This is a genomic window from Virgibacillus ndiopensis (genome assembly GCF_900187325.1).
GTDB lineage: Bacteria > Bacillota > Bacilli > Bacillales > Amphibacillaceae > Virgibacillus_E > Virgibacillus_E ndiopensis.
The window spans coordinates 346,029-461,371 of the sequence record NZ_FZMZ01000006.1 but is presented as its reverse complement, the minus strand read 5'-3'; the positions used below and the strand labels follow the sequence as shown (position 1 = coordinate 461,371).

General features: G+C 37.7%; 110 protein-coding genes, 1 pseudogene and 1 riboswitch (2 of these 112 cut by a window edge). Of the genes and pseudogenes, 48 read left to right on the top strand and 63 right to left on the bottom strand.

The genetic code is table 11. The features are described from left to right. On the bottom strand, positions 1-466 hold the 5' portion of the coding sequence (locus CS937_RS14930) for a MurR/RpiR family transcriptional regulator (protein ID WP_099159270.1). Its footprint begins 389 nt before the window's first position; 466 of the gene's 855 nt are visible here — the first part of the coding sequence; its start codon is at positions 464-466; the stop codon falls past the left edge of the window. 139 nt (positions 467-605) lie between these two features. On the opposite strand from CS937_RS14930, the gene gnd reads away from it, so the two are divergent. The 6 genes from gnd to gntK all read left to right on the top strand — a co-directional run bounded on the left by gnd (position 606) and on the right by gntK (position 7,555). Next, positions 606-1,502: a phosphogluconate dehydrogenase (NAD(+)-dependent, decarboxylating) gene (gene gnd, locus CS937_RS14925; protein WP_099159269.1), complete on the top strand. Its 897-nt coding sequence runs from the start codon at positions 606-608 to the stop codon at positions 1,500-1,502. A gap of 89 nt (positions 1,503-1,591) precedes the next feature. Next, positions 1,592-2,545 carry a sugar kinase gene (locus tag CS937_RS14920; RefSeq protein ID WP_099159268.1) on the top strand — a complete coding sequence of 318 codons (954 nt, stop codon included), beginning with the start codon at positions 1,592-1,594 and terminating at the stop codon, positions 2,543-2,545. A 12-nt stretch (positions 2,546-2,557) separates the two neighbouring features. Then, a complete protein-coding gene (locus CS937_RS14915; RefSeq protein ID WP_099159267.1) occupies positions 2,558-3,193 on the top strand; it encodes a bifunctional 4-hydroxy-2-oxoglutarate aldolase/2-dehydro-3-deoxy-phosphogluconate aldolase in 636 nt (211 codons plus the stop codon). A gap of 2 nt (positions 3,194-3,195) precedes the next feature. Beyond that, entirely contained in the window at positions 3,196-4,344 is a 1,149-nt protein-coding gene (gene dgoD / locus CS937_RS14910; RefSeq protein ID WP_099159266.1) for a galactonate dehydratase, read from the top strand. Between the two features lie 67 nt (positions 4,345-4,411). Further along, positions 4,412-5,770, top strand: coding sequence for a GntP family permease (locus CS937_RS14905; protein WP_099159265.1), 1,359 nt, complete (start codon positions 4,412-4,414; stop codon positions 5,768-5,770). A gap of 231 nt (positions 5,771-6,001) precedes the next feature. Continuing rightward, positions 6,002-7,555: a gluconokinase gene (gene gntK / locus CS937_RS14900; RefSeq protein ID WP_099159264.1), complete on the top strand. Its 1,554-nt coding sequence runs from the start codon at positions 6,002-6,004 to the stop codon at positions 7,553-7,555. A gap of 172 nt (positions 7,556-7,727) precedes the next feature. Here the strand turns inward: gntK and CS937_RS14895 are convergent, their stop codons facing one another. Both CS937_RS14895 and CS937_RS14890 read right to left on the bottom strand, forming a co-directional pair. Beyond that, the gene (locus CS937_RS14895) at positions 7,728-7,817 is read right to left on the bottom strand and encodes a putative holin-like toxin (protein WP_281251915.1); all 90 of its coding nucleotides are present in this window, start codon (positions 7,815-7,817) and stop codon (positions 7,728-7,730) included. A 129-nt stretch (positions 7,818-7,946) separates the two neighbouring features. Then, on the bottom strand, positions 7,947-8,663 hold the full coding sequence (locus CS937_RS14890) for a sulfite exporter TauE/SafE family protein (protein WP_099159263.1): 717 nt from the start codon (positions 8,661-8,663) through the stop codon (positions 7,947-7,949). 122 nt (positions 8,664-8,785) lie between these two features. On the opposite strand from CS937_RS14890, the gene CS937_RS14885 reads away from it, so the two are divergent. Continuing rightward, a complete protein-coding gene (locus CS937_RS14885) occupies positions 8,786-9,163 on the top strand; it encodes a PH domain-containing protein (RefSeq protein ID WP_099159262.1) in 378 nt (125 codons plus the stop codon). Positions 9,164-9,200: 37 nt separating this feature from the next. Then, positions 9,201-9,386: a hypothetical protein gene (locus CS937_RS14880; RefSeq protein WP_099159261.1), complete on the top strand. Its 186-nt coding sequence runs from the start codon at positions 9,201-9,203 to the stop codon at positions 9,384-9,386. A gap of 69 nt (positions 9,387-9,455) precedes the next feature. Here CS937_RS14880 and CS937_RS14875 read toward each other — a convergent pair whose 3' ends face one another. The 4 genes from CS937_RS14875 to CS937_RS14860 all read right to left on the bottom strand — a co-directional run bounded on the left by CS937_RS14875 (position 9,456) and on the right by CS937_RS14860 (position 13,630). Beyond that, positions 9,456-10,901, bottom strand: a complete 1,446-nt coding sequence (locus tag CS937_RS14875; RefSeq protein ID WP_099159260.1) for an amidase — start codon at positions 10,899-10,901, stop codon at positions 9,456-9,458. 120 nt (positions 10,902-11,021) lie between these two features. Then, positions 11,022-11,708 carry a thiaminase II gene (gene tenA / locus CS937_RS14870; RefSeq protein ID WP_099159259.1) on the bottom strand — a complete coding sequence of 229 codons (687 nt, stop codon included), beginning with the start codon at positions 11,706-11,708 and terminating at the stop codon, positions 11,022-11,024. An 11-nt stretch (positions 11,709-11,719) separates the two neighbouring features. Beyond that, positions 11,720-12,214 (bottom strand): energy coupling factor transporter S component ThiW, encoded by a 495-nt coding sequence (gene thiW / locus CS937_RS14865; RefSeq protein WP_099159258.1) that lies wholly within the window; start codon positions 12,212-12,214, stop codon positions 11,720-11,722. Positions 12,215-12,453: 239 nt separating this feature from the next. Next, positions 12,454-12,567: riboswitch (TPP riboswitch) on the bottom strand. Between the two features lie 79 nt (positions 12,568-12,646). After that, complete coding sequence (locus tag CS937_RS14860) at positions 12,647-13,630, bottom strand: Gfo/Idh/MocA family protein (protein ID WP_099159257.1); 984 nt, start codon at positions 13,628-13,630, stop codon at positions 12,647-12,649. Between the two features lie 144 nt (positions 13,631-13,774). Between CS937_RS14860 and CS937_RS14855 the strand changes: the two genes are divergently transcribed. Genes CS937_RS14855 through CS937_RS14835 form a run of 5 tightly spaced genes read left to right on the top strand, consistent with a single transcriptional unit; the run spans position 13,775 to position 17,958 of the window. Further along, positions 13,775-14,497, top strand: coding sequence for a hypothetical protein (locus tag CS937_RS14855; RefSeq protein WP_099159256.1), 723 nt, complete (start codon positions 13,775-13,777; stop codon positions 14,495-14,497). A 21-nt stretch (positions 14,498-14,518) separates the two neighbouring features. Further along, a complete protein-coding gene (locus tag CS937_RS14850) occupies positions 14,519-14,920 on the top strand; it encodes a GntR family transcriptional regulator (RefSeq protein WP_099159255.1) in 402 nt (133 codons plus the stop codon). Positions 14,921-14,923: 3 nt separating this feature from the next. Then, a complete protein-coding gene (locus tag CS937_RS14845) occupies positions 14,924-15,790 on the top strand; it encodes an ATP-binding cassette domain-containing protein (RefSeq protein ID WP_099159254.1) in 867 nt (288 codons plus the stop codon). A 4-nt stretch (positions 15,791-15,794) separates the two neighbouring features. After that, positions 15,795-16,721, top strand: a complete 927-nt coding sequence (locus tag CS937_RS14840; RefSeq protein ID WP_099159253.1) for an ABC transporter ATP-binding protein — start codon at positions 15,795-15,797, stop codon at positions 16,719-16,721. Beyond that, positions 16,714-17,958: an ABC transporter permease gene (locus CS937_RS14835; protein ID WP_099159252.1), complete on the top strand. Its 1,245-nt coding sequence runs from the start codon at positions 16,714-16,716 to the stop codon at positions 17,956-17,958. The genes CS937_RS14840 and CS937_RS14835 overlap by 8 nt, the downstream gene beginning before the upstream one ends. A 41-nt stretch (positions 17,959-17,999) precedes the next feature. Here CS937_RS14835 and CS937_RS14830 read toward each other — a convergent pair whose 3' ends face one another. Together CS937_RS14830 and CS937_RS14825 are read right to left on the bottom strand one after the other, a co-directional pair. Next, positions 18,000-18,521 carry a hypothetical protein gene (locus tag CS937_RS14830; RefSeq protein WP_099159251.1) on the bottom strand — a complete coding sequence of 174 codons (522 nt, stop codon included), beginning with the start codon at positions 18,519-18,521 and terminating at the stop codon, positions 18,000-18,002. Positions 18,522-18,611: 90 nt separating this feature from the next. Next, positions 18,612-19,229, bottom strand: coding sequence for a hypothetical protein (locus CS937_RS14825; protein ID WP_099159250.1), 618 nt, complete (start codon positions 19,227-19,229; stop codon positions 18,612-18,614). 153 nt (positions 19,230-19,382) lie between these two features. Here CS937_RS14825 and CS937_RS14820 point away from each other — a divergent pair, with 153 nt between their 5' ends. The 5 genes from CS937_RS14820 to CS937_RS19840 all read left to right on the top strand — a co-directional run bounded on the left by CS937_RS14820 (position 19,383) and on the right by CS937_RS19840 (position 23,574). Continuing rightward, positions 19,383-20,864: a glycine betaine uptake BCCT transporter gene (locus CS937_RS14820; RefSeq protein ID WP_099159249.1), complete on the top strand. Its 1,482-nt coding sequence runs from the start codon at positions 19,383-19,385 to the stop codon at positions 20,862-20,864. A gap of 80 nt (positions 20,865-20,944) precedes the next feature. Next, on the top strand, positions 20,945-21,442 hold the full coding sequence (locus tag CS937_RS14815; protein WP_099159248.1) for a GNAT family N-acetyltransferase: 498 nt from the start codon (positions 20,945-20,947) through the stop codon (positions 21,440-21,442). Positions 21,443-21,595: 153 nt separating this feature from the next. Continuing rightward, on the top strand, positions 21,596-22,930 hold the full coding sequence (rpoN, locus tag CS937_RS14810; protein WP_099159247.1) for an RNA polymerase factor sigma-54: 1,335 nt from the start codon (positions 21,596-21,598) through the stop codon (positions 22,928-22,930). 78 nt (positions 22,931-23,008) lie between these two features. Next, positions 23,009-23,203, top strand: a complete 195-nt coding sequence (locus CS937_RS14805) for a hypothetical protein (protein WP_099159246.1) — start codon at positions 23,009-23,011, stop codon at positions 23,201-23,203. Between the two features lie 200 nt (positions 23,204-23,403). Next, positions 23,404-23,574, top strand: coding sequence for a hypothetical protein (locus CS937_RS19840; protein ID WP_176555851.1), 171 nt, complete (start codon positions 23,404-23,406; stop codon positions 23,572-23,574). A 94-nt stretch (positions 23,575-23,668) separates the two neighbouring features. Here CS937_RS19840 and CS937_RS14800 read toward each other — a convergent pair whose 3' ends face one another. The 6 genes from CS937_RS14800 to CS937_RS14775 all read right to left on the bottom strand — a co-directional run bounded on the left by CS937_RS14800 (position 23,669) and on the right by CS937_RS14775 (position 30,740). After that, on the bottom strand, positions 23,669-25,153 hold the full coding sequence (locus CS937_RS14800) for an aldehyde dehydrogenase family protein (RefSeq protein ID WP_099159245.1): 1,485 nt from the start codon (positions 25,151-25,153) through the stop codon (positions 23,669-23,671). A gap of 40 nt (positions 25,154-25,193) precedes the next feature. Beyond that, positions 25,194-26,087, bottom strand: a complete 894-nt coding sequence (gene dapA, locus CS937_RS14795; RefSeq protein WP_099159244.1) for a 4-hydroxy-tetrahydrodipicolinate synthase — start codon at positions 26,085-26,087, stop codon at positions 25,194-25,196. Positions 26,088-26,099: 12 nt separating this feature from the next. Further along, positions 26,100-27,524 carry a Na+/H+ antiporter NhaC gene (gene nhaC, locus CS937_RS14790; RefSeq protein WP_099159243.1) on the bottom strand — a complete coding sequence of 475 codons (1,425 nt, stop codon included), beginning with the start codon at positions 27,522-27,524 and terminating at the stop codon, positions 26,100-26,102. An 87-nt stretch (positions 27,525-27,611) separates the two neighbouring features. Next, complete coding sequence (locus CS937_RS14785; protein WP_099159242.1) at positions 27,612-28,520, bottom strand: proline racemase family protein; 909 nt, start codon at positions 28,518-28,520, stop codon at positions 27,612-27,614. A gap of 15 nt (positions 28,521-28,535) precedes the next feature. Continuing rightward, a complete protein-coding gene (locus tag CS937_RS14780; RefSeq protein ID WP_099159241.1) occupies positions 28,536-29,558 on the bottom strand; it encodes a proline racemase family protein in 1,023 nt (340 codons plus the stop codon). Continuing rightward, a complete protein-coding gene (locus CS937_RS14775; RefSeq protein ID WP_099159240.1) occupies positions 29,559-30,740 on the bottom strand; it encodes an NAD(P)/FAD-dependent oxidoreductase in 1,182 nt (393 codons plus the stop codon). Between the two features lie 272 nt (positions 30,741-31,012). On the opposite strand from CS937_RS14775, the gene CS937_RS14770 reads away from it, so the two are divergent. The 4 genes from CS937_RS14770 (at position 31,013) to CS937_RS14755 (ending at position 34,623) form a co-directional block, all read left to right on the top strand. Beyond that, positions 31,013-32,737 carry a sigma-54 interaction domain-containing protein gene (locus CS937_RS14770; protein WP_245835762.1) on the top strand — a complete coding sequence of 575 codons (1,725 nt, stop codon included), beginning with the start codon at positions 31,013-31,015 and terminating at the stop codon, positions 32,735-32,737. A 65-nt stretch (positions 32,738-32,802) separates the two neighbouring features. Then, a complete protein-coding gene (locus CS937_RS14765; protein WP_099159239.1) occupies positions 32,803-33,072 on the top strand; it encodes a (2Fe-2S)-binding protein in 270 nt (89 codons plus the stop codon). Further along, positions 33,069-33,407 carry a (2Fe-2S)-binding protein gene (locus CS937_RS14760; RefSeq protein WP_099159238.1) on the top strand — a complete coding sequence of 113 codons (339 nt, stop codon included), beginning with the start codon at positions 33,069-33,071 and terminating at the stop codon, positions 33,405-33,407. The genes CS937_RS14765 and CS937_RS14760 overlap by 4 nt, the downstream gene beginning before the upstream one ends. Further along, complete coding sequence (locus CS937_RS14755; protein WP_099159237.1) at positions 33,400-34,623, top strand: NAD(P)/FAD-dependent oxidoreductase; 1,224 nt, start codon at positions 33,400-33,402, stop codon at positions 34,621-34,623. Before CS937_RS14760 ends, CS937_RS14755 begins: the two co-directional genes overlap by 8 nt. 396 nt (positions 34,624-35,019) lie before the next feature. On the opposite strand, the gene CS937_RS19535 is transcribed toward CS937_RS14755, so the two are convergent. The 4 genes from CS937_RS19535 to CS937_RS14740 all read right to left on the bottom strand — a co-directional run bounded on the left by CS937_RS19535 (position 35,020) and on the right by CS937_RS14740 (position 40,234). Beyond that, positions 35,020-35,190 (bottom strand): hypothetical protein, encoded by a 171-nt coding sequence (locus tag CS937_RS19535; protein ID WP_176555850.1) that lies wholly within the window; start codon positions 35,188-35,190, stop codon positions 35,020-35,022. Positions 35,191-35,384: 194 nt separating this feature from the next. Then, the gene (locus tag CS937_RS14750; RefSeq protein WP_245835761.1) at positions 35,385-37,061 is read right to left on the bottom strand and encodes a peptide ABC transporter substrate-binding protein; all 1,677 of its coding nucleotides are present in this window, start codon (positions 37,059-37,061) and stop codon (positions 35,385-35,387) included. A 72-nt stretch (positions 37,062-37,133) separates the two neighbouring features. Continuing rightward, a complete protein-coding gene (locus CS937_RS14745; RefSeq protein WP_099159236.1) occupies positions 37,134-38,312 on the bottom strand; it encodes a M24 family metallopeptidase in 1,179 nt (392 codons plus the stop codon). 77 nt (positions 38,313-38,389) lie between these two features. Beyond that, positions 38,390-40,234, bottom strand: coding sequence for a M3 family metallopeptidase (locus CS937_RS14740; RefSeq protein WP_099159235.1), 1,845 nt, complete (start codon positions 40,232-40,234; stop codon positions 38,390-38,392). A 493-nt stretch (positions 40,235-40,727) separates the two neighbouring features. On the opposite strand from CS937_RS14740, the gene CS937_RS14735 reads away from it, so the two are divergent. Both CS937_RS14735 and CS937_RS14730 read left to right on the top strand, forming a co-directional pair. Beyond that, positions 40,728-41,798 carry a M24 family metallopeptidase gene (locus CS937_RS14735; RefSeq protein WP_099159234.1) on the top strand — a complete coding sequence of 357 codons (1,071 nt, stop codon included), beginning with the start codon at positions 40,728-40,730 and terminating at the stop codon, positions 41,796-41,798. Positions 41,799-42,004: 206 nt separating this feature from the next. Further along, the gene (locus tag CS937_RS14730) at positions 42,005-43,111 is read left to right on the top strand and encodes a M24 family metallopeptidase (RefSeq protein WP_099159233.1); all 1,107 of its coding nucleotides are present in this window, start codon (positions 42,005-42,007) and stop codon (positions 43,109-43,111) included. Positions 43,112-43,251: 140 nt separating this feature from the next. On the opposite strand, the gene CS937_RS14725 is transcribed toward CS937_RS14730, so the two are convergent. The 5 genes from CS937_RS14725 to CS937_RS14705 all read right to left on the bottom strand — a co-directional run bounded on the left by CS937_RS14725 (position 43,252) and on the right by CS937_RS14705 (position 49,437). Beyond that, entirely contained in the window at positions 43,252-44,598 is a 1,347-nt protein-coding gene (locus CS937_RS14725; protein WP_099159232.1) for a purine-cytosine permease family protein, read from the bottom strand. Between the two features lie 137 nt (positions 44,599-44,735). Continuing rightward, positions 44,736-45,053, bottom strand: a complete 318-nt coding sequence (locus CS937_RS14720) for a cupin domain-containing protein (RefSeq protein ID WP_099159231.1) — start codon at positions 45,051-45,053, stop codon at positions 44,736-44,738. 19 nt (positions 45,054-45,072) lie between these two features. Then, positions 45,073-46,806, bottom strand: a complete 1,734-nt coding sequence (locus tag CS937_RS14715) for a hydantoinase B/oxoprolinase family protein (RefSeq protein ID WP_099159230.1) — start codon at positions 46,804-46,806, stop codon at positions 45,073-45,075. Next, the gene (locus CS937_RS14710) at positions 46,807-48,852 is read right to left on the bottom strand and encodes a hydantoinase/oxoprolinase family protein (protein ID WP_099159229.1); all 2,046 of its coding nucleotides are present in this window, start codon (positions 48,850-48,852) and stop codon (positions 46,807-46,809) included. It lies immediately after the preceding gene. A 42-nt stretch (positions 48,853-48,894) separates the two neighbouring features. Beyond that, positions 48,895-49,437 (bottom strand): helix-turn-helix domain-containing protein, encoded by a 543-nt coding sequence (locus CS937_RS14705; protein ID WP_099159228.1) that lies wholly within the window; start codon positions 49,435-49,437, stop codon positions 48,895-48,897. A gap of 699 nt (positions 49,438-50,136) precedes the next feature. Between CS937_RS14705 and CS937_RS14700 the strand changes: the two genes are divergently transcribed. Beyond that, entirely contained in the window at positions 50,137-51,228 is a 1,092-nt protein-coding gene (locus CS937_RS14700) for an N-acetylmuramoyl-L-alanine amidase family protein (protein WP_099159227.1), read from the top strand. 200 nt (positions 51,229-51,428) lie between these two features. On the opposite strand, the gene CS937_RS14695 is transcribed toward CS937_RS14700, so the two are convergent. Then, the gene (locus CS937_RS14695; protein ID WP_099159226.1) at positions 51,429-51,995 is read right to left on the bottom strand and encodes a GNAT family N-acetyltransferase; all 567 of its coding nucleotides are present in this window, start codon (positions 51,993-51,995) and stop codon (positions 51,429-51,431) included. A gap of 15 nt (positions 51,996-52,010) precedes the next feature. Further along, entirely contained in the window at positions 52,011-53,048 is a 1,038-nt protein-coding gene (locus CS937_RS14690) for a MerR family transcriptional regulator (RefSeq protein WP_176555849.1), read from the bottom strand. Between the two features lie 121 nt (positions 53,049-53,169). Between CS937_RS14690 and CS937_RS14685 the strand changes: the two genes are divergently transcribed. After that, a complete protein-coding gene (locus tag CS937_RS14685; RefSeq protein ID WP_099159224.1) occupies positions 53,170-54,780 on the top strand; it encodes a BCCT family transporter in 1,611 nt (536 codons plus the stop codon). 63 nt (positions 54,781-54,843) lie between these two features. Here the strand turns inward: CS937_RS14685 and CS937_RS14680 are convergent, their stop codons facing one another. The 4 genes from CS937_RS14680 to CS937_RS14665 are packed head-to-tail and all read right to left on the bottom strand — an operon-like array spanning position 54,844 to position 57,752. Continuing rightward, a complete protein-coding gene (locus CS937_RS14680; protein ID WP_099159223.1) occupies positions 54,844-55,317 on the bottom strand; it encodes a thioesterase family protein in 474 nt (157 codons plus the stop codon). A 16-nt stretch (positions 55,318-55,333) separates the two neighbouring features. Further along, positions 55,334-56,296, bottom strand: coding sequence for a 3-hydroxyacyl-CoA dehydrogenase NAD-binding domain-containing protein (locus CS937_RS14675; protein WP_245835760.1), 963 nt, complete (start codon positions 56,294-56,296; stop codon positions 55,334-55,336). A gap of 1 nt (position 56,297) precedes the next feature. Next, positions 56,298-57,194 carry a beta-keto acid cleavage family enzyme gene (locus tag CS937_RS14670; RefSeq protein ID WP_099159221.1) on the bottom strand — a complete coding sequence of 299 codons (897 nt, stop codon included), beginning with the start codon at positions 57,192-57,194 and terminating at the stop codon, positions 56,298-56,300. A gap of 15 nt (positions 57,195-57,209) precedes the next feature. Continuing rightward, positions 57,210-57,752 carry a GbsR/MarR family transcriptional regulator gene (locus CS937_RS14665; protein ID WP_176555848.1) on the bottom strand — a complete coding sequence of 181 codons (543 nt, stop codon included), beginning with the start codon at positions 57,750-57,752 and terminating at the stop codon, positions 57,210-57,212. A 295-nt stretch (positions 57,753-58,047) separates the two neighbouring features. Here CS937_RS14665 and CS937_RS14660 point away from each other — a divergent pair, with 295 nt between their 5' ends. The 5 genes from CS937_RS14660 (at position 58,048) to fdhD (ending at position 66,268) form a co-directional block, all read left to right on the top strand. Next, positions 58,048-59,691, top strand: a complete 1,644-nt coding sequence (locus CS937_RS14660) for a BCCT family transporter (RefSeq protein ID WP_099159219.1) — start codon at positions 58,048-58,050, stop codon at positions 59,689-59,691. A 110-nt stretch (positions 59,692-59,801) separates the two neighbouring features. After that, positions 59,802-61,223 (top strand): Na+/H+ antiporter NhaC family protein, encoded by a 1,422-nt coding sequence (locus CS937_RS14655; RefSeq protein ID WP_099159218.1) that lies wholly within the window; start codon positions 59,802-59,804, stop codon positions 61,221-61,223. A 528-nt stretch (positions 61,224-61,751) separates the two neighbouring features. Continuing rightward, positions 61,752-63,035 carry an L-lactate MFS transporter gene (locus CS937_RS14650; protein ID WP_099159217.1) on the top strand — a complete coding sequence of 428 codons (1,284 nt, stop codon included), beginning with the start codon at positions 61,752-61,754 and terminating at the stop codon, positions 63,033-63,035. Positions 63,036-63,109: 74 nt separating this feature from the next. Continuing rightward, positions 63,110-65,461 (top strand): FdhF/YdeP family oxidoreductase, encoded by a 2,352-nt coding sequence (locus tag CS937_RS14645; protein WP_099159216.1) that lies wholly within the window; start codon positions 63,110-63,112, stop codon positions 65,459-65,461. 12 nt (positions 65,462-65,473) lie between these two features. Further along, positions 65,474-66,268: a formate dehydrogenase accessory sulfurtransferase FdhD gene (gene fdhD, locus CS937_RS14640; RefSeq protein ID WP_099159215.1), complete on the top strand. Its 795-nt coding sequence runs from the start codon at positions 65,474-65,476 to the stop codon at positions 66,266-66,268. A gap of 114 nt (positions 66,269-66,382) precedes the next feature. Here the strand turns inward: fdhD and CS937_RS14635 are convergent, their stop codons facing one another. The 5 genes from CS937_RS14635 to rlmN form a co-directional block, all read right to left on the bottom strand. After that, the gene (locus CS937_RS14635) at positions 66,383-66,964 is read right to left on the bottom strand and encodes a hypothetical protein (protein ID WP_099159214.1); all 582 of its coding nucleotides are present in this window, start codon (positions 66,962-66,964) and stop codon (positions 66,383-66,385) included. A 9-nt stretch (positions 66,965-66,973) separates the two neighbouring features. Then, a complete protein-coding gene (locus CS937_RS14630) occupies positions 66,974-68,146 on the bottom strand; it encodes a ParM/StbA family protein (protein ID WP_099159213.1) in 1,173 nt (390 codons plus the stop codon). Between the two features lie 615 nt (positions 68,147-68,761). After that, positions 68,762-70,804, bottom strand: coding sequence for a catalase (locus CS937_RS14625; protein ID WP_099159212.1), 2,043 nt, complete (start codon positions 70,802-70,804; stop codon positions 68,762-68,764). A 282-nt stretch (positions 70,805-71,086) separates the two neighbouring features. After that, complete coding sequence (locus CS937_RS14620) at positions 71,087-72,097, bottom strand: DUF3231 family protein (RefSeq protein WP_176555847.1); 1,011 nt, start codon at positions 72,095-72,097, stop codon at positions 71,087-71,089. 466 nt (positions 72,098-72,563) lie between these two features. Further along, the gene (gene rlmN, locus CS937_RS14615) at positions 72,564-73,637 is read right to left on the bottom strand and encodes a dual-specificity RNA methyltransferase RlmN (protein ID WP_099159210.1); all 1,074 of its coding nucleotides are present in this window, start codon (positions 73,635-73,637) and stop codon (positions 72,564-72,566) included. A gap of 160 nt (positions 73,638-73,797) precedes the next feature. On the opposite strand from rlmN, the gene CS937_RS14610 reads away from it, so the two are divergent. From CS937_RS14610 to CS937_RS14585, 6 genes are all read left to right on the top strand, one after another. Continuing rightward, positions 73,798-75,237, top strand: a complete 1,440-nt coding sequence (locus tag CS937_RS14610) for a sensor histidine kinase (RefSeq protein ID WP_099159209.1) — start codon at positions 73,798-73,800, stop codon at positions 75,235-75,237. Continuing rightward, complete coding sequence (locus tag CS937_RS14605; RefSeq protein ID WP_099159208.1) at positions 75,230-75,919, top strand: response regulator transcription factor; 690 nt, start codon at positions 75,230-75,232, stop codon at positions 75,917-75,919. The genes CS937_RS14610 and CS937_RS14605 overlap by 8 nt, the downstream gene beginning before the upstream one ends. Positions 75,920-76,060: 141 nt before the next feature. Further along, positions 76,061-76,543: a hypothetical protein gene (locus CS937_RS14600; RefSeq protein WP_099159207.1), complete on the top strand. Its 483-nt coding sequence runs from the start codon at positions 76,061-76,063 to the stop codon at positions 76,541-76,543. A gap of 41 nt (positions 76,544-76,584) precedes the next feature. Then, complete coding sequence (locus CS937_RS14595; protein ID WP_099159206.1) at positions 76,585-76,968, top strand: DUF6220 domain-containing protein; 384 nt, start codon at positions 76,585-76,587, stop codon at positions 76,966-76,968. 28 nt (positions 76,969-76,996) lie between these two features. Beyond that, the gene (locus CS937_RS14590; RefSeq protein WP_099159205.1) at positions 76,997-77,206 is read left to right on the top strand and encodes an SHOCT domain-containing protein; all 210 of its coding nucleotides are present in this window, start codon (positions 76,997-76,999) and stop codon (positions 77,204-77,206) included. A 134-nt stretch (positions 77,207-77,340) separates the two neighbouring features. Beyond that, complete coding sequence (locus CS937_RS14585) at positions 77,341-78,336, top strand: LLM class flavin-dependent oxidoreductase (protein WP_099160077.1); 996 nt, start codon at positions 77,341-77,343, stop codon at positions 78,334-78,336. A 95-nt stretch (positions 78,337-78,431) separates the two neighbouring features. On the opposite strand, the gene CS937_RS20020 is transcribed toward CS937_RS14585, so the two are convergent. Further along, entirely contained in the window at positions 78,432-78,539 is a 108-nt protein-coding gene (locus CS937_RS20020; protein ID WP_425445482.1) for a hypothetical protein, read from the bottom strand. A gap of 229 nt (positions 78,540-78,768) precedes the next feature. Here CS937_RS20020 and CS937_RS14575 point away from each other — a divergent pair, with 229 nt between their 5' ends. Together CS937_RS14575 and CS937_RS19530 are read left to right on the top strand one after the other, a co-directional pair. Then, positions 78,769-79,212: a YndM family protein gene (locus CS937_RS14575; RefSeq protein ID WP_099159204.1), complete on the top strand. Its 444-nt coding sequence runs from the start codon at positions 78,769-78,771 to the stop codon at positions 79,210-79,212. 108 nt (positions 79,213-79,320) lie between these two features. Continuing rightward, complete coding sequence (locus CS937_RS19530) at positions 79,321-79,488, top strand: hypothetical protein (RefSeq protein ID WP_176555846.1); 168 nt, start codon at positions 79,321-79,323, stop codon at positions 79,486-79,488. An 88-nt stretch (positions 79,489-79,576) separates the two neighbouring features. On the opposite strand, the gene CS937_RS14570 is transcribed toward CS937_RS19530, so the two are convergent. The 11 genes from CS937_RS14570 to cypC form a co-directional block, all read right to left on the bottom strand. Next, positions 79,577-80,047 carry a hypothetical protein gene (locus tag CS937_RS14570; protein WP_099159203.1) on the bottom strand — a complete coding sequence of 157 codons (471 nt, stop codon included), beginning with the start codon at positions 80,045-80,047 and terminating at the stop codon, positions 79,577-79,579. 136 nt (positions 80,048-80,183) lie between these two features. Continuing rightward, positions 80,184-81,698: a succinyl-CoA:acetate CoA-transferase ScpC gene (gene scpC / locus CS937_RS14565; RefSeq protein ID WP_099159202.1), complete on the bottom strand. Its 1,515-nt coding sequence runs from the start codon at positions 81,696-81,698 to the stop codon at positions 80,184-80,186. Positions 81,699-81,828: 130 nt separating this feature from the next. Next, positions 81,829-82,473, bottom strand: coding sequence for a LytTR family DNA-binding domain-containing protein (locus CS937_RS14560; RefSeq protein WP_099159201.1), 645 nt, complete (start codon positions 82,471-82,473; stop codon positions 81,829-81,831). A gap of 240 nt (positions 82,474-82,713) precedes the next feature. Beyond that, positions 82,714-82,962, bottom strand: a complete 249-nt coding sequence (locus CS937_RS14555; protein WP_099159200.1) for a hypothetical protein — start codon at positions 82,960-82,962, stop codon at positions 82,714-82,716. Positions 82,963-83,143: 181 nt separating this feature from the next. After that, positions 83,144-83,749, bottom strand: a complete 606-nt coding sequence (gene wrbA, locus CS937_RS14550; protein ID WP_099159199.1) for an NAD(P)H:quinone oxidoreductase — start codon at positions 83,747-83,749, stop codon at positions 83,144-83,146. A gap of 360 nt (positions 83,750-84,109) precedes the next feature. Further along, entirely contained in the window at positions 84,110-84,709 is a 600-nt protein-coding gene (locus tag CS937_RS14545) for a response regulator transcription factor (RefSeq protein WP_099159198.1), read from the bottom strand. 15 nt (positions 84,710-84,724) lie between these two features. Then, positions 84,725-85,843 carry a sensor histidine kinase gene (locus tag CS937_RS14540; RefSeq protein ID WP_099160076.1) on the bottom strand — a complete coding sequence of 373 codons (1,119 nt, stop codon included), beginning with the start codon at positions 85,841-85,843 and terminating at the stop codon, positions 84,725-84,727. A 259-nt stretch (positions 85,844-86,102) separates the two neighbouring features. Next, positions 86,103-87,155, bottom strand: coding sequence for a Delta(5) desaturase DesA (gene desA, locus CS937_RS14535; RefSeq protein WP_099159197.1), 1,053 nt, complete (start codon positions 87,153-87,155; stop codon positions 86,103-86,105). A gap of 134 nt (positions 87,156-87,289) precedes the next feature. Beyond that, positions 87,290-87,481, bottom strand: a complete 192-nt coding sequence (locus CS937_RS14530; protein WP_099159196.1) for a hypothetical protein — start codon at positions 87,479-87,481, stop codon at positions 87,290-87,292. A gap of 121 nt (positions 87,482-87,602) precedes the next feature. Further along, positions 87,603-89,792, bottom strand: a complete 2,190-nt coding sequence (locus CS937_RS14525; RefSeq protein ID WP_483887743.1) for a bifunctional 2',3'-cyclic-nucleotide 2'-phosphodiesterase/3'-nucleotidase — start codon at positions 89,790-89,792, stop codon at positions 87,603-87,605. 419 nt (positions 89,793-90,211) lie between these two features. Continuing rightward, positions 90,212-91,468: a CYP152 family fatty-acid peroxygenase CypC gene (gene cypC / locus CS937_RS14520; protein ID WP_099159194.1), complete on the bottom strand. Its 1,257-nt coding sequence runs from the start codon at positions 91,466-91,468 to the stop codon at positions 90,212-90,214. Between the two features lie 188 nt (positions 91,469-91,656). Here cypC and CS937_RS14515 point away from each other — a divergent pair, with 188 nt between their 5' ends. Then, entirely contained in the window at positions 91,657-92,217 is a 561-nt protein-coding gene (locus CS937_RS14515) for an RNA polymerase sigma factor (RefSeq protein WP_099159193.1), read from the top strand. A 162-nt stretch (positions 92,218-92,379) separates the two neighbouring features. After that, positions 92,380-93,447, top strand: a complete 1,068-nt coding sequence (locus CS937_RS14510) for an NAD(P)/FAD-dependent oxidoreductase (protein ID WP_099159192.1) — start codon at positions 92,380-92,382, stop codon at positions 93,445-93,447. A gap of 188 nt (positions 93,448-93,635) precedes the next feature. On the opposite strand, the gene CS937_RS14505 is transcribed toward CS937_RS14510, so the two are convergent. Further along, positions 93,636-93,956, bottom strand: coding sequence for an MGMT family protein (locus CS937_RS14505; RefSeq protein ID WP_099159191.1), 321 nt, complete (start codon positions 93,954-93,956; stop codon positions 93,636-93,638). Positions 93,957-94,023: 67 nt separating this feature from the next. On the opposite strand from CS937_RS14505, the pseudogene CS937_RS19750 reads away from it, so the two are divergent. Then, a pseudogene (locus CS937_RS19750) lies at positions 94,024-94,170 on the top strand (transcriptional regulator); the annotation flags it as partial. A 186-nt stretch (positions 94,171-94,356) separates the two neighbouring features. Here the strand turns inward: CS937_RS19750 and CS937_RS14495 are convergent. From CS937_RS14495 to CS937_RS14485, 3 genes are all read right to left on the bottom strand, one after another. After that, positions 94,357-96,012, bottom strand: coding sequence for an FAD-binding dehydrogenase (locus CS937_RS14495; RefSeq protein WP_099159190.1), 1,656 nt, complete (start codon positions 96,010-96,012; stop codon positions 94,357-94,359). A gap of 24 nt (positions 96,013-96,036) precedes the next feature. Further along, positions 96,037-97,227 carry a lactate 2-monooxygenase gene (locus CS937_RS14490; protein WP_099159189.1) on the bottom strand — a complete coding sequence of 397 codons (1,191 nt, stop codon included), beginning with the start codon at positions 97,225-97,227 and terminating at the stop codon, positions 96,037-96,039. 88 nt (positions 97,228-97,315) lie between these two features. Further along, the gene (locus tag CS937_RS14485) at positions 97,316-98,074 is read right to left on the bottom strand and encodes a sporulation protein (protein ID WP_099159188.1); all 759 of its coding nucleotides are present in this window, start codon (positions 98,072-98,074) and stop codon (positions 97,316-97,318) included. Positions 98,075-98,319: 245 nt separating this feature from the next. Here CS937_RS14485 and CS937_RS14480 point away from each other — a divergent pair, with 245 nt between their 5' ends. Both CS937_RS14480 and CS937_RS14475 read left to right on the top strand, forming a co-directional pair. Then, positions 98,320-100,485, top strand: coding sequence for an FUSC family protein (locus CS937_RS14480; protein ID WP_099159187.1), 2,166 nt, complete (start codon positions 98,320-98,322; stop codon positions 100,483-100,485). 185 nt (positions 100,486-100,670) lie between these two features. Further along, complete coding sequence (locus CS937_RS14475) at positions 100,671-101,051, top strand: DoxX family membrane protein (protein WP_099159186.1); 381 nt, start codon at positions 100,671-100,673, stop codon at positions 101,049-101,051. Between the two features lie 28 nt (positions 101,052-101,079). Here CS937_RS14475 and CS937_RS14470 read toward each other — a convergent pair whose 3' ends face one another. The 5 genes from CS937_RS14470 to CS937_RS14450 all read right to left on the bottom strand — a co-directional run bounded on the left by CS937_RS14470 (position 101,080) and on the right by CS937_RS14450 (position 105,620). Further along, entirely contained in the window at positions 101,080-101,598 is a 519-nt protein-coding gene (locus CS937_RS14470; RefSeq protein WP_099159185.1) for a GNAT family N-acetyltransferase, read from the bottom strand. A gap of 25 nt (positions 101,599-101,623) precedes the next feature. Continuing rightward, positions 101,624-102,136 carry a GrpB family protein gene (locus CS937_RS14465; protein WP_099159184.1) on the bottom strand — a complete coding sequence of 171 codons (513 nt, stop codon included), beginning with the start codon at positions 102,134-102,136 and terminating at the stop codon, positions 101,624-101,626. A gap of 240 nt (positions 102,137-102,376) precedes the next feature. After that, positions 102,377-103,795, bottom strand: a complete 1,419-nt coding sequence (argH, locus tag CS937_RS14460) for an argininosuccinate lyase (protein ID WP_099159183.1) — start codon at positions 103,793-103,795, stop codon at positions 102,377-102,379. After that, complete coding sequence (locus tag CS937_RS14455; protein WP_099159182.1) at positions 103,792-105,051, bottom strand: argininosuccinate synthase; 1,260 nt, start codon at positions 105,049-105,051, stop codon at positions 103,792-103,794. The genes argH and CS937_RS14455 overlap by 4 nt, the downstream gene beginning before the upstream one ends. A gap of 365 nt (positions 105,052-105,416) precedes the next feature. Next, the gene (locus tag CS937_RS14450; RefSeq protein ID WP_099159181.1) at positions 105,417-105,620 is read right to left on the bottom strand and encodes a CDGSH iron-sulfur domain-containing protein; all 204 of its coding nucleotides are present in this window, start codon (positions 105,618-105,620) and stop codon (positions 105,417-105,419) included. 165 nt (positions 105,621-105,785) lie between these two features. Here CS937_RS14450 and CS937_RS14445 point away from each other — a divergent pair, with 165 nt between their 5' ends. Next, positions 105,786-106,547, top strand: a complete 762-nt coding sequence (locus CS937_RS14445) for an SDR family oxidoreductase (RefSeq protein WP_099159180.1) — start codon at positions 105,786-105,788, stop codon at positions 106,545-106,547. Positions 106,548-106,805: 258 nt separating this feature from the next. On the opposite strand, the gene CS937_RS14440 is transcribed toward CS937_RS14445, so the two are convergent. The 7 genes from CS937_RS14440 to CS937_RS19525 form a co-directional block, all read right to left on the bottom strand. Next, complete coding sequence (locus CS937_RS14440; RefSeq protein ID WP_099159179.1) at positions 106,806-107,219, bottom strand: hypothetical protein; 414 nt, start codon at positions 107,217-107,219, stop codon at positions 106,806-106,808. A gap of 340 nt (positions 107,220-107,559) precedes the next feature. Next, the gene (locus CS937_RS14435; protein WP_099159178.1) at positions 107,560-108,318 is read right to left on the bottom strand and encodes a hypothetical protein; all 759 of its coding nucleotides are present in this window, start codon (positions 108,316-108,318) and stop codon (positions 107,560-107,562) included. Positions 108,319-108,471: 153 nt separating this feature from the next. Continuing rightward, positions 108,472-109,440 carry an ornithine carbamoyltransferase gene (argF, locus tag CS937_RS14430; protein WP_099159177.1) on the bottom strand — a complete coding sequence of 323 codons (969 nt, stop codon included), beginning with the start codon at positions 109,438-109,440 and terminating at the stop codon, positions 108,472-108,474. Next, positions 109,441-112,677, bottom strand: a complete 3,237-nt coding sequence (gene carB / locus CS937_RS14425; RefSeq protein WP_099159176.1) for a carbamoyl-phosphate synthase (glutamine-hydrolyzing) large subunit — start codon at positions 112,675-112,677, stop codon at positions 109,441-109,443. Next, positions 112,670-113,752 (bottom strand): carbamoyl phosphate synthase small subunit, encoded by a 1,083-nt coding sequence (locus CS937_RS14420; protein ID WP_099159175.1) that lies wholly within the window; start codon positions 113,750-113,752, stop codon positions 112,670-112,672. The genes carB and CS937_RS14420 overlap by 8 nt, the downstream gene beginning before the upstream one ends. 195 nt (positions 113,753-113,947) lie before the next feature. After that, positions 113,948-114,493: a D-glycero-alpha-D-manno-heptose-1,7-bisphosphate 7-phosphatase gene (locus tag CS937_RS14415; RefSeq protein WP_099159174.1), complete on the bottom strand. Its 546-nt coding sequence runs from the start codon at positions 114,491-114,493 to the stop codon at positions 113,948-113,950. An 87-nt stretch (positions 114,494-114,580) separates the two neighbouring features. After that, a complete protein-coding gene (locus tag CS937_RS19525; protein ID WP_176555845.1) occupies positions 114,581-114,736 on the bottom strand; it encodes a hypothetical protein in 156 nt (51 codons plus the stop codon). A 121-nt stretch (positions 114,737-114,857) separates the two neighbouring features. Here CS937_RS19525 and CS937_RS14410 point away from each other — a divergent pair, with 121 nt between their 5' ends. The 3 genes in view from CS937_RS14410 to CS937_RS14405 are tightly spaced (at most 24 nt apart) and all read left to right on the top strand, a layout consistent with a single transcriptional unit that may run on beyond the window. Then, a complete protein-coding gene (locus CS937_RS14410; protein WP_099159173.1) occupies positions 114,858-115,037 on the top strand; it encodes a hypothetical protein in 180 nt (59 codons plus the stop codon). Further along, positions 115,012-115,146 (top strand): hypothetical protein, encoded by a 135-nt coding sequence (locus CS937_RS19835; RefSeq protein ID WP_281251913.1) that lies wholly within the window; start codon positions 115,012-115,014, stop codon positions 115,144-115,146. Before CS937_RS14410 ends, CS937_RS19835 begins: the two co-directional genes overlap by 26 nt. A gap of 24 nt (positions 115,147-115,170) precedes the next feature. Continuing rightward, positions 115,171-115,343, top strand: partial view of a glycoside hydrolase family 3 protein gene (locus CS937_RS14405; RefSeq protein ID WP_099159172.1) — the start only. 259 nt of this gene lie beyond the right edge of the window; the window shows 173 of its 432 coding nt (coding positions 1-173); it begins with the start codon at positions 115,171-115,173; its stop codon lies off the right edge, out of view.

Below are 115,343 nucleotides of genomic sequence, written 5' to 3'. Positions count from 1 at the left end.
TAAATTTATGGAAGGCATCTAATGCGACAAGGGCCGACCCACCATTTCCATAAAATTCAACTTTTTCAGCCCCTAATATCATCTCAACCGCTTGTTCAATTGCATTTGCATCTATAATGTGCAAGGTATCCTCGATTGTTTTCATGTTCGACCGAAATACTTTTTCAGAAACGGTCCCAATACTATCCCCTTCGTTAATTTTTTCATGAATATCTTTCATTGGTGTAACAATCTCAGCGGCAAGTGAAATTTTCAATGCTTGATAGCCTTTAAAGCCAATTCGCTGACAAAATCGAAACACTGTTGATTCCGCAACTCCCAAGTCATCTGACACCTGATTGATTGTATGGTGAATGATATTTTGGGGATTATGTAAAATGTAATCAGCAATTTTCTTTTCTTTCGTACTAAATTTACCGTAATTACTTCGGATGCTTGCTAAACCGTGTTGCTTCTCGTTAACCATTGGCAGTTTCCCCTTATACTTATTGTCTATAGCTTTATTATATATGAAAAAAATTCTTTTAAAAACATTGTAAACGGAAAAATATTTGATATAATGATAATCAAATGAAAAAATATTCTTCTATAAAGAGGAGGACATCATGAGAATAGGTATGGTTGGCCTAGGAAAAATGGGTCTAAACTTAGCATTAAACTTAATGGACCACGACCACGAAGTCGTTGGTTACGATAATAATTTAGCTACTGCTGAAAGCGTTAGCAATAATAACTTTACATTTTCAAACTCCATAGAAGACCTTGTAAAAAGTCTTCCGAAGCCTAGAACAGTATGGTTGATGGTTCCAGCTGGTGATATCACGGAATCAGTTATCAATGAATTAGTTCCATTACTTGAAGCTGAAGATATGCTAATCGATGGCGGTAATTCAAATTACAAGGATACACTTCGTCGAGGTGATGCTTTAAAGGAAAAGGGAATTTATTTCTTTGATTGCGGCACAAGTGGTGGAACAGACGGGGCAAGAAATGGTGCTTGTACAATGATCGGTGGAGACAAAGAAAAGTTCTCTGAAATTGAGCAACTTTTTAAAGACGTTACCGTAGAAAATGGTTATCTTTACACAGGAAAAACCGGAAGTGGACACTTTTTAAAAATGGTTCACAATGGTATTGAATATGGTATGATGCAATCCATTGCGGAAGGCTTTGAAATCTTAAACAAAAGTGAATTCGATTACGACTATGAAAGCGTCGCTAAAGTTTGGAATAACGGATCCGTTATTCGTTCGTGGCTTATGGAACTGATTGAAAGTGCCTTTTCAAAGGATGCAAAACTTCATGATATACGTGGTGTGATGAATTCATCTGGTGAAGGAAAATGGACTGTTGAAACTGCTCTTGATTTACAAGCTGCTGCACCAGTTATCGCACTTTCATTGATGATGCGTTATCGTTCGCTTGAAGATGATACTTTTTCAGGTAAAGTTGTCGCTGCATTACGGAATGAGTTTGGCGGACACGATGTATTGAAAAAGTAAAATAATGACTTGATGAAGAAGGCAGGATAGACTTTTCAAGTACCGTCTATCCTGCAAACAGATCGTAAATTTAGAAGGTGATGTCAGGAATGGATGTTATTACTTTAGGGGAAACAATGGTATTGCTAACACCTCAAAGTACTGGACTTATGCGTTATGCTAATAGCTTTTCTACAAGAGTGGCGGGTGCAGAATCCAATGTTGCGATTGGATTAGCAAGACTGGGGCATCGTGCAGGATGGATTAGTCGCCTTGGCAATGATGAGTTGGGCAGAAAAGTCCATTCATTTATCCGAGGTGAGGGTGTCGATGTCAGCAGGGTAACTTTTGACGATTCGGCAAACACTGGTCTATTTTTCAAGGAAAAGCTAACTGCTAACGAGTGGAGAGTGAAGTATTATCGCGCCAACTCAGCTGCAAGTCAAATGAAGCTGACGGATTTGGATGAATCGTATATTGAGAAGGCTAAGTATCTGCATGTGACAGGAATTACACCCGCACTTAGTTCGGATTGCTATGAAACCGCTTTAACCGCGATTGATTATGCTAGAAAAAACGGTGTAAAAGTAGTATTCGATCCCAATTTGAGAAGGAAGTTATGGGATGAAGAGAAAGCAAGAAAGGTTCTACTTGAGTTTGTATCGAAAGCCGACATCGTGCTTCCAGGAATTGACGAGGCAACGTTTTTATTCGGTAAATTGGAAGTAGAGGAATTGGCCCACCGCTTTTATGAGCGTGGCGCAGCAACGGTCATCATGAAATTAGGTAAAAATGGTGCATACGTTTTATCGGAAAAAACGGAAGATTATGTAGATGGGTTCCAAGTTTCCCAGGTAGTAGATCCAGTTGGAGCAGGGGATGGGTTTTCAGCAGGAGTGCTTTCCGGGCTAATTGATGGAATAGGATTGAAAGAATCGGTTAGCAGGGGAAATGCTGTCGGAGCAATGGTGACAATGGCTGAAGGTGATGTCGAGGGATTACCTGAGCGAGATAGACTTCAAGACTTTATGAATAGCAAGGTTAGAGATGACGTCGAACGATAAGGAGGTTTTCATATGAACGAAACATTGCAAAAAATCATGGACAATAAACTGGTTGCTGTCGTACGTGGTGCAGACCCGGACAATATCTTATCAATTGGTGATGCACTCGTTAATGGTGGTATCCGCATCATGGAAATAACGATGGACACACCAAATGTGGACACCGTTATCCGACGACTACATGAAAAATTTAATGGGCAAATGATTGTCGGCGCAGGTACTGTTTTAGATCCAGAATCAGCCAAAACGGCGATAATGGCAGGTGCTCAGTTCATCTTTTCACCTACCGTTAATACCGAAACGATCAAAATGACGAAGCGGTATGGTGTAGTGAGTATACCTGGGGCAATGACACCGACTGAAATTTTAACAGCGTATGAGCATGGCGCAGATCTTATTAAAGTATTCCCAGCAGGTGTTATGGGGCCAAGCTATATAAAAGATATTCACGGACCATTGCCTTATATCCCGCTTATGCCAACAGGTGGTGTGGACCTATCGAATATTAAACAGTATTTCGACAATGGTGCCGTAGCTGCCGGGTTAGGTGGTTCACTCATTAATACGAAACAGCCTTTAGATAAAGCTGCACTAGAGAATATAACCGAAACGGCGAAACAATTTGTAGATACGATAAAGGATGTGTGACGATGAAAATTACTGATTTTAAGCTCTATCAGATACAACCGCGCTGGCTTTTTTTAAAAATTGAAACGGATGAAGGACTCAATGGATTGGGTGAACCAATTATTGAAGGCCGCACCCATTCTGTTGCGGCATGTGTTACAGAATTGATGGATTATTTAATTGGAAAAGATCCACGTAAAATTGAAGATCATTTCCAGGTATTATATCGTGGTGGATTTTATCGCGGTGGTCCAATATTGATGAGTGCGATTTCCGGAATTGAGCAGGCACTCTGGGATATTAAAGGAAAATTTTACAACATGCCGGTATACGAGATGCTGGGCGGGGCTGTCCGGGATGACATTCAGGTATATTCATGGATTGGCGGGGATCGACCGCAAGATGTTGGAGCTGCTGCCAAGGAAAAAGCCGATGCCGGATTTACAGCCATTAAGATGAATGGAACCGAGGAAATGAATTATATTGACAGTTACACAAAAGTGGACGCTGCTGTCAGCAGGGTTGCAGCTATACGTGATGCTGTAGGTAATGACTTTGGGATTGGAATCGATTTTCATGGCCGTGTACATAAGGCCATGGCCAAAATTCTAGTAAAGGAACTCGAACCATATCGACCAATGTTTATTGAGGAACCGGTTCTTGCCGAAAACCTTGAGGCTTTCCGTGAGATCGCAAACCACACAACTACACCAATTGCAACAGGTGAGCGCAACTACACACGATGGGGTTTTAAACAAATGCTCACCGATGGGGTTGTAGATATCATTCAGCCTGATCTGTCGCACACAGGTGGAATCCTTGAGGCGAAAAAAATTGCAGCAATGGCAGAAAGCTTTGATGTTGCGGTCGCACCGCATGCACCGCTGGGTCCAATTAATCTTGCTGCCTCACTACAGCTGGATGCATGTACACCAAATTGTATTATTCAAGAGCAAAGTCTTGGGATCCATTACAACCAGGGCAGTGATCTTTTAGACTATTTGATAAATCCTAAGGTATTTGAATACGAGGATGGATCCGTAAAAATACCTCAAGGGATCGGTCTGGGAATCGAAATCGATGAAGAGCGAGTCAAAGCAGCCGCCAAAGATGGTCACCAGTGGAAAAACCCTGTTTGGCGACATAAAGATGGAACAGTTGCCGAATGGTAAGCTTGCGCCTTCATCATAATAAAGGATTTATAATACCTATTTAAACAAACAGAGGGGGAGAAATTTTATGTCTACATTAGGATTGATTTTACTAGCGGTATTTGGAGTAGCATTATTGTTATTCCTTGTTATACGGACAAAATTGCAAGCATTTATCGCATTGCTTGTTGTCAGTTACATTATCGGGCTATTGTCTGGAATGAGCCCGGAGAAGATTTTACAGGCAGTCAATGATGGTATGGGCGGAACAGTAGCCGAGATCGCCGTCATTATCGGTGTCGGGTCTATGTTTGGGGAAATTCTGAAGGTTTCTGGCGGTGCAGAGCGACTTGCGATGACACTTATGGATAAGTTTGGAGAAAAGCGTGTCAACTGGGCACTGATGCTGACCGGTTTTATCATTTCGATCCCAGTATTTCTTGATGTTGCATTTGTAATTTTAGTACCTATCTTATATAGTCTGGCACAGAAAACGAAGAAGTCATTACTGTACTTTGCTATTCCTTTACTTGCCGGTTTAGCCGTAACACACAGTTTTGTTCCGCCTACTCCGGGACCAATTGCTGTTGCCTCGTTACTAGATGCCAATATTGGATGGGTCATTCTGTTCGGTTTGATTGCAGGTATTCCCGCTGCGATCTTAGCCGGTCCGGTTTTTGGAACGTACATTTCCAAGAAAATTCATGTTGAAGTGCCAAAAGAAATGTTGAAGAATATGGCAGAGGAAGCAAGGGGTAAACAATATGATAAGGAGCTGCCAAGCTTCAAAATGATTGCATCCTTAATATTGTTGCCATTATTCCTAATATTACTTAATACATTTGCCAGCGCATCATTGGCTGAAGACAGTTCATTAAGAACTGCTTTAACCTTTATTGGTAATCCAGGAGTTGCATTGACAATCACAGCTTTACTGACATTCTATCTTTTGGGAACACGACGAGGTTATTCAAAATCGGAAATACAGGATATTGCAACCAAATCATTGGAGCCTGCAGGTATTATCATTTTGATTACAGGTGCAGGTGGCGTTTTCGGTCAAGTATTGGTCGAAACTGGTATCGGTGATGTTATCGCTGATACCATGACAAATCTAAACATCCCGGTTCTTGTATTTGCATTTCTTGTTGCTTCTGCGGTAAGAATTGCACAAGGATCTGCAACCGTCGCAATGGTTACTGCTGCAAGTCTGATTACACCGGTAATCAATACACTTGGCCTTGAAGGACCAATATTAGCATTACTTGTTATTACGATTGCTTCAGGTGCCACAATCGCTTCCCATGTTAACGATTCAGGCTTCTGGTTGGTTAACCGTTTCCTAGGCTTGTCAGAGAAAGACACACTGAAGTCCTGGACAGTAATGGAGACAATTATTGCATTAGTTGGATTTGGAATGTCATTAATTGTAAGTATGTTTATATAATAGTAGATGATGGGACAGGGTAAAGTAGCCTTGTCCCTATTTGGATAACCTCATACTAGTATGGATACATTAATTGAAAAAGGTATACTACCGCCTTTTTCCTTTTTCGCATTAAAAATAAGGCAATTAATTGTTTTGTACTGTATAACTTTAATAGATGCTCAGGAGGGGCTAAATATTAACACTTACCTTAACAAAAACAGCAAAAAACAATCAACAGGAGGAGAACCAATGACACAGAAATCATATTACTTAGGTGTTGATATTGGAACAACAAGCACAAAATCCGTTTTATATACGAAAAATGGCGAAGTAGTAGCAAATCACACCATTAACTACCCATTACATACTCCTAATCCACTTGTGGCTGAACAAGATCCAATTGAAATATTCGATGCCGTACTCGGATCAATTAGAGAAACAATACGTAAAGGCGGTATAGAATCAAATCACTTAAACTTTATTTCATTCAGCTCAGCTATGCATAGTTTAATTGCTGTTGATAAAAACGGGGATTTGTTAACAAATAGCATTACCTGGGCAGATACGAGAAGTGCTGAATATGCAAAAAAAATTAAAGAAGAACACAATGGTCATGAAATCTATTTACGAACAGGGACACCTATTCATGCCATGTCTCCCCTTTCCAAATTAATATGGATGCAGTCAGAAAAGCCTGTGATTTTTAGCAAAGCTGCAAAATTCATTTCAATCAAAGAATATGTATTTCAGAAATTGTTCGGAAGGTATGTTGTGGATTACTCCATTGCTTCTGCAACTGGATTGTTTAATTTACAATCACTGGATTGGGATAAAGAGGCATTACAGCTAGCTGGTGTAACACCTGACAAGCTTTCTGATATTGTACCAACAACCTACCAACTAATCGGTGTTAAACAAGCGTATAAAAATTTCATGGGCATTGATAGTGATACACCTTTTATTATCGGTGCCAGCGATGGTGTTCTTTCCAATCTTGGTGTTAACGCTATCGATCCAGGCGTCATTGCCGTTACAATTGGAACTAGCGGAGCAATTCGTACGGTCTATGATCAACCTAAAACAGATCCAAAGGGGAGAATTTTCTGTTATGCGCTTACGGAAAATCACTGGGTAATTGGCGGACCGGTTAACAATGGCGGAATTATTTTACGCTGGCTCCGCGATGAGTTTGCTGCAGCTGAGGTGGAAACTGCCAAACGATTGGATATTGATCCTTATGACGTTTTAACTAAAATTGCTTCAGGAGTAAATCCTGGATCAGACGGATTAATTTTTCATCCCTATATGACTGGGGAACGTGCACCATTATGGGATGCAAATGCACGCGGTTCATTTTTTGGTTTAAGTATTCATCATAAAAAACAACACATGATAAGAGCTGTGCTAGAAGGAACCATTTACAATTTATATACAGTTCTACTTGCACTTGAGGAGCTAACTGGAGAACCAAAGCGAATTCAGGCAACAGGCGGCTTTGCACGTTCAGAAATGTGGCGTCAATTAATGACCGACATCTTCGACAAACCGGTAATTGTTCCGGAAAGCTATGAAAGTTCTTGCTTAGGTGCAGTTGTTTTAGGTATGTATGCAATGGGAGAAATTGATGACTTTCGTATTATTTCTGAAATGGTTGGAAACACGAATACACATTATCCAAACGAAGAAACTACAAATGTATACCGTGAGCTCTTGCCGATTTATATTCGGTTGTCACGTATGCTCCAGGATGAGTATGAAAGTATCGCAAGCTTTCAGCGGAAACATTTGGGCGAAGTAAAATAGAATGTAATGTTTTCAGTCTGTTAGGAATATGGTATACTCTAAATGAATAAAAAATATAATAAAAGACCGCAGCAATAACTGCGGTCCTTCGATAAGCGGTTCCCCCAGGGGGATCGGCCATTCATAGCGAATAGACCTCACCCTAATAACTTATCAGGGCTAATAGGGGGGTCTATTTTTTATTGATCATAGTTATGATCAATGCGAGCAATGCAATCAAGAAGGTACCGAAACCATACAGAATCGTCATCACTTCATACATGCTCAGAGGCATCACCCCCTTTAAACAAAAGGGTTAGCCGACCCGTCCCTAAAAGAACATTATCTGCTTACAGTATAACATTTATTCTATACATTAAGAATGAACATTCGCACAAATCCTACAATATTCCTAAAGCTGTTGAAGCAATAAATAAAACCCCGTAAAAACCAATAATAGGTATGTGATGAAGCGGAAAATTTGTTGATTAATATGCTTGAATATCAATTGTCCTAAAATTAATCCACTAACAACTAACGGTAATGCCATCGCACTTGTTTGCCAAATTTCTACCGTGGTTCCTGCAAACATAATTTGAACAAGTAGGCTTATTAAATAAATGAACAAGTAAAATGCTAAAGTAGTTCCTCTTAATTTTTCCTTGGATGCATTCGTTCCTGAAAAGTACAACAAAATGGGTGGACCAGGCATGCCAATACTAGTTGTGAGTGCACCAGAAAACGCACCTATAGAAAAATCCCGTTTCGATGTTTGATTAATGCGGAAATTTAGGATTAACAACATGGTTAACAGTAAAATTAATATACTAATGCTAAGCTTTAGCAATGTCATATCCATGATTAAAAAAATTGTAATTCCCACCGGCAAGCCCGCGAGACTACCTGAAATAAACCTTTTTAGGATGCCAATCTCAATGTCATTTCTTACTTTTGCAATAAGTGCACATGAAATAACGAGTGATGCGATTAAATTGATCTGAATGGCTTCCCGTGGTTCAAAAATCAACAGCAAAAACGGTGTTGCCATGATAGAGAAACCAAAGCCAGTACTTGTTTGAAGGGTGGCAGCAACCAATATAATAATTGAAAACAAAACGATTGAATCCATTGATAACACCTACTACCTGAATTGTAACGCCTCTTTAGTTTAACAGATTATTATCTGAAATCCTCTTATCACTCTTACTTCTTTTGATATACTATAGGTATACTTTAAAGGAGGTAATTTTCATGGGTATTTTCGATAGTATGATGGGAAATGCATCCGAGGTTGACACAAGTAAAGTTGAAAAGGAACTAACTGAACTTTTTGCTCCATCTGAACAAGTTGAGCATGCTTATAAATTAATCCGTGACTTAATGGTATTCACGAACAAGCGATTAATGCTTGTAGACAAGCAAGGTATGACAGGCAAAAAGGTCGAGTATCATTCCATTCCATACAAAAATATTACGCACTTTTCAATAGAAACAGCCGGAACATTTGATTTGGAAGCGGAACTAAAAATATGGATTTCGGGGACAGCTACTCCAATTGAAAAAACATTTAACAAACAGTTGAATATTTATAAGGTGCAGAGTGTTTTAGCAGCGTACGTTTGTGAATAGTAATCGTTTCCTAGTTTAAGGATTAGGAGTGAATCTATTGAGAAGATGGCGTGAAAAAAGAAAACAACGAAAGCAAAATAAGTTAGATCAATCGTCGTTTTGGAACATTCTGGTTGATATATTGCTTTGGATACCAGAATTGTTACTCTTACCTTTCCGATTAATTTTATGGTTGGCAAGAGGCTTTTTAAGATTAATTGGAAATATTTTTGATTATTATTAAGGAGTCGAAAGATAATCTCGACTCCTTTATTTTTATAAAAAGAAACCGAATTCAATTAGCTTCTTACTCCTAAAACGATCTTATATCCTTCTTACTAGTATCTAAATCCACCAAATCAAAACCACCAACTAATTTCTCAAACTCACGGCTTGCGATCAGTACAAGACCATCCATAAAACGGTTCCCAGCAAGTTGCATACCAATTGGCAGTCCACTTTTTGTAAAACCTGCTGGTATCGATGCAGCTGGAAGTCCAGTCATATTATATATGTGTGTCATCATCCAGTCAGAATCCGCTTCTATTTCTTTTCCTTTGATCGTCTTTGGCCCTAATAATTGATAATCAAATGATGGCACAGCCAGCGTTGGTGACATAATAAGATCGTATTTTTTATAATACTCTTGTAAAACGTTCCACACCTTTGATCGTTTCTGCTGGTAATTAATATATTCACTAGTTGTTATATCAAATCCTCGTTCAATCATTAATTGGTAAGACGGGGTTAACCATTCTGGATGTTCCTTAAACATTGATGCCCCTCCAGCTGCCGCTGCTGCATACCACATATTTTTGAAAAAACCGAGGAATTCGTGTAATGTCATGCCGAAATCCATTGATACTTCTTCTACTTCACATCCTAAAGCACGCCATTTAGCTATTTGCTCATCGATGACCTGTTCAACTTCAGGGTCCACGGTATACATGCCAAAATCTTTTGTATAAGCAATCTTTATTCCTTGCAAACTACCATCAATTTGATCGATTAATTTCTCGTTCGATGTTGGCAATGAAAATGGGTCTGTTGGGCTGTATCCTTGCGTTACATCAACAAATAATGCAGCATCCCTAACTGAATGTGTTAGTGGTCCATGATTAACAAACGGATTATTGGAACCGAATACGTTAGCTAAGTTATTATCCATGGGGATTCGACCATACGTTGGTTTAAAGCCATAAACACCACAAAAGCTTGCTGGAATACGAATAGAACCTCCTCCATCACTACCCTCTGCAAATGGTACTAACTCAGCTGCAACTGCCGCGGCAGATCCACCACTTGAACCTCCCGACGTTTTTTCTTTGTTCCAAGGGTTTTTCGTCGCACCAAATACCAAGTTATCCGTTGTTCCTTTATGTCCAAAATCAGGTGTATTTGTTTTACCTATTACTATCGCACCTGCATCTTTTAAACGTTGGACAATTGTTGCATCACGTTCAGGCACATTATTTTCAAAAGCCTTTGAGCCGAACGTTGTTTTGATTCCTTTTGTTGGGGTTAAATCCTTAATCGCAACAGGAACACCATGAAGCGCACCTATTTCCTCCCCACTAAGTAATGCTGCTTCAGCTTCTTTTGCTTCCTCTCTTGCATGTTCATTTAATGTGACAAAAGCGTTAATACTTGGATTATATTTATCCACACGTTCTAGATAGTAATCTAAAATTTCCACAGGTGAGATTTCTTTTGCCTTTACGTTCTGAGCGAGATCAAATGCAGTCGTATTTTTTAACATAGTTACACCTCTAGTTTATAGATAAGTTTACTTATAGCTTAGCATGTTTCGACAAGATTAGCATTTCTCTATAATTCGAAAAAAAGGATGCTTCCCTCAAGAGAAAACATCCCCGAACATTCACATCTTCACATAGTCACCAACTGGCCATTTTTCACAGGTATATGCCATTTCCCAAAATGCCAGCTCTAATTGACAGCTTTTTCTAAAAGCAATTTTAATCTGTTCTTGTTCCTCTTTACTAGCATTTGCAGCAAAATTATCCAAGCGTTTTCGCATTTGCAATGTTGTATTTTCTACTCGTTCATCAGCATAAAATGTAATCCAATTATAAAAAGGATGATCGATAGTTGGCTTGTATGAATTCATCAGTTCCTTACCAATCTCTAAATATGTCCATGGGCATGGCAACAACGCACCTACAATTTCACCCAGTCTTCCCATGTGTGCATGATACATCATATGCTTCACATAGTGATCTGCCGTTGGCGGTAGCGGGTAACCTTGTAATTCTTCATAGCTAACACCAATGTGCTCGCAAAAATTATTATGTGGATGGATTTCACTATTTAAAACGAAATCAATTTGACTATTGAAATACTGAATATCATCTCGATTATCTGACTTAGAGATTGCAATACCGTAAATGTACATAAATGCGTTTAGGTATTCATAATCAGCCTTAATATAATGTGCCAATGCCTCTTTTGGTACATTCCCTTTACCAATTCCTTGTACGAAAGAATGATTAAAGATCTCCTGAAATACATCATCATTTTCTTTACGTAGATTGTCTGTAAATGTCATTATTTAACCTCCTATGATATATTTTGTAAAACATTTGTACGCTTCACGCGTATAACAACGAACCAACCAATAAATGCTCCTGAAATACTGCTGACCAAGAATGATGGTAAAAATACAAAAGCACCGAGTGAGCTTCCCATCAATAAGTTGGCATAAGGTACAGCAAAAAGAGCTCCAATTATTCCAGTTCCAATTACTTCGCCCATGACAGCAAGCATTTTATAACCAAACCATTTATACAACACCCCAGCTAAACATGCACCAATCATCCCACCTGGAAATGCCAATAATGTTCCAAGCCCAAGTAGATTGCGAATTAGTCCTGTCATAAATGCAATAACCACAGCTGGAACAGGTCCAAGTGTAATAGCAGCCATCACATTCACCGCATGTTGAACTGGATATGCTTTTGCAATGCCAGCAGGAAACCATAGTAATTGCGCACCCACTGTTCCAATTGCAATAAACACAGCTAAAGTTGTAAGTAACCGTGTACGACGATCCATCACAGCCCTCCTCTCAATAAAATGAAACTTCTTTCAGTGGGGGTTCTTTTCTCCCCCACTAAATGTTAGTTGAACAGAATCGGACCTTTACGGGCAGTTGACCCCACTTAACTTCCTTTAATTTCTTTGGAACCTTTTCGCTAAGGGATTTACTGCCCGTTAAGGCGGGATAAAATCGCAAACAAAAAAGCCAGCACCAAAAGATGGGACTGACTTGATATGGATATAGGAAATAGACGTATGTATCATGACTACTTCCCTCCGCTGGTATTAACCAGATCAGGTCGATAAGAGTCAGAAAGCTCACGCGCTCTCCTCTCAGCCCACATTACTGGGCACCCCTAGTAGTTGTAATTCGTTTATGAAATTTGCTTGCTTAGTTAAGCCTACCAAACTAACTTCATCTTGTCATCGTTTATTTTTCCGATTTCCTTATCTCTCACAATCATACACAATGTCATTTTGTCTTCTTGCTTCTTCAGTAATGGATAGCACAATTAGGCTAAGCTCCTTCAATTCCTCGTATTCTTGTACACTATTTGTCTTTATAATTCTTCTAAAATTGCCAATCTCATACACCATATCTTCCTTAATATCAGGTGTCTCTATTGTTGTAACCTGGTTTGTTTGATTGTCAATCAATCTAAGTTCATTTATTTTCGATACATCTTCAAATACAAATGTTCCACTTTCACCATGAATTTCACATGGAATATACGAAGTAACTATTTTTGAACACATTATCGTACAAGTAAAATCTGCATAACTCAAGACAAGAGTTCCACTACCGTCTACTCCGGAGTCCAATTTAGTAGCTATATACGATACACTATCAGGTTCCCCAAAAAGAGCTACTGCCAAATAAAGCGGATAAATTCCCATATCAACTAGTGCTCCACCAGAAAACTCGGCAGAGAAAATATTTGGGTTATTACCAGCTAAATAACTGTTATATTTAGATGAATAGCGAACTTGATGCAAAATTGCACTTCGCATCTTACCAATTTCAGCCATATTTTCTTTTAATCGTTTAAAATTAGGTGCATGTATACTGCGAATGGCTTCAAATAAATAAACATTATTCTCTTCCGCTACTTTATATGCCTCTTTTAACTCTTTCGTATTCGAAAAAATTGGTTTCTCACAAATGATATGTTTTTTGTACTTCAAAAATAGAATCGCTTGTTCATAATGCAACGAATTTGGTGATGCAATATAAATACAATCGATCACATCACTTTTTGCCATATGTTCTAAATCGGTAAAAGCATGTTTTACACCATGTGTATCAGCAAAGTTTCTCGCCTTCTCTTCTGATCGTGAATATACTGCTGTAAGCGTTAAATCACTAATTTTTTTAGAAGCCTTTATAAAAGAATCTGTAATCCAGCTTGTTCCAATTGTGCCATACTTCATTTTCCGATCACTCCCTTATATACAATTACTTTACCAGTTATCTATCTTTATATCTATTTAAAAAAAGCTTGCATTCCATTTCAAAATAAAATAAACTGTATATATACACATACACACTATAACAGTTTGAAAGGAGTTACCATTATGCAGGACTGGAAGCTGGCCTTTTGGTTAGCAAGGTTTGAATTAAATGCATCGAAAAAAAGTTTTTTAGGTTTAATTTTATTTTTCATCCTAATGGTATTGTTCATTGTGTCATCAGCAGGTTCTTATTTAGAAAAAAACTTTGCAGGATTTGACGTGTTTTTTATCGTCATTTTCACTATTTCAATGATTTGGACGAAACCAAAGGATTTTCAAAATAAGAAAATTAATGAAGGGATTTTTGCATCGCCCTCATTAGTAATGCTAAAGCAACTTCCAGTAAGACAACAAGTAATTGTTAAAAGTAGATTTATTGTACATTTCGTCTATGCTTTTCCATTCCAACTTGCTTTATTAGTTTCCTTATACCTTCTAACACCGGAATTACAAGAATTGATGTCTTTAGTTTCTTACGGTGTATTTTCAATCATTTGGTTATCTTTCGGGGTATATGCTGGATACATCTTTCCCGCTAGTGACGCAGGTGAAAAAGTAAATAACACTTCGATGATCATTTATGGAGTTCTATTTCTAATCGGTGCCATGTTTATTTTCTCTATCTTTCAGTTAGTGTCCGATCATGGAATTGTTCAATGGACAATTATATTCGCCAAAAAATGGCCACTTTTATCCACTACACTATCCATTCTAATGGCACTCATTGGATTCAATTACTGGCAGCAATATATGAAAAAAACGATGGAAAAATTAGATTATCTATAAACTCAAAAAGGGGTGTGTGCCGTGGAACTACCGATACGGCTTTCGAAAGATTCCAGAGAGCCAATTTATCATCAAATAGTAAACCAATTAAAAGCACTTATAGCTGGTGGACAATTAGTCGCGGGAACACCTTTACCATCTATTCGTGTACTTTCAAAAGACCTGGAAATCAGCATTATTACAACCAGAAGAGCATACCAGGATTTAGAGCACCAAGGATTTATACGTACATCACAAGGAAAAGGAACCTTTGTTGCTGAAATAGAGGATGCTACGAAGCAACAAGTGAAGATCTCATCCGTTTATCAAACCATAGAAAAAGCCGTCGATACAGCAGTTCAATATGATTATTCACTTGATCAGATTGAAGAGATTTTTCAAGAAGTTATACGTTCACAACGATCAAGTCGGAAAGGAGATTAATTCATGAAAACATGGCTAGAAATAAATGATTTACAAAAGAAAATAGACGATGACTTTCAGTTAGGGCCTATTGACTTGCACATTGATCCTGGTACAATAACGGCTTTAGTCGGAAATAATGGTTCTGGAAAAAGTACATTACTCAAACTCATTATGAATTTAGCAAATCCTGATATGGGAAATATTAAGGTATTTGATAAATTTGTCTATGGTCAGGATGAAAGCTGGAAAAATCAAATTGCATACCTTCCTCAAACAAGAATTGGTTGGAATGCTTATACAGGGAATACGCTGAAAGGTTTGACTTCCCCTTTATATCCTAACTGGGATGATGCATTGTTTACTAAAATTGTTGAGCTATTTGACATTCCGTTGAATAAACGGTACAGAAAACTTTCTCAAGGGATACAACAGAAACTAAGCCTTGCATTAACTATCCCTAGAAACACGCCCTTATTAATTCTGGATGAACCCACATCGTTCATGGATATACCGTCAAAAAAACAATTTATAGATTTGTTGGTCGACTGGATCGATCAAGATGAACGTGCAATCGTAATCGCAAGTCACCAAACTGGTGATATCAAGAAACTTTCTGACTACTTATGCGTATTACAAAACGGGAGGCATGTTGGTACGTTTGAAAAAGAAACGCTAACAGAGCGTTACGCACGTTATTGGATAAGTGACACACTTCCAGAAAGCACAATACCCGGAGAGGTCTCAAGAGAAAACCATCAACTTATTTCAAACAACCCAGCCACTACGGAGAAATTTTTTACCGAGAACGATATTGCATGGAATAATCGCAGTGCAGTAGATTTAGAAGACATTGTCACCTACCTAGTAAACAAAGGAAAGGAAGGGTAAGCCTATGAAAACAGTATTATCTGTTGAGCAATTAGGAAAGTCGTTTAAAGACAAGCAAATTATTAAAAACATCTCCTTCGATGTAAGAAAAGGAGAAATCATGGTAATTTTAGGTCCAAATGGAGCTGGTAAATCAACGACAATCCGTAATATTATGGGGATTATGTACCCCGATGAGGGAACAATTACGTTCCAAAATCATGAGAACATTCCCCGACATAAAATCGGCTACTTACCTGAAGAGCGGGGCTTGTATAAAAACGTAAAAGTAATGGATATTCTACTTTATTTAGCAGAGCTTAAAGATTATCCGTTAAAAAAGGCCAAAGAACGTGCACTAGCCTATCTTAAAAAATTTGACTTGGAAGGAAAAGAAAACGTATCCATTGAAGAGCTATCAAAAGGGATGGGACAAAAAGTACAATTCATCGCCTCGATAATTCATGAACCAGAACTGCTCATTTTAGATGAGCCTTTCTCAGGTCTAGATCCCGTTAGTCAAGAGTTATTTAAAAATGAAATACGTAACTTGGCAGAAAATGGGACGGCAATTCTCTTATCCTCACATCAAATGAATCTTGTAGAGGAAATGTGTGATCGTTTATTTATGATTCATCGGGGGCAAAAAATTATCTACGGAAATATGGACGATGTCAAAACACAATATGCAAATTTCAAATGCACGATTCGCGGTAAAAACGATCATGTTGAGCTAGAGCGTATACCTAATGTACAACGAGTTGAACAGGATAATGATACATCGATTCTCTATCTTTCTAAAGATGTTCAAGCTACGAATTGGTTAAAAAATCTACCTGATAGTTTAGTAGTTCAGGAACTATCGATTGACCGTATCTCGCTACATGAAATATTTATTGATATTGCTACAGATAAAAACTTACTGCAGGAAGAAGGTGTGGCACATGCGTAATACTTTAAAGGTTGCCAAATGGGAAATTAAGCGAAACATGAAAAATAAATCGTTTATCATTTCACTATTTTTAACGCCGGCACTTATGTTATTCTTCTTCTTTATGCCAAGTATTTTTGGAGATTCAGATAAAGAGGATACTGAAGCTACAAACGTTTTTGTTAACGATGAGTTAAATGTTTTCTCTAGTTTGCAGGAAACAGTTGAACAAAGTGGACTAAATTGGGAAATGCAGCCAACCGACTTAACAGAGTCCGAAATAAAAGATAAGATAGATTCGAGTGAAAATACAGCATACATTTTTCTAAATGATAAAGCATTAGCCAATGGAGTCATACCAGTCTACACAAGTGAAGATATTGATTCCTTGTTTACGAGTGAGGTAAACGTATTGACAGCACCAATTCGCTCCCTGCAGATGGAACAGCTGAATTTATCGGATGAACAACTAACAGCTATTTCAAAGGGATTGAAATTTAAGGCAACAACCGCAGATGATAGCGCTGTGAGCGATGGGAAATCAGGAGCTGACCAAGAAACAGAAGAAGATTCAATGAGGCGCATTGTACCCGGAATTTTTGCTGGAATCATCCTAATTATGATTGTTCTAACCGGAATGAATATCTTTCAAAGTGCTTCACAAGAGAAAAAAGACAAAATTGCTGAAATCATTTTATCGTCTCTCACACCAGCTGAATTGATGCAAGGAAAAATTCTAGGTTACTTTGTATTAGGACTTACTCAAGGTATCGTACTTCTTGTGGTTGCATTACCAGTTGCCATATGGAAAACAGATATTCCAATATTTGAGTATTTACTCGTTCCCCAAACAATACTATTAGTTGCTGTAGCAATTTTAGGATATCTGTTGTTTGCATCCATTTTTGTTGGAATTGGTGCAACGCTATCCGATATCACTACAGCAGGGAACTTCCAGGGTATGCTGCTGATGCTCCCATTTTTACCATTTATCTTTATCGGACCCGTTCTTAATGACCCAAGCGGCTTTCTTGCACAGCTCGGAAGCTATATACCATTTACATCCCCAGGCGTCCTGCTCCTTCGTTTGTCAATGCTAGACGAGTGGCCATGGATCGAAATTGTAATTGCCTTGGTTATTTTAATTGTTAGTGTATGGTTATGTATGAAACTAGCAGGTAAAATATTTAAAACGGGAATTTTAATGTATGGTAAAAATGCTTCGCCAAAAGAGATTTGGAAATGGATTCGAGCGTAAGGATAAGAAGTGGAGTACAAAATGGTACTCCACTCTTTATTTTAGAATTCATCATTCACATTTGCTTCATAGAATGTAGTAAACCGATCAAAGGCAGTAATAAAGCTCATATAAAGATTACGGATTTGAATATTAATCGTTTTCCTATCATTAAAAAGAGGGTCTTTTATTGATTCAATCGCATCCTCTATACCAAAACAAATTTGAATTGTCATTTTTAGAAACTCCTTGCTTCGTTCACCATAATCCTCACTAAATGCCAAATCAAACAATGTTTTTCGCTCTTCCTTCACTACAAACATAATTTTATCGAGATCTTGTATAGTTATTTTAACTGGTCCTTTTGCCGTTAACCAGGGTTGCTCAAACATCTCAAGAATGTATCGAACACGATCTGTAGTTATATTCTCTGCTTTCGGCTGTTTAGACTGTTTATTATAAAACTCCTTAAAGTTATTTACGTTCTTTTTGTATTGATCTACCACCACATTATCTGGATCATATGTATATGCTTTATTAATACTTAGAACAGAAAAAGGGTATAGCCAATTAACGCCAAACATTAGGAGGACGAACACCCCTATTAGCCACAAAGACTAGTTTTAGTTTTTTACTACGCTTTTTCATAACCATTACTCCTTGTAAAGTTTAAGCTATTCCTTCTCTTCTACCTTAATCTTTAGTAAAAGAACGGTTTTATCTTCCTTTATCATTTGCTTAACAGCATCTGGATCGTCAAAATCATATGATGACTTATACGATTTTTCTACTTGTCTGTATGCACCTAATATTCTTGTTTTTCCTAATTCAAGTTTAGTCTCTTCGTCTCCGATTGCATAATTCCATGTTCCAGCCATTTTTGAATCCAGAATATCATTTTCTATTTGATGTGGTTGCAAATTCACACCTGGTGCATATAGAAAAAATAAAGGATTCTTATTTTGCGGATTTATTATTCCAAATCCCAAATGACCATCATCAACCTTATTTGGACTTAATCCATATGAAAGATTAGTCAAGTGAATTGGTTTTATCTTTTCTCCGTTTCTGTAACCCTCCACCCAAATAGTAACCCAGCTTTTATCTGCTTGCATTAATTTAAACTCAAAGTCATACACCTTGCCTAAGTTTAATTCTTTAAAAGTACTCCTATACCCCGAATCCTCATCAATTGAAATGTAAGCTACTCCTACTTCTTCTTCACTACTACAACCATTGATAAAGCTTAATAAAAAAGAAATTATTATAACCAAAAATGTAGTCTTTCTCAACAGAAATCCTCCAAACACTTTAATAGAATCTATAATTATACATTCTAGATAGTATAAAAAAATTCCTTTTTCTATTAACCCATAAATTGCATTGCATCAGGGAATTTGATAATGTTAATAATCGTAATAATGTCGAATTTTTTAGGAGGATTCATGAAGAAAGTTTCAAAAGTTTTTTACATAACTACCGTTTTAGTTATATTAACTGTCGCCTTTGGTGCTATTTTCCCTACTCAATTTGAGGCAATAACCGGCAGTATTAAAGCATTCGTAGCAACGACCTTTGGCTGGTATTACATGTTGCTCATGTCCGCGATGGTTATTTTCTCAATAATCATTGCACTTAGTCCATACGGAAGGATTCGTCTTGGGAAGGATCATGAACGGCCGGATTTTTCCACTGCTACATGGATTGCCATGCTATTCTCAGCCGGTATGGGAATCGGTCTTGTATTCTATGGTGCTGCTGAACCACTATTCCATTATGCTGTTGATTCTCCAACATCGGAAGTTGGATCTGGTGCAGCATTTAAGGAAGGGCTCTCCTACGCATACTTCCACTGGGGTCTTCATGTTTGGGCAATGTATGCCATTACTGCACTGTCTCTAGCATTCTTCCAATTCCGTAAAGAAGAACCTGGTTTAATTTCTGCAACATTGAAGCCGCTTTTTGGTGACAAAATGAATGGGCCCTTTGGTGTCTTAATTGATGTACTTGCTGTTTTTGCTACAGTTTTTGGTGTAGCAACATCACTTGGCTTTGGTGCTGTGCAAATTAATGGTGGACTTAACCATCTATTCGGTATTGAGGTTGGTTTTACATCCCAATTTATGATTATTCTTATCGTTACAATTTTGTTCCTAATCTCGGCCTGGTCAGGTCTGAGCAAAGGAATTAAATATTTGTCTAACACGAATATGATACTAGCCGTACTGTTGTTGATTATCGTATTAATCGTTGGTCCGACATTGCTTATTTTAAATATGTTTACGGAGACATTTGGTTTGTATTTACAACATATTCTAGAAATGAGTTTTCGTACTGCACCTCTTGAAGGTGACAATCGATCATGGCTAGATGGGTGGACAATTTTCTACTGGGCATGGTGGATTTCTTGGGCACCGTTCGTTGGAATGTTCATCGCTCGGATATCTCGTGGACGTACAGTTCGTGAATTTTTGATCGGAGTTTTGGTTATACCAACACTTTTTGTTTCCATCTGGTTTGCTGTATTCGGTACAACAGCAGGTAATGTGCAGAATAGTGGTGTTGATTTAACGCAATATGCAACGGAACTTGTGTTATTCAACACGTTTGACAATTTACCGCTAGCTCTTATTTTATCTATAATTGCGATATTACTTATTGCTTCTTTCTTTATCACGTCAGCTGACTCAGCAACTTTCGTTTTAGGTATGCAATCAACTAATGGTTCACTAACACCACCGAATAATATAAAAGTAGCTTGGGGTATTGCACAATCTGCCGTAGCTCTTATTTTACTTTATGTTGGAGGGTTAACAGCAATACAAAATACAATTATTGTCGCCGCACTGCCTTTTTCCTTTGTCATGATATTGATGATTATTGCATTGTTCAGAGCATTAAGTAACGAAGTGCAGTCTAAAAAATAACACACACAACCTCGTCCATACCTAATACATGTTTTTGGACGAGGTTATTTGATCTTATAATTAAATGGGAGAGAAATGAGATGAAGATTAGACAATTGAATTCAAGAGATGCTAAAGCATACCTAAAAATACGACTTGAAGCATTACAAGCTGATCCAGAAGCTTTTGCATCTAGTTATGAAGAAGAAAAAAGATATTCTTTAGAAAAGGTTCAAAACAGATTGGAGGAGGATTTTTCTTATACTCTTGGGGCATTTGAAAGTGAAACACTAGTAGCGGTAGTTAGTGTAGTGAGGGAACAAAGGACTAAAATTAAGCATAGAGCAAACATTTATGCTATGTATGTTACTCCCGAAAAGCGTGGTTGTGGAACGGCAAGGAATCTAATGGTAAAGGCGATTGAAGTGATAAAACAAATGGATGGGATTGAACAGGTTTATTTGTCTGTTGTTGCAAACAATGAACCGGCAAAAAGACTCTATAAATCATTTGGATTTAAGACATATGGAATTGATAGGAAAGCGTTGAAAGTTGAGAATGTATATCTGGATGAGGAGCTTATGGTGCTTAATCTTTAACATTATTTCTGATTTTACATATAAGTATATTACTTTATATAACTTCCATTTAAACTATATACAAAATACTCTAAATCTAATAATATATTAGTATATAAATGTCTAAAAGATAATCAACCATTTTGAAAGCGCATACACGCGGGAGTGATATTGATGGAACTTGGATTATTCCAAAAGCAAACTGCTAATCTGGTGATGACAACGGAGCTTCGACAAGCAATTGCCTTACTACAATATTCCACGCTTGAATTATCACAATTTATACACGAACAAATAGTCGATAACCCCCTAATAGAATTGGAAGAGAATCCATGGGAAAGTCATTTAGCAGATAGAGAGCAGCCAGATTACAATCGAACACAATACACCCATAATGGAGAGGATACTTACAATCCTTTAGATTTTATCGCAACAGATGATCGTGGGCTACATGAAGATTTATTGGAACAAGTACGGTGGCTTAACATTAGTAAACAAGAACAATCCATTTTGGAATATTTAATTCTCAATTTAGATGATAATGGATATTTATCAATAACAAATGAAGAAATAGGCACACAGCTAGCAATACCCGAACAAGTCGTTGAAAACAGCATCAAATTTTTACAAAATTTAGAACCTATAGGTGTCGGGGCCAGGAATTTGAAGGAGTGTTTACTTTTACAGGTAAAAGCGTATTATCCTAAAGAACAATTAGTTGCTTGCGTAATCAAAGACTATTTTGAATTACTAGCAAACAAAAAGTGGAAGAAAATATCAGAAAACCTTAACATATCATTAATGGAAATCAAAAGAATTACAGATTGTATTCAAACACTTGATCCAAAGCCATGTTCCAAGCTCTCTATCATTGAAACAAGCTATTTGTACCCAGATATAACAATTGAAAAAACTAATGGGGATTACGTTATTTCTATGAATGATAGATATTTGCCAAAAGTTCAACTAAATCAACAATATAAGGACTTAATAAACAACAAAAGCCATGTATCAGTATCAAACTATATCAACAAAAGTTATCAAAAATACATGTGGCTAGTGAAAAGTATTGAACAGCGCAAATCTACTATATTAAGAATAACAAATGTAATCGTTGAAAAACAACGGAATTTTTTAGATAATGGTTTTACTTTTCTTCAACCAATGACGTTAAAAGAAATAGCTGATGAGATCGGCATGCACGAATCTACTGTTAGTCGTGCAACAAACAACAAGGTAATTCAGACTCCAAATGGGTCATTTGAAATGCGTCGCTTGTTCACTTCTAAACTTAGAACAAATAACGAAAACAATGCATCTTCTATTAAAGTTAAATTGTTATTGAAAAGGTTAATTAATGAGGAAGACAAACGCACACCGCTTTCTGATCAAAAAATAGCCGATTATTTTAAAAAACAAAACGGAATAACGATTTCTCGACGAACAGTCGCAAAGTATAGAGAGGAATTAAATATCTTGTCTTCTTCAAAGCGAAAAACAATTATTTAAAACGATAATAAAAATAGCTGCCCAAGGTAACGACTCCCGAAAGTTAGAGTAGAAAATCCTAACTTTCGGGGTGTTTTTGTGGCCAAATATAGTGAAGAATTTAAAATAAAGCTTGTCACCAAGTATTTGTATGGTAATCTTGGATTTCAATCATTGACGAAAAAATATAGTATGCCTAGTACTTCCCCATTAAGAAACTGGGTGAGTACCTATAAAGCATTGGGTATGGATGGATTGAAACGAAGAAAGGGTATTCTGTTGAATTTAAATTAGATGCGGTAAAATTTACGTTAGAAACAGTCCTATAAGGGGAAGGTTGGAAAAGTAGCGAGAAACCGGTTATCCCGCCGTTTTAGCACAACTATCCCTCCTTCAAAAATTAGTAACCGACATTACAGAATTAAAGTGTCTAGGCGAAGAGAAGTTATATTTAAATCCGATTCTTGACCTTTATAACGGGGAAATTGTTGCTTATGAAATCAAAAAAACGCCCAACGTTAGATCTTGTCATGGAACCTTTAAAAGAAACGTTAGAGATCATAAAGAATCGTGCAACTTATCGCACAACCATCCATTCCGATCAAGGTTGGCATTATCAGCACAACCAATGGGTGGTGACATTAAAGAAAAATTGGCCGGATTAAGTCCAGTCAAATACCGAACTCAATCCAGCCAATCAGCAGCATAATAAAAACTCTAACTTTTGGGGGTAACAACCCAATGAAGGACATCTATTTTCTATTGTAAGTTTACCCACACACTTTTTATTTCCGTATAATTTTCCAATGCGTAGTTCCCCATTTCTCGTCCAATCCCGGATTGCTTGTAACCTCCAAACGCAGCAGCTGGATTCTCCTGGTTATAGTCGTTGATCCAAACTGTTCCCGCTTTCAGGCGATGTGCAACTTGGTGACCTGTTTTAATATTTTCCGTCCACACTCCGGCAGCTAAGCCATATACACTATCATTTGCTCGTCTAATAACTTCTTCTGTCGTATCAAACGGATGCACTGTAACAACAGGACCAAATATTTCTTCTCTGGCTATTGTCATGTCATCTTCTACGTCCACAAAAACGGTCGGTTGGACAAAATATCCTTTGTCAAAAGCCTTTTCACCACCAGCGACGAGTCTAGCTCCCTCTTCGTTTCCTTTTTTGATGTAATTTAGTACACGGTCAAACTGTTCCTTGGATACGATCGGACCCATATCTGTATCTAAATCTAACCCGTTGCCAAGCTTTACTTCTTCGGCAAGCTTTGCCAACGCTTCAACAACTCTTTCATAATGTTTTCGATGAACGTACACGCGTGAACCAGCACTACAGTTTTGTCCGTGATTATACATAATACCGTCAAACGCACCTTCTATTGCTTTTTCAACATCGGCATCTTCTAAAATGATATTAGGAGATTTCCCGCCAAGTTCAAGGGTGACATGTTTCACACTTTCTGCTGCTTTACGCATAATGGATTTACCAACAGCTGTTGATCCTGTAAAAGCTAACTTGTCAATGTCATCGTGGTCAACAATTGCTGCACCGGCTGTTTTCCCAAAACCTGGGACGAAGTTAACTACTCCGTCTGGAAATCCAGTTTCTTTTAATAGCTTAGCTGCATATAACAACGAAAGGGGGGTTTGTTCAGCTGGTTTTAATACTACCGTACAACCCGTAGCAAGTGCCGCACCCAACTTCCAGGAAGCCATTGATAATGGGAAGTTCCAAGGAATAATTTGCCCAACAACGCCAACAGGTTCATGCAATGTGTAATTTAAATAGTCAGGAGAAATTGGTACTGTCTGACCAAGAACTTTCGTCGCCCAACCTGCATAATAACGAAAATGTTCGGCAGTACCATCAATATCATCTTCCAAGGCTACTGAATACGGTTTTCCATTGTCCAAAGATTCCAATTGAGCAAGTTCTTCTCTATTTTGTTCGATTAGATCGGCAAATTTATAAATGAGATGTGAACGTTCTGCTGCACTTAAGTTTGTCCATTCTCCTTCTTCCAACGCTTTACGGGCTGCATTTACGGCTTTATCAACATCTTCCGCTTGCGCTTCACTCACTTGTGCAAGCACCTCTTCTGTTGCCGGATTATAAACATCAAATGTTTTCCCGCTAACCGATGGAACAAATTCACCATTAATATATAGTTCTTTTTTTCCTTCTAAAAATTCTTTTACCTTTGGTTTTAACTCGACTTGTGAAGTAATCATTATAAAAGTCCTCCCATTTAAAATTATTTAAAATGCCACTTTATTTTTCAGAGACAAGTAGGTTATTTAAAATGTCCTGCAATTTCACATCTTCCTCATCTGGTAACGGAAGTCTTGGTTTACGTGATGGCCCACCTGCCAATCCCTGTAAATCCATAGCCCTTTTCACAATTTGTACATACTTGCCAGATCCTTCGATAAAGTTGCAAAGTGGTAGAATTCGATCATACAGTTCCCATGCCCTTTCAAGGTTGCCTTCCTGGACCGTATTAAAAAGATTGGTAGCCAATCGTGGTGCGATGTTTCCTGCTACAGAAATCCAGCCGGTTGCCCCTACTAAAAATGACTCCAATGCCAAGTCATCTGCCCCACAAAATGTTTTTAAAAATCCCTTTCCTTGTCTAGTGATATCGCGAACTTTGCTTATTTCTCCACTTGATTCTTTTATGTGGGTAATGTTGTCTACGTCGCGTGCAACCTTTAATATTGTTTCAGTACCTATATTTACACCCGATGTGAATGGATTGTTATAAATCATAATTGGAAAATTGACTGATTCAGCAATTGTTTTAAAGTGCACATAGATTTCTTCGTCTTTTGGATGAGCATAATACGAGTTGATCAACAATGCTGCATCTGCACCCGCTGCCTCGGCATGTTTTGTATACTCCACCGCGTCTGCTGTCGTCTCTGCTGCAGTTCCGACAATAAGTGGAATACGGCCATTTACTTGTTCTACCGCCGCTTCAGCTGTTTTAAACTTTTCTTCCTTCGTTAAACTAACAAATTCCCCTGTACTTCCGTTAACAACAATTCCTGCCACACCTTCATTAATAAAGTGTTCGATGTTCTGCTTCAATCCATTATAATTAACTTCACCATCTTGATTCATTGGTGTAATAAGAACTGGAAATGCGCCTTCAAGTTTTTTCATTATAATTTCCTCCTAGTTAATGTTTTCTTTTATATCAGTAACACCATCTCTTTTAGTCGAGTTTGTGTACCAAATAAATTTATTTGTAAAACCATATATAATAGAAATTGCTACAACTAAAAAGTTAAACCAAAGAAACGGTAGGTAAGTCATTGTTGATACACCAAGTGTCGCAGCCATGAATACACCGCCATCAGACCATGGTACCATCGGCGTTGTAACCGTTCCCCCTGCTTCCGTGTTTCTTGATAGTACACGTCGATCAATATTCAAGCGATCATAATTTTCTTCGGTAATTTTACTCGCTGTAATGATGGATACGTAAGCGGCCCCACCAAAGAAATTACCGAAAAAGCCAGAAATTAAAGTTGTTAATGTAGTCTTTCCCGCGCTGTCTGCCCACGCTAGCATCTTAATGCAAATTACTTTCAAAATACCTATCTTTTCCATTAATCCACCTACTCCAAGGGCAAATAGAATTAATACAATGACACCAAGCATGAATTCAATACCACCGCGGTTTAATAGATTGTCAATGAAGGCTACCCCGGACTCAATGTTATTACCTGAATATAAGCTATTGACAGCGTCTAAAATGGCCACATCTTGGAAAAGAAATGCCCATATAGATCCTAGTAACGCACCAAATAAAATAACTGGTATGGAAGGCTTTTTAAGTGCGAGTAACAGTATTACAATAGCTGCAGGAATTAACATATACCAAGTAATGTTAAAATACTCACTTAATGAAACCATCGTGGACTTTGCTTGACTTAAATCGCCATCACCACTATGAAAAAGGAATCCCGCTCCAAGAAACAGCAATGCAGTTATTATAAATGCCGGTGTACTTACGAATAACATCGATTTAATATGATCAATTAAATTAACCTTAGATAAAGATGCTGTCATGACAGTAGTGTCAGATAATGGTGAAAGTTTATCCCCGACATAACATCCCGATATAACTGCACCTGCAACTAACGCAATCGGAAATCCAAAGCTTGCGCCGATTCCCATCATTGCAATACCAGCAGTTCCAGCCGATCCAAACGATGTACCAGTGGCTAACGACGTAATAGCACAGATTATAAAAGCAGCCATTAAAAATATAGTAGGGTCAATAATTGACAACCCATAATAAATAATACTAGGGACGACACCACCTGCTATCCATGTACCAATCAGTGCACCAACTGAAATTAGGATAAGTACAGCCTCTAACCCATCGTTAATCCCTTTTAAAATACCATCCTGCATTTCCGCATAGGTGTAGCCAATTCGGAGACCAACTAGCATGATCATAAACCATGTTGTTAGCAGTGCAAGTTGAATAGGAATTCCCAGCTGCACAACAAACAAAAACATAATGACAATAAAGGCAATCAGTACAAATAGTACTTCTGGTAACGTTGGCAATCTTTTTTCCGCGCTCATTATTCACTCTCCCTAATTATTAATGATCATTACTTCCTTCCGGGCAAACGTTTTCATTGAAATCGATTCATTGAAGCCCCCCTTTAATTATTTCAATAAAAATCCACTTTTTAGCGGATCTTCCTGATCATAAATAAACTGATGTGTGCCGGTTACAAAACCTCGTGTTTCCACGGAAAATCGGTTATCCGTTCCTGCAATTAATCTAGCAGTCAATTTACTGTCAAAAATACTTTGGTTTGTAAGCTTTGTTAAATTACCGGACCCATTTAGTAATGCTGTAAAAATAGCAAATGTACTATCTATACCTGGAGAACGTAATATACTTCCATCGTTTTCAAAAGTAACCGAACGAACGCCATTTACTAAAAGTTCCCTAATCAAAATGCCATCGAACTGAATCGTATTTTTTACTTTTTCAGCAGTTTGTTTACCCCATTTAATAATGGAAGATAAATAATCCATATGAATACCTGGTATCGAATCTGGCAAACTATAAATTAAATAATTTCGATTGCTATCTATTTCGACTAATTCATATTCCTCGGTAGTTTCCATAACGCGGCATTCTTCACTTTCAAAGCGGACCATTTCCACTTCCTGATCCTCATACGTTGCATAGACCAAATGTATCCCATTTACTGTTTCAATTTCATATACGTTATCTTCCTTTTTAGCCAAATTTCCCGTCTCTAATAAGGCTGTTACGGTTGTCACTAAACCACCATATTTAAACCGGACTCCACTATCATGATTGACAAACAGCAAAGCGAAATCAGCCACCCTAGAAGGAGCCACGATAAGGCCGTTCATCCCACGGTGACCACGAGGTTCATTCAGCAACAATTCCTTCTCATGAACGTACTTTTCCTTTATAGAGGCATGATTCATTTCTAAACTACTTTCATTCAACGTTATTGCGGAATGTATAATAATTCTGAATGCCTCACCAGCAACATGTGTATCAATAGTTGAAAACATCTTTTCAAAATTCATGTGAATACCTCCTCCCTAATGACCTTCCATAGGCGGTATAAGTAAATACCCTTCCCGTAATGGGTCCTTTTCGTTATAGAAAAAGCGGTGCATCCCCATCACCCATGCTGAACCAGTTACTTCTGGGATAACTGCTTTATGGTCCTTGATAGTTGTTACTTCCAAGATGCTTGCTTTAAACAGCGTGCCGACGATACTTTCATAAATAAATAACTCATTTTTACCAATATCGTTTTTGCTAAACATGGCAGCAAGTTTAGCCGAAGTACCTGTACCACATGGAGAACGATCAATTCCACCAGGTGGGACAATTACTGTATTTTTAAGATCTGCCTCTGGATGGACTGGATCTGTATAAAATTCAATATGTGTCAAACCTTTAATAAATGGATGCTCAGGGTGAACAATCTCAACCGACGCATTAATGGCATTGCGTATTGTAATACCCTGCTCAATAATGGTTGAGGCGTTGTCAGTCGTTAAATCAAGCCCCAGCCTTCGGGCATCAATAATTCCGTAAAAGTTCCCTCCGTACGCGATATCGCATTGCACATGACCAACATCTTCAACATCGATTTCAATTGATTTCAGTAAAAATGAAGGTACATTTGTAAACGTTACTTCATTTGCTTTTCCATTTTCAACTTTGATTTTTACTTTCACCAATCCAGCTGGTGTATCTAGATTAAGGTTTGTGTATGGTTCCATTATTTCAATTAGCCCAGCTTCAACAAGAGCCGTGCAAAAACCAATCGTATCGTGTCCACACATTGGAAGGTAGCCACCTGTCTCAATAAAAATGACACCTATATCAGCATCCGAGTGACAAGGATTTACCATTAAAGCACCGGACATTACATCATGACCTCTTGGTTCATTCATTAAAAATTTTCTGATCCAGTCATAATGTTTTTTCATGTAAAGCATCTTTTCGGACATGGTATCGCCTTCGAGCTTAGGTAAACCACTAAGAACCGTTCTTGTTGGGTTTCCTCCAGTATGTGTATCAATGGTTTCAAACAATCGTTGAAAATTCATTTAACTGATCACCCTCTCCTTAAATCGATCATGGCGTAACAGTTCAATTGGTATAGTCGTTTCTTTGCCAGAAATCATTTCTTCAATAACCTTTCCAGTGATTGCAGCTAAACTGATACCATCCCCTTCATGACCAGCAGCCACATAGAATCCCGGGACTTCATCAACATGAGAAATAATTGGAAGATGGTCTTCGGTCCACGGTCTGAGACCAGCATACTGCCTAATAACAGTCATATCAGCCATCTTAGGATAGAATCTAACAGCCCTTTTTGCGATATATTTTGTCACTTCATGGTTTACTTTGATATCAAATCCGTTAAACTCCCTGCTACTTCCGATTAAGAAGTTCTGACTCTCCGTGGGTTCGAACACTAATGCAACACCATATTTCTCCGTTACTGGATCTACTACTCGCTCCCCGCCAAACTTTGAAATAAGATACCCGAACTCCATCACTTTTCTCAATCCAACCAGCCTCTGTCTTGAGGCAACGATTAATTGACCTTTTCTTGGCTTAATTGGTATTTCAACATTCAGCATTTCACCAATAAGCGGAGCCCACACTCCACAAGCATTTACCACTTTGTTAGCAGTAAAAGTTCCGTTATTAGTCTCTATTACAAAGCGACCTGAAGGGTCTTTGTTAACCCGTTTTACTTCTGTGTGTGTATGTATTCTCGCCCCATGTTTCTGTGCACTATAAAACATGGAATACGTTAGCATATAAGGGTTCACGGTTGAATCTGTTTTACATTCCAGTCCACCGTATAAATCATCAGCAAAAAACTTTGACTCATTCCGCAAATCTTCCCGGTCCAACATCTTGAAGTCTAGACCCGCTTCCTGCTGCTGTTGTACCCATTTTTGTGCAGCTTCCAATTCATTATCATTCTCGCAAACAAGAATACTGCCAGGATTGCGGTATTCAAATGAGGTTTCCAATTCTTTATTTAATTCATGCACTAATTGCTGGCTTCTTAATGACATTTGGCTATCAAATCCAGGATCTTTATCAATTGCTAGGATATTTCCGTCACATCTGGAAGAAGTACCACTAGCTAATTCTTTTTTCTCAAGAACTGTAATATCAATCCCTGCTTTTGAGCAATAGTAAGAGATAGCTGCGCCTATTATGCCACCACCAATCACGATCACATCTCTATGTATTGTGTTATTCATAAGATCCCCCTTTCTAAAAAGAATTCATCCTAATTACTGCAACTTTTATGCCAATTAGAAAAACTCGGACTAACGCCACAATTTTTTCGAAGTCAGTAGCTAGAGATTAGAGGTCGGAGTCAACTGTGCCGGAAGTTAACATATTTGCAAATGTCGAAATGAACCTCTAATAACTTAGTAATAATTCAAAATAATGTTGATATTCCAACTTAACTATGTAAAAATAATTTTAACGTGTAAATTTTTTTATACATAAAAAGGGATTGAATGACATGATTTTTTCAAATTTTTTAGATATCAAAAATTTTATCAATAACCAGTTCGTCATAGTGGATAGTGAAAACGTGATGGAAAGTGAAGTAGATTCGTTCGCAAAATCAGAATATCCCAAAAAGGTTTTTCTTGTTAGCGGGAATGAACTATACTACATCATGCCTGAGGAGCAATCAAATCAATTGAAGTACCTGACATGTGGTGTCATTACGGTAAATGATGAAATTACTAGTGTCATAGAACAATTGGAAGAGCATGAGTACATTTTGGCTATGGATCAGAATGAAAAGATTCTTGGTTATGTAGGTTCTAAGGAGCTATGTAAAGAATTATTCGTGGCATATCGGTACGTACAGGCATACATTTCTACGATTCTCGATACAATAGATGAATCTTGTACAGTAATTGACAATAATAAAAATGTAGTGGCATGGACAAAGGGTGCCGAACAAATTTTTTCAGTCAAACAAGAAGAAATAATCGGAAAATCCATAACTGACTTTTTTAATCCCGATCGTTTAGAAATATTAAATACACTAGAAAGTGGCACCTCCGTTCATCATAGTCAGCACAAAGCAAGAGAAAACCAAGTTGTATTAATAAACTCAAACCCAGTGTATTTTAATAAGAAAATCATTGGTGCAGTCGTATCTGAATCAGACATCACAAGTCAAATCAAATTAAACAAAGAATTATATGATACTACGGAAAGGCTCTTTAATTTAGAAAAAGAAGTGAATAAATTAACGTCTACGGAAGATCCTTTCATCAAAATCAGAGGGAATAGCCCAGCTTTAAAACGAACGATCAATAAAGTAAGAAAAGCAGCATCCACGAACACGAATATATTGATACATGGTGAAAGCGGTGTCGGAAAGGAACTTTTTGCAAAGGCAGTGCATACCATACGCGAAGTTCAAAACTCCCCATTCGTAGCCATCAATTGTGGTGCCATCCCTTCCTCCCTATTCGAGAGTGAAATTTTCGGATATGAAAAAGGGGCATTTTCTGGTGCTGACCAAAAAGGAAAAAAAGGGAAAGTCGAACTTGCAAAAGGTGGAACATTATTTTTAGATGAAATTGGCGAAATGCCACTGGAGATGCAAGTAAAAATTTTAAGGTTGCTCCAGGAAAAAAAGTTTTATCCTGTTGGAGGAACAACGGAAAAAGAAGTAGACTTCAGAGTTATAGCAGCAACAAATCGCGATTTAAATGAACTTGTAAATGAAGGTAAATTTAGAGAAGACCTTTATTACCGCTTAAATGTGGTAAGCATAGAAATTCCACCACTAAGAAAACGCCTAGAAGACATCATCGAACTAACACATTATTTCCTACATGAAATATCCATAAAATACAACCGACCAATTCATGGAATTTCACAGAGTGTAATGCAGGCACTCCTTCAGCATCCATGGCCAGGTAATATTAGGGAACTAAAAAACGCTGTCGAGCGACTCATTGTATTCTCAGAAGATGGTAAAATAAAATTGGATGACCTCCCCTTCGAAACAGATGTGACACATAAACCCAATGAAAAACTCAAGATATTCTCCGGTGTTGACAATCGTTCATTGAGTGAAAGAGTTCAAGAGTTAGAGAAAGATATTATTCTTAAAGAACTGGATAGGGTAGGCGGAAATAAACTATTATGTGCTAAAAATCTTCAGGTCACAAGGGCAACACTTTACAATCGTATAAATAAGTTAGGTATAAAAGTTTAATCGCTACTATTGGCATCATTCTTGCATGTATAACACGTACATACATAAAAATAGGAGTGATCCAATTGACAGAAGAAGAAATGATTGTTTGTAGATGTGAAGAAGTTTCATATGAAGAGTTGTTACAAACAGCTACTAAATACAATTGCTCCCCAAGAGAATTGAAGCTCCGTACAAGAGCTGGCATGGGATATTGCGGTGGCAGAACGTGCCGAGGCATGGTAGACACGGTTGCTTCAACTATTAAAGCGCAAGAGCGCACTCAAATATCATTAAAATATCAACCGCCAATACGTCCAATCACTTTTGGAGATTTAGGGAGGCAGGATAAATGAGCCGTCGAATCCTAGAACATCCTGTACTTGGTAATTTACAAGACAATAAATATATTTCGTTTACATTTAATAATAAAAACTATGAAGGTCTGGAAAGTGAATCAATTGCAGCTGCACTCTTAGCTAACGGAATCCGTACCCTTCGTTACCATGAAGAAAGCGGTTCGCCCCGCGGAATTTATTGTAATATCGGTCATTGCTTCGAATGCAGAGTCACAGTAAATGGAACGCAAGGTGTTCGAGCATGCCTTACACCACTTCAAGCAGGAATGGTTATTGAAAGTGGAGGAAAGCTTCCAACACCGGTAAGGGATTGGAGTGCTGAAAATGAATGACGTTATCATTGTCGGGGCAGGACCTGCAGGATTATCTGCAGGAATAACATGTGCTAAAAAAGGTTTAGGGGTCTTGATCATAGATGAATACATGAAGCCAGGTGGTAGACTCTTGGGGCAACTTTACGAAGAACCCAATGGATCATGGTGGAATGGTATTCAAGAATCCACTAGTTTATATGAACATGCAGTAGACTTAGGTATTCAATTTCAATTGAATACACCCGTAAATAACATAGAAAAATTGGATCAAAGTTGGGTAATTTATACAGATAAACATACATTTAATACAGATCATTTATTACTGGCAACAGGAGCTGCTGAATCCCCAGTACCAGTACCAGGCTGGACATTACCCGGGGTTATGTCTGTTGGCGCGGCACAAGTGATGACAAACGTTCACAGGGTTAAGCCGGGAGAACGAGGGGTCATCATTGGTGTAAATGTTCTTTCTGCTGCAATTGCCATGGAATTACAGCTAGCGGGAATTGACGTTGCTTGCCTGACATTACCAAAGTTGAACAAAATCACGAAAAATGCTGCACAACCAAAAGATGTGCTGGAATCCCTGCTCCACGTATCCCACATGGCGCCATCTCCGCTTATTCGGTTTGGCAGCAAACTTATGAAAAATGATTTCATGAAAAAAATGGGTGTTACTTTTTATCCTAAAGAAGGTGTGAAAATGTGGGATATCCCGATCCAGCTAAGGAAAGCAGTAATTAATATTTACGGTGACGGTGAAGTAGAAGGGATAACGTCGGCAACAATAGATGCGAATGGCGAGGTAGTCTCTGGAAGTGAGGAAAACATAGCTTGTGATTTTGTCTGCATTGCCGGAGGACTATACCCATTGACAGAATTAGCCGCAGTTGCAGGATGCCCATTTTATTTAATTGACGAATTAGGCGGTTATGTCCCTTTACATAATGAGCGTATGGAAACAACGTTAGACGGGTTATACGTTGCGGGCAATATTACCGGTATTGAGGGGGCAAAAGTTGCTATAGCCCAAGGGGTTACAGCTGGATTGTCGATAGCAGAAAATGCTGGGATAAGCGGATTAGATGTAGATATCCAACATTCCATTCAATCTATTGAACTAACAAGAGATAAAGCATATATTCAATTTCATCCAGAAGTGAAAAAAGGAAAAAGAATATTGAAGGAGCAATGGAAGGAATATGAAAGATCTGTTAAAAAGCTAGTTCATTAATACTAACCAGTATCGAACATTTCGATACTGGTTATATCATTTCAATGGAAATCAAGGTCATTTAATAGTATAAATAGAGGGTTTTAGATAATGATAGGATTCCATATATGAGATTTTAATACCTTGTCATGCTGAATGGAGAATAGTGGTTTTACATGTAGTTTAAAAACAATACTATGGCTGGGATTTATCATTGTAACCACACCCACTTATGTGTTCTCGTATTAATTTATCTACTTCAGTATCTGTTAATCCTGCTTTTATATTATCTGTACAATTTTTATTAAAGAAGTAAAATATTCTGTTGAATTTCCTTCTTTTAATTGCTCTACTGGCTCACCTATCGAAACTGTACGTTCCATATCCGGATAGTATCTTTCATAAAGAGCACCATAGTCAAATTGGCATACCACATTTTTCAATAGCTCTTCCATGTGAGAGATGAGATCTTTTCCCTAATGTAACAGCAAGACTAGGCATTGTAGTAGTTACAGCTAATTCTGATAATTCCAGTTGTATAAAATCAAGGTTGTGTAAAAAAGCTTGATTAGTTATTTCAGAATCCACTTTTAATTATTCTAATTTCTTCAACTTGATCAAAATAACACCTCCAATAATTCGTGCGTTTTAGGCTGACAAAAAAGGATTAATCCCAATTAAACAACTTAATATCATTAGTAAAGTTGTCCCTTAGGTATTAATCCCTTATTATTGTTAAACAGATAACTTTTGTACACTTGATCTATATTTCTTTTATAACATTAATGTTCACTGATATAAGCCCACTTAAATTGAATGTAGCCATTTCGTACCTTAATATTATGAACATAGTCTTTGGTGACATACGCACTCATATAGTAATAGAGTGGCAATATTGGCATTTCATCCATTAATACTCCCTCGGCTTTTTTTAGGAATTCTGTACGTTTGTCTGGATCTGTTTCTGTAATTGAAGCTTCCATATATTTATTAAACTCACCACTAGTCCAGTTCGTATAATTATCACCGCTTAGTTCTTGATAGGTTTCCAACATGGTGTAAGCATCAGCTACCTGAACACTATTACCTAATCGCCCAACTTGATAGTCTCCTGTGGCAAGCTTGTCTAGGTATACACCCCACTCATTATTTTCAAGAATTACTTCAACACCAAGGTTTTCTTTCCACATATCTTGGATGGCTTGAGCAATTGCAGCATGTTCCTCAGATGTATTGTATGAAAGTGTAATCGCAGGGAATTCATCTACACTACTGTATCCAAGTTCTTCTAAACCAATTTGTAACAGTTCTTTTGCTTTCGCAATGTCATTGTCTTTGAAATAAGGTTCTGATTCGTCCCAAATTGTTGGTGCGATATAATTCAATGCTGGTTCTTCTCCACTTTGTGTTATGTTTTCAACAATTGCTTCTCTATTTATTGCATACGTAAATGCTTTTCGAATGTTAACGTTGTTAAATGGTTTTTCCTTTATGTTAAAGGTATAATAGTACGTACCGCCCATAAAGTCGGCCTTCAACTTGCCTTCTTTCTTAAGAGTTGGAATGGCTGCAAGAGGTAGTTTTCCAGTTGGATTCCCAGCAAAATCTAGATCTCCTTGTTGATACATTTTATGTTCCGTATTAGGATCAGTGATAATTGGCATATTGATTGTTTCTAACTTCACTGTTTCAGCATCCCAATAATCCTCAAATTTTTTCAAGACAAGTTTGTTTTTATGTTCCCAGTCAACGAGTTTGAACGGTCCATTGGTGACATAATTTTTACCAGCTTCTAGTGCCCAGTCAGGATTTTCCTCAGCAACTTTGTGATTAACAGGGTAGAAATATGCACCTGCAATTAATTTTTTAAAATAAGGAACAGGGTACTTTAATGTAACTTCTAATGTATGGTCATCAACAGCATTAATTCCCACTTCGTCTACAGCAACCTCACCTTTTTTAGCTTTTTCAGCATTAGTAATGATATAAAACAAGTAAGCATTTGGTGCTTCGGCATTTTCTGGATCTAATTGGTACTTCCATGCGTATTCAAAATCCTTTGCAGTGACCGGATCCCCATTGGTCCATTTAGCATCTTCGCGGATAGTAAATGTATACCTTTTTTTATCATCGGATACTTGGATATCTGATGCCATTGCTAGTTCTGGTTCACCATCAGGCCCTAACCGAGTCAAGCCATCGAAAATTTGATCAAGTACTATGATTGATGTCACGTTGTTTAGTTTTGCAGGATGGAGTGTCGGTGGCTCTGCAGAAAGACTAATGTCTAAAACTTGTTCATCGGCCAGTTCACTACTTTCTTTATTGCTCTTACCTTCTGTAGAATTGTCGCCACTACCTTCTGAAATAGCAGGATTCCCTGACGAACAAGCTGTTAGTAAAAGAATTACCATTACTATAATCGATAACAAAATCAGTGGTGATTTCAATTTCCCCATAAAATTTCCCCTCCAATTTAACTGATATAAATGGTTCACTTTTATAAATACTTGTTCTACTTAATTAAATATTTAGTAACAAATCATTGATTCTAAATCCCTCGGATAATAAGTCAGCATTTCCATCCCATCCTCTGTCACAAGTACCGTATCAGAGTGGCGGAATCCTCCTAATCCTTTTACGAAAATACCTGGCTCAACTGTAAAAACCATCCCAGGCTCCATTATTGAGTTATCTCCAAGATCAAAGAAAGGTGCTTCATGCATCATTAAACCAATGGCGTGTCCGGTATGGTGTGGAACATATTCTCTAAGTCCGTTTTCATCGATATATTTCTGCACTTCTTTGTCAACAATTGAAGTCGGTTGTCCAGGTTTAATATTGCTAAAGGCCACTTCCTGCGCTTCGTACATATGATGGAAAAATTTTTCCTGCTCAGGACTAACTTCCTCAACAAACATCGTTCTTTCCAATTCACTGCAATAACGCCACACATCCGCAGCAGCACCTGTAACAAGATTATCGCCTTTATTTAACTTAACATTCTGTGTCACAATGTGTGGATAAGCTGATAACTTTCCAACCTGTCCTCTAAAGGTAGCAAAAGCAGTATTTCCATACGGTCTATAACCATTACCTAATGTGTCAACCATGATTAATGTTGCCTCATAACTAGCCCTACTTGCGATTTCTACTTCACTGAATCCTGCCTTTGAATACTTTTGTAACAATCGATGGGCTAAATTTCCCCATCTACAAGACTCTTTAATCAATTCGATTTCTGTTGGTGATTTAACATACCTCATCTCCTCGACCCAAGGGAATACAGATTTAAAATTAGCATCAATAATTTCGCTTAAGCGTGGACCCCGATATCCATATGGTGAACTGTAACCATCAGAGTCAAAACCAATCGTCTTACCAATAAATCCGTATTTTACCAAAAGTTTTTTAAACTCTTCCATCGGGTGACAGAGGTCAGGAAATTCATGGTAGTAATGAATTTCATCTACACACGCATGTTCTTTGGCATACCCATCATCTAATTGTGGTACCAGTAGATGCGTCTTTCCTTTAAGGTCAACAAAAAAACTTGTCGGACGCTCAGTAGAAATGAAGTGAAAATTCGTTAAATAGAAAATGTCAGCTGAGCTAAATAGAATAACACCATCAATCCCATTATCATGCATTTGTAACTTGAACTTTTCTTGCCTTTCATGAATCTCTTCATTTGAAATAGAAAGTTTCACTTCAATTCACTCCTTATTTAGATTTAAAACAATTTCAACAATTAACACTTAAATTCAAATAATGTCTGTGTTCATATCTATTCATTTGCAGTCAATTTGAAACTATCTTCTAACTCATCGACGATTGTTCCAACTCTTGCAATAGCTTTCTTTAGATTATTCGTGTTGGACATATCAATCCCAGCCATTCTATATAAGTCAAGACCACCCATATTTCCACCTTGTTTTAATACCTTAGTCCACTGTTCGCCAACATTTGATCCTTCTTCTTGAATCCGACTGGCCATTATGGTTGATGCCGAAATACCAACTGAATAGGTAAATGGATAAAGACCCATATAATAATGAGGCTGTCGCATCCACGTTAATTTTGCACCTTCGTCAATTTCTACAGTATCACCCCAGAACTCAGACAAAATCGAACCCTTTGTTTCACTTATAATTGATGTAGAAAGAGGTTGCTTATTTTCTGCTAAATTATATAACCTCCTTAATAACTCAGCTTCAAGTACATGCGTAACACAATTATGGTGATAACTCATCATTAAATACATATTTAACCAACGATTTAATCTTGGGTCATCTCGATTATTTTTTAAGTAATTAACAATGAGTTGTTCAACTAGAGTCGATGGGGCCTCTACAAATAAATGCGATTGAGTATTGTTAATATATTGTTGATTTTTCATTGAAAGAGAATAGTGTAAGGTATGGCCGAGCTCATGGCCTAAAAGAAGCATGTCAAACAAGTTCCCACCCCATGGATAAAATGAATAACCATGAACACCATGAACTCCTCCACCAAATGCAATCATTCTACGACCTACATTATCTCCTCGATATACCCACCTTTCTGAAAATACACGTGACATTTCATTTTGATATTCGGGACCTAGTACTCCAACAGCATCTGTAATAATTTGACCTGCCTCTTCATAGCTAATTGGTGGATCAAACTCAGGATCTAATGGTGCTTTTACATCTGAAAACAGAAGTTTATCTAACCCAAGTTGTCTTTTTCTCAATCTTGCATAACGTTGCATATGTGGTGAAAGTTCAAATCTAAATGTATCTAAGATATCTTCAAGGAATTCTGACGAAATACCATCTGCAGCATAGAATTTATCTGCAGAAGAATATTGAAGAAGCATATCCTTAGCAGATTCATAACCTCGTAATTTAGCTAAAGAGATATTTTTATTCACTTCACTAGATAATGATTTTGCCAATGTATGTTGATACTTTTTCAATCCGTTAGTTAAAGATTGAAAAGCATTACGACGTAATAATGTATCTGGTGAAGTTTCAATTTGAGTCATGTACATGTGTAAAGAAACTGGAAACTCTCTTCCATTTTTATCCTTAACCGGTTCAAATTTAATATCAGATGATGTAACAGAGTGAAACACACCTTCAGGTACACGTAACGTTTCTGATAATGTTGCTAGTGTGTTTTCCATACCTGGAGATAGTGTATGGTCACGAATATCGTTTAATCTATTCAGAAATCGTTTAAATTTATTTAGTTCCTTAACCTCCTTTTCCCATTTTTCTATGTCGGCTTTCTTAAGATTTAATAATTCGTTAGTAAAGTTGGTTGTGACCTGACCACCTTTAGCAGCTAGGGATAAAGAACGACCCATCATTTCTTGGTTTTCCGCATCAGATTCATCCTCAGAGAATTTATACATAGCATAGCTTGTTGTACGATTTAATTTTTCTTTCAAATCATCAAATCGGTTCAAGCTATTAAGAAGCTCTCTTGAACTAGAGATAGGTAATGTGTCTCTGCCTGCCAACAAATCGTCTAGTTTTCGTTCAACAATTGAGAATGATTGTTCCCATGCACTTATCGAAACAAATATTGGGGTTAGATCCCACGTCTTTTCCTTTGGGACATCTTTTCGTAAAATTTGACTCATGTTTAAACTCTCCTTTAAATTGTTATTATCTTTTGGATTTCATATATCTACATATCCACTTATTGTGTTCAACAAAGCCCCCTTTCTTTTTACAATCCAATCGCTCATTTCTTTTTCACATTTATTAATGCAATAGGTATGCCAACTTTACTCAATTAGATTAAAAATAAAAAAATATCACATATTTCCTAAAATTATAACTATTTATAGCTGTTATTCAATAACAACTTTTTCCTCAAATGGACTTTGAAATAATATTCTGTAAATATTTCTATACACAATTTTTCTAACATTTTATTTTCATTGACACTTAATTCACTTTTCATAAATTTCATATAAACTTAAATTATCCTTTATACCGTAATAAAGAAGTTAAAACTATTTATGCTAATTAAGTTGGTTCAAAAATTGCATACATATTTATAGTGAACAAAATTTTATTAATAAAATTCTAACTTTTATTACAAGTTGGGATCAAAGGAGGAAATTTATTATGTCGAGGTTAGACAAGTTAAGAGAGGGTATTAAGCATCTAGGTATTGATGGATTTATAGTTACAAACCCATACAATCGTCGCTATTTAACAGGTTTTGATGGAACAGCAGGAATTGCTTTAATAAGCGAAACAGAAGCAAAGTTTATAACGGACTTCAGGTATAGTGATCAGGCTCAAAAACAAGTAACAGATTTTGAAATTATCATTTGTGGGTCTTCTGAATCATTATTAAAAAATGTTTCTAATCAACTCACACATATGAATATTAAATATCTTGGTTTTGAGTCCACGGATGTAAGTTTTGATCTTTACTCGCAATTAAAAAATAATTTAAACCTTGAGTTAAAACCAACAAAAAATGTTATTGAAGAGCTGAGAATGATCAAATCAGAGGACGAGATACAACGAATCAAAAAAGCGGCGGAAATCACAGATAAGACGTTTAACCATTTGCTTAAACTTATTAAGCCAGGCATAACTGAGTTAGACTTATCTCATGAAATCGAATACTTTATGCGGAAAAAAGGAGCAACTTCAAATGCTTCGGCAAGAATTATTGCCGCATCTGGTTATCGTTCTGCTTATCCACATGGAGGTGCGAGTGAAAAAGTTATAGAAAACGGAGATATGATCACTTTCGATTACGGGGCTCTATATCAAGGCTATTCTTCTGATATGACAAGAACTGTTTCTGTAGGTGAACCTAATTCAAAGTTAAAAGAAATCTATCAAATTGTTTATGATGCATTAAATTTAAGTCTGACAACCGTTAGATCAGGTATGGGTTGTAGAGAAGTGGATGCAGTGGCTAGGGATTTTATTTCTAGTAAAGGTTATGGAAAATACTTCGGACACGGTGGCGGCCATGGTATCGGCTTAGATATACATGAAGATCCCTACTTCTCAAAAAATTCTAAACAAACACTGGCACCTGGTATGGTTGTAACAATTGAGCCTGGTATTTATATACCTGAATTAGGTGGTGTTCGAATTGAGGATGATGTGCTGATTAAATCTGATGGAATTGAAATATTAACACATTCACCCAAAAACCTAATTATGATTTAATAATAATTTTTTTCTTCTTAATGATTATTTCTGATGAAATAAAAAGCCGTAAGGCCATCTAAAAAAGTTACGGCTTTTTTATTTATGGCAAAATAATAATGTAAGGATTGGCATTTATTTTAATTTATGAAGGGGATTTTACAACTCCTTAAACGGCACGAATATTGCATGTTAAACTATATATGAAACTAATAGGGGGTTCTACGATGACAATTAATTACGAAACTAGATTAAACACGCTAAAAGATTGCTTGAACGAAAATAACATCGACGTAGCAATGATTACTTCACCAGCAAATGTTTTCTACTATACTGGTTTTAATTCCGATCCGCATGAACGATTTATGGCATTAATTTTAGATAGCCGCAATAATGCATGCACCCTGTTCGTTCCGGCATTGGATAAGGAAATTGCCGATGATGAATCCTCCGTTCAAACCATTGTTCCAATTTCCGATGAAGAAGATCCATTTGCCATACTTAAAAATGAGCTTGGAGAAAATATAAAGCATTTCGGTCTAGAAATGAAAACCGTGAGCATGTTCCAACACAAGCATTTGTCAGCTGCTTTTCCAAAAGCTTATTATGATGACATCCAGTCATTTATTAACGCACAGCGACTAAAAAAATCCAGAGAAGAACTGGTGTATGTACAAAAAGCTGTTGATATAATTGAAAAAGTGTTGGACGAGGGGGTAAAAAAGGTAAAGCATGGCATGACGGAATTGGAATTAACAGCCGAGTTGGAATATCTGATGAAGAAATATGGTGCAGAAGGTCCGTCATTTTCAACGATTGTACTAACTGGCGAAAAAGCAGCACTACCACATGGAACACCAGGTGATCGTGTTTTCCAAAAAGGGGACTTTTTACTTATTGATATGGGGGTAATAACAAAAGAAGGCTATTGTTCAGATATTACAAGAACATTCATTATTGGAGAAGCAACTGAAGAACAGAAAAAAATCTATGACATTGTCATGCAGTCTAATCAAGCAGGGGTAACTGCTGTTAAAGCAGGTGTACCACTTAAAACTTTTGATATCGAAGCAAGAAATGTTATTAAAGAAAATGGCTACGGGGATTATTTCAACAATCGTGTCGGACACGGTTTGGGAATTGAAGTTCATGAGGAACCTTCTATCCATGAAAATAACGAGCAAATAGCTGAAAATGGCTTATTATTTACAATCGAACCTGGGATATACATCCCTAATTATGGCGGCGTTCGTATTGAAGATGAGGTTTATATCAATGAAGATGGTAAAGCTGAAGTATTAACCTCATTCCCTAGGGAGTTGCAGATTTTATAGAAATAAACTTTATCCAGTGGGGCATCCCCCACTGGATTTCTAATAAATGAAACAGACATTATGTTGATGACAAAAAAATACCGCATAATGATTTCATATCATTCATACAGGGAAATAATCACCTTTTTCACAAACTGTATTTATTTAATTTCCACTTCTAGATCATCCATTGCGATATCGCCTCTAGTATCTTCCGTAAATTGATCCGGTGCTACTTTAGCTTTTATTTTCATTGCAACATAATATACTATGCCGGATGCAATTAGTGATTGAACTGCCGGTAGCCCAAAAGTTGTTACATATTGCGTTAAATATCCTAATAATGTACCAGCAACTAAAGCAATAGTCGCCATCCAGTTCCAGCCCTTATTATCCGTCCATGTACGCTTACGTATAAGAAAGAAATCAACCATCATGACGCCAGCAATTGCGGGATATACTAATGCTGTTAAATATAAGAAATCCATAAAATAATCGAGAATCCCTGCCAATGCCACGATAATAGCAATTATGGTCCCGGCAAATGTTAGTAAAGCTCTTCCTTTGTTCGAGTTAACATTTAACATATTTGCAAGAGCCAAGCCCATACTGTAATTGTTTACTAGTTGACTGGTCCATGTTGCAAACCATAGAATTAAAAATCCCCAAACCGGAAATCCTAAATTCATCATTACATTGACGATATCAGCATCTCCTACGCCTACAGACATGACAGCTCCAACAATAAATAATGGAAAACCTACTAGAACAATACCTGTTGGAATTAATGCATTATCTTTAATAGTTGGTTTTGCATATCGGGTATAGTCAGAAGCAATAACCCACTGTGATACGTTTGCACCAATAACAAGACTAATCGCTGCTAAGATTCCCATTGTTGGTTCTGGATTCCAGTTAGAAATCGTTTCCCATCCTGTATTTTTTAAAGCAAAATAAATACCAGCAGCAATTAAGAGTAAACCAGCAGGAACTGCGATATAATCCGTCCATTTCATCGAACTATACCCAATAATTGATGGAATAGCAAAAAGCAATCCTGCTACTACTGTAATTAATGCCCATAATCCCCATTGTGATGTATAATCCACACCAAACATTGCGGATATCGCATTTCCCGCAACAGATGTCTGCACCGCCCACCAACCAAGTGAAACAACGAAAATGGTTAATCCAACAATAAACCGTGCTTGCATTGCTCCAAAACTAGTACGAGCAATAACAGATGAGGATCGGCCTGTTTTGGCACCAATATAACCTTGTAAGGCGTTTCCGATCCATTGGATACCAAAAAGAGCAATGATTAGGATAAAGAAAATCTTACTAAGACCAAAGCTTCCTGCTAACGTTGCACCTACCATTAATACAGGAATTGTAAATTCAAGCCCACCAAAAATCATTGCTGGGGTAAGCCAATGTTGTCGTTGTTCATTTGGAACAGCATGAAGTGCTTCATCCTTTTCTATACTATTTACATTTTTATCATTCATATTAATGCACACTTCCTTTTTAATTTAAGAATGTTTTGCTCCAATCTTGGATGTTCATATTTAATATGCAAAATTCAGAAAATTTATCAAGTAATAGTAGTAGAAAAGCCTACACTTTTCTACTACCATATATTCAGTTATTTTTCTTTTACAAGCGCCCACACAATTTCACATGGCTCTTCACCTGAATTTTTTGCCCAATGTTGTTCTCCGGCAGGTATTAAAGTTGAACTGGATTCGGAAACCGTAAATGGTTCCCCCCCACTTTCACCTTCAATTTTTCCTTTAACAATAACGGAGTATTCATTTTCCTCATGTAGCGATAAACCTTCCTTAGGCACCCTTTCACCAGGAGAAATTGTTACGGTACCAAACTTTACATCAATATTATCAGTCTTTTCTTCAAATAACGTCAGCAATCCTTTTTTATCAAAACCACGTTCCTTTACTTCCATATCGTTTCCCCTTCGCAATTTATTTTCTGACAGCTAATTCTTGATAACTAAATGTTGTTGGATTAACCTCGACACCAAATAAAGTTTTTGCTTCTTCAACCGTGTAGTATTCATTTTTTACATCGCGTGCAACTTGTTCAGCTGGCCGTTTTAATGGATCCCCATATCCACCACCAGTTGCAGTCATTAATTTTAGAACATCATTTTTTTGTAATGCGTAACGTGGGTAAACACCATGTGGCCCATCGACTTCCCCACTGGATTTATGAATATAAAATTCATTAACAGAGCCTTCTAGTCCACCACCTGTTCCCCATAGGCGATATTGATTACGGCCATAGGTGATAGTAGCTGCTTGTCCATCAGTCAGTGCCCGATAGGATCGAATGACACCCTTACCACCGATGTACTCACCAGCTCCTGTACCATCAATCCGTAAACTATATTCATCAAGCATGACACCGTATCTAGTTTCAGCAACTTCTACAGGAACATTGTAAGTTTCCCCATCTAAAATACAGAACTGTCCACTTGCCCCATCTTTTCCATCGGCTCCACCCCATCCACCAACAGAAGGTTCTACAATTAGGAATGGTTCATCGGTATCTTGATGAGAACCCGATAATGTAACAGAACAAACAGATAACAAATGTGCTGCCGCGAGTCTATGTGGTATATGTGGTGCCAATGCCTTCCATATCAAATCCGTACATCCTAGCATCGTTTCAAAATAATTCGATGTAGGAGCAGGTCTTTCAGCAGACATAATTGATTTTTCATCGACAATAATTTTTAATGGTCTAAATACGCCATCATTAACATTTTGGTCTGGATTCGTTATTGCTAGAAAAATCGTTCGTACAGCAGATGCAAGACCAGTAAATGAACAATTGACAGAGCCAGGAACTTGCGGACTGCTGCCTTTAAAATCACAAACGAATTCATCATCCGTAATCGTAACTTCAACTTGTATCGGAAAAGGTCCATTTCCAATTCCATCCGTTTCTACAAATCCGTCTGCTTTATACGTGCCATTAGGTAACTTTGAAAGCTCCTGTCTTGATATCGTTTCACCATGATCCAACTGGTTGTTTATAGCTGCAAGTATCATCTCCTTTCCGTATTTTTCACAAATTTCCTTTACTCTTTTTTCTCCTGTTTTAAGTGCTGCGACTTGCGCCCACATATCACCAAGGGACAAATCAGGGAAGCGCACGTTCGCGCGGATAATTTCAACAAGCCCCTCATTTAGTTGACCGGCATCATATAATTTAATAGATGGGAATTGCAAGCCTTCTTGGAAGATGTCCGTTGAATCATTCGTAAATGAACCCGGATCTTTACCGCCAACTTCTGTCCAATGTGCTTTATTTGCAGAGAACGCGATCAGTTCACCATCGTAAAATATCGGCATTACTAATCCGACATCCGATAAGTGAGATCCACCGCCACCATACGGGTCATTAACGATAATGATATCTCCCGGTTTAAGTTCACCTTTTTCACCGTACTTTTTTAATGTTTGTTTAACCATAAAAGACAGCATTCCGATAAATCCTGTAACTCCATTACCTTGTGTTAATAATTGGCCTTTCGCATCAGTTAGTCCACTGGCATAGTCCAGTACTTCATAAATAATTGGGCTCATCGATGTTTTCGCTAACGCAATAAACATTTCATCTCCAGTAGCAAGTAGCGAGTCTTTTACAATTTCCAGTGTAAATGGATCGGCTTTTGTTTCATTCAACAACATTTATCTCGCCCCCGTTTCAATTATTAAATTTCCATAATCATCCACTTTAAGTGTTTGCCCTTCATAAATTACAGTAACCGCTGCTTTTTCTTCGACAATTGAAGGTCCTTGAATTATTTCGTTTATAGGTAGTAGTTCACGTTGATATACATCTGTTTGAACCCAGCCCTTTGGATTTTCAAAATATACATTTCTTGTTTCTGTTTTTGCATCTTCAAGCGTTGTTTGACGTTCTATTCTATTAATCATAGGCTTCTTCACTTTTCCAAGTGCTGTAACGTGTATGTTGACTATTTCTGTTTCAGAATTGTCAAGCCTAAATGTATAGTTTTGCTCATGCAAGTGATGGAATTTTCCAACAATTTCTTGTACATCATCTTCAGTCCAATTACCATCCGGAACAGGTACTTTTACCGTATGTTCTTGGCCCAGGTAACGCATGTCTGCAAAACGGTTAAATACGACATCCTCGTTCTGAATACCCTCATCACCAAACTGCTGATATGCTTCACCTTCAATCTCATTCCATTGTGCCATCATTTCATCGAGTTCTAAATTTGCTATGCGCTTTATATATGTTTTGATATAATCATGACGAAGATCACTCATCAACATACCCCATGCAGAAAATACAGGTGAAGCTATTGGAATAACAACTTTTTTAACACCTAATTCCTTGGCTAAAGCTGGAGCATGCATTGATCCACCGCCACCAAAAGCAACTAATGTGAAATCTTGCGGGTTATGTCCTTTTCTAATCGATATTAGTTTTAACGCATTCAGCATATTGGAATTGGCAATTCGGATAATACCAAGTGCCGCTTCTTCAGCAGTCATATCAAAATGATTTGCGATTTCCTCTTGAATAACCTTCCTAACCAAATCCAAGTTGACATCGTAATCGAAGTTCTTAGCGGATAGCCGGCCAGTTAATAGATTTGCATCTGTTGTAGTTGGCTCTGTTCCACCTTGCCCATATGACACCGGACCAGGCACAGCTCCAGCCGATTGTGGGCCGACCTTTAATGAACCAGCTTCATCCAACCAGGCAATAGAACCACCACCATTACCAATTTCCACAATATCAACTACTGGTGTTTTTATTGGGTATCCGGCATTTCGATCATTTCGTTCAATATAGTAATCCGTGGAAACCTTTACCTCTCCATTCTCTATTAGCGAACATTTTGCTGTTGTTCCACCTATATCAAATCCGATGATATTTTTCTCACCAATCAATTTTCCAAGTACCGCAGCACCATAGATTCCTGCAACAGGACCAGATTCAACCATATTAATTGGAACCTTTTTGGCCTCCTCAAATGTTGTGGTACCACCATTTGACTGCATGATGAAGTTTTGGCTATTCGTATTAAAATTGGTCAATTTGTTATATAATTTGTTCACATACGTAGCTGCTGCTGGTTGTACATATGCATTCAATGCCGCTGTATTTGTCCGTTCATATTCGCGCCATTCCTTTGTCACGTCATGTGAGGCAGACACTGCTACCTCTGGCCATATTTCTTTAATCAACCGAATTGTTTCCTTTTCGTGTTCTGGATTTACATAGGAATGCAAATAAGCTACAGCAATTGCTTCTACTTCTTCACGTTTGAAGTATTCAACAATTTCTTTTACTTGTTCTTTATCTATAGGTGTTAGAACTTCCCCTTTATAATTGAGACGTTCTTTAACTTCCTGTCTCAAGTATCGTTCAATAAATGGTTTTGGTTTCGCATAACGAATATTAAACAAATCAGGACGATTACCCCGAGCAATTTCAAGAACATCTCTAAACCCTTTCGTCGTAATTAGCCCTGTCTTTGCACCTTTTCTTTCCGTAAGAGCATTAATGATAACGGTTGTCCCATGAATGAATGTGGATATAGCCTCTTTATTTATATTACTTTTATCAAGAACATCGATAACTCCTTTTTCAAAATTCGGAGGTGTAGTATGGCTCTTGGCAACTTCAACTTGCCCATTATCATCAACATATACTAAATCCGTGAATGTTCCTCCAATATCTGTTGCAACTCTCATTTTTTTCACCCTTCCTAAATAAATTTATAGAATAATAAACTTTTAAAATATAACCGGGGTTAACACACTTACCAAAATTGATTCTTCATTAGTAGGATTTTTCCATTGGTGCACTTTTTCAGATGGAAAATGTATTGAATCACCTTTTTTTAAGACATATTCTTTTTCTTCAATCTTAAAGATTACAATACCTTTTAATACGTAATAAAACTCTTCTCCTGGATGACTATATCTTTCAATAAATAGTTCATTGGGAGGCAATGTTACCATCATAGGCTCCATTCTCCGTTCTGGAAACTTTCCAGCTAAGCGTACATGCGTGACATCGGAACCTTCTATTTTGAATGGCTTTTGCTCCTCTTTATGCAGTGCATAATTATGGTTCTCAATCTCTTCAAAAAAGTAAGAAATATTTATCCTAAATGCATCTGATATTCTTTTTAAAGAGGTTATGGCGAGCGAAGATGACCCCCGTTCTATTTGCGATAAAAAGCTAACAGAAAGCCCTGTACTCTCGCTTAGATCCTTTAATGTCATTTCATTTTCTAATCTTAGGTTCTTTATTTTCTTATGAATGTTTTCCATTTAATTTTCCTTTTTCATTCCTTAAAATTACAGTGAAAACGGATTTTTTTCACCTCCACTAAATTTTTTATTATATTAACATAATTTTTTTATAATTAAAAGAAAAATCTATCTATTTATTAAATTATAAATTTTTTTATAACAAAAAAACACCTTTATAAAGGTGTTCCATTTAATCATGATTTTAGAAAGGTTTTTGAAATAAACATTACCATTGCAAATACCCCGGCAAGAAATATAACTATCTTTCCAACCGTTATTATCCATTCGTTTAGTATTAGGTATAACGATGAATCCAATAATCGTTTCAACATTAATTGCTGTTAAACCAACAACAGCTATTATTTCGATACCTTTACCGAAAATTGTTCGCCCTCATTTGCTTCATAATTCGTTCAATCCATTGTGCCCCGTTTCCTTCATTTAGTTAGGGTTTACTATATTATCATTATAATTTGTAGATCTGTTTCAGCTAAAACTGTTGCGCCTCCTTCAATGCTAGATTTATTCCAGGTACCTTCTATCTTAGACTATCTAATCATATTTACTATTTCTCTCAACTTAATCTATATTCCTGCAAAAATAAATCATTTGTTCGCTAGTTCTTTTGTTTTATTTTGGTACAATTAAGTTTATCCGATTATTAATTTGGAAAATATTACACTGTTAGGAAGTATCAACTAAGAAAAGGAGGATCACATGAGGTCAAAAGAATTTTTAACAGCGGGGATTGGATTTCTGTTATTTTTATTTATTTTTATTCCTACCGTTCATGCTGAAAAGGGACAGATTTATGAAGTCGGCACTCAATCACTAAATGTCCGTTCTGCTCCATCACACAGTGCCAAAATAATTGGAAACCTGGATGAAGGTGATCATGTTGTTGTTTTCCAAGAGTCATTTGGGTGGGTTCAGACCTATTATGATGGACAAGAAGCATGGGTTGCATCCCAATATTTGTTTCCTGCTAGTAAACGTACTCAAGTGAATACAGCTTCAAATCAGAAGGAGATTACAATTACCGAAAATGAGGTACAAATTCGGACAGGTCCAGGAACATCGTATAAAGTTATTGGCTCGACGTCTAAAGGTGATACGTTTAATTTACTAGAAACGAAAAATGACTGGCACAAAGTTACTTTAAACGATGATTCGACAGGCTGGATTGCTGCTTGGCTTACAAGTACATACACCGGTTCAAACCCAAGTGAAACGAGCAATAAGCAGCAAGTTGCTGGGGTAACCAGTTCTTCACTGGAAGGATATAATATCGTAATTGACCCTGGACATGGTGGGAAAGATTCTGGTGCAATTGGAATTGATGGTATTTTTGAAAAGGATCTTATTATGATGACAGCAGATAATATTGCACAACAACTACGCGCAGCGGGAGCTACTGTTATTTTAACGAGAACAGACGATTACTTTGTTCCACTGGATGAACGTGTGCAGATCAGCAATGCATATAACACCGATGCATTCATCAGTATCCATTTCAATGCTTTTCCGTTAATTCCGATTCAAGGTATTAGCACACACTACTATTCATATGGGGCAAGTCAAGATCTAGCAAGGGATATTCAGGCTTCCGTAACACAAGGAATAAACATGCAGAACAGAGGCATTATGCAGTCAAATTATCATGTGTTACGAGAAAATAGTGACGCTGCAGTGCTTATAGAATTAGGCTTTATTACCAATCCGCATGATTTATCCATGATTCAAACAACGGATTATCAGAACAATGTAGCTGAAGGAATCGTTGATGGGTTAAAAAATTATTTTCAATAATAGATGAGGCTGGGACATAATTGTTTTATCAAAGAAAAATCCGAACAACTAGAAATTATAGTTGGTGCAACTAACTCGCTTCGGGGACTCACCAATGCCTTTCATCCCGCTGGAGTCTGCGTATATTTCCTCCGCTAAATTGTACATTGTTCGTATTTACTTTTGTCCCTGCCTCATTATTTACTACTTCAACCTAGTAATTAAGATTGCATACACCACTCTTCTCTCAGCACTCCCATCTTAACCGAGTCATAATATTTTCCATTAACAACACGGGCTTTTCTAATCCGCCCTTCTTCCATCATCCCGATCTTTTTCGCGAGTCCCATCATACGTTCATTCCCTGACCACGTGGAAATACCTACACGCTCCACATCGATGTTCTCAAATATATAATTGGTCCATAACCGAAAAGCATCGGTTCCATAACCGCCAGACCAATAGCTTGAATCGTATATTGCGATGCCGTTATTTAGCCAATTTGTACTTTCATCTACCCAGTACCATCCGACTGTACCAATAAGCTTGCCATCTGCTTCAATCACAAGCTCCAATCTAACTTTGTCGGTTACCACACGATTTAAATTATCTGCTAGTCTCCCGAATTGACGGAACTCCTCTAATGTCATCGGTTTTGGTGGATGATACGGAGCATTCCAATTTAAATGTTCACGGACTTCCGCCTCATATTTCCAATAATAAATTTCCTTTACATCTTCCTCTGTTATATCTCTTAAAATAACTTTCTCTCCCCGAATATAAACCAAACCTAATCCACTCCTTTACCTTTTCGTAGCATAAATCATACTTAAAATATCATTAAACTGGTGTGTTTCCACATAAAAGTTATGTTCGTTAAACCAATTAATTAGCAGAGATCTATCGGCATAATATTCGTCCTCAATTGCATCGATCGCTTCCAGATTCCCTTCCGAGCGAAAACGCTCCAATACCTGCATTTGATGATTTGTATCTAAAAACATCAAATCGACTATACAAATTTGTCCTTCATCTTTAACAACCCGCGACATCTCCTGAAGTGCCAGCAATTTCTCTGTATCAGGTATGTGATGCAATGCGTAACTTGATACAACTCCATCTACCTGAATATCCATTAACGGAAGTGTTAGAAAGTGTCCTTTTCTTGTTTCAATTGACGGATGTTTTTCCTTACACTGCTTCAGCATTTCCTCTGATTGATCAACACCGATAACGTTTACGCCGCTGTCTAAAAACCTTGACCCAAGATTTCCAGTTCCAATGCCAATATCCAAACACATATCACCGGGCGCTAATGAGATTGTCGTAACTACTTTTTCTAGCGCCTGTTCATAATCTTGATGAACATTGAAGCGATAACCGTGCATTTTAATATTCTGATCATAATCAGCCGCCTGCTTGTCAAAATTCCATTTATCTTTCCAGCTTTTACGAATGTTTTTCATCGTTTTTAAATGCTGTGACAACTCTTGAATATCTCCTATACAATTTTCCTGATTGCCTGTTCTATCAACCATTTTATCAATCGTCTCAATCATATCCTTGATTTCAATCCATTTTTCAAACAGTGCAGATCGTTGAATAGTAAGGTACTGCTTTATGTTCATTTCGGGATCTTCCAAAATTTCTCTTATGTTTTCAACAGAAATACCAATTTCCCTTAACGCTAAGATGGTACTCAACCGCATCATGTCATTGTCTGTAAAAGTTCGATAGTCATTTTCAGCATCCTTTATAGGAGAAATCAATCCTTTCTCCTCATAAAAACGAATCGATCTTGCTGTAGTGTTTAATCGTTTCGCCACTTCCTTAATATGCACATCCATCACCTCCTTTTTTAACTATAAACGTTAACGTAACGGAAAGGTAAAGAAGTTTGTTTAACATTTTTTAAATAAAACATACTAAAGAGATAGCATCAAGAAAGGAATGATTTTTTCCGTGCAGACAAAATTGATTGACTGGCCGACCTTTATAGGATCACTTATTTTAGTATTGGGAGTTACAATCCCATTAATGCTGTTTCCAGAGGCAGGAAAAAAAGTTGTCGATCTAGCTAATACATTTATGACTGAAAACTTTGGTGTACTCTACCTTTTTATGGGGCTATTAACATTTGCATTTCTTCTATTTGTCGCCTTCAGTAAAAATGGTCGTATTAAATTAGGGAGTAGAGGAGAACAAACAGAGTTCGGTACTTTTTCTTGGGCTGCAATGTTGTTTGCTGCGGGAATTGGGTCGAGTATTTTGTACTGGGGAATGATCGAGTGGGCATATTATTACCAGGGACCACCTTTTGGAATCAACCCTGGATCAAATGAAGCAATTCAGTGGGCTTCTTCGTATGGTATTTTTCACTGGGGGCCAATTGCCTGGGCAATATACACATTACCAGCACTGCCAATTGCTTACTTTTACTACGTTCGAAAAAAACCAGTATTAAAGATTAGTGAGTCAGTACGTCCAGTTCTTGGAAAACTCGTTGATGGTCCATTAGGGGTAATAATAGATGTATTATTTATATTCGGTTTAATGGGTGGTGCTGGTACAACGTTGGCACTAGGTACACCAATGATTGCAGAAGGCGTGCATGATCTGACAGGAATCCCCATTACACTTGGCTTAAAAACAGTTATTATGCTGTTATGTACATTAATTTTTGCTATTAGTGCTTATTCAGGGTTAAGCAGAGGTATTAAAATATTGAGTGATGTAAATTTATGGCTTGCTATTTTTGTTCTTGTTTTTATTTTTCTATTTGGACCGACACTTTTCATTAGCCAAACCAGTTTTAGTAGTATTGGGTTAATTGCTGATAATTTTTTCCGAATGGCAACATGGTTAGAGCCATTTGGCAATTTAGCAGGGTTTAATAAGACAGGCTTCCCTGAATCATGGACAATCTTTTATTGGGCATGGTGGCTTGTATATGCTCCATTCGTAGGGTTGTTCGTTGCACGTATTTCACGTGGACGCACCATTAAGCAAATGATTCTCGGAACAATGATCTATGGTACGATTGGATGTATCTTGTTTTTTGGAATTATGGGTAACTTCGGTTTATACCTTCAGCTTACAGGAGCTTTTGATGTAATTGGATTTATGAATGAAAACGGTGCTCCAGCAGCAATTATTGCAATTCTGCATCAGCTTCCACTGGCCCATATAATCGTAGCAGTGTTTACCGTTTTAGCAATAATCTTTCTAGCAACAACGTTTGACTCATCATCCTTTATTCTTGCATCGGTTACACAAAAAGAGGTAAAAGGTGAGCCCCTTCGATGGAACCGCTTATTTTGGGCATTTACACTGTGCATTCTTCCGCTAGCGCTAATGTTCCTTGGAGATTTGGAAACGTTACAAACAGCAAGTATTGTAGCGGGCTTTCCAATCATTTTCATCATGTTTCTCCTAGCATGGTCGTTTATGAAAGCATCGAACAGAGATATTCGTGCTTCTGATACATATGAGGCACCTACTATTCACATCGTTAAAAAAGGCAAGTCGCGTCGCTCAGCACTGGAGGCATTAGAGAATAAAGGAAAAAAATGATTACTTTTAAAATACCCAAAAAGGAGCTATTCAGTTCATTCCAGAATAGCTCCTTTCCACTTATTATTTTCGTCTAATTCCGATTACACGACCCACTTCTCCCGGTTTCTTTTTAGGTGTATGTCTGGCGGCAAGTTCTTTTATATTTGCTAAGATTCTATCCGGAAATGGCCCTGGTCGTCCAGTTAATTGATTCATCCCCATTAGCATTTGTTCACTCGTTGCAGCACGCTTTCCATCAGCACCATATAGTTCAAAAAAGACGTGTGCTCGTTTTGCATCGTAATCAATAATGGACAAGTGGACCTCAATTGGTTCGTCAATCTTCATTTCGGCTAAATAACAAACATGACTTTCCATTGTAAAAATAGTATAGTTGTTTTCCTCACGAAATGTATCGTCAATACCGATTATTTTCATAAAGCGGTCAACACCCCAGCTGAATACCCGTACATATTCAGCATCATTCATGTGACCATTATAATCAATCCACTCCTTACGAACGTTATCTTTGATAATTACTTTTCCAACCATCATACGTAACCTCCCCCACCTAAAGTTTACCTGTCAAACTGGCTGCCGGCCAATATTTTTCCAATAATTCCTGTAATTCAATCAAAAACTGATCACGGCGTGTTTCTAAATCGTCCATATTAACACCTGCTGTTTGTTGCTCACAACCAGAAATTACTTTTTCAGCGAGCTCATCAGTTAATTCAGGTGCTACTAGCTTAGTCCATGGTAGTTTTAATGCTGGGCCAAATTGTTCTAGTAAATGGCGCATTCCTTGTTTGCCACCACCCATATGCAACGTAAGAAATGGTCCCATCAATGCCCAACGCAGGCCCGGTCCATATACAATTGAGGCATCTACTTCTTCTGTTGTTGCTACACCATCATTGACTATATGAAGCGCCTCGCGCCAGATTGCTTCCATCAAACGATCGGCAACATGACCCTCGATTTCCTGTCTTATTACAAGTGGTTTCATGTTACATGCACGATAAAACTCTTTTGCCTTATCAATAAAAGCCGGATTAGTAGCGTTACCGCCAACTAATTCCACAAGCGGCATTAAATAAACGGGATTAAATGGATGTGCTACCATTACCCGTTCAGGATTTTCCGTACAATCAGCCTGGAGAGTACTTGGCAGAATCCCTGAGGTACTTGATGCAATGATTGTTTCTTTTTTAGCTGACTGATCAATTTCAGCTATTACGCTACGTTTCAATGCCTCACGCTCCGGAACATTTTCCTGAATAAAGTCCGCATTACGAACTGCTACTTCAAGATCCTGTTCAAAGTATAAGTTATCAATGGATGCACCTTCTTCTAGTCCTGCTCTCTCCATCGCTGGCCAGGCATTTTTCACCGCTTCTCGCATACGCCCCTCAGCTGCCGGGTCCACATCGAATGCTGTTACACGATAGCCATTTGCTAAAAATCGGGTGATCCACCCATTCCCAATTACTCCAGTACCTACTACTGTGATGTGTTTAATCTGCGTTGTCATATTATTCAACCTTTCCATTAGGATTTCGTAAGTTTAAATAATCACGAGCATCTGTCGGCGACATAACATCTTTACCTAAGCTTTGAATAATCCCAAGTGCTTTATCAACAAGCTGCTCGTTTGTTGCTAACACGCCTTTTTTCAAGTAAAGGTTATCTTCCAGCCCAACACGAACATTTCCGCCTTGAAGAGTCGATTGCGCAACCATTTCCATTTGCATGCGACCGATTCCAAAAGCAGCCCATTTTGCATTCTCAGGAATTCGGCTTCTCATATATGCAAGTGTTTCCGCATCTGCGTCAGCTCCCCAAGGAATGCCTAGGCAAAATTGGAACAACGGATCACCATCAATTAACCCTTCATTCACCAGTTGGTTGGCGAAACGTACATGACCAGTATCAAAACATTCAAGCTCAGGCTTGACGCCGCTTGCCTGAATTAATTTCGCTTGCTTACGGAGCCAATCAGTCGGACTTATATATAACTGATTACCAAAATTTATACTTCCACAGTCCAATGTACATATTTCTGGAAGCAACAATTCAACCGGTTCATGCCTCTCTTCAGGTGTTTGCATGTCGGTTCCTTCTCCGCCTTTAGTTGAATCAGCCTCACTTGGTACCCAATCACCACCACCACCAGCGGTAATATTAATAATGATATCTGTTTCCGATTCTCGAATACGTTCCACCACTTCATTAAAAAGATTCACATCATGACTTAATTTTCCTGTTTGTGGATCGCGTACATGAATATGTGCAATTGTCGCGCCTGCCTTGGCAGCTTTTATAGCCGATTCAGCTATTTCCCTAGGTGTGACCGGTACATGCGGACTTTTCCCTGTTGTTTCCCCGGCACCTGTTACAGCACATGATAATATAACATTTTTCTTTGCCATTTTAATTCCTCCAAATTATCTTCTCTTTTTAGGTACATGTTTAAATATTTCTCCACTTTCGAAAAAATCGACCAAACGACTAATCCAATCATAATAATCCATCCATTCACGGATTTCTATTAATATCTCATTAACTGTTTGTTCCTCTTCTTCCGTTAAATTACGTTCCTCCTGCAACAGTTTCAACTGTGTTTGCAGCCTCTTCTCAAAGTGTTTGCTTTTATTAATTGCTTTTTGCCATGTAGACGTAAACAAGAACACAAAGGTTTGATAATAATCTTGTTCAACTTGGTATAAATCCTTTCGAACGCCCTTTTTAAATACACGTTCAGCGATATTATAGTCAATCATTTCACGTACAACCTGGCTCATACGTGTTTTGCTCATACCTGTTTCAGCAGATAACTCGTCCAACGTCATTGGTTCACGCTGCATGTAAATTATTCCCAAAACACGCCCTACACTAGTTGAGACACCAAAATAGTTCATATTATCAGCGATTTTTTCGATAAACTGTGTTTTCACATCAGAAATTTCACCTGGATTGTTTCGCATCATAATCTCCTTTTCATCTATGCCTTATGGAACTGTAACATAAAATAAATTTTCAATAAAACTACAAATAATAAAGTAATTTTAAGCATTTTAGAGAAATTTGACGAATTTTAATTTGTAAACTTTATAAACAAAAAAATTTATATAGTTTATAAAGTTTACAAACTAAATATTAGCCCTTACCATAATGAAGGTGTTAGGTTAACATATCTCCATTTATTTCTTAACTATTCAATTTTACTACATGTAAGACATCCCGCTGCGACGAAGTGAAATCAGAAAGGATTGAGTTTTTTATATGAATGCTAAGCTAATTGATTGGCCAACTTTTTTAGGGGCTTTAATACTTATTTTAGGTGTATCTATACCACTTATTCTTTTTCCTGAACAAGGTGCACAAGTGGTTAATACAGCGAACAACTTCATGACCGGAAATTTTGGTGTTGTTTATTTATTAGTTGGACTGGCTGCATTTGCTTTTCTTTTGTTTGTAGCCTTCAGTAAAAATGGTCATATCAAGCTGGGAAACAAAGATGCAAAAAAAGAATTTGGAACTTTTTCATGGGCAGCAATGCTATTTGCTGCTGGTATTGGTTCAAGTATTCTTTATTGGGGAATGATTGAATGGGCGTATTATTATCAAGGGCCACCATTTGGTATTACTCCAGAATCAAAAGATGCAATTGAATGGGCATCAGCTTATGGTATCTTTCATTGGGGGCCAATCGCTTGGGCTATATACACATTACCAGCATTACCAATTGCATATTTCTACTATGTTCGAAAAAAACCTGTTCTTAAAATTAGTGAAGCGACTCGACCTGTCCTTGGACGATTGGTTGACGGACCAGTCGGTGTCATTATCGATGTACTATTTATGTTTGGACTAATGGGTGGTGCAGGTACTACCCTTGCATTAGGGACACCTATGATTGCAGAAGGAGTAAATGAACTGACAGGAATCCCAATTACACTTGGAATGAAGGCAGTTATAATGCTAATTTGTACGCTAATATTTGCTGTTAGTGCCTATTCTGGGTTAAAAAGAGGGATAAAGGTTTTAAGTGATATAAATTTATGGCTTGCCATCTTCGTACTAGGATTCATCTTCTTATTCGGTCCCACATTATTTATTAGCGAAACAACATTCTCAAGTATTGGAATTATCATGGATAACTTTTTCCATATGGCAACATGGTTAGAACCATTTGGTAACTTGGCAGGATTTAACGAAACTAAATTCCCAGAATCATGGACTATTTTCTATTGGGCATGGTGGGTCGTATATGCACCGTTTGTTGGCTTGTTTGTTGCACGAATTTCTCGGGGGAGAACAATCCGGGAAATGATTTTAGGTACGATGATATACGGTACATTAGGTTGTGTTCTTTTCTTTGGCATTATGGGTAACTTTGGACTTTATCTGCAGCTTTCAGGAAGTTTTGATGTGATAGGCTTCATGAATGAACATGGTGCACCAGCTGCGATTATTGAGATCCTGCATCAGCTTCCCATGGGAAATATCATGATTGCATTATTTACAATTCTTGCAGTTATATTTTTAGCAACGACATTTGATTCATCTTCCTACATTCTAGCAGCTGTTGTTCAAAAGGAAGTACAATCAGAACCTCTGCGCTGGAATCGTCTATTCTGGGCTTTTACACTATGTTTGTTACCACTTGTATTAATGTTTGTGGGGGATTTAGAAACATTGCAGACCGCTAGTATTGTTGCTGGGTTCCCTGTTATCTTTATCATGTTTTTACTTGCCTGGTCATTTATGAAAGCATCCAATACGGATATACAGGAATCAAAGGACTATGAGCCACCTACAATTCATATCAATCGACGTGAAATAGTAGAACGTCTGCGAAAGCGGAAGAATAGAGAGTCAAAACGTTCAGCATTAGAAGCCATGCAGGACAAAGAAATAAAATAAAGTTATTTAGAAGGGTGTAAAGCGAATAAAGCTTTACACCCTTTTTTATATTATTTCTCGCATGAAGTGTTTCCAATTGGGCAACGTAACAATGGAAGGAGTGGGTTACATTGGAACATGCTTGGTTATCATTACTACCTTTTCTCATTGTCATTGGCCTATCTATTTGGCTGAAGAGAATTTTACCTGGACTTGTTTTAGGTATTATTGTTGGGGCTTTTCTTGTTGAATCAGAAGTATTAGGTGGGTCACAGCAATCGGTAAACTATATTGTTACGACATTATCAGATGAAGAAAATATTAAAATAATTGGCTTTCTTTATTTATTCGGTGGACTAGTTGGCATGATGAAAATAGCTGGCGGAATTAAAGGTTTCTCCGAATGGATTGGAGGAAAAATCAAGTCGCAACGTGGCTTAATCGGTTTAATCTGGTTAACCCTTCCTTTCACCTTTATGATGCCAATGTTTCGAATCATGATGATTGGTCCTGTTATTAAATCAATAATGGAAAAAATGAAGCTGTCAAAATCGAAAATTGGATTTGCAATGGATGCATCAACCGAATCTGTTATTGTGTTATTACCAGTAGCGACGGCATTTGTAGGATTTATGATTTCATTGGTCGAAGGCGGTATTCAAAAACATCAGTTAGATATGACAGCCTATCATGTTTTTTTACTCAGTATTCCTTTCAACTTTTTTGCAATTGTGCTTCTAATCATCGGGGTAGTAGGAATCTTTTGGTCTCCATCTAAGAATAAAGACGAACCAAACAAAGCGAAGGATGTTAGTGGAACAGAACACGATTTCCACGGTATGGGCTTGAAAAAGGAACTCTCACTTGTAAAAGCACAACCATGGAACTTGATTGTACCTCTTTTTTTACTCCTTGGTTTGTCACTATTTTTATTATGGCAGGATGGAATCGCAAAGGGAGCAGATACCATCTTTCAGGCGTTCTCAGTCGCTGATGCTACATTTGTCATGCTGCTCGCAATTTTCATTACACTCATTTTAACCTTTATCTTTTACATGATCCGCAAACAATCTTTACATGAAACTATCTACCACTTCTTTGAAGGTGGAAATCAGTTAATGCAAGCTATCGTTCTTCTGGTCCTTGTTTGGTCATTATCATTGGTAGCGGAGGACCTCGGATTTTCCCAGTTTATTAGTTCTACTCTCGGTTCCTTTTTGCCGTCGTTTACCATTCCGGCAATTATTTTTGTAATTGGTGCGATTGTAGCATATTTTATTGGGTCATCATGGGGAACTTGGGGGTTATTTATGCCACTTGGATTCACACTAGCGACGGCCACAGACGCATCTATTCCGTTAACTGTTGGGGCTGTATTTGCAAGTGGAGCATTCGGTGCATTCACATCACCACTTGGTGATACAACCATTACTACCGCATCCATTCTTGACATGCCACTTGTTGGTTATGCTCGGTATAAGCTAAAAATTGCTGCGATCGGTGCCGGAATAGCAGCTGTGTTGTACTTAGGTGCCGGCTTTTTCCTAGTATGATTTAGTCAAACCCCTCTTTATTTGAAAGAGGGGTTTTTTACCTTTGTTGTTTTACAAAAGTTTGTTATTTTGTTTTTACACAAACCAGTGGAGGAAATATACGGAGACTCCTGCGGGAAAGCGAAGACGCTGAGCCCCACAGGGAGCGGTCTTTGCGAGCGAGGAGGCTCAGCGCGAGCCCGCGGAAAGCGATGTGTATTTCCGGAACGACAGCCCTAGCATTAATTTACGTCGCATTTTACTGAAACTACAAAGCTTAAAAAAGCAACAAAGTTTATGGAAAAGCCTTTTTACCTTATATAATAATAGTAAATAATAAAAAATAACTATTGCTTTGGTTGCGCTTACATGGTACGATCAATTTGTTAACAGAAAGTTTATAATTTACGTAATAAATTTTTTTAAAGCTCACATTACATCCTTGATTATGGCACATTTGTATTCTTGAAAAGAACAAGCCCTTGTATTTTGCTAAAACTTACAAAATAACATGGGTTTTTCTATATTATTTTTTCAAGGAGGAAAAGGATGGAGAAGGTTAAAAATCGTTGGTTGATTGCTGCATCCGCTGTTGGTGTTCACATTTCGATCGGATCTGCCTATGCATGGAGTGTTTTTACGAAACCAATGGTGGATCAATACGGTTGGGAGACAACAGAAGTTTCACTGGCATTCAGTATTGCTATCTTTATACTGGGGTTTGCAGCTGCTTTTATGGGGAGATTTGTTGAGAAAAACGGACCAAGAAAGTCGAGTATGCTAGCAGCGTTGTTCTTTGGTGTTGGTGTAGCTGGATCAGGATTAGCAACAGCGATGGAATCATTATTTTTATTGTACTTATTTTATGGAGTAATTGGTGGTATAGGTTTAGGAATAGGCTATATTTCGCCGGTTTCTACGCTTGTTAAATGGTTTCCAGACCGCCGTGGCCTTGCAACCGGACTAGCAATTATGGGGTTTGGCTTCGCTGCACTCATTAGTGGGCCTGCAGCAGCTGCTTTAATCGAGGCAGCTGGCATTTCGAATACATTCTTTATTCTTGGTGCAGCATATTTCATTGTTATGACGCTTGCTGCACAATATTTATCGCCACCCCCTGAGGGATGGGCTCCTAAAGGGTTTAAGGAAAGTGACCAAAAAGGAAAAATTAATGTTAAAACAGACCTTTCACAGCTTACAGCAAATGAAGCAATTAAAACCCGTCGATTTTGGATGTTGTGGACAATGTTATTCCTTAATGTAACCTGTGGAATCGCAGTCATCTCAGTTGCATCACCAATGGCGCAGGAAATTGCAGGAATGACTCCGATTGCAGCAGCTGCAATGGTTGGGGTTATGGGGCTGTTCAACGGTGGAGGTAGACTTGGCTGGGCTACATTATCCGATTACATTGGACGGCCAAATGTGTATACAGCTTTCTTTATAATCCAAATTGTAGCTTTCTTCCTATTACCTTTCGCAGCAAGTGCAATTCTGTTTCAAATTTTAGTTTTCGCAATATTAACGTGTTATGGTGGTGGTTTTTCCTCCGTTCCAGCATATATCGGTGACTTGTTTGGAACAAAACAGCTTGGTGCTATTCATGGCTATATTTTAACCGCATGGGCAATGGCAGGTGTCGTTGGTCCAATTCTATTATCGTTAATCTATGACTCTACCAATAGCTACAACGTAACAATGTTTATTTTCGGTATCATCTTCATTGTTTCATTATTGATATCTCTTTGGATTAGAGTTGATATAAATAAATTAAGAAATCAGCAAGCTAAATCACAGCAAAGCCTTTCAGGTGTAGCAAGTAACGTACAATAAATAGTAAATAACAGGCGCCTGTAATATGCAGGTGCCTGTCGCTTGTCGAATAATCCATTTAAAGGGGGATAAAATTGGGGAAAACAAACCATACAGGTCCAATTAAATTATTGAAGAAACCTAGTCCAGATCTTTGGGTAAGCAAAATTCCATTTGGATTAGGAAAAATTAAACCTCATCATATTCGTGATACGATGAAAGTTGTTTGGGAAAATCGCGACAACCTTCCATATGCAACTAGAATTTTAACTAAAGGTGTCTGTGACGGCTGTGCACTAGGTGTTCAGGGACTTCAGGATCAGACATTACAAGGGCCACATCTGTGCACAACTAGATTAAACGTACTTAGATTAAATACAATGTCTGCTATGAAAGAAAATGTTGTTCATGCAGATATTGAGGATCTACGAAAAATGAGTAGTACGGAGCTTCGCAAGTTAGGACGTATTCCCTATCCACTTATTCGAAGACCCGGTGAAAATAGATTTAGACGCCTCTCCTGGAACGAAGCAATGGAAACGATTGCTACAAAAATGAAAGCACTTGATCCAAAACAATTTGCTTTTTACTTAACATCGCGCGGTATTACAAATGAATCCTATTATACAGCTGGAAAAATTGCACGATTTCTAGGTACAAATAATATCGACAATGCTTCGCGTATTTGTCATTCCCCTTCGAAAACAGCGTTAAATCGCTCCCTTGGCATTGGGGCATCGAGCTGTAACTATAAAGATTGGATAGGGACTGATGTTCTTGTATTTTGGGGGTCGGTAGCAGCAAACAACCAGCCTGTATCAACAAAATATATGTATGCTGCTAAACGAAAAGGAACGAAAATAATTATTATCAATCCTTATCACGAGCCATCAATGGATAATTACTGGATTCCTTCCATTGCAGAATCTGCATTGTTCGGCACAAAAATTGCTGACGATGTTTATCAAGTAAATATTGGCGGGGATATTGCATTCATGCATGGTATCATGAAGCATTGGTTTGAAATGGAAGATGTGACACCTGGATCAGCAATTGACTTTGATTTTATTAACGAGCATGTCAATGGCTACAAGGAATTAAAAGATAAGGCAATTTCCTATGAATGGGAGCAGCTTGTTCAATCATCAGGAATACCAAAAGAACGTATGATAGAACTAGCGGAACTACTCGCCAAATCTAATTCAGCAGTTTTTGTTTGGTCAATGGGGCTTACCCAACATCGTTTTGGTACCGACAATATCTCACAAGTTGCCAATCTTGCTATGCTTCGCGGTTTTATCGGTCGAGAAAATTGTGGTGTCATGCCAATCCGGGGCCATTCAGGTGTGCAAGGGTCTGGTGAAATGGGTGCCGATCCTTTTGTTTTACCGGGAGGCAGCATGAATGAACAAAATAGAAAACGGGTAGGAGATATATGGGGTTTTGATATTCCAGATTGGCAAGGTGATATTGTTGGTGTATCTCTTGAAAATGCTTTATTACCTGAAGATCACGAACGAAAACTGAAACTCTATTACATGTCCGGAGGTAATTTTCTAGAAACGATGCCTAATCCTGATTTTGTCAAAGAGTGCCTGGAGAACATGGATATTAGAGTCCATCAGGATATCATCTTTAATACATCTACGTTCGTTGACGCAAAAGAAGCGGTGATTGTTTTACCAGCTATGACAAGGTATGAGCAGCCTGGAGGCGGAACATCTACGTCAACAGAACGAATGGTTTATTTTTCACCAGAGATTAAAGGCCCACGAATCGAAGAAGCACGTCCAGAATGGGAGATCTACGTTGACCTTGCTAAACGGGTAAAACCAGATGATACACATTTAGTTGATTTCAAAGATGCCTATGCAATTCGTGATGAAATTGCTAAAGCCGCACCAAACTATAATGGCATCCAGCACCTGAAGAACAGCGGTGATGTATTTCAGTGGGGCGGTGCTTGGTTGTGTGAGGATGGTGTTTGCCCAACCCCAGATGGAAAAGGCAACTTAATTCCTATTGAACTACCTGAGCTTCGTAAACCTGAAGGTCATTTTTACGTAACAACAAGGAGAGGCAAGCAATTCAATTCAATGATTTATAGTGATACGGATCCATTTAATGATGCAGACCGTTATGATGTACTGATGAATATGGAAGACGGCGAAAAACATCAAATTAATGAAGGCGATGCAATCGTGGTATACAATCACCACGGAACATTTAATGGACGCGCAAAATTTGTATCATTAAAATCAGGTAATATTGAAGTTCACTGGCCAGAAGGAAACGCATTAATTCCAAAAGGGGTTTATGAAGAACATGCAGGTATTCCTGAATATAATACTGCGGTAATTGTAGAAAAGGCAGAAACTTATTATGCACATAAAGATACAAAATATGTAGAGAAACGTGTGGAAGAGTTAGAAACAGAGATGAGTTAGAAGGTGAAATATATGAACGATACCACACAATATGGGTGGGAAATTATTCGATTTGATGGTGACTCCTTTTCAAAAGAAAAAGAAGAAATTGCAACTGAATTCCCTCTTACAATCATGTTAAATGGCGAGGAATTTGCTACAGTTGTTTGTACACCGACGGATATTGAAGAACTTTTAATCGGGATTCTCGCATCCGAAGGGGTCATTCGTTATACTGATGAAATCAACACTCTACACGTAGATAAGCAACTTGGATTCGCATACGTTGAAATTGACAAACCTCTTACTGAGGTCCAACACGAACATTCAAAACGGTTTATCGGATCATGCTGTGGTAAAAGTCGCCAGTTTTATTTCAAAAGTGATGTTAAAACAGCGAAAACAATTGCAAGTCGTTTGTCCATAACGGTTGACCAGTGTTATGACTTAATGAAACAATTACAAATACAATCTGAACAATTCCAAAGAACTGGTGGGGTACATAACACAGCACTGTGCACACCAAATAAAATCTTTAGCATTCGAACAGATATTGGAAGACACAATGCTTTGGATAAAATTTACGGCCAAATACTACAAGATAAAATACCTTTGCACGATAAATTAATTGCCTTTAGTGGTCGGATCTCATCGGAGGTTTTATTGAAAATTTCAAAAATTGGTGTAGGAATACTTATATCCAAATCTGCACCAACAGATCTCGCACTAAAATTAGCTAATGACTTGGGAATTACAACAATTGGCTTTGTGCGTGGTAATAAAATGAATGTATATACGCATCCATATCGGATTTTTGAAGTGAATTAAGAATAACCCCTCTCGTTTATAGGGAGGGGTTATTTGTGGTGTAACGTTTCAACTCTAATCAGCTCCACACAAAAAAAGTGCCCAAAAGCGTAAACTCCTGAGCATGTAATTTTACTATTGATTCATCCTTGAGAAAAAGTCACCTAATGGATTATCATCTTCTTCATCATTAGCTTCTTCACTAGAATCCTCGTCTAACATACCTTGTAAACTATCCATTGATACATCCCCAAGGTCGTCTAGTGTTTCTTCGCTAGTTGAATCTTCTATTTGTCTCTCTACCAAATCTTCGGCTTCGGCTGCAGCAGACAAATCCATATTCTCCTGCAAATACAGTGCCTCATCAATATTGGACGAATTACTATTTAATGCTGCGAGCAGCGTTGTTGCACGCATTGGATCGTTCAATAACTGGTATAAAATACTTCCAATCAACGCTTCTGAATGTTCATGCTTCAACCAGCTCTTCTGCTCCTTTGTTAGCTGTTTCGGCAATGGGATTGTGATGGTTTCGCGTTCTTTTGCAAATGTCTCGTTAACCCCTTTTAGAACAAATTGAGCGATTTGACTGGAGAAATTTCTTCGTTCTGTTTCCTTAAGCTTTTGCAATTGTTTTATTAAATAATCAGGTGTATCAGAAGGAACACGAAAGGTTATGGATTGTCCCCGCTCTATACTTTTTTTCGTATCACCCATCATATCACCCTATTTTTCTTTCGCTGCTACTTTTTCCTCTTCCTTTTGATCTTTAGTAGATTTGTTTAAGAAATCAGTAACCAGCTTGTAATATGCATTTGCCATCATCCAAATGCTCTCATTTTCATCTTCAAAAAATTCAATATTGAATCCATCCAGCTTATTGTTTAATGCCTTCAAATAATCTTTTAAAACTGCCGAACCACCACCGACAAAATAGCAAATCTCTGATTGTGAATTTTTAGCCCATACGTTCCTTAAAAAGCGGTATTCCTTCTTAGCAAGTTCTAATAGTATATGATCAGTAATATCATGAACGTTGGTACGACTACCTTTTACCATAATGTGGTGTCGGTCATTTTTACGAGTAATAATGTCAACAACATCACGACGGCTGTCTAACTCTATCCCATGTCGAGACCTGATTTCTTCACGAATTTCCTCTAATGATTCCGCTACACCGAGGTTAAATCCTTGTGCCTTATCATCGTCAACATTACGATTACGAATAACTGCGATATCAGTTGAAAGCCCACCAATATCCTGAATTAAAATTTGTTTATCAATTAATTCCTTATTAATAACCTTTAATTCATTATCCATAATCAAGTTAACATATGCTGCAAAACCTTCTGGATAAATCTTTACTTCGTCAAATTTAATATTAATCTTTTTCCCTTGGTATCGTGGTGTTACTAAAAATTCTACTTGGTGTACTGACCCTAATAGTTGCGAACGATAACCGACATCCTTACCTTCTTTAACCTCTCGTAGCGGTAACCCCGATCCTAAAGTATAATTTGCGTCTATTACATTATTTTTCTCCTTAAAAGCCCCGCTGCTAACCGCATCAAGTGCAATTGATGCAAATAACATAACTAACGTTTGATCCTCTTCTGATTTACTGCTTCCTGGGTCCAGTTCCGTTGAGTTATTTGTTTTCGTTGCAAGATTACCTACACGATAAACAACATTGTTCTCTTCTAAAGCTGGTGAATGCAATCGAATATGTAAATTATCCACCGGCTCCTTCTCGTCCAAATCCTCTATTCCGATGACAGGTCGATCTTCCATATCCTGTGCGACAACGTTTGGAATGTATAGTTCGTTTTCCAGCTTTCCAAAGTTTGCTTTTACTGCATCATTTCCTACGTCAACTGCTGCAATTCTTGTTTTTGTCATGATAGTGATTCCCCTCCAGTATGAAAATGACTTACATTATCACTTTAATAGATTACTAGAAAATTATCAATCCGACTTTTATCGTGTTTTCTTATTTGTTTACTTGTGTACATTTCAGCATTCGCCGCCATGACAACATGTATACTTATTTGTAAACATGTGCACGTGATTGCAGTCTCTAAGTTTTCATATTGTATACATGCAAACATTTTTGTATACAATAGATATCAAAGAAACTATAGACCCTATAAACTCAGTCCAAATACTTCTGTCAAAAGAGAATTGCAATAGGGGTAAAGAACGAATCAAACATTAATTATTAAAATATATATATACAGTTGTATTAGAATTAGTATATTAGTAATAGATAATCTATTAAGGAGGGGTAACGTACAGAGAGGAACGCAAATAATATATTTATTACTATTATTTTTATGTCTGCTGTCATAATTGCTGTTACTTTAGAAGGTATAAGGATAGATAGGAATGGAATACATTTGTTAAAACTTTCTCGTTCCCTATCTAGTATCCTTCCCTTTTTTTGTGCATTAACGAAAGATTGGAAGTTAACTAGTAACCAGAGAGACAAACAAAGTCTCTCACGGTTACTAACAGTTAGCTTACTTGACGACTCCAATAACGATGTGACGCAATGGCTTCTACAAAGGTGGAGGCGAATGACTTCGTGTTATTACTTGTAATGACACCTGGTTTATCGATTATATTCTTCACCCACTTATCTCCGCTCTGTGAAGCACCAATTGGCTTAAAATGAGCAAACGCTTCATTGATAAAGTACTGTGCATCCTCACAGAATTTATCATTAATATTAGCTCCTCCGACTGCATAAACAGCATCGAACAAGACGGATTCACCTGTTAAAAAGGTATGGTCAACTTCTAACTGCAAACCATCAGTCCCTTCTAGTCTACCTAATTTTTCACTAATGATTTCAGGTTGCACACCACCTGATTTCAATACATCCAAAACAGATTTGACCTCTTTCTCTTCAAATCCATCTCCAATCAGTACTGCCACTTTACGTGTATTAGGCTTTTTGGTCATATTTTCCTGGCTTAACGCTGGAGATGATTTCGTTATACTAGATCCACCGCTTTGCGGTTCTGTAACACCGATATTGCCAGCAATAGTTTTAGCCAATTCTAAATCAACGTTGGCAAACATATCCACAATCTGCTGTTGTATGGACTTACTTTGTACCATACCAAGTTCAAAACTAAATGCGTCTTTGATATGTTCTTTTTCAACATCACTCATACTATTCCAAAACATAACTGCCTGAGAAAAGTGGTCTTTAAAGCTATTACTACGAGCCCTAACCTTTCTACCCTCCATTTTTTCTTGATAATGCACATATCCGCCCTCATCTTCCTTTGCAGTCTCCGGAGTATTCGCAGCTAGGGAATTGTTATGATAGCTTACCTGGCCCTTATTAATCGTTTGCCTTCCATACCCATCACGTTGATTATTGTGGAATGGGCATACTGGACGATTGATTGGTAATTCATGAAAATTAGGTCCACCAAGTCGAAATAATTGGGTATCTGTATAAGAAAATAACCTTCCTTGTAGCAGTGGGTCATTGGAAAAGTCAATTCCTGGCACAACACTCCCAGGATGGAATGCTACTTGTTCCGTTTCTGCAAAGACATTGTCCACATTACGATTCAACGTCATTTTACCAATTATTTTTACCGGTACCTCTTCCTCTGGCCAAATTTTTGTCGGATCTAAAATATCAAAGTCAAACTTAAATTCATCCGCTTCGTCAATAATCTGCACACCTAATTCATACTCAGGAAAATCACCATTATCAATTGACTCGTACAAATCAGCACGATGAAAATCAGGGTTTTTACCATTAATCTTTTGTGCCTCATCCCATACAACAGAATGTGCTCCCAGTGTCGGCTTCCAATGAAATTTAACAAAGTAGGCTTGTCCTTCTTCATTCACAAAGCGAAATGTATGAACACCGAATCCTTCCATCATGCGAAAGCTCCGCGGTATTGCCCGATCAGACATAGCCCACATAATCATATGTGCAGACTCCTGGTTATTAGCAACAAAATCCCAAAATGTATCATGCGCTGTCGCTGCTTGCGGGATCTCGTTATGGGGTTCGGGCTTTACCGCATGTACCAAATCAGGAAATTTTATAGCATCTTGTATAAAAAAGACTGGCATATTGTTACCTACCAAATCATAATTACCTTCTTCTGTATAGAACTTCGTAGCGAACCCTCGTACATCCCTCGCAAGTTCACCAGATCCGCGTGACCCTGCCACCGTTGAAAACCTGACAAATACAGGAGTCTTTGAACCTGGCTCCTGTAGAAATTTTGCCTTTGTGTACTTTTTCATTGATTCATAGAGTTCAAACTCACCATGTGCTGCATAACCCCTAGCGTGCACAACACGCTCAGGAATCCGTTCATGATCAAAATGGGTCATCTTTTCTCGAAAATGAAAATCCTCCATTAACGTTGGCCCACGTTCACCAGCTTTTAAAGAAAACGCATCCTCTGATACTTTTAACCCTTGGTTAGTCGTCATTTTCTTATCCTTATCATCCACTCTGTACATGTTCAGCTGTTCATTTTTACTATTCTTATTAACTTTGCGATCGTCACTCATTCTATAAGTCCTCCCCTTAAAGTTAATTGTTAAATGAATCTATATACAATGCCTTCCCTTTAGACCATGGAAATAAACGGTGTAATAATTTAACCAATTACTTAAGTAAATTTCTTAATAAGTGGAGAAATACTGTAAATAAAATAACTAATGAGGCATAGTCATAAGTGAAAAATTAAAAAGTTCTAATTCTAATCGCCAAACTAAAACCGCATGAAATCAAGATTTTAAAATTGATTTCATGCGATTTATTCAATTTAAAAAAGTTATGTTGTATATCGCTTACTCTTTCTTCCTCTCACGAACAATCCTTTTCCGATCTGGTGCACTTGGAGGTTCCTCAAACCAGTTATGTTCAATCATTAACTCGGCACCATCATCACCGAATTTCCCCATTTCAGTTGTAAGCCGGAAAAAGTGCGGTATTAAGTCATGCCTCATTGCTGTCGATGTTGCAGCCCCATAGTTAGCAATACTTGCAACGCTTAATGCCCGTGTATGATACATCATCAATTTATCCGAAAACGGAGCAACAGTCGATGTCGTAACCTCTGAATCCCAAGTAGATGGTGATGAAAGACTACCCTCTTTTAAGATACTTTCTAAGACTTCCGTTTGCTTTGTAGCTATTTTCACACCTCGTGACATGTATTCTCTCACTTTCTTTGATTTGGCAACCTGTGCATACCCAGTTAACAGAACCTTACCAAATATATTAGACATTAAACATACAAATATTGCAGTAATTTCAACCGAGTTTACAGGTCGACGCTTGGCAAAATAACCATGCATATAACCCTGGTTCTCAATAAATTCAACCTGTTCTGTGGTTGGTATATATGGTGACCTAGAATATATACCTCGCCTTAACATAATATCAGTAAGTTTTGTTATCAATTTTGCAGAAGAGGCCAAACATTTATCATAATAATTAATAACATCCTTTCGTGTCATTAGGGGGAAAGCTAAACTATAAGCCATTAATCCTAACCGAGCCATATTCTGTAAATAGATAAGCGAAAACGTATCGGAAAACAAACGTGGAGCTTTTAAATCAACATCGCTGTCCGTAAACCCTTGAGGAATTGGCTGATTAACAGTATTAAAAATATCTGTAATCTCTTCCAGATGTTTTTCCGATAGCGCTAATGCATCATGTAAAACAGAATGAACTTCTTCGTCTTCTACATAGGTTAAAAAATAACTAATTACACAAATTGCCATACTATCATTCATATAGGAAGTCCAAAGCTGTGATAGTTCAGCAGATGTAAGTCTTTTATTTTGTTCCATTAATTCACCCTCCATTATGTATTTTTTAGTTTGCTTATCCTGTAATAAATTATGTTATAAAATGGCAGTTTTCTAGATGATTATTGCTTCTTCACATGCTGAATCTTATTTAATAGTTGATAAAATCTGCGATGTAAATGCTGTGTTTATTCGCATATTTTATTGCATTTTGACCCGCATCCGTAACTACTTCGCGCATTCTTGGCGGCTGGAAATCCTCCTCATGCTAACGCACTCAGGAGTCTCACTGATGCCTCTCATCCCCCAGAAATCTACATGAATACGGGCTGCTTTTAAAAAAATATATGCTTTACTAAGCGTAGTATTTTCCCGTAGTGGTCGCAGCGTGCAAACAAGATTTCGAGTTATGTCGTATTTTCTATAAATAGCAACAAACTATGCAAAAAGAGCCCATAAAAAAACGCATCTATATAAAATAGACACGTTCCACCTAGTTAGCCTGTTTTTACCCTACAATCTCTTTCTTTTTTTTAATCTGCTTACTTCTTAACTGTCCACACGCTGCATCAATGTCGGCACCGTTTTCCCAACGAACACCACAGTTAATACCTTGGCCCTTCAAAGTTTCAAAGAATGCCTGAATCACTTCTGGTTTACTACGTTGGTACTGGTTATGCTCATCAACAGAATTGTAAGGAATTAGATTCACATATGCCAAATGGCGATTTTTACGAAGCAATTTGGCAAGTTGCTCTGCTTCTTCCTTATGATCATTCACATCACGAAGCATGATATACTCGTACGTTATTCGCCGATTAACTTTTGCTAAATAATAATCGACTGATTTCATAAGCTTTTCAATTGGAAAAGCTTTGTTGATTTTCATGATTTTTGTTCGTAATTCATTATTTGGCGCATGTAACGAGATAGCTAAGTTCACTTGCAATCCAGTATCTGCAAATTCGTATATTTTATGTGCCAAACCACTTGTTGAAACGGTAATATGTCTTGCTCCAATGCAAAGACCTTTATCATCATTTACGACACGTAAGAAATCAATTAAGTTATTAAAGTTATCAAATGGTTCACCAATCCCCATCACAACAATATGACTTACGCGCTCTTCATTACCTTCTTCATCAAGATGCTTTTGCACGTTCATAATTTGCTCAACAATCTCGCCACTAGATAAGTCACGACTTTTTTTCAAAAGACCGCTAGCGCAGAATGTACACCCGATATTACAGCCAACTTGTGTCGTAACACAAACGGATAACCCATAATTGAATCGCATCAAAACTGTTTCAATTAAATTGCCATCCTTCAATCTAAATAAAAATTTCTTGGTCCCATCAGAAGATTCCTGTCTGATTTCTTCTTCTAACGTATGAAGTACAAAATTCTCCTCTAATAATGCAATACAATCTTTATTAACATTATTCATTTGATCGAATTTCATAACACGCTTTTTATATAACCAATTCCACACCTGTTGTGCGCGGAATTTCCTTTGTCCATGATCTACCAACCAGTCTGTCAGTTGGTCAAATGTTAATCCATAAATGGAAGTTTTACTCATTGTGTACCCTCATTTCAATACGTGCATTTCTTATCCATTCTACTGAAAAATTTGTTGTGTGGCAAATTAGTTTATAAAAACTTTATAATTTATTTATGTACTGTTTTGTTTTTACGGTTATGATGTGATACATATACAACTATTTAAAAAGGAGATTAATATGTCAATTCGCAAACGCCTTTTTCTTTCCAATGCTGCAATGATACTAATGCCAATTGGTGTTATTATCATAATCCTTTTCTTAATAAATGTCGTTATTAATGGTGGCCATGAGGTTAATGGCAATCGTTGGCATGGCCCTGAACCTCAGAATACAGAGCTAATGAATGATTTAACAAAGACCGCTTCATTGGAACAGGAAAAGTTACTCGATACGCAATACCTAAAAAGTTTAGTAGAAAAATCAAGCGACGGTAATTTGAAGATAGTCATTCGAAAAGGCAATGAGCTGATTCAAACAACAGAACATGTTCAAGACATTTCAAGTAAAGAACTACCCAATTTTGGCAATGAAGGGTATGACCCAGCAGGAATACGGCTAAGAGAAGAACATTATTCGGTTAGACAGCATGATTTTTACTTTAACGATGGTACGAAAGGCTCTATCTTTGTCTTAAATAATTCAGCATCATTTGTAACATTTGCTAGAACGTTTTTTCCAATTCTGTTTATAAGTCTACTGCTACTATTAATATTGACGAATGTACTTCTCTCCTATTTCATGTCACGAAGTATTTTACGTCCTGTTAATCAATTAGCAGCAGCTGCACAGAAAATTAAAACGGGTTATCTTGATTTCTCCATAAAACCTAAACGAAAGGACGAACTTGGTAAGCTTGTTCAATCCTTTGACGATATGCGCTCACAACTAAAAGAATCATTGGAGTTACGAGATAGGTATGAGAATAACCGAAAAGAATTGATTGCAAATATTTCACACGATCTTAAAACACCAATCACTTCCATTCTTGGCTATGTTGAAGGAATTCAAGATGGAGTAGCGAATACTTTAACGAAACAAGAACGTTACCTTGATACCATCCATGGAAAAGCAACTTACATGAATAGATTAATTGAGGAACTAGCACTGTATTCGAAATTAGATGTAAAAAAACTACCCTTTCACTTCGATAAGGTAAACATTAAAGCCTTTGTGAGAGATTATCTTGAGGAAATTGAAGATGAACTAAATGAAAAGGGTATCCAATTAGCGATTGATACCGGAGACACGCAAGCAAATGTACTGCTAGATAGGGATAAAATCATCCGCGTTATGGAAAACATTATTTATAATAGCGTTAAATACACGGATAAAGACACTTGCATAATCAACGTTTCGCTTGTAGATAAGGGAAACTTTATCGAAATGGTCTTAACCGATAATGGACCAGGAGTATCCGAGGAAAACCTTTCAACTATTTTCACTCGCTTTTATCAAACAGATCCATCACGCAAATCAGGTGGTAGTGGACTAGGTCTAGCCATCGCAGCCCAAATCGTCGAAGCCCATGGTGGTACGATTTGGGCAGAAAGTAAACCAAATAAGGGATTAAGTATACATTTTACTCTTAAAAAGTATGAAGGTGATAATCATGAGTAAGAACATATTAATCATTGAAGATGATCAAAGTATTGCCGAACTAGAGAGAGATTACCTTGAAATTGAAGGATTTGAAGTGGAAATGGCTTCAGAAGGAAAAAGCGGTCTAGAGGCTGTCGTGCATCATCATTATGATTTAATTTTGCTAGATTTGATGCTCCCTAATATTAATGGCTTTGACCTGTGTAAACAAATACGAGAACGAACAAACATCCCAATTCTGATGGTCACTGCCAAATACGAGGATATTGACAAAGTACGTGGGCTTGGACTAGGGGCAGATGATTATATCGTCAAACCTTTTAGTCCCAGCGAATTAGTTGCACGAGTAAAAGCACATCTAGCCAGATATGAACGGTTGATTCATAATGATTCACCTAAAACAGAAATTACTGTTCGGGGACTTCAACTAAATACATCATCTCGGCAAGTCTTTATGAACGGGAAAGAAATACCTTTTACGACAAAAGAATTTGATTTATTAACGTTTTTTGCTACACATCCGAATCAAGTCTTTTCAAAGGAACACTTATTTGAACGAATCTGGGGCTTTGATTCAATAGGAGATAACGCAACCGTTACGGTTCATGTTAAAAAGATACGCAAAAAAATTGAAAAAGATACGGACAACCCACAATACATTCAAACCGTTTGGGGGTCAGGATACCGATTTAACAAGTAATATGTAAATCACTCAACTTCACATTAGGTTGAGTGATTTTTTATTGAAACTTTCGCTTCTCTTTATAAAAAGTTTATAAATGCTTCAGATGGTTTTTAGACTTGCTTGGTACATTTGATTAGAGAACAGGAGGTGAAATGAATGAAGCTATCCATCACACCGAGAAGATGGCTAATAACCGTTCATATTCTATTTGCTGCAATTATGGTTGGAAATATGGTTACTTTTTTAATCTTGAGCATTACCGTAGCAACAACAAATGATCCACAGCTTATGAAAAGTAGTTATCAAATCATGCATGTGCTGTCTAAAACATCTGTAAAAGCATCCACATTTGGAACAATTGTTACGGGTATTTTACTTTCCGTTTTAACAAAATGGGGACTGTTTAAATTTTATTGGATTATCGCGAAAGAAGCCCTAACCATCGTACCATTTGTGTTGAATATGTGGGGTATGTACTACTGGACATCAGATGCTATAGATATGATTCAAAAGTCAAATAATCCTATGTTGCAGACAGAATTATGGACAGGTATCATCATTCAGCTCATTTCACTAGTCCTAATGTTTGTACTATCTGTTTTTAAGCCATGGGGAAAGCGACAGACCGCATCCACATGATTCTTAGAGATAGATATTTTATCCAATGGAGGTGAACGAGTATGAAGAAAGGCGAAAGTCGTTTGATACATGGAATTTTTGCAATACTGGCAGTACTATTTTTCCTCAGCATCGTCATTCAAGTATTTTTGGCAGGCGTTGCATTGTTTGTTGATTATGGTCAATGGAACTATCACACAACGTTTGTTCATTACGTTGAATTTACACCAATCGTCATGCTAATTATATCTTTTTTTGGCGGTATTCCAAAAAGCTTGCGATGGCAGTGTGCGGGACTTTACCTCATGATTATCTTACAGTATATAACGATCCAATTGTTGGGGAGTATTTCTTATTTAACTGCACTTCATCCTGTGATCGCGTTAGTACTATTCTGGAGATCGCTTGTAACTGCAAGTACTGCAATAGGCTTAGTCAAAAATTAAACATTATTTTATAGGAGTTGATCAATATATGTATTGGGAACATTTTCATCCATTTGGTTTCTTTTTCTTTTTATTACTTGTTAGTTTATTAATTACAAACATTGTTATGTGGAAGCGTAGAAGTGGAAGGTGCTATTACAACACACAAAATGCACAATCTACCTTGGACAATCGTCTTGCTAAAGGGGAAGTTACCATGGAAGAATATAAGGAAATAAAAGAGACGTTAAAAAATTAATTTGTTAAGGGCTGAAAACTTGTTGGTTTCAGCCCTTTTTCATGATTATTTGATTTTTGTAAGCTAATCATTAGACGCTCTCCCCCAAAAGTCGTATCATTTCCTATTAAGAAGGAGTGATAAAATTGACTTCAATGAAAATGTTTAACAATATACCATTATCTGTTCTCGACCTTGCTCCAGTAACGGAAGGGGGGACTCCAGAACAATCTTTTAAAAATAGCGTCTCATTAGCACAACATGTTGAAAATCTCGGATTTCATCGCTATTGGCTAGCAGAACACCATAATATGCCCGGTATTGCAAGCTCCGCCACTTCCGTAATTATTGGACATATTGCTGGTGCAACAAAACATATGCGAGTTGGTTCAGGTGGTGTCATGTTACCTAATCACGCTACCCTTGTAATTGCTGAACAATTCGGCACACTGGAAACATTATATCCAGGACGTATTGACCTTGGACTTGGTCGTGCTCCAGGAAGTGACCAGGCTACAGCATACGCATTGCGCCGTACACTTAATATGCGCGTAGAAGATTTCCCTTTGCAGGTTGATGAGTTACAAAGTTATTTTGAAGGAACTGCCCGTGTTCATGCAGTACCTGGTGAAGGTCTTAACATTCCAATATGGCTACTTGGTTCAAGCGGCTTTAGTGCCCGCCTTGCAGCAGAGAAAGGACTACCTTTTTCATTTGCTAGTCATTTTTCACCAGACTATACAATTCCAGCATTAAATTCTTACCGTGGTAATTTTACACCGTCTGCTGCTCTGGAAAAACCGTATGCGATGCTCGGAGTCAACATAATAGCGGCTGATACAGATGAAGAAGCACGATATATTGCCACCTCACAGCAACAGCAATTTTTAAGTATACGAAGAGGTGAACCAACTAAATTAAAACCACCAATTAAAAATATTAACGATGTGTGGTCTGAGATGGAAAAAGCAGCGGTTGAACAATCCCTCAACTCACGCTCAACAATTGTTGGTGGACCAGAAACGGTTAAACGCGGACTCGAGCAATTTTTAAAAGAAACACAGGCAGATGAATTTATCATTAACTCACAAATTTATAACCACAATGACCGATTACGATCTTATGAAATAATCGCACAATTGATGGACTAGGTGGGACATGGGGTCAGACCCTTTGTCCCACTTTTATTTATAAAAATATTACAATACGAGCGGAATTTTAAAAATACGAGCCAAATAGTTAGATCTTATGATAAAGCCTTCAGCTCAACTACCCCAACAATAATAGCAGCAGCAAACTTTGAAGAAAAATATAAATAAAAAGTATCTTGAGCAATGCCCGCTCCTTTGACAATGTCTGATATCTTCGTTTTTTCAATTCCTTTTTCTGGGAAAACAAAACATTAATTGCAGATTGAATAATAAGCTCTTTTTTGTTATCCATATAAAACCTCCATGTAAAATGACTGACTTTCATTCATTTTAAGAAGGGAACTGCATTGTCAACCACGACAATACAAAGTCATGATATTTTCTATCAACTTGTCCAATACTATAAAAAAGAAAGAAAGGACTTGTTATTAAATGGACCATATAAAATCATTGTTAATAAAATTTGTTGCAATTGCTTTTACCGTTTTTGCTTTATTTGGGTTATTTTATAATGTTTCTTGGGCCAGCTTATTGTGGATAAGTGTTCTTGTTACGGGAATTTCTTATGCTATTGGTGATTTATTCTTACTGCGAAAATACGGTAATATGACAGCTACCATTTCGGATTTCGTGTTAGCATTTTTATCATTATGGTTGTTCGGAAACGTCTTTTTAGAAGGAAACATACCAATTGTTACCATTTCCATATTGGCAGCCTTCTTTATAGCCTGCTGTGAACCATTCATTCATAGCTATATCGTCAACCACATTCCTGTTGAATCGCGGGAAGATTTACGTACAATGAATCAATTACAAACCGAATTTGCTGAAGAAATGGATCCTGAAATTACGAAAGAAAAAGATATGGACAAGTAACAGAACATGGAAGCTGGGACATAACTAAACTTCTTAAGTATAAAGACGAACAAAGTGCTGTTTTAGTGGAGGAAATATACGTAGACTCCTGCGGGAGGAAAAGCATCGGTGAGACACCTAAAAAAGCAAGCACGAGAAGGCTCAACAGCCGCCCGCGGAAAGCGAAGTATATCCCCGGAACGGATTATAGCACGAACCATTATATTATTCGGTTTTTCTTTGGTTAAAACACTTTTGTCCTGGCCACTTTTCATTTTAAAAAAGTGGGGCTCATAAATTAGTCGAATATATAATAAGACTTATACAACGCAAGAGAGTGAAAAAATGTTAAGTTTTTATCCTCTCAAGTATATGACATAACTCTTTAATGACCAAAGAGTCTATAATTTTCAGCCTCAGTCCGAAATACATTTTCCACCTTTACCCTCAGTTTAAGCTGTTTCTTTATTTGAACGACGTCTATAACTGATAGCCATTCGGTATTAAATTGGGCTTCTTTATCGTCCTTGAGGTAACATATTATAAGCCCGCTCATTTCCACACAATAATTAATATCGTTATACTCAATTTTTTTCCTAGGAAACAGTGGTCCTCGGTATATAGACAAACAATTCTCCTCCAAAAAAATATAATCATGCTGAGTACGATTCATATAATAAATTCCCTGTAATAATCCGATAAGGACGGAAATGAAACTACTATAAAAGAGCAAACTATCTATTGAATCAACTAAATAAATTTGAACTATAATTAACATAAAACCTATAATAGCTGTAAGAAATCCATTAATACCTTTACGTGCCCACTTGTTCTCATCAGTAAACTTATACCCCACTGAAACACCTCCGCCAAAGCACAAAATAACCATTACTTCAGCATTACAGCTAAATAATAATGGTTATTTATTCTGATTAAATTATAACAAAAATTTCAAATAAACAAAATAATAAGAGCCAGAGCCATGCCCACTACTAAAAACTCTTCATAACGAGTTCTCGCATTGTACCATTCTTTGCAAAATTGGTATGCCATGACAATGCCTTTTCCAGCACGTGTGGAGTTTGTCCGCCTCTTTCAAGTGCTTCATTATAATAATCCCATAACTGTTCACGATACATTGGATGTGCACAGTTTTCGATGATTAACGGTACACGTTCTCTTGGAGCTAGTCCACGTAAATCAGCATACCCTTGCTCCGTAACCACCACATCTACATCATGTTCTGTATGGTCAACGTGCGGAGAAAATGGGACAACACTCGAAATGTCGCCACCTTTGGCTATTGATTTTGTTACAAAAATAGCTAATCGAGCGTTCCGTGCGAAATCACCGGACCCACCAATTCCATTCATCATCTTCGTTCCTGATACATGCGTAGAATTAACGTTTCCGTATATATCAAATTCCAACGCTGTATTAATCGAAATCAATCCAAGGCGGCGGATGATTTCTGGATGATTAGAAATTTCTTGTGGACGCATGATTAGTTTGTCTCGATATTTTTCGAAACTACCAAAAACTTGTTCCATTTTCTCTTCGGACAACGTAATTGAACAGCATGAAGCAAAGTTCACTTTTCCTGCATCAATTAAATCAAACACTGCATCCTGCAATACTTCGGAATAAACTTCTAACTCGTTAAACTCAGAGTTAATCATGCCGTGTAGTACCGCATTGGCAACGGAACCGATTCCTGATTGTAGTGGTGCTAGCTTTTCTGTTAATCTACCTGCATCAACTTCTTTACGTAAAAATGTTATCAAGTGCTGAGCCATAATTTCTGTTTCATGATCTGGCTCTACAATTGTCGATGGCGAATCCAGCTGATTTGTAAAAACAATTCCTTTTATTCGTTCTGGGTCAACTTGAATTCCAACTGTACCAATACGATCATCCGCTTTTGTTAATGGAATTGGCGAGCGGTCTCCCTGTTGTTCAAGACTATATATATCATGTAACCCTTCTAGTAATTGCGGTTGCGCCATATTAATCTCAATTACAATATTTTTTGCATACTCAGCAAATATAGATGAATTTCCTATTGATGTAGTTGGAATAATCATTCCATCCCCTGAAATAGAAACCGCTTCCAAAATAGCATAATCAATTGTATCCAAAACATTCGCTCTCACTAGCTCTGCTGTATGTGATAGGTGATGATCCACGAATAAGTGCTCACCTTGGTTAATCTTTTTCCTCATGGTTGCATCCGCTTGGAATGGCAATCGCTTATTTATAATACCAGCTTCAGCAAACATTTTATCAATATCAGACCCAAGTGATGCACCTGTAAAAACATTCACCTTAAACATTTCATTTTCAGCACGTTTAATCAACGCAGTTGGTATCGCTTTCACATCGCCTGCACGGGTAAAACCACTCAAACCCAATGTCATACCGTCCCCAATCCAAGATGCAGCTTCTTCTGCAGAAACTACACGATCCTGCAAGCGAGGGTCTTGAATGCGCTTTCTATTCTCCCCCATGTTAAATCCCCTCTCCCATTAAAGTATTTAGAATTATTTTAACTAATAAACCTTGCTCCTAGGAGATTATTGACGGTAATAGAGAATAATTGTTTAAAGTATTAAAATCGACGTGCAAAACAGCAGATTTTTAAAAACCCAGTAATTTCCGGAAATAACTTGAGTATGATTGGCTGACAGGGATCCTTTCACCGTTATTCATAGATAATACAAAAGTGGAATGAGTATCTGGATAGACCTCATCAATATGATTTACATTTACGATGAATGACCGATGGCACCGCACAAATGATTCCCGTGGCAGCATGTACTCAAAATCCTGCAAAGAATTTTTATTTGTACCCAAAACCCCAGCAGCAACTACATGAGTTTTCCGGTCGTTTACCTCTAAATATTTCACATCGTCAAACGGGATAGGCTTCCATCCATCCTGAGTTTTCACTGTCACTACTGATTTTCCTTCTGTAAGAGCAGGATAAATTGCCAGAACACTGCCTTCAAGATTTCCCTCATGGTGAAAAGGTACTGCCATCCCGTGATAAGGAACTCCATAAACATCACGGTTGATAAACTCAGAAACCTTTTGTCCGGTTATTAATGCTTTGTACGCTATTGTACCTTCTTTTATCACATCACCTGGTCTTATTTTTAAATCAACCCGTTTACTCGGACGATAATAGATATATTCATTTTTATTGGACACCGCAATCGAAATTTCATCTGAAAACAATTCCCCAATGACGTTCAAAAGCGAACCTAATGTTAGTCTTTCCATTCTTCATACACCTTTCACATTATAAATCCTACTCAATATTTTAACCCTTTTTAGTCGATGGATAAAATATTACCTATATAAACATAAACGCATTTATAAAAATAGCTGATGAGACAAAACGTCCCAATCAGCTATCTTAATAGTTACATCATTGAATATAAATGTACAATCGATAATTATTTCTCTTGATTTTTTAGCTGTTCCAATAAATCCTTTAATATATCCATTTGTTGTTGTTGCTTACCTGTTCTTGTAATTGCTGAATTTGTTGTTGAATTTGTTGTTGTTGCTCTTTTTGTTGTGCTGTTGCTGCTGGTCTTCTATCATTGAAATACCTTGCCCTAAAGCTTGAAGGGAATCTCCAAATGCGGACGCCATATTTCCAATTAATTGAATGAAATTTCCAGTTTTACCACCAATTGGCTCTTGATAACCATAATTATTATTCCTATTTTTATTATACTGTTTATGACCAACATATTTATCCAATTTACTCACCCAGTCCCAGCAAACTAAACATTTGAAAAATTTGCTTTCATACTATTATATTGGCCCAAATTGAAAAAGTTCCTTGGGATAATCCAAATGGAGAATGCTACATCTTACTTGCAAAAAAAATAAAATCGGTACTAGGAGAGTTTGTCCTAATACCGATTCTCTATTTTTTAGATTACTGTCCCACAACTCGACCAGCAATTTCAACAGTACGTTTTGCTTGATGTTTTACCGCACCTTCAACATCCTCTACCATTTTCCCATCTTGTCCCTGTGTTACGCTTGTTCCATATGGGTTACCGCCAGCACCATATAGAACTTGATCTGTGTATCCAGGGGCAGCAATAATTGCACCCCAGTGCATCATAGAAGTGTAAAGAGATAAAATTGTAGCCTCTTGACCACCATGAGGGTTTCCAGCTGATGACATTGCGCTTACTACTTTGTTTACTGTTTTACCAGATCCCCACAATCCACCTTGCATATCAAGAAATTGCTTCATTTGAGATGGTACATTACCAAAACGTGTTGGAACACTAAATATAATTGCATCTGCCCACTCAATATCAGCTGAAGTTGCTTCTGGTACATCTGCTGTTGCTTCTGCGTGAGCCTTCCAAGCTGGATTTGAATCAATTGCTGCTTGCGGTGCAAGTTCCGGCACTTTCAATACTTTCACTTCAGCACCAACTTCTTTAGCACCTGCTTCTGCCCACCTTGCCAGTTCATAGTTTGTTCCTGTTGAGCTGTAATAAATAACAGCTAATTTTACATTTGCCATTATGTTTGTCTCCTTTTAAGTCAATTTTATAAGCATAACCCTGCCACTTAGCATTTTTATTCTTTGCAAGTTCTTCTTTTTTATAAAAGATTGTTGCTTTTTCTATGAATAGCAGCAATCAATTCGAAAAAGCCTTTTTATAAAAATAAACTCCTGCAAACACTATCTTTCAGAAGAAGGTTACTTTATATAAGTACTATATATGATTTTTTAACTTATTTCAAGTAAATTAGTATTAAAAAGTAAGTAATGAATCTAATTACCTATATATTGCTTTGTAAAAAAGCAGTAACTCAAGATGCAAGACTTTAATTCTAAGTTAAGGATGGATTTCTATTGTCTACATACGAATAAGAATTTTCACTTAAACCAACCCTTTTCCTTCACAAGCGAAATGGCTTCAATTCGATTACTCACATCCAACTTATCCAGGATGACAGAAACATAATTACGGACAGTCCCGTTAGTGAGGTAAAGCTGTTTAGCAATTTCTTTTGTATTTTTTCCCTCAGCTATTAGCTTTATCACTTGTTCTTCTCTGGCAGTAAGTGGATTTTCATTATCGTAGGCCATATCAACTAATTCAGGAGCATAAATACGCCTTCCATCCATGATCGTCCGAATTGAATTAGCTAAATCTTCACTTGGGCTATCCTTTAATAAATATCCACTCACCTCAGCCTTGCGGGCACGTTCAAAATACCCCGTTCGAGCAAAGGTGGTCAACACAATCACTTTACAAGAATCATTCTTTAATTCTTCTGCTGCATCGAGTCCACTCTTTATTGGCATTTCAATATCCATGATACAGATATCAGGCTGAAGTCGTTTCACTAATGTCAACACTTCCTCCCCATTGCTTGCCTTACCTACCACTTCCATATCTTTTTCTAAATCAAGTAATGACCCAAGAGCTCCTAACAACATACGCTGATCTTCAGCAATTACAATTCGAATCAAGTTAATTCCTCCTGTTTACGTTTGTTGGATAACATTTGGCACCTGAATAGTTAGTGTAGTTCCATTTGATGATTCAAGACTTAAGTTACCGTTTACAAAATCCAACCGTTCTTTCATTCCCTGAACACCATGTTCGGAAAAGGAATCTATTTTCTCGATCATACCAATTCCATTATCCTGCACCTTAATAAGCACCTCATTAGGCGATTGTATAATAGAGATCTTACATGAAGAAGCTTGGCTATGCTTCACAACATTAGTTACTGCCTCCTTCAGACACATACTGAGTACATTTTCTACAAGTAGAGGCGTTTTGGATAGCTCTGCACTTCCATCAACATGAAATTCTATTTGGGCCGCTTTCAATATTTGCTGGATACGAACAAGTTCATCCTTTAGCTTTGCACCTTTCATATTTGAAACCATTTCACGCACTTCTTTTAATGCTGTTCGTGCAGTCTGGTGGATATCATCAATTTCCGATTTTGCTGAGTCAGGATTGACGTTAATAAGTTTACTAGCTAAATCACTCTTTAACCCAATTAGTGAAAGCTTTTGCCCTAAGGTGTCATGCAGATCACGCGCAATTCGCTGTCGCTCTTCCAAAACTACCAACTGTGATATTTTTTCATTAGCATCCTTTAATTGATCCTGTAATTTTTCTCGTTTAATTCTACTGTAAATAGTAAACGGTAATAGAATTACGCCTAATACACTTATTATGATATACGGTAATTGTGACTGAAACATTTCTGTTTGGGTAAAAAATCCAATACTTACTGCACCGATTGTAGTTACAAGATGAATGGTGTAAAGAGTTATAAATCCAGCTTTATGTTGAATATTTCCGATATAGAATGCTAAAAAGAGTGAGAAATATACATAGCCTAAAAACATTGTCATTACAATGCTTATCGCCATTTCTATACCCACAGATAAATAAACCGTCCAACCATTAGAAATAAACGATACTCTGTATGCAGTAAAAAATAGTAGAATCATCACAATACCAAAAATTATTCCTAATGTGGTCGACGATCGAAAAACAAAATAAAAAGGCAAGATGCAAAAGATAATCCATGCATAAGCGCTAAGCCCCGTATTTTTTGGAATGATATGATACCAATTTTGCATTGAAGCGCCATTTTTAATTCCCATTATGTACCAAGCCCTTCTCACATTCTTTACTAAAGTATATCAAAAAAGAAGCCCTCCAATAACAAATTGAAGGACCATTTTATCTAAGAATAAGAACGCATACATTTTTTGCTCTCCAAAGTTATAAACAGCGTCAGCCATGTCTTGCAAAAGAATGTTTGGCTAATCACGATTTTGCGCGGACAAAACCCCATCACCCCGCGTTACACGGACTCTTGCACTTTTGACTTACTATTTATTTTTCCTGAATGCTTGTCCCTCTTGTGTTTATCTGTACTGTTGGCTTTGGTTTATTCATAAGATCTTTGACCTCTTTAAAGCTGACAAACGATTTGTTTGCTTCATCATACAGACGAAATCGAATCGACTTTAAACTAGAAGCAAATGTTATCGTTGTTGCCTTTTGTAATGGCGGTGTAGACTCATGTGCTTTTTCCAGGTTATAGTTAGGCACTCTCGGGCTTAAATGATGCACATGATGGAACCCAATACTACCCGTAATCCATTGCATAACTTTTGGTAGCTTATAGTAGGAACTTCCATCTACTGCGGCTTTTACATAATCCCACTCATCTTCATTTTCAAAGTAGGAATCCTCAAATTGATGCTGTACGTAAAATAACCAAATACCAAGTGAACCTGAAACGAATAGAATTGGCGCCTGAACGATTACAAATGCCTGCCAGCCAATTGCCCATATCAAAAGCGTATATATTATAGCAATTGAACCGTTAATCAAGTATGTGTTCAACCGTTCCTTTTGCTTTGGTCCTTTACGGTTAAAACGGTTTGATATAAGGAATAGATAAAGTGGCCCTAAACCAAACATGACAAATGGATTACGATAAAGCCTGTAAGTCAGTCTGCCCCAAACTGACGCAGATAGATATTCATCCACCGTCATCACCCACACATCACCAGTGCCACGTTTATCCAAGTTACTGCTTGTAGCATGATGAATCGCATGACTCCGTTTCCATTTTTCATAAGCAAAATGTGTAATGATCCCGGTAACCGTACCAAGAATTCGATTTGCCTTTTTATTTTTGAAAAAAGACATGTGCGTACAATCGTGAAAAATAATAAAGATCCGAACAACAAGCCCTGCGGCAACAATATCCAATGCAATCGTTAACCAAATAGAAATAGATAAACTCTGGTATGCAAGAAACCATACAAGGAAAAAGGGAATAAGTGTATTTATTAGCTGCATTATGCTCGATTTCGTATTCGATTTTTCATAGGGTGCGACATTTTTTCTTAACTGAACTTGTTTTTGTTTACTCATGTCTTCCTCCTAGAATTAATACTTTTCAATATCCTTATACTATACTAAACGAGGGGGACATATAAGTCATAAACGTCAAGTAACAGGTATGACAAATGTCATATGAATTGTCTAGGAGAAAGTTGTAAATTTTATTAATCCTTTTTATAAAGAAATGATCCGATTGTTATACCAACTCCAAGTCCTAAAAATACAATCGCCATTGACCTATAAACAATAAAGGTATCATCGTTTATCTCCTGGATTAATTTAAAAATGCCCAGCATAAGACACATAATTCCTATTAACAACGATATTTTCCCGAATAGTGTTAAGCTTTTTAGCATTTCATACCTCCATAACAAGCCTTCTTATTTATTCATAATACGGCCATAGTCTGGATTATGTTTCAAGAAACTAAATAAATAAATCCCCTATACTTATTTCTGTACAGGGGATATAACAAACTTACTTCCAAGCATTCAAAAGCTCGTCAGCATCCTTATTCAAGTTTTCTTTTGCATTGTCGGTAATGAATTTATCCATCGATTTGTTATTCAAGTGTTTTAAGAATCCTTCCATCTTTTTACTGGCTTGCTTGTCATGTCCTTTAGCCAATTGGTGTTCAATTTGTTTCAGCTTATTCGTCAATTGAACAGCCAATGGATGATCAATTTTATCTGATTGGACAAAATCAGCTACCTTTTGTTGCAGAGACGAAAGCGTCACGGGATCTGACTCTGATACATCAAGTGAATATTTGGCAAAACCGTTTGTTCCTTCACCGAAATAAGAGATATTTCCATCAGGTTTGATTAATTGCTGTGCATCCGGAGAAGACTGAAATGTTAGCTCAGGATTACCATCAATCGGTTTAAATGACCAGTTACCATCTACTGAGGGGTCAATTGTTCCATTTTCTTGAATATACTGGATGACTACCTGCCTGTTTTGTGCTTGTGGAGAAAGGATAACCTGGCTTCCGTCTAAATTAGGAAAATTTCCGCCCCCACTTGCACGATAATTGTTTGTTGCAACAAGAAATTCTTGATTATCTTTTACCGGTTCACCGTTGTATTGTAAATTAACAATGCGCCCGACATCCGGATTAGTTAATTCACCGTCATTACTATAACGGGAAGGTTCAGTCACATCAATTTCGTACGTTACACCGTCAATCACATCAAAATTGTACGTTGAAAAATCAGTATCAACTAATTCCTGCTGCCCAGCAGCATTTGGGTCGATTTGATTAAATTGTCCTGCCGACATTTCCAGCCAGTCACGAATTTCTTTACCTGTTAACTTCACAACTTTTAACGTGTTCGGATAAACATAAAGATCTGCTACGTTTTTAATAGCAATTGGACCTTCAGCGATATACGTATAATAATTGGCACCAGATCTGCCTCCAGCTTTGAATGGAGCTGCTGCAGATAAAATCGGTAACCCTTCATATTCTGTTCCTTCTACTGCTTTCTCTGTATACCATTTTTGTGCATTGGAGACAATTTGCACAGATGGATCATCTTTTACAAGTGCAAAATAACTGTATATCGGTGCTGTCGTTTGACCGACTTCAGAACGAATATACTCAAGTGTTGCTTGATGACTTCCCGCTACCGCATTGAGAATTTCCTGGTCTGGTTCGACAAGAGCTTCTCCGTTCTCATCGTGAATTGCTCGTACATCGGCACTAGAGTCAATCACATTCCAGCTTTCTCCATCCTTTTCAAGCTTCAAATCAATGATACCAAGGTGATCACCCCAGAATCCTGCTTCTACAGATGGAACACCATTGATTGTTCCTTTTTCCAAATTAACACCTGTAATTCCTGCAAATGTTTCACTAGGGAAAACTTCATGAGCATGGCCAAACATAATAGCATCAATACCTTCGACCTGTGTAAGGTTATATGTAGCATTTTCTTCACGCTCTTGTAATTCTACTGATCCCAGACCAGAGTGTGGAATCGCAACGATAATGTCTGCACCTTGTTCCTTCATGATTGGTACATACTTTTTAGCAGTTTCATAGATTCCTTTTGTAATGACTTTTCCTTCAAGATTAGCTTTATCCCATTGCATGATTTGTGGTGGGACAAAGCCTATAACCCCAACATCAACTGTTTGGGTAGTGCCATTCGTATCTACTACTTGCTTTTGCATGATTTTATATGGTTCAAAAAAATGTTTGTCATTAGTAGGATCATTATCTCCATCATCATAATATACATTGGCATTGATGTATGGGAAATTGGCATCGTCTGTTGCTTCCTGCAAATAATTAATACCATAATTAAATTCATGATTTCCTATATTACCTGTATCATAATTCAATAGATTCATCGCTTTATAAACCGGATGAATCTCACCTTCTTCAAGACCATTTTGAGCAACATAATCTCCAAGTGGATTCCCTTGAAGCAGATCGCCATTGTCAAATAGCATACTATTTGTAGCTTCATTTCTGGCCTGCTTGATGAGTGTTGCCGTCATTGCTAAACCAAACTCATTGGTTGGCTCGTCCTGATAATAATTATAGTTGACAAGATTTACGTGTATATCTGTTGTTTCCATAAGCCTCATGTTAACGATGCTGCTGTCCGTCGTTTCTGCTGCAATGGCACTGTTGTCGCCAACGGATGGTACAACCATAAACAACGCAAACAGGAGCATGAAAGAGACCTTTCCTATTTGTCTTCTTATCATAATGCAACCCCTTTCAAAATTCTTTCACTAACTAGATTAAAGGAATAATAGTCTTTTTGAAATAGTCTGATTGACAGGGGAATATGGAACTAATCCTAATCAATCCAAAAACACATGCCCGATTTATTTTCGGTAACATGTGTTTTTATTAGGCTGTTTCAAAATTGTTACCTTTTCAAGTGTTGTATCTTACTTTAATAGTGATAAAAAATGCGACGTATCTTTTTCGCACTTTTGGTGCTTTCTAATCCACAGCCTGTATCCACTTCGCATTTCGGAACGGCGGTGTAACCATCAGTTCGATCTATGTCGCAGCTTCTATAAATAGCAACTATACGAAAAGAACCTTTTATTAAAATGTAGATCTACTTACTTCTTATCCTGCTCATCACAAATCCACTCTTCGGAATTGTTGGCATCCTAACCATACTAAAACTCATATCCTGCTTCGGTACATCATATTCCATCTTCTGGGTCAAAAATTCCAAGCTTGTCTTCATAGCCTCAATGGTAATCCACTCCCCTGCGCACCGGTGACCTTTTTGATAATCACCGCCACCTTGTGGAATAAAATCAAATGGACTTCCTTTCCAATCGTTGAACCGTTCAGGACGGAATTCATCTGGGTTATCCCAAAGCTTTGGACTATGATTGGTCCCATAAACGTCTAACAAAACCATGGTACCTTTCGTAAAATGACAGTCTTCCCAAATAAACTCTTTCCGTACCCGTGCACCCAAAAATGGCCCAAAAGGATAAAAACGACGGACTTCCTGGACAAATAGTTGACTATAATTACTATTGTCTTGTAATTTTTCTCGTGTCTCTGGGTAGTTGTGTAACGCGATTGCTCCAAATGTGATATATCTGGCAATAGCTACAATTGGTCTAACAATATTTAGAAGTTCGACTGTAGCTATTTGAATCCTTAAAAGATTTCCATTCAAATCTCTGTGCCACGCCATTGCATATAAAGCAGTATCTTCCGATGCATCCATTTTCCCCGCTCGAACATTACCAATGATCCCTCTAATCCATTGTTCTGACCGATTTCGTGCCTGTCTTCCCATCCAATGACGTGGACCAACTGCACCAAACGCATCAATCATATCACTTAAATCACTAGTTCGAAGCTCAACTTCCTTTTCATTTAACGGAATACCCGCCCACAAACATGCAACACGGCACATAATTTCACGAGCTTCATCAAACAGTACAATCTTTTTTGCCCTTTTCCATTTTCTCACTGCAAGTTCCCATTGTTCTTCAATAAGTTTGATAAGCACCTTCAAGCGTTCTGGTGTCATGAGTGACATAAACAATTGTTTCCGATGCTGATGCTCTACACCGTCTAATGTTTGTACCCCGTTTTTACCAAACAAGCTCTCTTGTACACGTTTAGGAGCTGCTCCTTTTCGTTTAAATTTCTCATTATCATAAAATATTCTTCCGGCATCTTCGCCACTAATGCAAATAACCTTCTGACCACCTAACAATCTGGTCTGAAAAATGGTTGATTGAAACTTCACACATCTGTTCGGAATAAACATATAACCTTCAGATAAAAGTGCAAGACTATTATCAATAGCCTTTTCTCGAGGTATCTTATCGTTAAATGCCATGCTTTTTTCAGCGCCTCCTATATAAAAGTTCCATCGTTTTTTTATGTTTCCCTTAAATGTCCTTACCAAACAAATAAATTTATTTTAAGAAATTCACTCATACATGACACCTAACCTACATATCGTTTCGATAATAGTAATGACTATAGTACTAATAAAAAAGCTAGCTTTTAGGAAAGAGAAGAATTATGACTAATAAAGCAACTTTCGATGAAATTTTTGAGCAAAACAAGAGGAGAATTCATTACCAAATACACAAATTAAATATTAAGGACCCACAGGGGGAGTATTTTCAGGAAGGACTATGCGCGATGTGGAACGCATACGAAAGCTACCAACCAGACAAAGGACCCATGTCAACATACTTTAATTATATTATCCGTAATCGGCTGATTGATTTATTGCGTAAACAGACAAGAGAGTACAATTACAGTAAGGAAATTATTCTGGAAAATAGAACACTAATTGATGATGGAAACCACAAACGGCTTGGAGAGGCTTATTCTCCAATTTCATATGTATCTGATCATTTATTAAATGATCCCTATCTTTTACCGTTCATTAAATCCCAGCTTACAGAGAATCAATGGAAGTGGGTGTATTATTTTATTATAAAAGATAAGTCTATAAAATATATTGCTACACGAGAAAAAACAACTATTGATGCTGTAAAGAGCTGGGGGAAGCAGGTTAAGAAAAAATTTAAGAAGAATAAGGATTTACGTGCGTATATTATAGAAGGTATATAATGCTTAAATAGGAATTTTACCATTAGAGACAGCCCACGTTTATGTCAAGTTCTTCATTAACTTTTCATTCGTTGTGTTTCCTCTAGTTTTCCTCTTTTATTTTTGGTAATCTTTATGGTAGAAGAAAATACATAGAATCTTTCCAACAATGGAGGTTACTTTATGAAGAGATTGGTTATTTTAGGTGGCGGTTATGGTGGTATTAATATCGTTTCAACTTTGCTAAGCTATCAACTGCCTGAAGACGCTCATATTACAATCGTTGACAGGAATCCATACCACTCCCTAAAAACGGAATTTTATGCAGTGGCAGCTGGTACTTCTGCATATAAAGATGTACGGATTGATTTTCCAGACGATGATCGGGTTAATTATCTTTTTGCTGAGGTTGAAGAGATAGATACAGAAAACCAACAAATCCTTTTCAAAAAAGCAAACACTACGAAAGCTCTTCCTTATGATTATTTGGTTGTCGCACTTGGATGTGAGGACAATTATCATGGAATTGAAGGAGCAGCGGAATTTACTGAAAGCGTGCAGACATTTGCCAAAGCTAGACATGCTGGATTAGCTGTTGGTAATTTGAAAGCCTATGGAAAAGTAACAATTGTTGGAGCTGGATTGAGCGGTATTGAAGTGGCTTCAGAAATAAGGGAAAGTAGGTCAGACTTAAATATACGACTACTGGACCGAGGAGCATCGGTATTAAAAGCTTTCGATTCAAAAATTCAAGAATATGTTGAAGAATGGTTTGTAGCAAATGACGTAGATGTCCTGCATCATGCGAACGTAGAGTATGTCGAGAAAGACGGCGTATGTAATAACGGAGTATGTTATGTGAATGATGTAACCATTTGGACAGCAGGCGTTCAGCCGCACTACCTAGCAAGAGCACTACCATTTGAAAAAGATGCACAAGATAAAATAATATTGAATGAATTTTACCAAGTTCCAACACAAACTAATGTATATGTGGTAGGCGATTGCGCATCTTCCAGCTATTCTCCTAGTGCCCAATTGGCAGGGCAACAAGGAGAACAAATTGCTGAAATTTTATTAGCAGTTCTACAAAACAAGGAACCAAAGAAACCTAAAGAAATCAAACTCAAAGGGACACTCGGTTCGTTAGGTAAATCGGATGGATTTGGGAACATGATGCAAAAACCAATGACTGGCCTGCTACCTCGATTAGCGAAATCTGGGGTTTTATGGTTGAGTAGACGGCATTAGGGTTTTTGGCTCTGGGGATAATGTTTTTGGTCTGGGGTTGAAGTTCTTGCCCTCGGGATGATGCCCTCGCTGGGGGATGATGCTTCCGCCCTGGGATTGATATTCCCCTTCAGCCCCCACATTCCTGACCCAGATTCCAATTTTTGGTCTGCTGTTCTCACTGCCCAAGAATTAGTTTACTTTTTGATTTAATTATTAGGCGAATGTACATCAAATTTATACAATGCTAAATTAACCTGTCCCGCTTCACTAACCACGATCCCCTCATCCTCAAGCAGCCACTTCTGATTCATTGCGCCTTCATTATCTTTCAATACAATTTGCCCATTTCTATTTACAACTCTATGCCATGGCAATTGGTGTTTCTTACTCATCGTATGAAGAATCCGAACGACCTGTCTTGCCCCACGTGGACTTCCTGCCATCCTCGCAACCTGCCCATATGTCATAACTGTTCCCTTTGGTATTTGCTTTATTATATCGATCACATTTGCAGTAAATGGTTTCATGTTACACCTCTTCCATATTTCGTATGATGAACGATCTCCTCTTCCAAATTATTTCACCATATGAAATTATAGCCTGCAACCAGAATCATTAAAAGACTTGAAACACTGGCTTTCTTATTTCGAACGATTCTGGGAAAACAAATTATCAATGCTCAAACATGTTGTTGAAGATGATAATGTTAATTTAGATATTCATACAAAGCAAGATAAATAAGCTTTAATAAAAATCCGTAAGTTGCGCACACAGCTTGCGGATTCTTCAACCATATCATTTTTGTCCGGTCCTTTTTCAGTGTTTAGACATGACTATTCGGTCTTTCTTGTTTATCTCAGCCTTCACCAAGAATATTTAATACTCAGTCATTCGGATGACAAGACGCTGAAGCAACAATGCCCCGAATTATCCCAGATCAGCGGCAATGGCACGACCTGAAACGCGACCTGAAAAAAGACATCCTCCAACAAATGTACCTTCTAGCGATCGATACCCATGTACTCCCCCGCCACCAAAACCAGAAACTTCTCCAGCCGCATAAAGGCCAGAAATTGCTTCACCATTATCATTAAGTACCCTTCCAGATAAATCTGTTTGCAAGCCACCAAGGGTTTTGCGACTAAGAATGTTTAAACGCACCGCAATAAGTGGTCCATTTTTCGAGTCTAATATTTTGTGCGGAGCTGCAACGCGAATTAATTTGTCACCTACGTAGTTACGTGCCCCTCGAAGTGCTGTTATTTGCAAGTCTTTAGTAAAAGCATTATCAATTTCACGATCGCGCGCTTGTATTTGACGTTCTACATGGTCGATATTCAGTAGTTTTTCTCCTGATAATTTATTCATTCCAATGACAAGATTGTCTATATTGTCAGCTACAATGAAATCTTCTCCTTTATCCATAAATGCTTTTACAGGAGATGGTGCCCCAGGCAAGATCCTGCTCAAAAGTTTTTTAATACTCTTTCCAGTTAAATCAGGATTCTGTTCCGAACCAGAAAGTGCAAATTCTCGCTCAATAATTTTTTGCGTCAAAATAAACCAGGAATAATCGTATCCTGTCTTCTGGATTGCTTCAAGAGTTCCCAATGTGTCAAAGCCAGGGAAGTTAGGGGTTGGAAACCGATTACCCTTTGCATCTAACCAGACAGATGATGGACCCGGTAAAATTCGGATTCCATGCTTGTTCCAAACTGGATTCCAATTTTTAATTCCTTCTGTATAATGCCACATGCGATCCCGGTTAACGACTCGGCCGCCAGCAACTTCCGTAATAGCAAGCATCCTTCCATCAACATGTGCAGGAACACCGGAAATCATTCGTTTCGGAGGGTCTCCAAGTCGACTAGGCCAGTTTTTACGAATCAAGTCAAAATTAGCACCGATACCACCGCTCGTTATGTTCACCGCTTGTGCATGAAATTCAAACTCTCCAACAACCTCTCTTGAACTTTCCTCACCACGAGCAGCAAAACTCGGAACAAGCACCGATCCGACCACACCAACTATAGAACCATTACTGGTAATCAGTTTATCAACACGGTGCCGTGGTAGATACTCTACTAATCCGTTTTGTATATGCTCCCTAACACGGCTTTCAAATGGTGCAACAATTCCAGGACCTGTCCCCCATACAATATGAAATCTAGGTACAGAATTACCGTGTCCTTCAGCAAGATAACCTCCGCGCTCTGCCCATCCTACAACAGGGAAAAACCGTATACCCATTTCGTGCAACCACTCACGCTTCTCTCCAGCAGAAAAATCCACATAAGCCTCAGCCCATTTTCGAGCCCAATAATCTTCATCGTCTTCCCTATCAAAACCAGCAGTTCCGAGCCAGTCCTGCCACGCCAATTCTTTTGAATCCTTTATCCCCATTCTGCGTTGTTCTGGTGAATTTACTAAAAACAAACCACCAAATGACCACCATGCTTGACCTCCTAGTGAAGCCTCAGGTTCTTGATCTAACAACAACACTTTTTTACCGGCATCAGCAATCTCTGCAGTCGCTACAAGTCCAGCCAGTCCAGCCCCAACAACTATTACATCGTATTCCATATTAACCCCCTCAGAACCTTGTACTTATAGTCTATCAGTATCTATTTCTCCTTTAGAATCTACAAGTAGAGATTTAGTTATACCACCAATAGACCGCTCTCCAGCTAAAGCCATTGTGATGTCCATATCGGCAATCAGATTTTGTAGAACTTCTTTAACACCTCGTTGTCCAGCGACAGCTAATCCGTACATGCAGGGTCTTCCCACAAGGACAGCTTTAGCACCGAGCGCCATTGCCTTAACCACATCAGAACCACGTCTAATCCCACTATCCATAAGCACGGGAATTTTATCCTGCACAATTTCACACACTTGCGGTAGAGCTTCAAGTGCTCCAATTGCACCATCCACTTGTCGGCCACCATGATTGGAAACGATAATTCCGTCAACCCCATACCCCAGTGCTAGTTTTGCATCATCTGGATGTAGGATACCCTTTAATAGGATTGGTAGATTCGTATGTTCTTTTAAAAAGGCAATGTCAGACCAAGTTAAGCTGGCATTTCCAAAAACTTTAGTCCAGTGCATAATAGCAGCAGTCGGATCTTCCTTGGGTGACTTCTCAAGCCTTGAGCAAAAAGCAGGGTCCGTTAAATAATTTCCAACACCCTCACCTATTAAGAAAGGAAGGTACACATTTTTCAAGTCATATTCCCGCCATGCCATCATTGGCGTATCTAAAGTAACAACAATTGCGGAATACCCTGAAGCTTCAGCCCTACGTAAAAAACTAGCTGTTACTTCAGGATCCTTGCTCCAGTAGAGTTGGAACCAACGAGGTGCATCACCCATTATTTCAGCGATTTTTTCCAATGGTATAGTTGATGCGGAGCTAGTGATGAATGGAACACCCATTTCCACGCAGGCTCTAGCGGAACCTAGGTCACCGTCTTCATGAATAATCGATTGAACTCCTATTGGCGCATGCAATAGTGGAAAATTATATGTATTGCCAAATAACTCGAAAGTCGTATCACGATCTTCCACATTCCGAAGCATCCTCGGAACAATCTTCCACCTGTCAAAAGCTTGAAGATTTGCTTCCATCGTCATTTCCCCACCGGCTCCACCTGCAACATAATAATACGGTCCATCCTCTAATATTTCACGTGCTTTCTTTTCCCACTCTTCGAAAACAATCGGAAGCCTATTTGGATCAGGATTTTGCATGGTTTGATAAATGCTAAATTGAATGTTATTACCGAAATTAGACATGTACATTCTCCTTTTGTTTTCATTCCTACTATTGAAACCGTTTACAAATCTATTAAAAACCCGCAAGCTTAGACCCGCGGGCATCTTATTAACAATACTGAGCTATCGTCCTTCGTAACTTTTCTGCAACTGCGTGGGATCCCTCATTAATTTCTCCGCTGGTAAATACAACTTTTACGTAGCTTTCATCCGTTTCTAAAGCCTCAGCAAATAATCCTCCAAGACCCTTAGCACGGCGGTCAATTTGCAGCAATACCTCTACACGGCCTTCTTGCATAAAAAACATGGCCTCAAGCTCATCCAAGTCTCTTCGAAATTCACTCCCCGGTAAAAATTCAAATTCCTGTACATAGTTATAACGTCTAGAATATTCCATTTCAACCTTACGTAAACGAAATCCCATTACATTCGTTAACGCTTCTATTACTGTATGCATGTTTTGATGCGGATCCACTTGAACATAGTCTCTGTCATTCGGATCAATAGCATTTGGAACATCCATCCCGGTTTGAATCCATACCTCCGTTTTCCCTATAGTAGGCGGGGTATGTACTGGTAATATAAATTGAAAGTCCAGTTCCTTTGTTTCCCCCTCACGAATTGTAAAAGATTCACCTACCGAAAACTCATTAAGCTTTACCTTCTCATATACTTTCCGGTCATCCTTATCACGGACCGCTTCTGTCATTACGAATAGGTTGATTCGATCAACCTGCTGTTCTGTGTTTCCTCCCTGAATGATAACTTTCCCTAGAACCTGTTCACCTGGAACAAGACGATCATTCTCAAGTTGTGTATCAACTTTTGCACTACCAATTCCTACACTTGCTAACCATTTTTTAAGCATATTAATTCCTCCCTATTTTTCTCAACATAATAGTTTATTTTGTTTGGAAGTCATTTATGATTGTTTCGTATACTATCTGCAAAGCACCCGTATATATTTATTCGACATTCACTTACGAATCCCTTTTAAGAGACCTGGGATTGTTAACTTGGTAGTTGCGTTAAACAAATGGTAGTATGAAAAACAAGTAACTAATACTAATGCATGAGGTTAGGAGAAAGGCTTTTGAGAAGGTTGATGAATTAATGAGAAATTTATATACAAAACACCACTGGTTTGGTCGATTGCTTGCTTCAGATCCTGGAAGAGTACGATTCCAAAAGGCAGGAAAGGCAACAATCAGTTTAATATCATCCGTATTTACGACTCTATTTATTCTAAATATAACGGGAAATTCTCTTCTTACAGCTTCTATTGTTTCCGGTATGATTGGAATGATGGGCATCATGATTGTACTGGATGATACAAAGAAGAAAAAGCAGGTTACAACATTATTAATGGCAATTTCAGCCGCAGCTGGAGTCACATTTGGGGCAATTTTATCTGGAAACGCCTATTATATTGATGTCCTCATGATACTTATTATCTTTAGTAGCTTTTATTTTTCACGATTTGGTGTCCGGTATTTTTCCATTTGCATGATTGGGTTTATAACGGTTTACTTTTCTTCTGTTCTAAAATTACCTATCAATCAATTACCATGGTTTTATATGGGCATTTCGATCGGAGTTATTTATGCATTTTTTTACAATTTCATACTTTTTCAAGATTCTGCACAGGTATTGAAAAAAAGTATGCGCTCCTTTCATATTCAAAGCAATTTAACCTTTAATATATTAATTGGAGCGATCCAAGATACCAAACTTGATCCAAAACGAATAAAATCACTTGAAAAAAATATCCTAAAACTTAGAGAATATGCAAGAACCGTATCAGGCGACCTAAAGGAACAGGAAATAAAGGAAATATGGCCCGGACTTAAATCGTCTCAGTTGCAACTGTATGTTTTTGATACTGGAATGTTCCTGGAAACGTTAACTGATTCGATTTACAGTTTAAAGAAGGCTAATGCACTTGAAATTGAAAAATTAAGGCGATTGCTTGTATGGGTGATTACCTCTCTTCGTGATGCAGAAGTGCTTGCTCCAAGCTACGACAATCAAAATTTAATGGAGGCAGAAAAAGCAATCCAGGCGCTTCGGTTCGTTTTAATCGATCTTCTAAAACGTGAAGAACAGCCTAGTGGATGGGTATTTCTAATAAGACGAATTGAATCTATTGGTAATCATGTGATTGAAGGGGCAATAAACATTCAGCAATCCCTAAATAATGGGAAAAAGGTGAATGACGAGATAGAAGAAAAAGAAGAGGACGAATCGAAAGATGAAGATTCTTCCAATGAACTGAAACCAACCACAAAAAAAGCCTATCAAGCATTAGTCGCTGGTATTCTATCTATTATCGTAGGTCAAACTATTTCACCAACTCAACCATACTGGGTTCTCCTTACAGCGTTCATTGTCCTGCTCGGTACGGAATCAATAGGACGAACCTATAAAAAAGGATTCGAGCGTTCCTTTGGAACAATTATTGGGGCGGTTCTAGGCTTTATACTTGCAAAGCTGTTATCCGGGCATTCAGTAATTGAATTAACACTGTTATTTACAGTAATATTTGCAGCATTTTACTTAGTTACAGTTTCTTATACGTTAATGAGTATGTTTATTACAATGCTAATTGCATTTATGTACGACATTTTACTTGGCGGAATTACCTTTATGTTAATAGGTGCTCGTGTAATCGATACGATAGCAGGTGCAGCTATTGCATTAGGCGTTTCATCCGTTATTTTCCCCAAACGAACGAGGGATAAAGTTGCCGATGCTTTTGAGGACTATTTAACCGAGCTTAAACCATATGTAACGCTTTATGTAAAAAGCTTCAGAGAGAATATAAATGTAAACGAACTTAGAGATAGTGCCTTTGAGATGGACAAAAACCTGCAATCCATAAAAGATGAAGCTGATCCACTCTTGCAGCGTTCCGAAGCATTAAGCCAAACCGGTATTAATCGGTGGATCACGATTTTCACAGCAATAAATTATTATGCTAGACATCTGGTCGCCTCATCATATAAAAAGAAGTTTGAATACCCGAAAGAAATAGAAGAAGTCTTTAAAAAGATGGAAGAAAAACTAGACCACAATATTGACACCCTTGGAAAACTCATCAAAGGTACTGAAACCTTTGGTACTATCTACAACCTTAAAGAAGAACGTGAACAAATAGAACGTCTAGCACCCAGTAGAAACCAATCACACCATGATCTTATCCATCACCTTTATTACGTATGGCGGATTAATCAATCAATTGTAGCATTGGGTATTGATTTTGGGGCGGAAAAGAAATAAGACGGAGTTGTATTGCAGGCTTGTGTATACTTTCGGGTACGGAATTAATGAGGAAAATATAAAAGGGCTTTATTAACCAAAGAAGTACATCAAATAATCCCTATGTTTTGGTGTACTTCTTTTATTAATTAAAAGTTATTATGCCATGTCTATCCACATAAAATAACAAATAGGTGGTGAATAAATTGTCAAAAATTCTTTCTTACATCTCAAGGTATTTGTTAGGTTTTATTTTCCTCGTTGCTGGAGTTAACGGTTATTTTGTCCTATTTAATCTAGATCCATTTATTGAAACCAGTCCCGAAGCAATGGCATTGTTTGAGTTTGATTATCTACTAACTGTTGAAAAATCAATAGAGATTTTATGTGGGGTTTTATTATTAATTAATCGCTTTGTCCCATTAGCACTTGCCATATTGTCCCCAATTGTGATCAACATTATGTTGCTTCACTTATTCCTAGACCATTCGTTACTTCCTTTGGCAGTGTTACTTGTTGTTATGCATAGTTATTTATTGTATTTTTATAGAAGAAACTTCATACGTTTATTGGAAAAAAGACCTTAATATAGTGTGTAATTTCTTTTCACAGGGGCTAAGCATTCATGTAAAGGTTTCTCCATCCATAAACCAATAACTTCAATCTATCACTTCCAATCTGAACAAACTTGTTGTCTACTACTCGTTCAGCCCCCATAGCTTCATAAAAACGATACGAGCCATTTTTCTCTAACACCTTTACAATTGCCGAATGTAGATCAAGGCTCTCAAATTCTTCAAATAGCCTATTCAATAACTTTTTGCCAATACCTTGTCCCTGGTATTCTTCCAAAATATAAATAGAAGTAACATCCCCATCATAACCTGGATATTCCCCCGATTTTTCACTTCCACCGTCAGTAAAACCAATAATCTTCCCATCTTCATTTTCTACAACGAAAATATAATTGTCTTCTCTAGTGATGTTGTTAATCCATAGATTGGTTCTTTGTTCATAGGAAAGGTTTTTCAGAATGTCATCGGAAATGATACTTTTATAGGTAGTTCTCCAACAATCCACATGGACTTTTGCTATTCCTTCTGCATCTGATAGTGTTGCTTCACGGATGATCATTTAATCTAACCCTCCAGTAATCTTATCAATTTTTATACCAATCAAGTGCCTTTCTTTCCAGTTCTTTAACAAATTCATCCTTACCATCCATATAAGCTTCAATATCATTAGGAAATTGCTTAGCAAGTTTTTCTTTTAGATCTCCGTACTGTTGGGCATCTTTGGGATGGTTTCTCAGATAATCCCTTACTGCTAAATGCCTGTCAACTTCATCATCGTTATCTAATTGAAATATATGCACTTGATGTGTCCTATTGTCTCCGCCTTTTCGGAAATATCGTCTTCCTTTGATGCCGTATTCCCCTAAAGGCTCGTACCCAAGAGCTATCATCTCGTGATTAAACGAATCAACTTTTTCAATATCCTTCACTAGAGGCATAATGTCAATAATCGGCTTAGCTTTTATTCCAGGAACAGAAGTACTGCCAAAATGATGAATTTCAACTATTTCACTGCCAAAAATCTCTTTTAATCTATTAGCTTCATCCTTAAATCTCTCAATCCACTGTTGATTATAGTCAGTAACAGTAACATTCATAATACAACCTCCGATCTAATTTTGAATATATATACATACTCTTTTCCAATAATGGTGCTAAATTACGTTTGCCTAAACATATAATAGTCTTGTTTTCATATGTTTCCTTCACTTTCACGTAATTTTTTTCTATACGTATAGTTTCTGCCTACGACAGCTAATTTCCTTTTTAATTTTCTCCATAAAAAAAGCTGTCACTAAGTAATCAACTTGTAAACAGCCCTGTAGTTTTGTTTTTGTTCAATTTAGAATCCCTGAATCAGTATGAGAAATAATCCATTCTCTATTCTTTTCAAATAACCTCTCTACCATTTTCAATTGCTCCTCAACCCTTACTTTCGCAGTCCCGCCTGCTACATCACGTGCATTCACAACCGCTTCTGGACTAAGTATTTCAAAGATATCCACTTCAACTAGCTCCGAAAATTCCTGAAAATCCTCAATCGACAGATCCAATAAGAATTTATCATGTTCAATACAATGCAACACTACCTGCCCCACTACTGCGTGCGACTCTCTGAACGGCATACCTTTACCGACAAGATAATCAGCTAAATCTGTTGCATTGGAAAAGTCCTTGCTAACAGCTTGATACATCGTTTCTTTTTTAACATGCATTGTTTCAATCATCGGAGCAAACAACGCCAAGGCTCCCCGCAACGTTTCTACCGTGTCAAACATGCCTTCTTTGTCTTCCTGCATATCTTTATTATAGGCTAATGGTAGCCCCTTCAACGTCGTTAACATGCCAATTAAATGACCATAGACACGACCAGTCTTTCCTCGTACAAGTTCTGCCACATCAGGATTCTTTTTCTGTGGCATCATACTACTACCTGTACTAAACGCATCATCCAGCTCAATAAAGTTAAACTCAGCACTGGACCATTGCACAAGCTCCTCACACAATCTCGACAGATGCATACTAATTAACGATGCATTTGATAAAAATTCAACGACAAAATCACGATCACTAACGGCATCTAAACTATTTTCACAAATACCATCAAAATGAAGCTTTTCAGCAACTAAATGACGATCAATTGGAAAAGTCGTTCCAGCTAGAGCGCCTGCCCCTAGTGGGGATTTGTTCACACGTTTATAGCTGTCGAAAAGTCTATCCACATCACGTTGAAACATGAAGACATAAGCCATCATATGATGTGCAAATAATACAGGCTGCGCCCGCTGTAGGTGCGTGTACCCAGGTAGAACAGTATCCAGGTTGTTTTGAGCTTGCTTATAGAGTGACTTTTGAACATCCATCAGTAATTCACTAATTTCCACCAATGCATCACGTAAATATAACCGCATATCCAGTGCGACCTGGTCGTTTCTGCTTCTGCCTGTATGAAGCTTCCCTCCAACTGGTCCTACTTCCTCGATTAAAAGCTTTTCTACATTCATATGAATATCTTCATGTTCTTCCAGTAATTCCGCTTCGCCGTGTTCCACTTTTATGGCAACTGATTTTAGCCCCTCAGCAATCGTAGCTGCATCTTCCCCTGATATAATACCGCATACCTTAAGCATTTCTACATGGGCCAAGCTTCCCTGGATATCGTACTGGACTAATTTTTTATCAAAATGAATCGATGCTGTGTATTCATCTACTAATTGATTTGTTTGTTTCGTAAACCTTCCGCCCCATAGTTTCATTGCTTTGCGGCTTCTTTCGATTGAAGATTCACTTTTTCAATAGAGCTTTTCGTTTTTACATTGGTTTGATTAACAGACGCATGAACCTTTGTTGGCAATCCCCAAAGTTTAATAAAGCCTAATGCCGCTTCATGGTCGAATGCATCATCCGCTTTATACGTAGCTAAGTCAAAGTCATATAGAGATTGCGCTGATTCACGACCAACTACTTGTGCATGACCTTTGTATAGTTTTACTTTCACTGTACCAGATACATACTGTTGTGTTTGCTCAATAAAGGCCATCAAAGCATTCGTTAGCGGTGAATACCAAAGACCATCATAAACGGTTTGGGCAAGCTTTTGCTCAATCATTGGTTTGAATGCAGCAACCTCTCTTGTTAAAGTAAGTGCCTCTAGCTCCTGATGAGCAGCTATTAACGTCAACGCTGCAGGCGCTTCATAAATCTCACGTGACTTTATCCCAACTAAGCGATTTTCCACATGGTCAATTCGGCCAACCCCGTGTTTACCGGCAATTTCATTTAACGTTAAAATAAGTTCCTCAAGCGGCAGTTCTTTTCCATCCAATGAGACAGGTTTACCCTGATCAAATGTAATCTGGACCACTTGTGGTGCATCAGGTGCATCAATTGGATCTGCTGTAAGGTCGTACGCATCTTTTGGCGCTTCCTCCCATGGATCTTCTAAAATTCCACACTCATTACTACGCCCCCAAAGATTCTGATCAATGCTATATGGACTATCGACTTTGATCGGAACAGGTATCCCATTTTCCTCGGCATACGCGATTTCTTCTTCTCTTGACATTGCCCATTCCCTTACCGGGGCAACAATTTTCAAATTTGGATTTAATGCAGTAAAAGCAACATCAAATCTCACCTGGTCATTGCCTTTTCCCGTACATCCATGTGCTACCGCTGTTGCACCTTCTGCTTCGGCAATATCAACAAGAACTTTTGCAATCAACGGCCGTGACAATGCTGAAATTAATGGATATTTTCCTTCATACAATAGATTAGATTGTAAAGCCGGTAATACATATTCATTCGCATACAATGATTTCGCATCAATTACGTATGATTTCACAGCACCAACATCAAGGGCTTTATTTTTAACAAATTCCAAATCCTTTCCCTCTCCAACATCGAGGGCAACGGCAATTACATCATAATTATAATTATCCTGTAACCATTTAACAGCAACGGAAGTATCAAGACCTCCAGAATAAGCTAATACGATTTTTTCTTTTCCCAAAGAAATCTCTCCCTTTTTCAGTTTGATTCTGAATTTTATTATTATGAATTATTATGCATTACAATGTATAATAATTCAATAGTTTTCATAAAAATAATCAGATTTCTTTGGAAAACTTTTATAGATAGCTGCTAACACCATTTGTATCATGCAGCTATCCACAATAATCTAGCGGCTTCGATACGTATGAATCAAGCCTTGGTATTCTTTCAATCTCAACAGTGATAACCTGCACAACGTCATGCCTACTTACGCTTTACTAACCAATTAATGCTTACTTTTATGTTTAGAAATGTAGACATAAAAATAGCATAGAAAAATACCATTTTTATGTCTTTAGCTACTTTATGTGCAATTACAATACATCACTTCGCTCTCGGCCTACTCTCAAAACCTACCTTTCTATGTGTCCCATCACAAAAGGGCTTGTTTGATGAATGCCCACATCGGCATAGAGAAAAGCTTTTTTTCGTTTGAAAACCATTCCCTTCAGCATCAATCAGCTCCACTTCTCCTGTAATTCTTAATGAACCATTATCGTTTACTTTTATTCGTGCTTTTTCACTCATAGAGATTCCCCCTTTTTATTCATTTTTCGGTCTCTTCTATATAGTTATTCTACGTAATAACAATAAATCCTTAAAAATTGCTGTACAATTAAAGAGGTTAGGATAACATAACGATTAATGATGTATGTTAATATGGTAAAACAAATTCTAGAAAGGAGGCACCACATGAAATTATCAGGTAATACAATATTAATTACTGGAGGAGCTTCTGGCATCGGTCTTGCTTTTGCCGAACGCTTTTTAAACAATGATAACCAAGTGATTATTATAGGGCGTCGAAAAGAGAAACTTGAGGAAGCAAAGAGCAAATTTCCTAAGCTTCATATAAGGGTTTGTGATGTATCACAGGAAAAAGACCGCATTTCTTTAGTTAAATGGATTAAAGGCAAATTTCCAACTTTAAACGTACTGGTCAATAATGCCGGAATACAGCAAAGGGCTAACATAATGAACGCCGCAGATAATTGGAGCGATTATCAAAAAGAAATCTCTATTAATGTTGATGGTCCGATCCATCTTTCTATGCTGTTTGCTCCCTTATTAGCCAATCAAGATAATTCCGCTATTATCAATGTTTCTTCTGGTTTGGCACTCACACCAGGTGTATGGGTTCCCGTGTATAGTGCAACTAAAGCAGCTATTCACTCCTTTTCTATCTCACTTAGGCTACAACTGGAAAAGCACAATGTAGAGGTGATTGAGATATTCCCAACAGCTATTAACACTGATCTTGGAGGCGTGGGTGTACATACATTTGGTGCACCGCTAGATGACTTTGCTGATTCAGTGTTTGAAGGGCTGAAAAAAGGTGATTTAGAAATAGGTTATCGTGAATCGAAAGAACGTTTGAAAGCATCACAAAAGGAATTAAAACAAGGTGCAAGAAAGGCATGGGATAATTTTTCTGCTAATAGTCCTGATTTCTAGTACATAAAAGAACAAGCGCATGTTCCACAAGAGCATGCGCTTGTCCACTATTTTGAGTAAGCTTTAACTTACACTTTTTCACACAAACCTGCACTTAAAAAAGGCCGTTTCTAGAAGATTAGTGCTTTTTCAGATGTTGGATCTTATTTAATAGTTGAAACAAACTGCGCTGTAACTTAATGCTCTACAGCCACCCCCGGAAGGCGTAGTGTATACGGGCTTCGGGGCAGAAAGCAATAAAATACCAAGTCCATATTATTAATTTTTGTTTAAGTCATTTTTAGAAAATAACTTTTTTATTATCCAATTACATGTCCCAAATATTAATCCTGCCGTTATGAATAACGAATATATCGATATAGATTCTGGCAAGAAAAATTGGGCTCCACCTAAAAATAATACAATTACGAAGGATGGCAGAATAAAGAGTAACATACAGCATAATGGATATAATATAAATTTTAATTTATTAAATTTCTCATCTATCTCATTTATAACCAGTAGGTATAGTGGGATAGTTATCAAAAAAGCTGGGCTAATCCAAACAACAAGAAAACCTATGTCTCCATTACTTAATGAATACCCTAATAGATTAAAGGTAAAGACAAAAGCATAAATTCCCCCTATAAAAGAGATAATCGTTGCTAAAATATAAATTCCAAGTTTTTGCATACAACCACCTCTCCTACTGGCTCTCTTACTATTTAACCATTCATACTTCGGTATTACAATGTGACATACTGGAACTCTGGAATAAACCATAACTGAATATAAATAAGGAAAATAAAACGAAGCTGTGGGATAAGTTGATAACTCATTGATTTTAGTACAAATTGTAAAAATAAAACCGCATGAAATCAAGGTTTTTAAATTTTGATTTCATGCGGTTTATTCATTTTTATAAGGTTCTGCCCCAGTAACGTCAAACACAAAATAAAAGTTGAAAAGTTATACGTCATCATTAAGTTTAGCCTATGTTTCCGGTCTAGCCACACCATCAAGGATTGCTCAATTAATCTATATATTCAAAAACACCGTGAAATGAATGCTTCATTTTCATGCCTTCAAAAGGGAATAGCCCTTTTTCTTTTGCCTCTTCAGCATGATCGGTAATAATCTCATCTAACAATTGCTGCGCATTCTTGTCCTTCGTATCAATCCCTAACTTTTCAGCCGATTGCATAATTTTCTTCTCTTGAACCTCTTTTGCTAATGAATAATAATCTTTCCCCTCTGTTTCAATGCCCAATTTATCTGCTTCCTTATTAATGTAATGTTCAAATATAGCTTTTTTTAGTGATTCTACATCTTTTCCCTCTGTAGAGATTCCTAATTCTTCCGCTTTCCGCTTAAGCTGTGCCTCATAGACTTCCTTGGCTAGCGCATCGGGATCCTTGCCTTCCGATTTGATACCTAGCTCTTTCGCCTTTTGCTTGACCTTTTCATGATGCACTTCTTTTGCCAACTCGTCTATGTCTTTTCCTTCAGCCTTAATTCCAAGTTCCTGTGCAGCCTTTTTTACTTTTGCCTCATAAACCTCTTTCGCTAATGTCTCAATGTCCTTACCTTCTGTTTCAATCCCCAATTCCTTTGCCTGCAATTTTATGAATGCTTCACTTTTGTGAAAAGCCCCCTTGTTTCCATGCTTCCCATGCATTTGACCTTGATGTGCGCCTTGAACATGTCCATGGTAAAAATCAGCAAATACGGCTGGCGCCTGTATAGCGAATGCTAGCGAAAATGCTAATACAACAAATAAACCTTTTTTCATCTAGTTATCTTCCTTCCTGTTGTTAAATATGTTTGCATTTAATATCATTTCCCAAAACAGTTAAATAAATGAAAAAAAGTTTATATTAATTTATGATTGCTGTGAATGGAGGTGGATTGGCATGCTCAACCACTTCACCGCCTTCTCAGTCACCTATCCCATCAAAGCGAGCATTAATGCTTTTTGGGCATGCAGTCTGTTTTCTGCCTGCTGAAAAACAACCGATCGCTTTCCGTCAATAATTTCTGCTATAACTTCCTCTCCTCTATGTGCAGGCAAACAATGCATAAAGATGGCATCCTTTTTTGCCAGCGAACATAAATCCCTATTTACTTGGTACGTTGAAAACAATTGCTCCCGAACCATTTGTTCACTTTCCTGCCCCATACTTGCCCATACATCCGTATAAATGACATCTGCCTGGTCAACTGCGATTTGCGGATTAGATGTTACTTCCACTTTGCTTCCATGGTCATTAGCAATGGAAATTGCTTTTCGCGTGATACTCGGATCTGGCTGATACCCTGTGGGGGCTGCGACGCTTATGTCCATACCCATAACGGCTGACCCAAGCATTAAGGAATTTGCCATATTGTTCCCATCTCCAATATAAGCAATTTTCACCCCCTTGAGTCCTCCTTTTATTTCCTGGATCGTTTGTATATCAGCTAACACCTGACATGGGTGATACGTATCCGTTAATCCATTAATAACTGGAATACTTGCATTTTCAGCCAATTCCTCTACTACTGCTTGTGAAAAGGTACGGATCATTATACCATCCAAATAGCCAGACAAAACTTTGGCTGTATCTGCAATTGGTTCGCCTCTTCCCATCTGAATATCGTTTTTACTCAAAAATAGTCCCGTACCACCCAGTTGAAAAATACCTACTTCAAAAGAGACACGTGTTCTAGTAGATGATTTTTCAAAAATCATACCGAGTGTTTTTCCTTTTAATGGCTGCACATTCTTTCCTGCTTTTCGTGCGTTTTTCAAGTAAGTTGCCAGCTGTAATAAATAACTGAGTTCTTCCTCATTGTAGTCATCAAGAGTTAAAAAGTCCCGGCCTGTTAACGAATGCTCCAAACTAGCTTCTTTTGTCTTTGTCTTTAATTCCATTTAAAACACACGCTCCTTCAATTTATTGATGTCACTACTCTTTTGCAAATATTCATTAATGGCACAAGGCGCTTCAATCGTTTGTGTCGCTGCCTGTAGAAAAGCAACTAACGTTTCAATAGATGTGAAACAGGTTATGCCCGATTTAAGTGCCTCTTCCCGTAATCCGACATGCTCATCACTCGTAAAATTTTTATGAATATCACATAGTAGTTGAAAACCATTGTCCAAGCATATTTCCTGTGCCTTCCTAATACTCATTTCCCTATTTACTAATGTACCGACTCTAAGTGCTTTGGCAGTTTCCTGATCAGCGACAATCTTAACTGGTACACATGCAAGTAAATCCACTAACTCTTTTGGTACAGCTGAACCAAGTGACAGAAAAATAGGCTTTCCATCATACAAATCTAATAATTGATGTTCCTTCCAGCCAAACGCTTTTGCCATCGCTCCCTCAACTGTATTACCAATTCCAATTGCTTCACCCGTCGATTGCATTTCCGGTCCTAAATACGGATCAATTCCTGGTATTTTAGTTGTCGAAAACACAGGCATTTTAACAGCATAGTAAGGGACATCTTCATGTAACCCTAACTTCCATTCTTGATTTTTTAATGACTGCCCCATTTGCACGCGTGTTGCTAAATCAACTAAAGGGACACCAGTAACTTTACTTGCGATTGGTACAGTTCTAGATGCCCTTGGATTAACCTCTAATACATAAATCTCTTTCCTGTCTTCACTTAAAACGAATTGGATATTAACTATTCCCTTTAATACTAGTTCTGCTGAGATTAACTTCGTATACTTCTCAATTAACTCCTTTTGTTCCATCGTTAAATCTGGTGCAGGAAATATAGCGATACTATCGCCTGAATGGATGCCTGCTCTTTCAACATGCTGGAAAATCCCCGGTATCAAAATGTCATTCCCATCACAAACTGCATCAATTTCCACTTCGTATCCGGGAATAAATCGATCAATTAACAATGGAAAAATGCTAGCAGTTGGATTGCTTTTTTTTAGCCCATTCAGATATTCAAAAAGCTGAGTATGATTATATAAAACTACCATTCCTTGCCCGCCAATCACATAGGAAGGGCGCAGTAATATTGGATAACCAATTTCATCTGCAACCTTAACAGCATCCTTTATATCCATCACCGTTTCTCCAGGTATATGTGGAATATCTAATTTCCCAAGCAATTGATAAAACTTATCACGGTCCTCTACCGCTTCGATTGCAGCGAGAGATGTCCCGCATACATTTACTCCTGCATCACTTAACCCTTCAGCCAGATTAATCGCGGTTTGCCCGCCAAACTGAACCAATACGCCGTCTGCCCTTTCCTTGTCAATGACGTGTAAAACATCCTCCTTCGTTAAGGCTTCAAAATATAGGTGATTAGCAGTATTAAAATCAGTACTAACCGTTTCTGGATTATTGTTGATGACAATTGCTTTTACTCCCTGCTCCTGTAAAGCCTTTGCTGCGTGAACAGAACAATAATCAAATTCAACACCTTGACCTATTCGAATGGGACCAGATCCTACTACGACTATTTTTTGTCCACCAGCTAAAGACTTCACTTCATCCAACTCATTCCATGTACTATAAAAATAGGGTGTTTCCGCTGAAAATTCCGCTGCACACGTATCAACCATTTTGTAGGATGGAGTCAAATCTAATTTTCTCCAAAGCTCTCTAACTTCTTTTTCATTTTTATTGAAAATCTCTGCTATCAGACGGTCCGGGAAACCAATTGTTTTTACCTTTCCCCATTCATCCTTGCTAACCGATTCCCAGCTCTTAGCCTTAAGCTCTTTTTCCACGCTTATCATATAAGCAATTTCGTTTAAAAAGAATTTATTGATCTCCGTTAATTCGTGGATATACTCTAGCTTATAACCACGTCTGAATGCCTCGGTTACCACAAATAACCGTTCATCTGTTGCCCGCCCTAACGCCTTATCAACCTTTTTGTCCTCCCATTCTGTAAGGGGAGATAAAGATAAGTAGTCGAGACCTATTTCTAATGACCGAACCGCTTTGTTTAATGCGGCTGGAAAATTACGTGCAAGCGCCATAACTTCTCCAGTTGCCTTCATTTGCGTTCCTAGTAATCTATTCGCTTGGGAAAATTTATCAAACGGCCAGCGTGGAATTTTTACAGCAATGTAATCAATAGCAGGTTCAAAGCTTGCATATGTATTGCCGGTTATTGGATTTATCACTTCATCCAAGTGATAGCCCAAAGCAAGCTTTGCAGCTATTCGTGCGATTGGATAACCAGTTGCTTTTGACGCAAGTGCACTTGAACGGCTCACCCGCGGATTAACTTCAATAATAACGTATTCATCACTCTCGGGGTTCAAGGCAAACTGAATATTGCATCCTCCAACAACACCAATCTCTCGGATTACTTTGCATGAAGTACTTCTAAGCATTTGGTATTGCCTGTCATTCAATGTTTGTGAAGGAGCGACAACGATGCTATCACCTGTATGTATACCAACCGGATCAATGTTCTCCATATTACAAACGATAATGCACGTATCATTGGCATCACGCATTACCTCGTATTCTATTTCTTTCCAGCCTTTCACACTTTGTTCAATCAACACCTGCCCAATCGGACTGGCATGGAGTCCATTTTTCACGATAGTCTTTAATTCCTGTTCATTTTCTGCTATTCCACCGCCAGCCCCACCTAACGTATAAGCAGGTCTGACAATAATGGGGTAGTCTGTAGTTTTGGAAAATTGGACTGCTTCAACCAACGAACTAATCGATAAACTCTCAGCGACCGGCTCATCAATGTCCTTCATCATCGATTTAAATAGCTCACGATCCTCTCCTTTTTTAATGGTATCTAATCGTGTTCCCAACAATTCCACATTAAATTGGTCTAAGACTCCAGATTTAGATAGTAATACAGCAAGATTCAACCCCGTCTGTCCACCAAGAGTAGGCAACATACCATCCGGCTTTTCTTTTTTTATAATTTCCGTTAACGATTCCAGTGTTAAAGGCTCAAGGTAAACTTGATCAGCTATTGTCTGATCAGTCATGATAGTGGCTGGATTATTATTGACAAGGACAACCTCGACCCCCTCCTCCTTTAAAGCAAGGCAAGCTTGTGTACCAGCATAATCAAATTCAGCTGCCTGCCCAATCACGATGGGGCCCGACCCTATGACCAGAACTTTTTTAATATGATTTAATCTAGGCATATTGTGTCACTCCTTTGGCTGGTATACTGCTAATAAAGTCATGAAAAATTCCTTGTGTATCACTTGGTCCGGGATGTGCTTCTGGATGAAATTGCACAGTCATAATTGGCATATAACTGTGCATAAGCCCCTCAACGGTTTGGTCATTCACATTAATATGTGAGACACGCCAATCCTTCATAGCAACGGAATTCATGTCAACTACATAGCCATGATTTTGCGATGTAATCATAACTTTACCTGTATGCAAATCTTTTACTGGATGATTACTACCACGATGACCATATGGTAATCGTTTTGTTTTTCCTCCATAAGCCCACGCCACCAGCTGATGACCAAGACAAATTCCTAAAGTAGGATAGCTTTCTGTTATTTTTCTAATGTTGCTCGTCAAATACATTAAATCTTCAGGATCTCCGGGTCCATTAGACAAAACGATTGCATCTGGATGTAGCCCTTTAATAGTTTCTGGATTTGTATCAAAAGGAACAACCGTAACATTACAATCAAGTTCTGCCAATGTACGAGTAATGGAATGTTTGTATCCGAAGTCATAAACAACTACATGAAGGTTTCCGGAATCGATCTTATGCTGCGTAATCGACTGGACAGATACTTTTTTGACAATGTCCGAATCCACCTTCAATTTTTGGGGAATATCCTGTATAGAAGAAGTTAATTTTCCATATACCTCTCCATGCTCTCGTATAATACGAGTAAGTGTGCGGGTATCTATTTCGTATAGACAAGGAACCTCATATTTGTTGATCATGTCTTCAAGCGAAAAATCCGACTGATAATGTTCTGGTGTATGGCAGGGATGGGATATGATTAACCCGTTTAATGAAGGCTTAAGGCTTTCATAATCGATATTGCTAAAGCCATAGTTACCAATGAGTGGGTATGTCATGCTCACGATTTGCCCAGCATAAGAAGGGTCTGTCATTACTTCCTGATAGCCTGTCATTGACGTATTAAAAACTAACTCCCCCTCAGAAGCATATTCCTTCCCAAGCCATTTTCCTTTTAAAACGTCACCAGTACTTAATACAAGATAGCCTGATTTATCGTCCATGTTATTTTCCCCTCCATTAATATTAATGCATTATTATGTATTTTTATTCATATTCACCTAAAATAAAGACTTCGCTTTTACAGCTTATAGCGAAGTACATACAATAGAAATAAAATATTGCATTAAACAATAACCAACTATTTTGAATTATTATGCACTATATTGAATATTATTTCAATAGTTATTGGGTTAATTTTATAATTTATTTATACTCCCCAGACCAGACAACCACACCGCAACAGAAATCAAATCAGGAAAAACCATATCCGCGTTAGCGTGTACATCCTTACGATTTCCAATCAAAATTGTTTGTACCCCCGCTTTCTTTCCTGCTTCTATGTCCGGCTCTCTGTCACCAATCATATAGCTTTTAGCTAGATCTATATCATGTTTTTCCGCCAGATCTAGAATCATTTCAGGCTTCGGTTTGCGACATGAACATCCTTCATGTGGCTTATGAGGACAATAGGCGATGTCCTCAATTTCCGCATCGAATTCCGCTAAAGCATCTATCATCTTTTTATGAACAGCCCCCAACGCAGACTCCTTCATATATCCAAGGCCAATTCCACCTTGATTTGTCACAACAAAAACTTTCAATCCCATATCATTAAAACATTTAATCGCTTCTCCAACACCTTCTAACAAGTAAAAGTCATTCGGCTTGTTCACAAACCTCACCCGCTGGCTAAGCACTTCATTGATGACACCATCACGGTCTAAGAACATACCAGCATCCATAAAGTCACTTCCTTTTTTGTAAAAATACGAACAGTACCAGCACTGTTCGATCTTGTCATTTATGTATCATAGTAGCACATTCCGATTTTAACACTGAATAAACAACGGTAACACGACAGTTCTTCCATCAAAATCAGTTTGCCTCAATCCGCCTTCTTTCATAATCCCAAATTTATCTGATAACCGTGTTGTACTCTCGGGGTGATATGCCGGCACACGGGATGATAAACCACCTCTCCTCATGATGCGCTACCTCTCAAGTTGATGATTATATCCTTATCACTAGTTTTATATCATGGATCTTCTAATCCAAAAGTTTCGAAAAACGAGGTAAAAATCACTCGATTTATTCGATAGCCTTGGAATGTCAGGTGCAAATGTCGTTGAACCAGATCGAGTTGCGGTAGAAGCGTTCAAAGCAGGTAACGATATTTTATTAAATCCACCTGATGTTGGTTTAGCATATAACTCCATGCTTGAAGCCGTTCAAAATGGGGAAATTATCGAAGAAAGCGAAAATGGAAGAAGGTTTATTTGGGAATAATTATACCGATCCAAGTGAGATTGAAAATATCGGTACGGATGAAAATTTAGCTAAAGCGGCTGAAATTACAGATAAGAGTATTACCCTTGTTAAGAATGAAGATAACTAATTACCATTACAACGTGACAACAGCGTGTTTATAACAGGGCCATCTACCGGTGATCCGGATTATTTATCAGATCTCTTACAAGAAAAGAATTATGATACGAGTGACTACGCAACAAACACTAGTCCGACTGCCAGTCAAATTGCTGAAGCTACAGAACGTGCAGCCGATGCAGATACAATTATCGTTACTTCGTATAC

Excerpts from the sequence above, each read along its gene's own strand:
- gnd (WP_099159269.1), top strand. The coding sequence starts at position 606 with ATGAGAATAGGTATGGTTGGCCTAGGAAAAATGGGTCTAAACTTAGCA.
- CS937_RS14920 (WP_099159268.1), top strand. The coding sequence starts at position 1,592 with ATGGATGTTATTACTTTAGGGGAAACAATGGTATTGCTAACACCTCAA.
- CS937_RS14915 (WP_099159267.1), top strand. The coding sequence starts at position 2,558 with ATGAACGAAACATTGCAAAAAATCATGGACAATAAACTGGTTGCTGTC.
- dgoD (WP_099159266.1), top strand. The coding sequence starts at position 3,196 with ATGAAAATTACTGATTTTAAGCTCTATCAGATACAACCGCGCTGGCTT.
- CS937_RS14905 (WP_099159265.1), top strand. The coding sequence starts at position 4,412 with ATGTCTACATTAGGATTGATTTTACTAGCGGTATTTGGAGTAGCATTA.
- gntK (WP_099159264.1), top strand. The coding sequence starts at position 6,002 with ATGACACAGAAATCATATTACTTAGGTGTTGATATTGGAACAACAAGC.
- CS937_RS14895 (WP_281251915.1), bottom strand. The coding sequence starts at position 7,817 with ATGTATGAAGTGATGACGATTCTGTATGGTTTCGGTACCTTCTTGATT.
- CS937_RS14890 (WP_099159263.1), bottom strand. The coding sequence starts at position 8,663 with ATGGATTCAATCGTTTTGTTTTCAATTATTATATTGGTTGCTGCCACC.
- CS937_RS14885 (WP_099159262.1), top strand. The coding sequence starts at position 8,786 with ATGGGTATTTTCGATAGTATGATGGGAAATGCATCCGAGGTTGACACA.
- CS937_RS14875 (WP_099159260.1), bottom strand. The coding sequence starts at position 10,901 with ATGTTAAAAAATACGACTGCATTTGATCTCGCTCAGAACGTAAAGGCA.
- tenA (WP_099159259.1), bottom strand. The coding sequence starts at position 11,708 with ATGACATTTACAGACAATCTACGTAAAGAAAATGATGATGTATTTCAG.
- thiW (WP_099159258.1), bottom strand. The coding sequence starts at position 12,214 with ATGGATCGTCGTACACGGTTACTTACAACTTTAGCTGTGTTTATTGCA.
- CS937_RS14860 (WP_099159257.1), bottom strand. The coding sequence starts at position 13,630 with ATGAAGTATGGCACAATTGGAACAAGCTGGATTACAGATTCTTTTATA.
- CS937_RS14855 (WP_099159256.1), top strand. The coding sequence starts at position 13,775 with ATGCAGGACTGGAAGCTGGCCTTTTGGTTAGCAAGGTTTGAATTAAAT.
- CS937_RS14845 (WP_099159254.1), top strand. The coding sequence starts at position 14,924 with ATGAAAACATGGCTAGAAATAAATGATTTACAAAAGAAAATAGACGAT.
- CS937_RS14840 (WP_099159253.1), top strand. The coding sequence starts at position 15,795 with ATGAAAACAGTATTATCTGTTGAGCAATTAGGAAAGTCGTTTAAAGAC.
- CS937_RS14835 (WP_099159252.1), top strand. The coding sequence starts at position 16,714 with ATGCGTAATACTTTAAAGGTTGCCAAATGGGAAATTAAGCGAAACATG.
- CS937_RS14830 (WP_099159251.1), bottom strand. The coding sequence starts at position 18,521 with ATGTTTGGCGTTAATTGGCTATACCCTTTTTCTGTTCTAAGTATTAAT.
- CS937_RS14820 (WP_099159249.1), top strand. The coding sequence starts at position 19,383 with ATGAAGAAAGTTTCAAAAGTTTTTTACATAACTACCGTTTTAGTTATA.
- CS937_RS14815 (WP_099159248.1), top strand. The coding sequence starts at position 20,945 with ATGAAGATTAGACAATTGAATTCAAGAGATGCTAAAGCATACCTAAAA.
- rpoN (WP_099159247.1), top strand. The coding sequence starts at position 21,596 with ATGGAACTTGGATTATTCCAAAAGCAAACTGCTAATCTGGTGATGACA.
- CS937_RS19840 (WP_176555851.1), top strand. The coding sequence starts at position 23,404 with ATGAAATCAAAAAAACGCCCAACGTTAGATCTTGTCATGGAACCTTTA.
- CS937_RS14800 (WP_099159245.1), bottom strand. The coding sequence starts at position 25,153 with ATGATTACTTCACAAGTCGAGTTAAAACCAAAGGTAAAAGAATTTTTA.
- dapA (WP_099159244.1), bottom strand. The coding sequence starts at position 26,087 with ATGAAAAAACTTGAAGGCGCATTTCCAGTTCTTATTACACCAATGAAT.
- nhaC (WP_099159243.1), bottom strand. The coding sequence starts at position 27,524 with ATGAGCGCGGAAAAAAGATTGCCAACGTTACCAGAAGTACTATTTGTA.
- CS937_RS14785 (WP_099159242.1), bottom strand. The coding sequence starts at position 28,520 with ATGAATTTTGAAAAGATGTTTTCAACTATTGATACACATGTTGCTGGT.
- CS937_RS14780 (WP_099159241.1), bottom strand. The coding sequence starts at position 29,558 with ATGAATTTTCAACGATTGTTTGAAACCATTGATACACATACTGGAGGA.
- CS937_RS14775 (WP_099159240.1), bottom strand. The coding sequence starts at position 30,740 with ATGAATAACACAATACATAGAGATGTGATCGTGATTGGTGGTGGCATA.
- CS937_RS14770 (WP_245835762.1), top strand. The coding sequence starts at position 31,013 with ATGATTTTTTCAAATTTTTTAGATATCAAAAATTTTATCAATAACCAG.
- CS937_RS14760 (WP_099159238.1), top strand. The coding sequence starts at position 33,069 with ATGAGCCGTCGAATCCTAGAACATCCTGTACTTGGTAATTTACAAGAC.
- CS937_RS14755 (WP_099159237.1), top strand. The coding sequence starts at position 33,400 with ATGAATGACGTTATCATTGTCGGGGCAGGACCTGCAGGATTATCTGCA.
- CS937_RS14750 (WP_245835761.1), bottom strand. The coding sequence starts at position 37,061 with ATGGGGAAATTGAAATCACCACTGATTTTGTTATCGATTATAGTAATG.
- CS937_RS14740 (WP_099159235.1), bottom strand. The coding sequence starts at position 40,234 with ATGAGTCAAATTTTACGAAAAGATGTCCCAAAGGAAAAGACGTGGGAT.
- CS937_RS14735 (WP_099159234.1), top strand. The coding sequence starts at position 40,728 with ATGTCGAGGTTAGACAAGTTAAGAGAGGGTATTAAGCATCTAGGTATT.
- CS937_RS14730 (WP_099159233.1), top strand. The coding sequence starts at position 42,005 with ATGACAATTAATTACGAAACTAGATTAAACACGCTAAAAGATTGCTTG.
- CS937_RS14725 (WP_099159232.1), bottom strand. The coding sequence starts at position 44,598 with ATGAATGATAAAAATGTAAATAGTATAGAAAAGGATGAAGCACTTCAT.
- CS937_RS14720 (WP_099159231.1), bottom strand. The coding sequence starts at position 45,053 with ATGGAAGTAAAGGAACGTGGTTTTGATAAAAAAGGATTGCTGACGTTA.
- CS937_RS14715 (WP_099159230.1), bottom strand. The coding sequence starts at position 46,806 with ATGTTGTTGAATGAAACAAAAGCCGATCCATTTACACTGGAAATTGTA.
- CS937_RS14710 (WP_099159229.1), bottom strand. The coding sequence starts at position 48,852 with ATGAGAGTTGCAACAGATATTGGAGGAACATTCACGGATTTAGTATAT.
- CS937_RS14705 (WP_099159228.1), bottom strand. The coding sequence starts at position 49,437 with ATGGAAAACATTCATAAGAAAATAAAGAACCTAAGATTAGAAAATGAA.
- CS937_RS14700 (WP_099159227.1), top strand. The coding sequence starts at position 50,137 with ATGAGGTCAAAAGAATTTTTAACAGCGGGGATTGGATTTCTGTTATTT.
- CS937_RS14680 (WP_099159223.1), bottom strand. The coding sequence starts at position 55,317 with ATGATGGTTGGAAAAGTAATTATCAAAGATAACGTTCGTAAGGAGTGG.
- CS937_RS14675 (WP_245835760.1), bottom strand. The coding sequence starts at position 56,296 with ATGACAACGCAGATTAAACACATCACAGTAGTAGGTACTGGAGTAATT.
- CS937_RS14670 (WP_099159221.1), bottom strand. The coding sequence starts at position 57,194 with ATGGCAAAGAAAAATGTTATATTATCATGTGCTGTAACAGGTGCCGGG.
- CS937_RS14665 (WP_176555848.1), bottom strand. The coding sequence starts at position 57,752 with ATGATGCGAAACAATCCAGGTGAAATTTCTGATGTGAAAACACAGTTT.
- CS937_RS14660 (WP_099159219.1), top strand. The coding sequence starts at position 58,048 with ATGAATGCTAAGCTAATTGATTGGCCAACTTTTTTAGGGGCTTTAATA.
- CS937_RS14650 (WP_099159217.1), top strand. The coding sequence starts at position 61,752 with ATGGAGAAGGTTAAAAATCGTTGGTTGATTGCTGCATCCGCTGTTGGT.
- fdhD (WP_099159215.1), top strand. The coding sequence starts at position 65,474 with ATGAACGATACCACACAATATGGGTGGGAAATTATTCGATTTGATGGT.
- CS937_RS14635 (WP_099159214.1), bottom strand. The coding sequence starts at position 66,964 with ATGGGTGATACGAAAAAAAGTATAGAGCGGGGACAATCCATAACCTTT.
- CS937_RS14630 (WP_099159213.1), bottom strand. The coding sequence starts at position 68,146 with ATGACAAAAACAAGAATTGCAGCAGTTGACGTAGGAAATGATGCAGTA.
- CS937_RS14625 (WP_099159212.1), bottom strand. The coding sequence starts at position 70,804 with ATGAGTGACGATCGCAAAGTTAATAAGAATAGTAAAAATGAACAGCTG.
- CS937_RS14620 (WP_176555847.1), bottom strand. The coding sequence starts at position 72,097 with ATGGAACAAAATAAAAGACTTACATCTGCTGAACTATCACAGCTTTGG.
- rlmN (WP_099159210.1), bottom strand. The coding sequence starts at position 73,637 with ATGAGTAAAACTTCCATTTATGGATTAACATTTGACCAACTGACAGAC.
- CS937_RS14610 (WP_099159209.1), top strand. The coding sequence starts at position 73,798 with ATGTCAATTCGCAAACGCCTTTTTCTTTCCAATGCTGCAATGATACTA.
- CS937_RS14605 (WP_099159208.1), top strand. The coding sequence starts at position 75,230 with ATGAGTAAGAACATATTAATCATTGAAGATGATCAAAGTATTGCCGAA.
- CS937_RS14600 (WP_099159207.1), top strand. The coding sequence starts at position 76,061 with ATGAAGCTATCCATCACACCGAGAAGATGGCTAATAACCGTTCATATT.
- CS937_RS14595 (WP_099159206.1), top strand. The coding sequence starts at position 76,585 with ATGAAGAAAGGCGAAAGTCGTTTGATACATGGAATTTTTGCAATACTG.
- CS937_RS14590 (WP_099159205.1), top strand. The coding sequence starts at position 76,997 with ATGTATTGGGAACATTTTCATCCATTTGGTTTCTTTTTCTTTTTATTA.
- CS937_RS14585 (WP_099160077.1), top strand. The coding sequence starts at position 77,341 with ATGAAAATGTTTAACAATATACCATTATCTGTTCTCGACCTTGCTCCA.
- CS937_RS14575 (WP_099159204.1), top strand. The coding sequence starts at position 78,769 with ATGGACCATATAAAATCATTGTTAATAAAATTTGTTGCAATTGCTTTT.
- scpC (WP_099159202.1), bottom strand. The coding sequence starts at position 81,698 with ATGGGGGAGAATAGAAAGCGCATTCAAGACCCTCGCTTGCAGGATCGT.
- CS937_RS14560 (WP_099159201.1), bottom strand. The coding sequence starts at position 82,473 with ATGGAAAGACTAACATTAGGTTCGCTTTTGAACGTCATTGGGGAATTG.
- wrbA (WP_099159199.1), bottom strand. The coding sequence starts at position 83,749 with ATGGCAAATGTAAAATTAGCTGTTATTTATTACAGCTCAACAGGAACA.
- CS937_RS14540 (WP_099160076.1), bottom strand. The coding sequence starts at position 85,843 with ATGCAAAATTGGTATCATATCATTCCAAAAAATACGGGGCTTAGCGCT.
- desA (WP_099159197.1), bottom strand. The coding sequence starts at position 87,155 with ATGAGTAAACAAAAACAAGTTCAGTTAAGAAAAAATGTCGCACCCTAT.
- CS937_RS14530 (WP_099159196.1), bottom strand. The coding sequence starts at position 87,481 with ATGCTAAAAAGCTTAACACTATTCGGGAAAATATCGTTGTTAATAGGA.
- CS937_RS14525 (WP_483887743.1), bottom strand. The coding sequence starts at position 89,792 with ATGGTTGTACCATCCGTTGGCGACAACAGTGCCATTGCAGCAGAAACG.
- cypC (WP_099159194.1), bottom strand. The coding sequence starts at position 91,468 with ATGGCATTTAACGATAAGATACCTCGAGAAAAGGCTATTGATAATAGT.
- CS937_RS14515 (WP_099159193.1), top strand. The coding sequence starts at position 91,657 with ATGACTAATAAAGCAACTTTCGATGAAATTTTTGAGCAAAACAAGAGG.
- CS937_RS14510 (WP_099159192.1), top strand. The coding sequence starts at position 92,380 with ATGAAGAGATTGGTTATTTTAGGTGGCGGTTATGGTGGTATTAATATC.
- CS937_RS14505 (WP_099159191.1), bottom strand. The coding sequence starts at position 93,956 with ATGAAACCATTTACTGCAAATGTGATCGATATAATAAAGCAAATACCA.
- CS937_RS14495 (WP_099159190.1), bottom strand. The coding sequence starts at position 96,012 with ATGGAATACGATGTAATAGTTGTTGGGGCTGGACTGGCTGGACTTGTA.
- CS937_RS14490 (WP_099159189.1), bottom strand. The coding sequence starts at position 97,227 with ATGTCTAATTTCGGTAATAACATTCAATTTAGCATTTATCAAACCATG.
- CS937_RS14485 (WP_099159188.1), bottom strand. The coding sequence starts at position 98,074 with ATGCTTAAAAAATGGTTAGCAAGTGTAGGAATTGGTAGTGCAAAAGTT.
- CS937_RS14480 (WP_099159187.1), top strand. The coding sequence starts at position 98,320 with ATGAGAAATTTATATACAAAACACCACTGGTTTGGTCGATTGCTTGCT.
- CS937_RS14470 (WP_099159185.1), bottom strand. The coding sequence starts at position 101,598 with ATGATCATCCGTGAAGCAACACTATCAGATGCAGAAGGAATAGCAAAA.
- CS937_RS14465 (WP_099159184.1), bottom strand. The coding sequence starts at position 102,136 with ATGAATGTTACTGTTACTGACTATAATCAACAGTGGATTGAGAGATTT.
- argH (WP_099159183.1), bottom strand. The coding sequence starts at position 103,795 with ATGAAACTATGGGGCGGAAGGTTTACGAAACAAACAAATCAATTAGTA.
- CS937_RS14450 (WP_099159181.1), bottom strand. The coding sequence starts at position 105,620 with ATGAGTGAAAAAGCACGAATAAAAGTAAACGATAATGGTTCATTAAGA.
- CS937_RS14445 (WP_099159180.1), top strand. The coding sequence starts at position 105,786 with ATGAAATTATCAGGTAATACAATATTAATTACTGGAGGAGCTTCTGGC.
- CS937_RS14440 (WP_099159179.1), bottom strand. The coding sequence starts at position 107,219 with ATGCAAAAACTTGGAATTTATATTTTAGCAACGATTATCTCTTTTATA.
- CS937_RS14435 (WP_099159178.1), bottom strand. The coding sequence starts at position 108,318 with ATGAAAAAAGGTTTATTTGTTGTATTAGCATTTTCGCTAGCATTCGCT.
- argF (WP_099159177.1), bottom strand. The coding sequence starts at position 109,440 with ATGGAATTAAAGACAAAGACAAAAGAAGCTAGTTTGGAGCATTCGTTA.
- carB (WP_099159176.1), bottom strand. The coding sequence starts at position 112,677 with ATGCCTAGATTAAATCATATTAAAAAAGTTCTGGTCATAGGGTCGGGC.
- CS937_RS14420 (WP_099159175.1), bottom strand. The coding sequence starts at position 113,752 with ATGGACGATAAATCAGGCTATCTTGTATTAAGTACTGGTGACGTTTTA.
- CS937_RS14415 (WP_099159174.1), bottom strand. The coding sequence starts at position 114,493 with ATGGATGCTGGTATGTTCTTAGACCGTGATGGTGTCATCAATGAAGTG.
- CS937_RS19525 (WP_176555845.1), bottom strand. The coding sequence starts at position 114,736 with ATGAGGAGAGGTGGTTTATCATCCCGTGTGCCGGCATATCACCCCGAG.
- CS937_RS14410 (WP_099159173.1), top strand. The coding sequence starts at position 114,858 with ATGTCAGGTGCAAATGTCGTTGAACCAGATCGAGTTGCGGTAGAAGCG.
- CS937_RS19835 (WP_281251913.1), top strand. The coding sequence starts at position 115,012 with ATGGAAGAAGGTTTATTTGGGAATAATTATACCGATCCAAGTGAGATT.